Annotated in this window: 102 protein-coding genes and 1 riboswitch (2 of these 103 only partly in view); of the genes, 39 read left to right on the plus strand and 63 right to left on the minus strand. The window is 58.8% G+C overall.

Features of this window, described 5'->3' with window-relative positions; genetic code table 11:
• Together IB246_RS17305 and IB246_RS17310 are read right to left on the minus strand one after the other, a co-directional pair.
• On the minus strand, nt 1-195 hold the 5' portion of the coding sequence (locus IB246_RS17305; RefSeq protein WP_008042174.1) for a ComEA family DNA-binding protein. It extends 141 nt beyond the left edge of the window; the window shows 195 of its 336 coding nt (coding positions 1-195); the start codon lies at nt 193-195; its stop codon lies off the left edge, out of view.
• 112 nt (nt 196-307) lie between these two features.
• Entirely contained in the window at nt 308-2,302 is a 1,995-nt protein-coding gene (locus IB246_RS17310; RefSeq protein WP_032832695.1) for a polysaccharide biosynthesis protein, read from the minus strand.
• A 1,177-nt stretch (nt 2,303-3,479) separates the two neighbouring features.
• Here IB246_RS17310 and wecB point away from each other — a divergent pair.
• The 10 genes from wecB to IB246_RS17360 all read left to right on the plus strand — a co-directional run bounded on the left by wecB (nt 3,480) and on the right by IB246_RS17360 (nt 16,002).
• Nucleotides 3,480-4,613, plus strand: coding sequence for a non-hydrolyzing UDP-N-acetylglucosamine 2-epimerase (gene wecB / locus IB246_RS17315; protein WP_008042169.1), 1,134 nt, complete (start codon nt 3,480-3,482; stop codon nt 4,611-4,613).
• A 3-nt stretch (nt 4,614-4,616) separates the two neighbouring features.
• Nucleotides 4,617-5,882, plus strand: a complete 1,266-nt coding sequence (gene wecC, locus IB246_RS17320) for a UDP-N-acetyl-D-mannosamine dehydrogenase (RefSeq protein ID WP_008042168.1) — start codon at nt 4,617-4,619, stop codon at nt 5,880-5,882.
• 144 nt (nt 5,883-6,026) lie between these two features.
• Nucleotides 6,027-7,271, plus strand: coding sequence for a hypothetical protein (locus tag IB246_RS17325; protein ID WP_008042167.1), 1,245 nt, complete (start codon nt 6,027-6,029; stop codon nt 7,269-7,271).
• 2 nt (nt 7,272-7,273) lie between these two features.
• A complete protein-coding gene (locus IB246_RS17330) occupies nt 7,274-7,735 on the plus strand; it encodes a serine O-acetyltransferase (RefSeq protein ID WP_008042166.1) in 462 nt (153 codons plus the stop codon).
• 21 nt (nt 7,736-7,756) lie between these two features.
• Nucleotides 7,757-9,304 carry an O-antigen ligase family protein gene (locus IB246_RS17335; protein ID WP_008042161.1) on the plus strand — a complete coding sequence of 516 codons (1,548 nt, stop codon included), beginning with the start codon at nt 7,757-7,759 and terminating at the stop codon, nt 9,302-9,304.
• The gene (gene asnB, locus IB246_RS17340; protein WP_008042146.1) at nt 9,304-11,142 is read left to right on the plus strand and encodes an asparagine synthase (glutamine-hydrolyzing); all 1,839 of its coding nucleotides are present in this window, start codon (nt 9,304-9,306) and stop codon (nt 11,140-11,142) included. Before IB246_RS17335 ends, asnB begins: the two co-directional genes overlap by 1 nt.
• A 55-nt stretch (nt 11,143-11,197) precedes the next feature.
• Nucleotides 11,198-12,844: a heparinase II/III family protein gene (locus IB246_RS17345; protein WP_008042131.1), complete on the plus strand. Its 1,647-nt coding sequence runs from the start codon at nt 11,198-11,200 to the stop codon at nt 12,842-12,844.
• A 7-nt stretch (nt 12,845-12,851) separates the two neighbouring features.
• The gene (locus tag IB246_RS17350) at nt 12,852-14,030 is read left to right on the plus strand and encodes a glycosyltransferase family 4 protein (protein ID WP_192230091.1); all 1,179 of its coding nucleotides are present in this window, start codon (nt 12,852-12,854) and stop codon (nt 14,028-14,030) included.
• Between the two features lie 2 nt (nt 14,031-14,032).
• Nucleotides 14,033-14,992, plus strand: coding sequence for a UDP-glucose 4-epimerase family protein (locus IB246_RS17355; RefSeq protein ID WP_008042125.1), 960 nt, complete (start codon nt 14,033-14,035; stop codon nt 14,990-14,992).
• Nucleotides 14,989-16,002 carry an MraY family glycosyltransferase gene (locus IB246_RS17360; protein ID WP_008042115.1) on the plus strand — a complete coding sequence of 338 codons (1,014 nt, stop codon included), beginning with the start codon at nt 14,989-14,991 and terminating at the stop codon, nt 16,000-16,002. The genes IB246_RS17355 and IB246_RS17360 overlap by 4 nt, the downstream gene beginning before the upstream one ends.
• Nucleotides 16,003-16,102: 100 nt before the next feature.
• On the opposite strand, the gene IB246_RS17365 is transcribed toward IB246_RS17360, so the two are convergent.
• From IB246_RS17365 to mtnA, 11 genes are all read right to left on the minus strand, one after another.
• Nucleotides 16,103-16,342, minus strand: coding sequence for a lipopolysaccharide assembly protein LapA domain-containing protein (locus IB246_RS17365; protein ID WP_008042114.1), 240 nt, complete (start codon nt 16,340-16,342; stop codon nt 16,103-16,105).
• A 21-nt stretch (nt 16,343-16,363) separates the two neighbouring features.
• Nucleotides 16,364-16,657: an integration host factor subunit beta gene (gene ihfB, locus IB246_RS17370; protein WP_008042113.1), complete on the minus strand. Its 294-nt coding sequence runs from the start codon at nt 16,655-16,657 to the stop codon at nt 16,364-16,366.
• A gap of 148 nt (nt 16,658-16,805) precedes the next feature.
• The gene (locus IB246_RS17375) at nt 16,806-17,084 is read right to left on the minus strand and encodes a hypothetical protein (RefSeq protein WP_008042112.1); all 279 of its coding nucleotides are present in this window, start codon (nt 17,082-17,084) and stop codon (nt 16,806-16,808) included.
• A gap of 217 nt (nt 17,085-17,301) precedes the next feature.
• Nucleotides 17,302-18,990: a 30S ribosomal protein S1 gene (gene rpsA / locus IB246_RS17380; protein WP_008031789.1), complete on the minus strand. Its 1,689-nt coding sequence runs from the start codon at nt 18,988-18,990 to the stop codon at nt 17,302-17,304.
• Between the two features lie 119 nt (nt 18,991-19,109).
• Nucleotides 19,110-19,799, minus strand: coding sequence for a (d)CMP kinase (gene cmk / locus IB246_RS17385; RefSeq protein WP_008031791.1), 690 nt, complete (start codon nt 19,797-19,799; stop codon nt 19,110-19,112).
• Nucleotides 19,796-22,003 (minus strand): bifunctional prephenate dehydrogenase/3-phosphoshikimate 1-carboxyvinyltransferase, encoded by a 2,208-nt coding sequence (locus tag IB246_RS17390; RefSeq protein WP_008042111.1) that lies wholly within the window; start codon nt 22,001-22,003, stop codon nt 19,796-19,798. Before IB246_RS17390 ends, cmk begins: the two co-directional genes overlap by 4 nt.
• A 28-nt stretch (nt 22,004-22,031) precedes the next feature.
• A complete protein-coding gene (gene hisC, locus IB246_RS17395; RefSeq protein ID WP_008031795.1) occupies nt 22,032-23,144 on the minus strand; it encodes a histidinol-phosphate transaminase in 1,113 nt (370 codons plus the stop codon).
• 10 nt (nt 23,145-23,154) lie between these two features.
• A complete protein-coding gene (gene pheA / locus IB246_RS17400; RefSeq protein WP_007899727.1) occupies nt 23,155-24,249 on the minus strand; it encodes a prephenate dehydratase in 1,095 nt (364 codons plus the stop codon).
• Nucleotides 24,249-25,334, minus strand: a complete 1,086-nt coding sequence (gene serC / locus IB246_RS17405; protein ID WP_008042110.1) for a 3-phosphoserine/phosphohydroxythreonine transaminase — start codon at nt 25,332-25,334, stop codon at nt 24,249-24,251. The genes pheA and serC overlap by 1 nt, the downstream gene beginning before the upstream one ends.
• A gap of 252 nt (nt 25,335-25,586) precedes the next feature.
• A complete protein-coding gene (gene gyrA / locus IB246_RS17410; protein WP_008042109.1) occupies nt 25,587-28,241 on the minus strand; it encodes a DNA gyrase subunit A in 2,655 nt (884 codons plus the stop codon).
• 427 nt (nt 28,242-28,668) lie between these two features.
• Nucleotides 28,669-29,745 carry an S-methyl-5-thioribose-1-phosphate isomerase gene (mtnA, locus tag IB246_RS17415; protein WP_192230093.1) on the minus strand — a complete coding sequence of 359 codons (1,077 nt, stop codon included), beginning with the start codon at nt 29,743-29,745 and terminating at the stop codon, nt 28,669-28,671.
• Between the two features lie 108 nt (nt 29,746-29,853).
• Between mtnA and IB246_RS17420 the strand changes: the two genes are divergently transcribed.
• From IB246_RS17420 to IB246_RS17440, 5 genes are all read left to right on the plus strand, one after another.
• Nucleotides 29,854-31,188: a TRZ/ATZ family hydrolase gene (locus IB246_RS17420; RefSeq protein WP_008042108.1), complete on the plus strand. Its 1,335-nt coding sequence runs from the start codon at nt 29,854-29,856 to the stop codon at nt 31,186-31,188.
• Between the two features lie 56 nt (nt 31,189-31,244).
• A complete protein-coding gene (ubiG, locus tag IB246_RS17425) occupies nt 31,245-31,943 on the plus strand; it encodes a bifunctional 2-polyprenyl-6-hydroxyphenol methylase/3-demethylubiquinol 3-O-methyltransferase UbiG (protein ID WP_008031806.1) in 699 nt (232 codons plus the stop codon).
• A gap of 4 nt (nt 31,944-31,947) precedes the next feature.
• Nucleotides 31,948-32,619, plus strand: coding sequence for an N-acetylmuramic acid 6-phosphate phosphatase MupP (gene mupP / locus IB246_RS17430; protein WP_008042107.1), 672 nt, complete (start codon nt 31,948-31,950; stop codon nt 32,617-32,619).
• Nucleotides 32,620-32,798: 179 nt separating this feature from the next.
• Nucleotides 32,799-33,539, plus strand: a complete 741-nt coding sequence (locus IB246_RS17435) for a YciK family oxidoreductase (protein WP_008031809.1) — start codon at nt 32,799-32,801, stop codon at nt 33,537-33,539.
• 377 nt (nt 33,540-33,916) lie between these two features.
• Nucleotides 33,917-34,843 carry a GGDEF domain-containing protein gene (locus tag IB246_RS17440; RefSeq protein ID WP_008031811.1) on the plus strand — a complete coding sequence of 309 codons (927 nt, stop codon included), beginning with the start codon at nt 33,917-33,919 and terminating at the stop codon, nt 34,841-34,843.
• Nucleotides 34,844-34,891: 48 nt separating this feature from the next.
• On the opposite strand, the gene IB246_RS17445 is transcribed toward IB246_RS17440, so the two are convergent.
• The 4 genes from IB246_RS17445 to IB246_RS17460 form a co-directional block, all read right to left on the minus strand.
• On the minus strand, nt 34,892-36,766 hold the full coding sequence (locus tag IB246_RS17445; RefSeq protein WP_008042106.1) for an MFS transporter: 1,875 nt from the start codon (nt 36,764-36,766) through the stop codon (nt 34,892-34,894).
• An 86-nt stretch (nt 36,767-36,852) separates the two neighbouring features.
• Nucleotides 36,853-38,001, minus strand: a complete 1,149-nt coding sequence (locus tag IB246_RS17450; protein WP_192230095.1) for a TDT family transporter — start codon at nt 37,999-38,001, stop codon at nt 36,853-36,855.
• A gap of 105 nt (nt 38,002-38,106) precedes the next feature.
• On the minus strand, nt 38,107-38,418 hold the full coding sequence (locus tag IB246_RS17455; protein WP_008043711.1) for a hypothetical protein: 312 nt from the start codon (nt 38,416-38,418) through the stop codon (nt 38,107-38,109).
• A 33-nt stretch (nt 38,419-38,451) separates the two neighbouring features.
• Entirely contained in the window at nt 38,452-39,351 is a 900-nt protein-coding gene (locus tag IB246_RS17460) for a LysR family transcriptional regulator (RefSeq protein ID WP_008043713.1), read from the minus strand.
• Nucleotides 39,352-39,511: 160 nt separating this feature from the next.
• Between IB246_RS17460 and IB246_RS17465 the strand changes: the two genes are divergently transcribed.
• Nucleotides 39,512-40,261: an SDR family NAD(P)-dependent oxidoreductase gene (locus IB246_RS17465; RefSeq protein WP_008043718.1), complete on the plus strand. Its 750-nt coding sequence runs from the start codon at nt 39,512-39,514 to the stop codon at nt 40,259-40,261.
• Nucleotides 40,262-40,306: 45 nt separating this feature from the next.
• Here the strand turns inward: IB246_RS17465 and IB246_RS17470 are convergent, their stop codons facing one another.
• Nucleotides 40,307-41,503 (minus strand): MFS transporter, encoded by a 1,197-nt coding sequence (locus IB246_RS17470; protein ID WP_008043719.1) that lies wholly within the window; start codon nt 41,501-41,503, stop codon nt 40,307-40,309.
• Between the two features lie 91 nt (nt 41,504-41,594).
• Here IB246_RS17470 and IB246_RS17475 point away from each other — a divergent pair, with 91 nt between their 5' ends.
• Together IB246_RS17475 and IB246_RS17480 are read left to right on the plus strand one after the other, a co-directional pair.
• Nucleotides 41,595-42,134: a TetR/AcrR family transcriptional regulator gene (locus IB246_RS17475; protein WP_008031824.1), complete on the plus strand. Its 540-nt coding sequence runs from the start codon at nt 41,595-41,597 to the stop codon at nt 42,132-42,134.
• Between the two features lie 151 nt (nt 42,135-42,285).
• On the plus strand, nt 42,286-45,756 hold the full coding sequence (locus IB246_RS17480) for a hybrid sensor histidine kinase/response regulator (protein WP_008031826.1): 3,471 nt from the start codon (nt 42,286-42,288) through the stop codon (nt 45,754-45,756).
• Nucleotides 45,757-45,872: 116 nt separating this feature from the next.
• On the opposite strand, the gene rmuC is transcribed toward IB246_RS17480, so the two are convergent.
• Entirely contained in the window at nt 45,873-47,237 is a 1,365-nt protein-coding gene (rmuC, locus tag IB246_RS17485; protein ID WP_177318191.1) for a DNA recombination protein RmuC, read from the minus strand.
• A gap of 175 nt (nt 47,238-47,412) precedes the next feature.
• Nucleotides 47,413-47,736 (minus strand): sel1 repeat family protein, encoded by a 324-nt coding sequence (locus IB246_RS17490; RefSeq protein WP_032832831.1) that lies wholly within the window; start codon nt 47,734-47,736, stop codon nt 47,413-47,415.
• Nucleotides 47,737-48,733: 997 nt separating this feature from the next.
• On the opposite strand from IB246_RS17490, the gene IB246_RS17495 reads away from it, so the two are divergent.
• The 3 genes from IB246_RS17495 (at nt 48,734) to IB246_RS17505 (ending at nt 52,155) form a co-directional block, all read left to right on the plus strand.
• Nucleotides 48,734-48,958 carry a hypothetical protein gene (locus IB246_RS17495; RefSeq protein ID WP_008031832.1) on the plus strand — a complete coding sequence of 75 codons (225 nt, stop codon included), beginning with the start codon at nt 48,734-48,736 and terminating at the stop codon, nt 48,956-48,958.
• 1,287 nt (nt 48,959-50,245) lie between these two features.
• Nucleotides 50,246-50,728: a hypothetical protein gene (locus IB246_RS17500; RefSeq protein ID WP_008033583.1), complete on the plus strand. Its 483-nt coding sequence runs from the start codon at nt 50,246-50,248 to the stop codon at nt 50,726-50,728.
• Nucleotides 50,729-50,874: 146 nt separating this feature from the next.
• Entirely contained in the window at nt 50,875-52,155 is a 1,281-nt protein-coding gene (locus tag IB246_RS17505) for an OmpP1/FadL family transporter (RefSeq protein ID WP_008039174.1), read from the plus strand.
• A 90-nt stretch (nt 52,156-52,245) separates the two neighbouring features.
• Here the strand turns inward: IB246_RS17505 and IB246_RS17510 are convergent, their stop codons facing one another.
• The 14 genes from IB246_RS17510 to cobO form a co-directional block, all read right to left on the minus strand.
• Complete coding sequence (locus tag IB246_RS17510; RefSeq protein ID WP_404943247.1) at nt 52,246-52,794, minus strand: glutathione peroxidase; 549 nt, start codon at nt 52,792-52,794, stop codon at nt 52,246-52,248.
• 61 nt (nt 52,795-52,855) lie between these two features.
• On the minus strand, nt 52,856-52,978 hold the full coding sequence (locus IB246_RS28855; protein ID WP_008033574.1) for a hypothetical protein: 123 nt from the start codon (nt 52,976-52,978) through the stop codon (nt 52,856-52,858).
• Nucleotides 52,975-54,183: an MFS transporter gene (locus tag IB246_RS17515; protein ID WP_008033572.1), complete on the minus strand. Its 1,209-nt coding sequence runs from the start codon at nt 54,181-54,183 to the stop codon at nt 52,975-52,977. Before IB246_RS17515 ends, IB246_RS28855 begins: the two co-directional genes overlap by 4 nt.
• A 52-nt stretch (nt 54,184-54,235) precedes the next feature.
• Entirely contained in the window at nt 54,236-54,640 is a 405-nt protein-coding gene (locus IB246_RS17520) for a MarR family winged helix-turn-helix transcriptional regulator (RefSeq protein WP_008033571.1), read from the minus strand.
• A gap of 153 nt (nt 54,641-54,793) precedes the next feature.
• Entirely contained in the window at nt 54,794-55,528 is a 735-nt protein-coding gene (locus IB246_RS17525) for an adenosylcobinamide-GDP ribazoletransferase (protein WP_008039188.1), read from the minus strand.
• Nucleotides 55,529-55,530: 2 nt separating this feature from the next.
• A complete protein-coding gene (cobC, locus tag IB246_RS17530) occupies nt 55,531-56,106 on the minus strand; it encodes an alpha-ribazole phosphatase family protein (protein WP_008039189.1) in 576 nt (191 codons plus the stop codon).
• Entirely contained in the window at nt 56,103-57,158 is a 1,056-nt protein-coding gene (cobT, locus tag IB246_RS17535; protein WP_008039190.1) for a nicotinate-nucleotide--dimethylbenzimidazole phosphoribosyltransferase, read from the minus strand. Before cobT ends, cobC begins: the two co-directional genes overlap by 4 nt.
• A complete protein-coding gene (gene cobU, locus IB246_RS17540) occupies nt 57,155-57,676 on the minus strand; it encodes a bifunctional adenosylcobinamide kinase/adenosylcobinamide-phosphate guanylyltransferase (RefSeq protein WP_008039191.1) in 522 nt (173 codons plus the stop codon). Before cobU ends, cobT begins: the two co-directional genes overlap by 4 nt.
• 128 nt (nt 57,677-57,804) lie before the next feature.
• Nucleotides 57,805-59,256 (minus strand): cobyric acid synthase, encoded by a 1,452-nt coding sequence (locus IB246_RS17545; protein WP_008039192.1) that lies wholly within the window; start codon nt 59,254-59,256, stop codon nt 57,805-57,807.
• Nucleotides 59,253-60,245, minus strand: coding sequence for a threonine-phosphate decarboxylase CobD (gene cobD / locus IB246_RS17550; RefSeq protein WP_008039193.1), 993 nt, complete (start codon nt 60,243-60,245; stop codon nt 59,253-59,255). The genes IB246_RS17545 and cobD overlap by 4 nt, the downstream gene beginning before the upstream one ends.
• Complete coding sequence (cbiB, locus tag IB246_RS17555) at nt 60,238-61,146, minus strand: adenosylcobinamide-phosphate synthase CbiB (RefSeq protein WP_008039194.1); 909 nt, start codon at nt 61,144-61,146, stop codon at nt 60,238-60,240. The genes cobD and cbiB overlap by 8 nt, the downstream gene beginning before the upstream one ends.
• A complete protein-coding gene (bluB, locus tag IB246_RS17560; protein ID WP_008039195.1) occupies nt 61,143-61,793 on the minus strand; it encodes a 5,6-dimethylbenzimidazole synthase in 651 nt (216 codons plus the stop codon). The genes cbiB and bluB overlap by 4 nt, the downstream gene beginning before the upstream one ends.
• The gene (locus IB246_RS17565; protein WP_008039197.1) at nt 61,790-63,172 is read right to left on the minus strand and encodes a cobyrinate a,c-diamide synthase; all 1,383 of its coding nucleotides are present in this window, start codon (nt 63,170-63,172) and stop codon (nt 61,790-61,792) included. The genes bluB and IB246_RS17565 overlap by 4 nt, the downstream gene beginning before the upstream one ends.
• Complete coding sequence (gene cobO / locus IB246_RS17570; RefSeq protein ID WP_008033559.1) at nt 63,169-63,780, minus strand: cob(I)yrinic acid a,c-diamide adenosyltransferase; 612 nt, start codon at nt 63,778-63,780, stop codon at nt 63,169-63,171. The genes IB246_RS17565 and cobO overlap by 4 nt, the downstream gene beginning before the upstream one ends.
• A gap of 80 nt (nt 63,781-63,860) precedes the next feature.
• Nucleotides 63,861-64,096: riboswitch (cobalamin riboswitch) on the minus strand.
• Between the two features lie 154 nt (nt 64,097-64,250).
• Between cobO and IB246_RS17575 the strand changes: the two genes are divergently transcribed.
• The gene (locus IB246_RS17575) at nt 64,251-64,835 is read left to right on the plus strand and encodes a hypothetical protein (RefSeq protein WP_008033558.1); all 585 of its coding nucleotides are present in this window, start codon (nt 64,251-64,253) and stop codon (nt 64,833-64,835) included.
• Between the two features lie 68 nt (nt 64,836-64,903).
• Complete coding sequence (locus IB246_RS17580; protein WP_008039214.1) at nt 64,904-66,217, plus strand: PQQ-dependent sugar dehydrogenase; 1,314 nt, start codon at nt 64,904-64,906, stop codon at nt 66,215-66,217.
• Nucleotides 66,218-66,336: 119 nt separating this feature from the next.
• Here IB246_RS17580 and IB246_RS17585 read toward each other — a convergent pair whose 3' ends face one another.
• The 6 genes from IB246_RS17585 to IB246_RS17610 all read right to left on the minus strand — a co-directional run bounded on the left by IB246_RS17585 (nt 66,337) and on the right by IB246_RS17610 (nt 71,708).
• The gene (locus IB246_RS17585; protein ID WP_008039215.1) at nt 66,337-66,990 is read right to left on the minus strand and encodes an O-methyltransferase; all 654 of its coding nucleotides are present in this window, start codon (nt 66,988-66,990) and stop codon (nt 66,337-66,339) included.
• A 15-nt stretch (nt 66,991-67,005) separates the two neighbouring features.
• The gene (locus IB246_RS17590) at nt 67,006-67,542 is read right to left on the minus strand and encodes a C40 family peptidase (protein WP_008033547.1); all 537 of its coding nucleotides are present in this window, start codon (nt 67,540-67,542) and stop codon (nt 67,006-67,008) included.
• Between the two features lie 220 nt (nt 67,543-67,762).
• Complete coding sequence (locus IB246_RS17595; RefSeq protein ID WP_008033546.1) at nt 67,763-68,389, minus strand: C40 family peptidase; 627 nt, start codon at nt 68,387-68,389, stop codon at nt 67,763-67,765.
• 213 nt (nt 68,390-68,602) lie between these two features.
• Nucleotides 68,603-69,307: a DnaA regulatory inactivator Hda gene (gene hda, locus IB246_RS17600; protein WP_008033543.1), complete on the minus strand. Its 705-nt coding sequence runs from the start codon at nt 69,305-69,307 to the stop codon at nt 68,603-68,605.
• Nucleotides 69,308-69,537: 230 nt separating this feature from the next.
• Nucleotides 69,538-70,611, minus strand: coding sequence for an AI-2E family transporter (locus IB246_RS17605; protein ID WP_008039216.1), 1,074 nt, complete (start codon nt 70,609-70,611; stop codon nt 69,538-69,540).
• 38 nt (nt 70,612-70,649) lie between these two features.
• Nucleotides 70,650-71,708 (minus strand): DUF2066 domain-containing protein, encoded by a 1,059-nt coding sequence (locus IB246_RS17610; protein ID WP_008039217.1) that lies wholly within the window; start codon nt 71,706-71,708, stop codon nt 70,650-70,652.
• A gap of 385 nt (nt 71,709-72,093) precedes the next feature.
• On the opposite strand from IB246_RS17610, the gene purM reads away from it, so the two are divergent.
• The 3 genes from purM to IB246_RS17625 are packed head-to-tail and all read left to right on the plus strand — an operon-like array spanning nt 72,094 to nt 74,524.
• Entirely contained in the window at nt 72,094-73,152 is a 1,059-nt protein-coding gene (gene purM, locus IB246_RS17615) for a phosphoribosylformylglycinamidine cyclo-ligase (RefSeq protein WP_008039218.1), read from the plus strand.
• On the plus strand, nt 73,152-73,802 hold the full coding sequence (gene purN, locus IB246_RS17620) for a phosphoribosylglycinamide formyltransferase (protein WP_008039219.1): 651 nt from the start codon (nt 73,152-73,154) through the stop codon (nt 73,800-73,802). Before purM ends, purN begins: the two co-directional genes overlap by 1 nt.
• A gap of 8 nt (nt 73,803-73,810) precedes the next feature.
• Nucleotides 73,811-74,524: a DUF3108 domain-containing protein gene (locus IB246_RS17625; RefSeq protein ID WP_008039220.1), complete on the plus strand. Its 714-nt coding sequence runs from the start codon at nt 73,811-73,813 to the stop codon at nt 74,522-74,524.
• A 75-nt stretch (nt 74,525-74,599) separates the two neighbouring features.
• Here IB246_RS17625 and IB246_RS17630 read toward each other — a convergent pair whose 3' ends face one another.
• The gene (locus IB246_RS17630) at nt 74,600-75,781 is read right to left on the minus strand and encodes a delta-60 repeat domain-containing protein (RefSeq protein WP_008039221.1); all 1,182 of its coding nucleotides are present in this window, start codon (nt 75,779-75,781) and stop codon (nt 74,600-74,602) included.
• Between the two features lie 259 nt (nt 75,782-76,040).
• Between IB246_RS17630 and IB246_RS17635 the strand changes: the two genes are divergently transcribed.
• Both IB246_RS17635 and IB246_RS17640 read left to right on the plus strand, forming a co-directional pair.
• Nucleotides 76,041-76,457: an OsmC family protein gene (locus IB246_RS17635; RefSeq protein ID WP_008039222.1), complete on the plus strand. Its 417-nt coding sequence runs from the start codon at nt 76,041-76,043 to the stop codon at nt 76,455-76,457.
• Nucleotides 76,458-76,518: 61 nt separating this feature from the next.
• Nucleotides 76,519-77,379 (plus strand): pirin family protein, encoded by an 861-nt coding sequence (locus IB246_RS17640; RefSeq protein WP_008039223.1) that lies wholly within the window; start codon nt 76,519-76,521, stop codon nt 77,377-77,379.
• A 238-nt stretch (nt 77,380-77,617) separates the two neighbouring features.
• Here the strand turns inward: IB246_RS17640 and htpG are convergent, their stop codons facing one another.
• The 3 genes from htpG to IB246_RS17655 all read right to left on the minus strand — a co-directional run bounded on the left by htpG (nt 77,618) and on the right by IB246_RS17655 (nt 80,529).
• A complete protein-coding gene (gene htpG, locus IB246_RS17645) occupies nt 77,618-79,522 on the minus strand; it encodes a molecular chaperone HtpG (protein ID WP_008039224.1) in 1,905 nt (634 codons plus the stop codon).
• A gap of 81 nt (nt 79,523-79,603) precedes the next feature.
• Nucleotides 79,604-80,056 (minus strand): PaaI family thioesterase, encoded by a 453-nt coding sequence (locus IB246_RS17650; protein WP_008039225.1) that lies wholly within the window; start codon nt 80,054-80,056, stop codon nt 79,604-79,606.
• Nucleotides 80,053-80,529 carry a PaaI family thioesterase gene (locus IB246_RS17655; protein WP_008032683.1) on the minus strand — a complete coding sequence of 159 codons (477 nt, stop codon included), beginning with the start codon at nt 80,527-80,529 and terminating at the stop codon, nt 80,053-80,055. Before IB246_RS17655 ends, IB246_RS17650 begins: the two co-directional genes overlap by 4 nt.
• A gap of 158 nt (nt 80,530-80,687) precedes the next feature.
• Here IB246_RS17655 and IB246_RS17660 point away from each other — a divergent pair, with 158 nt between their 5' ends.
• Entirely contained in the window at nt 80,688-80,921 is a 234-nt protein-coding gene (locus IB246_RS17660; protein WP_008039236.1) for a hypothetical protein, read from the plus strand.
• Nucleotides 80,922-80,988: 67 nt separating this feature from the next.
• On the opposite strand, the gene IB246_RS17665 is transcribed toward IB246_RS17660, so the two are convergent.
• From IB246_RS17665 to sdhC, 12 genes are all read right to left on the minus strand, one after another.
• A complete protein-coding gene (locus tag IB246_RS17665) occupies nt 80,989-81,390 on the minus strand; it encodes an MAPEG family protein (protein WP_008039237.1) in 402 nt (133 codons plus the stop codon).
• Nucleotides 81,390-82,127, minus strand: a complete 738-nt coding sequence (locus tag IB246_RS17670; protein WP_008032675.1) for a DUF599 domain-containing protein — start codon at nt 82,125-82,127, stop codon at nt 81,390-81,392. The genes IB246_RS17665 and IB246_RS17670 overlap by 1 nt, the downstream gene beginning before the upstream one ends.
• 249 nt (nt 82,128-82,376) lie before the next feature.
• The gene (brnQ, locus tag IB246_RS17675; protein ID WP_008039238.1) at nt 82,377-83,690 is read right to left on the minus strand and encodes a branched-chain amino acid transport system II carrier protein; all 1,314 of its coding nucleotides are present in this window, start codon (nt 83,688-83,690) and stop codon (nt 82,377-82,379) included.
• Between the two features lie 428 nt (nt 83,691-84,118).
• On the minus strand, nt 84,119-85,000 hold the full coding sequence (gene sucD / locus IB246_RS17680) for a succinate--CoA ligase subunit alpha (protein WP_008032672.1): 882 nt from the start codon (nt 84,998-85,000) through the stop codon (nt 84,119-84,121).
• Nucleotides 85,000-86,166: an ADP-forming succinate--CoA ligase subunit beta gene (gene sucC / locus IB246_RS17685; RefSeq protein WP_007898980.1), complete on the minus strand. Its 1,167-nt coding sequence runs from the start codon at nt 86,164-86,166 to the stop codon at nt 85,000-85,002. The genes sucD and sucC overlap by 1 nt, the downstream gene beginning before the upstream one ends.
• A gap of 196 nt (nt 86,167-86,362) precedes the next feature.
• Nucleotides 86,363-87,799: a dihydrolipoyl dehydrogenase gene (lpdA, locus tag IB246_RS17690; RefSeq protein ID WP_008032670.1), complete on the minus strand. Its 1,437-nt coding sequence runs from the start codon at nt 87,797-87,799 to the stop codon at nt 86,363-86,365.
• Between the two features lie 108 nt (nt 87,800-87,907).
• Nucleotides 87,908-89,131 carry a 2-oxoglutarate dehydrogenase complex dihydrolipoyllysine-residue succinyltransferase gene (gene odhB, locus IB246_RS17695; RefSeq protein WP_008039239.1) on the minus strand — a complete coding sequence of 408 codons (1,224 nt, stop codon included), beginning with the start codon at nt 89,129-89,131 and terminating at the stop codon, nt 87,908-87,910.
• Between the two features lie 42 nt (nt 89,132-89,173).
• The gene (locus tag IB246_RS17700) at nt 89,174-92,005 is read right to left on the minus strand and encodes a 2-oxoglutarate dehydrogenase E1 component (protein ID WP_008032666.1); all 2,832 of its coding nucleotides are present in this window, start codon (nt 92,003-92,005) and stop codon (nt 89,174-89,176) included.
• A gap of 259 nt (nt 92,006-92,264) precedes the next feature.
• A complete protein-coding gene (locus IB246_RS17705; RefSeq protein WP_008032664.1) occupies nt 92,265-92,969 on the minus strand; it encodes a succinate dehydrogenase iron-sulfur subunit in 705 nt (234 codons plus the stop codon).
• Between the two features lie 11 nt (nt 92,970-92,980).
• Complete coding sequence (gene sdhA / locus IB246_RS17710; RefSeq protein WP_008032662.1) at nt 92,981-94,756, minus strand: succinate dehydrogenase flavoprotein subunit; 1,776 nt, start codon at nt 94,754-94,756, stop codon at nt 92,981-92,983.
• A 3-nt stretch (nt 94,757-94,759) separates the two neighbouring features.
• Nucleotides 94,760-95,128 (minus strand): succinate dehydrogenase, hydrophobic membrane anchor protein, encoded by a 369-nt coding sequence (sdhD, locus tag IB246_RS17715; protein WP_008032661.1) that lies wholly within the window; start codon nt 95,126-95,128, stop codon nt 94,760-94,762.
• A complete protein-coding gene (gene sdhC / locus IB246_RS17720; RefSeq protein WP_017127965.1) occupies nt 95,122-95,496 on the minus strand; it encodes a succinate dehydrogenase, cytochrome b556 subunit in 375 nt (124 codons plus the stop codon). Before sdhC ends, sdhD begins: the two co-directional genes overlap by 7 nt.
• 364 nt (nt 95,497-95,860) lie before the next feature.
• Between sdhC and gltA the strand changes: the two genes are divergently transcribed.
• On the plus strand, nt 95,861-97,150 hold the full coding sequence (gene gltA, locus IB246_RS17725; protein ID WP_008032658.1) for a citrate synthase: 1,290 nt from the start codon (nt 95,861-95,863) through the stop codon (nt 97,148-97,150).
• A 1,140-nt stretch (nt 97,151-98,290) separates the two neighbouring features.
• On the opposite strand, the gene IB246_RS17730 is transcribed toward gltA, so the two are convergent.
• The 3 genes from IB246_RS17730 to IB246_RS17740 form a co-directional block, all read right to left on the minus strand.
• A complete protein-coding gene (locus IB246_RS17730; protein WP_008039895.1) occupies nt 98,291-99,949 on the minus strand; it encodes a cation acetate symporter in 1,659 nt (552 codons plus the stop codon).
• Nucleotides 99,946-100,257: a DUF485 domain-containing protein gene (locus IB246_RS17735; protein WP_008026759.1), complete on the minus strand. Its 312-nt coding sequence runs from the start codon at nt 100,255-100,257 to the stop codon at nt 99,946-99,948. The genes IB246_RS17730 and IB246_RS17735 overlap by 4 nt, the downstream gene beginning before the upstream one ends.
• Before the next feature lie 248 nt (nt 100,258-100,505).
• Nucleotides 100,506-101,357 carry a glycine betaine ABC transporter substrate-binding protein gene (locus IB246_RS17740; protein WP_008039894.1) on the minus strand — a complete coding sequence of 284 codons (852 nt, stop codon included), beginning with the start codon at nt 101,355-101,357 and terminating at the stop codon, nt 100,506-100,508.
• A 301-nt stretch (nt 101,358-101,658) separates the two neighbouring features.
• On the opposite strand from IB246_RS17740, the gene IB246_RS17745 reads away from it, so the two are divergent.
• A complete protein-coding gene (locus IB246_RS17745; protein WP_008039892.1) occupies nt 101,659-103,254 on the plus strand; it encodes a hypothetical protein in 1,596 nt (531 codons plus the stop codon).
• Nucleotides 103,255-103,363: 109 nt separating this feature from the next.
• On the opposite strand, the gene IB246_RS17750 is transcribed toward IB246_RS17745, so the two are convergent.
• The gene (locus IB246_RS17750; RefSeq protein WP_008039891.1) at nt 103,364-103,732 is read right to left on the minus strand and encodes a hypothetical protein; all 369 of its coding nucleotides are present in this window, start codon (nt 103,730-103,732) and stop codon (nt 103,364-103,366) included.
• 225 nt (nt 103,733-103,957) lie between these two features.
• On the opposite strand from IB246_RS17750, the gene IB246_RS17755 reads away from it, so the two are divergent.
• Nucleotides 103,958-105,256: a hypothetical protein gene (locus IB246_RS17755; RefSeq protein ID WP_008039890.1), complete on the plus strand. Its 1,299-nt coding sequence runs from the start codon at nt 103,958-103,960 to the stop codon at nt 105,254-105,256.
• Entirely contained in the window at nt 105,249-106,037 is a 789-nt protein-coding gene (locus IB246_RS17760) for a VacJ family lipoprotein (protein ID WP_008039888.1), read from the plus strand. Before IB246_RS17755 ends, IB246_RS17760 begins: the two co-directional genes overlap by 8 nt.
• A 156-nt stretch (nt 106,038-106,193) precedes the next feature.
• On the opposite strand, the gene IB246_RS17765 is transcribed toward IB246_RS17760, so the two are convergent.
• Complete coding sequence (locus tag IB246_RS17765) at nt 106,194-107,108, minus strand: DUF808 domain-containing protein (protein WP_008039886.1); 915 nt, start codon at nt 107,106-107,108, stop codon at nt 106,194-106,196.
• Between the two features lie 134 nt (nt 107,109-107,242).
• Between IB246_RS17765 and IB246_RS17770 the strand changes: the two genes are divergently transcribed.
• The gene (locus tag IB246_RS17770) at nt 107,243-107,848 is read left to right on the plus strand and encodes a TetR/AcrR family transcriptional regulator (RefSeq protein WP_008039884.1); all 606 of its coding nucleotides are present in this window, start codon (nt 107,243-107,245) and stop codon (nt 107,846-107,848) included.
• A 102-nt stretch (nt 107,849-107,950) separates the two neighbouring features.
• Here IB246_RS17770 and IB246_RS17775 read toward each other — a convergent pair whose 3' ends face one another.
• Nucleotides 107,951-108,409 carry an REP-associated tyrosine transposase gene (locus tag IB246_RS17775; RefSeq protein WP_008039878.1) on the minus strand — a complete coding sequence of 153 codons (459 nt, stop codon included), beginning with the start codon at nt 108,407-108,409 and terminating at the stop codon, nt 107,951-107,953.
• A gap of 197 nt (nt 108,410-108,606) precedes the next feature.
• On the minus strand, nt 108,607-109,047 hold the full coding sequence (locus IB246_RS17780; protein ID WP_008039877.1) for a GlcG/HbpS family heme-binding protein: 441 nt from the start codon (nt 109,045-109,047) through the stop codon (nt 108,607-108,609).
• A 267-nt stretch (nt 109,048-109,314) separates the two neighbouring features.
• Here IB246_RS17780 and gcl point away from each other — a divergent pair, with 267 nt between their 5' ends.
• The 5 genes from gcl to pyk all read left to right on the plus strand — a co-directional run.
• Nucleotides 109,315-111,090: a glyoxylate carboligase gene (gene gcl / locus IB246_RS17785; protein WP_008026775.1), complete on the plus strand. Its 1,776-nt coding sequence runs from the start codon at nt 109,315-109,317 to the stop codon at nt 111,088-111,090.
• A 142-nt stretch (nt 111,091-111,232) separates the two neighbouring features.
• On the plus strand, nt 111,233-112,015 hold the full coding sequence (hyi, locus tag IB246_RS17790) for a hydroxypyruvate isomerase (RefSeq protein ID WP_008026777.1): 783 nt from the start codon (nt 111,233-111,235) through the stop codon (nt 112,013-112,015).
• A 147-nt stretch (nt 112,016-112,162) separates the two neighbouring features.
• Entirely contained in the window at nt 112,163-113,056 is an 894-nt protein-coding gene (locus tag IB246_RS17795) for a 2-hydroxy-3-oxopropionate reductase (protein WP_008039871.1), read from the plus strand.
• A gap of 147 nt (nt 113,057-113,203) precedes the next feature.
• Nucleotides 113,204-114,484, plus strand: coding sequence for a glycerate kinase (locus IB246_RS17800; RefSeq protein WP_008026780.1), 1,281 nt, complete (start codon nt 113,204-113,206; stop codon nt 114,482-114,484).
• Nucleotides 114,474-115,343 carry the 5' portion of a pyruvate kinase gene (gene pyk, locus IB246_RS17805; RefSeq protein ID WP_008039869.1) on the plus strand. 546 nt of this gene lie beyond the right edge of the window, so only the first 870 of its 1,416 coding nucleotides appear in the window; its start codon is at nt 114,474-114,476; its stop codon lies off the right edge, out of view. The genes IB246_RS17800 and pyk overlap by 11 nt, the downstream gene beginning before the upstream one ends.

Below are 115,343 nucleotides of genomic sequence, written 5' to 3' on the forward strand. Positions count from 1 at the left end.
GCCGGACAACTCCCGTTGCAGGGTCGACGCGTCGGCCTGATTCAAATCAACCTTTTCGGACTGAACCTTGGGAGCGACCTCCATGACCAGAGGTGCAGTGCCCGCCTCCGTCTTGGCCGCAGGTGCAGCAATAGCGGCGACAGAGGCAGTGCTCAGGAGGGCAAAAATCAGAGAGTAGAAGTAGCCAGTACGCATAAATGAAGCTCCATGACATCAATTGGGAAAGCAGCTTTTCCGAAGCTGCCTTCCAAACTTAGGTGATGTCTGGAGCCTGTCAAAAATGTGTCAGTTACAGGATGTGAAACAATCAGGGCTCAAGGCGACGCTGCTGATAGATCCAGTCGACGATCTCGCCGTCAGGGGTATAGCCGCTGACCGTTTCGCGCAGAAGCTGGCGGACTCTCGAATAATCATCCTGATCAACCGCTGCCAGCAATTCGCCCAACCGCGCCTTCAGCACATCCCAGGTCAGGTAATCTTCGCTGGCCGTCATGATCATCGGATGCGAGGTCGCCGCAACGTTGTCGCCGATCAGCAGCTCTTCGTAGAGCTTTTCACCTGGGCGCAGGCCGGTGAATTCGATCGAAATGTCACCGTGGATATTTTTGTCCGACCGGACACTCAACCCTGACAGATGAATCATTTTCTCTGCCAACTCGATGATTTTTACCGGCTCGCCCATGTCCAGCACGAAAACGTCCCCGCCCTGCCCCATCGACCCGGCCTGGATCACCAACTGAGCGGCCTCGGGAATGGTCATGAAATACCGGGTGATTTTCGGGTGTGTGACGGTCAACGGTCCGCCAGCCTTGATCTGCTTGTGGAAAAGCGGGATCACGGAACCTGACGAGCCCAACACATTACCGAACCTGACCATGGTGAAACGGGTCTTGTTGACGCGAGACACGCTGGACTTGTCGCCAAACAACACAGGTGCTTTTTCACGGCTGAGCGCCTGCAATGTCAACTCTGCAAGTCGCTTGGTACTCCCCATTACATTGGTGGGGCGAACAGCCTTGTCGGTGGAAATCAGTACAAAGTTTGCAACTCCGGCCTGAAGTGCAGCCTGGGCCGTGTTTAACGTGCCCATGACATTGTTCAACACGCCTTCTGCAATATTGTGCTCGACCATAGGTACATGTTTATACGCTGCAGCGTGGTAAACCGTATCGACATGCCAGGTCTTCATGACGTCCAGCAACTTGTTCTCGTTACGGACAGAACCCAGGATCGGCAGCAGTTTGACGGACAACGATTCACGCGCAATTCGCTGCTCAAGCTCGGACAGGATGCTGTAAAGGTTGAACTCGCTGTGTTCGAACAACAACAGGGTCGTAGGCCTTAAAGCAAGTATCTGCCGGCACAGCTCCGAACCGATTGATCCGCCCGCACCGGTAACCATCACTGACTGGCCGGTGATGCAATGCTCCAGCAGGTCCTCTTGAGCCGGTACCGCATCACGCCCAAGGAGGTCGGCAATGTCCACTTCCTGGATATCGTCGACCTTGACCCGGCCGCTGGCCAGATCCATGAATCCCGGCACGCTGCGCACATGAAGCGGGAAGCGCTCCAGGTAGCCCAGAATTTCCCGGCGGCGCCCACGGTTGGCCGAAGGGACTGCAAGCAGGATTTCCTGAGCACCTGTCGTGTCAATCAGTTGCTGGATATGCTTGGGCTTGAACACCTGCAACCCGGAAATGACACGACCGGCAATACTTCCGTCATCATCGATGAACGCAACCGGGCGCATCACCCTGCCCATGCGCAGCGCCGCAACAAGCTGGTTGCCTGCGGCGCCAGCGCCGTAAATGGCCACTTTCGGCAAACCATTATCACGATTGGCAAAAGGCACATGTTGCGCCGCCGCGAACCAATCACCCAAAAAGTACTGGCGCATTGCCAAACGCAAGCCACCAATCATGATCAGGCTCAACCACCAGTAGTTGAACATAATCGAGCGGGGCACGACCGTTTGATGATTGCTATATAAATAGACGATGACGCCAAGAATAAGCGAAGAAAGGCTGACGGCTTTAATTATCGCGATAAGTGCATCATTACCGAAATAACGCATCACGGCGCGATACATGCCAAATCGAATAAACAACGGGATGGCAACGACGGGAGCACTAAGAAATAACCAGAGGTGCTGTTGAACAGGGCTGTTCATTTCGTCGATCCCTAGACGAACGACAAAAGCCATCCATAACGAGACCCAAACCAAACCAACATCGGCAACTACCTGCAGGACCCGCTTGTGTCGGCGCGGAAGGCTCAACAAAAAAGCTCTTATTTTATCCATAACCCTATCGAACACCTCACCAAGCTCCTGAAATCAAAAAATAAACTATTGCCTTTGAACCCGCAAAGAAAACCGGCCGATTTACGATGAAATACCAGCGCGGGCAAATGCCGCACCAGCGTAAGGACTGCATCAAAAAATAAACTTCGATCAGGCACCCTTGTACCAAAACAGCTGGAGGGAGGCAGGGCCTGACAGGCTACCGAAGGCAATCCCGATATAATACCTGTGTTGCGGCAGAAATCCCTGATTGCAGGCAAAATTACTGCCATCAAACGCAAGGGCAACCCGGGCGGCCTCGGTTACCCCGGCAGGTGCTGGTAAAAAATGACGAACGTGCCGGAATCGCGGTTCCTACCTGATACAATGCCCCGAACTGCACGCAGCCTATAAGAATCGCAGCTACACCCCTCCGGTGTTGTATCAAAACTGATCAAGATGACCACAAGGAATAGTCTCTCGCCATCAGGCCTTTCACGATTGGCGAGGCACATCTGGCAATCGGCCGGCACCCTGACAACCAATCTGGAAGAAAATTCACTGCATCGAAGACGCATCAAGCTGCAACCTTGGAAAGCATCGAACAAAGAAGGCTATAATCCGCGGCGCCTAAAAAGCTTTCCAGTTCTTAGCGATAAAGAAGAGCGAGCAGGGACACGCTGTAAGAAACTTCTGTCTCCGACGAAAGACCCGGCTAACACGAACTGAACGGTTGACCCCCGATGACAAAGATGTCACTCCGCGATCGAGATCATGCCAGCGGAAGTAAACAGACCCGCTGCGAGCACCTTCTCGAGAGGGATCAGGCTGTCTCCAGGAAGGGGTGGATTAGATCGATTGAACAGCGCGCCCCAAAGGACAATGATATCCATCTCCTACACTCGCCGACGCCCATGTTTTTTGCTCCTCTGATACTGGAAGGGTTCGGCGATGGCCGCTTGGCAACCAGAGACAATCTGCGCCAGACAATGATCCTGCGCCCGCACACCGGGCTGCCTGTGGATCAGACTCCCGGCAAAACCCTGCGTGCCTGCGCCGCTACTCCGTTAGCGGTAAATAGCGGTTCTGTGCAGCACAAGGAAACAGTGCAAAAACCAATCGAATTCGCCCTTCTCTCATTCGCGTGATAGGCCTGTGCACGCAATAATTTTTTTTATTTTTTAATAGCGGTGTAGCTATGACTTTGAAAACCTTGTGTGTGTTTGGCACGCGCCCCGAAGCAATCAAAATGGCCCCTTTGGCGTTAAGCCTCGCGGCGGACGAACGCTTCGAAGCCAAGGTATGTGTAACCGGCCAGCATCGCGAGATGCTGGACCAGGTACTGAATCTTTTCGAGATCACGCCTGACTTCGATCTGAACATCATGAAGTCTGGCCAGGACTTGACGGACGTCACCACCACTATTTTGCAAGGCATGAAATCGGTCTTCGCCGAGTTCAAGCCCGACATCGTCCTCGTGCATGGCGACACTGCTACCACTTTCGCCACCACCCTGGCGGCCTACTACCAGCAAATCCCTGTCGCTCATGTCGAGGCCGGCCTGCGCACGGGCAATCTCTATTCGCCCTGGCCAGAAGAAGCCAACCGCAAGTTGACCGGTGCTCTGGCAGCCCTGCACTTTGCCCCGACAGACACCTCCAGTCAGAATCTGCTCCGGGAAGGGGTCGCCGCTCAAAGCATTCACGTCACGGGCAACACAGTGATCGACGCCCTGCTGGACGTCGTGGCGAGAATTAAAAACAGCGCCACCCTGCAGCAACAGTTTCACCAACAATTCTCCTTCCTGGGTGAAGGGAAGCGAATCATCCTGGTCACCGGCCATCGCCGCGAAAGCTTCGGTGACGGATTTGAAAAAATCTGCCAGGCACTGCTCACGACGGCGAAAGAATTTCCCGACGTCGAAATCGTCTACCCCGTCCACCTCAATCCGAATGTTCGCGAGCCCGTCAATCGACTCCTGGCCGGCATCGACAACGTTCACCTGATTGAACCACTGGATTATTTGCCTTTTGTGTACCTGATGGACCGCTCCTACCTGATCCTCAGCGATTCGGGCGGCATCCAGGAAGAAGCACCTTCGCTGGGCAAACCCGTTCTGGTCATGCGTGACACCACTGAACGCCCGGAAGCCGTCGAGGCAGGCACTGTCAAACTGGTTGGCACCGACATCGACGTTATCACGGGCAACTTGCGCAGCCTGCTGACGGACTCCAACGCTTACAGCCAGATGAGCTTCGCTCACAACCCCTACGGTGATGGCAAGGCGTGCGCGCGGATTCTTGAAACTCTTTCCCAATTTAAAAGAGGCTAACCTATGAGCTTTGAAACCATTTCCGTAGTCGGCCTCGGCTACATCGGATTGCCCACTGCCGCAGTTTTTGCCGCACGCAAGAAAAAAGTCATAGGCGTCGATGTTAATCCTCACGCCGTTGCAACGATCAATCGCGGTGAAATTCACATCATCGAACCGGATCTGGATATTGTCGTGCGGGCAGCGGTAACCGAAGGTTATCTGCGCGCAACCACCACTGCCGAACCGGCCGATGCGTTCCTTATTGCGGTACCGACCCCTTTCAAGGGCGACCACGAACCGGACCTGTCTTACATCGAGTCAGCCAGCAAAGCCATTGCTCCAGTCTTGAAGAAAGGCGATCTGGTCATCCTTGAATCGACTTCTCCGGTCGGCGCAACCGAGCAAATGTCCGCATGGCTGGCTGAAGCGCGCCCGGACTTGAGCTTCCCGCAAACGCACGGCGAAGACTCTGACGTTCGTATTGCACACTGCCCTGAACGCGTCTTGCCGGGTCACGTGCTGCGCGAGCTGATCGAGAACGACCGCATCATCGGCGGCCTGACCGCCAAGTGCTCGGATGCTGCAATGCGTCTGTATAAAACGTTCGTGGAAGGTGAATGCATCATCACCGACGCGCGCACTGCAGAAATGTGCAAGCTGACCGAAAACAGCTTCCGCGACGTCAACATCGCTTTTGCCAACGAACTGTCGATCATCTGCGACAAGCTCGACATCAGCGTATGGGAACTGATCCGCCTGGCAAACCACCACCCGCGAGTCAACATCCTGCAACCTGGCCCTGGTGTAGGCGGTCACTGCATCGCTGTCGACCCTTGGTTTATCGTGAGCAAGACACCGGATCAAGCGCGCTTGATTCGCGCCGCGCGGGAGGTCAACGACAGCAAGCCGCAATGGGTACTCGATCAGGTCGCGCTCGCAATCGGCAAGTACCTGCAAGAGAACCCGGCTAAAACAGCGAAGGATGTGACTGTCGCCTGTCTGGGCCTGGCGTTTAAGCCGGACATCGATGATCTGCGCGAAAGCCCATCCCTTGAGATCACTGTGCAGATTGCAAAAAATCATCCGGGCACCGTTCTGGCCGTTGAGCCGAACATCGAGCGCCTCCCTGCTCGCCTGGAAGGCATCGCAACCCTGAGCCCGGTCGATCAGGCCCTGTCTTCGGCCAACGTCATCGTTCTGCTCGTAGATCACAGTGCGTTTAAAACCATCCCGAAAACCCGCTTGTCATCGCTGAAAGTTATCGATACCCGCGGAGTCTGGACCTGAAAAATCAGGGGTAACTTGATTGCGTACAGAAATCAGGTGGGTCATACACTCACCTGATTTTTTTGCGCTATAAAGCGACAGCGATTTTTACTCTAGATGATCGTGTGCTCGAATTTGTCATGATGAGGTTTAAGAGGTTCCGGCATGGTCAATCTACTAATTCAGGTGCTGACGCTGATAAGTGGCCTGGTTGTAAACTTTGTTATTCCTGGCCTGTATGGACTGGATGCGTATGGCGCGTTCATCAAGGCCAATGTGCTTGTATTTTTATTTCAAAAACTTCTCGACATCGTTAACGAGCAGCTTATTGCCAGTGTCGAAGCCGAGTACATCCTCGTCACCTCATTATTTATGGCGACGTTGATTTTTTTACTGTTCAGTGTGGTCAGCCTGGTAGACGACATCGGTAATCCTTTATTGCTGAGTGTCATGCTGCTCAGCTCAGCGTGCCTGCTTTCCCTGTTCGGGCTTCGTTTGCAGCGCTGGATAGTCGGATACCTCGTTCTCTTCCTGTGTGTTTTTTTCGTCCTCTTGTTCATCAGTTATCAACAGATTCTGCCGCTGAGTATCGTGGACATTCTGCTGCTGACGAATTTGATACCGTGCCTGTTTGCCGTGGCAGTGCTGTTTAGCCATGGCGCAAAACTGCCAGTGGGCAGGCAGTTATTGTCCACCTGCAAGAACGTCTTGTTTTTGTTGCCTAGAATGGTATCCATCACTCTGGTCTTCAATCTGTTTACCAATATCCTGCCCTACATTCTTTCGAAGAGTCTGCCCGTTCGGGACCTTGGACTCTTCCGGGTGATCGTGTCGATCATTCAGTCAGCGACGAGCCTGTTCCCTATAAATGTCAGGGCTGTATTTGTTGCGTTTGTCTCCGGGGGACAGCGTCAAGAGCAATACAGAATCATCATGTCCGTCGCCCTTTTCTACTTCGCACTGGTTGGCTTGTCCGGGTATGCGATGGGATGGCTGTTCCCGCAATACTCCGCTTATCTGGCGATGCTTCCTTGCCTGCCAGTCCTGTACTGGGCCGTGGTAACAGAAAGGTATCTCGTTGCTTCCGGGCTTCATCGTAAAGTCATCATCGCCAACCTCGTCCTGGGCGTACTGGCTGTGGCCGGGATGATCCTGTTCGTTCAAGGCCTGAAACAGGCAGAACTGTTTTATGCGCTTGGGTTCTCTGCCTATTTATTGTTTTTGCACTTGCTGTGCCGACCAGGAATCCGTCTACCGGTCATATTCTGGGTCTCTGTACTCTCCCCTTTCGCAATCGTATTGAAAGACGTCAATTTGATCTGGGGCGTTCTTTATATGCTTTCTCTTTTGATCATTGCGGTTGGGATACTTCGGCTTCGTCCGGCTGACTTTCGCACCTTGAGGTTTTGACAATGAACGCAGTTAAGTTGTATCGCGTAGGAAACTGGTTTTATCAGCGTCGTGTACCCGTCGTACCTGGCCTGATTCGCAACCTGATTTTTCTTTTGTTCAATTCATACATTCCGGTGTCCGCCAATCTTGGAAAAGGCACCATTTTCGCTTACGGCGCCATTGGTGTCGTACTTCACGCGAACGCTAAAGTCGGGACGGGCTGTGTATTAGGCCAAGGAATTACGATTGGTGCTGCAGAAGGCTATGTCACCAGCGAGATCAACAAATGCCCGGTGATTGGGGACAACTGCTACATCGGTGCGGGTGCAAAGATCATTGGCGATATTAAAATCGGGGATAACTGCCAGATTGGAGCATCGGCCGTAGTACTGAAAGACATACCCAACAATTCAATCGTTGTCGGCATTCCAGCCCGAGTGATTGGACAGACCTCTGTAGACTATAAAGCTATACGCCCCTGAAATGGCGAACGGAGTATCGCAATGAGTAGTAACGACTGCATGAAAAACAGCATGGCAATTGCAGCGGCCGCGTGCATTTCCATTCTGCTTATGCAGGATCCTGGCGTTCTTTTCTACACCGGCATTGTTGGTGTTTCCCTGCTTGTGCTGACGGCCATTATTTCGCCTTGGCTGGGCCTGTTGGCGCTATTCCCGCTGGCCTTTGCCTTGCGCCCGGCCCCACCGTCAGTAGGGGCTCAAGAAATATCGTTCGCCGCATTGCTGGCAGTGATATTCATTGCTGCATTGATCAAGTTGCTTCGCACTTGCGGAATCAGGTCCGTACTGCGCCTTTTCGGTATCCCGTTGCTTATAGGCGCGGGAATATTGAGCATCAACCTGGCCGTGGCCATGCACAATCATGTGCCGATGCTGGACTGGATCAGGGGCGTCATTCCCTTTCTGTTTATATATGCACTGATACCTGTCTGCGCACTGGTCAGCGGTGACGAAAGCAAGATCCGCTGGGTCGGCGCTTCAGTGGGAACCCTGATTTTCCTGACCGCCGGCTACATCGTTTTCTACTACTTCTACCACGACATGTGGCAACCGTACTGGCTCATCCTGACTAACGGAGAGGAAGTCAAGATCTCTCAAGAAGCGGCCTTGAACAACGTCAACGCCATGGGGCCGATGCGCGACCGGATCACCATGCTGCTGGCACAGGCAACAGATGCGTTGCTGCCTGTCGGCATGGTTGTAGGGTTCGTTGTAAGCACGTTGGCACGAGACCGGCGGATTACTATTGTCGGCGCTTTGGTGGCCATGCTTTGCATGGCAGCCGTACTGATCACCTTCACAAGAAGCATGCTGATCAGCGCCCTTTTGGTCATGCTGCTCTTTTCGCTCTATGCATTTTTCGCCCATAAAAACTTGCGCGTAAAGTTGTCGGCCAATTTGGCCACTCAGGGCGTATTTGGCGTTGCATTCATCTTTTCCACTGGCATGGATCAGGTTTGGCTCGGACGCTTGAGTTTGTTATCGGGGGCCGCCTGGAAACGAAAAGGTGACTTCAACGTAATGTCCCGGCTTGAAGAATACAAAATCGCCTGGGAAATGTTCTTGAGCCATCCAGTGCTGGGCAACGGGATGGGTATCAAGCATGGAATGCGCTGGGAAACTTCTGAAGGTGTCTCCTTCACCGAGATGGTTGCGTACATACACAACTGGCCGCTCTACATGCTGATGGTTGGCGGACTGCTGGGCTTTCTGGTTTATTCGTTGGTCATCGCAGGCCCCGTTCTCTATCGTCTTACGTCCCTCAGATCTGAGTCTGCACATTTAACAGTTGTTCGTGCAGCCGTCATGACACTGGCGGTCTATGGTTTGTTTTTCGCGGTATTCCGTCTGATTTCGTTCAACCTGTTGCTTGCTGCTGCCTGGGGAGTGGTCTTCGCGCATAAGTGGTCCCGAGAGAACCGTGCGTCTAGCGCCCATGCCGTACATTCACACACGGCCTCGACTCAAACCAAAGAAAAGCCTGTTGGGCATGAGCCTGCCGATCAAAAAAATGTGGAGCTATCTGTATAATGTGCGGCCTAAGTTTTTTTGCTGTTAAACGCGAGGTCCTCGGAGTTCAGAGCCAGCTGGAATCAAGCCTGGCCGTCACCAAACATCGCGGCCCGGATGCGTCTGGTACTTACTTCGCCAGTGTCGGGGACTACCAGGTAGGCCTCGGACATAACAGGCTCAGCATCCTGGACCTTTCGCCGACCGGCAGTCAGCCAATGTTCGCCGGCAATGGCGTCAGCATCGTATTCAATGGTGAGGTATTCAACCATCATGAACTGCGTAATCAGCTGATCGAAAAAGGCTACTCATTCAAGGGCACCTCGGATACAGAGGTCATTCTTCAGCTTTATGTTGAGCACAAGGAACACGCTTTCAAACTGCTTGAAGGCATGTTCACTTTTGTCATCCTGGATGAAGCCAGAAATAAATTCTTCCTGGTAAGAGATGTTATCGGGATCAAGCCTGTGTACTGCTACTCCAGCACGAACGGCATCTATGCCTGCTCGGAAATACGCGGCCTCAAGAGTTATTCGGAGGTCACCGCCGATATTGATCACGATGACGTTTTCGAGTTCTTCAATAACGGTTTCCTCTACGAACCGAACACCGGCTACAAAGCCATCAAAAAATTGATGCCCGGGACTTACCTTGAGTTCGATCTGCTCACGGGCGCTTGCGAGACCCAGCGTTACCAGACTGTGATGAACTTCAAGACCGAGCAAAACCTCGCCGCAGATGTGAGCAGCGCGGTGACACGGCAATTGGAGGCGGATGTTCCGGTTGGCGTATTTTTCAGTGGCGGCGCTGACTCCAGTATTCTGGCCAGTTACACGGGTGAGGCAGATCTGTTTTTCGCCAAGTACGAAGCGACGGAAGATTCTGCTGTCGATATGAAGTTCTCGGCTGATATCGCTGAACACCTGGGCAAGAAACTAGTGGTGACAGAGATTCTCGATTCGAACACCAACGTGTTCGAGTCGATCGATTTCGTCGCAGCGAATACGGAAGAGCTGGTTTCCGATTACACGTTCTGGGCTACCTATCGGTTATCAACAGAAGCCAGGAAGAGCGGCTACACCGTAATGCTCAGCGGGATGGGTGGGGACGAGGCATTCGCCGGTTATCCACGCTACAAGGTCCTGAAGCATCATGGGCTTATTCGGCGGCTCTACCCAGTGCTGAATGCTCTGCTGAAATTCAAGCTGTTTCCCAAGCAGCTCGACAAAAAATTCGAACGACTGGTGTCCTATGCCCAGGAAAGTTACTGGCCTTTGGCGTATTCACGAATGCTGGGATATTTCTCCAGGCAGGAGTTGAAAGGCTTTTTCCCCGATTACTCGAAACGGGAACAGCATTACAAGCAACGCCTTGAGTCCGTGCTCGTCAATTACAAGGGCGATCCCGCAGACAAAGTAAAATGTGCACAACACTTTGACCTGACAGGCTTTCTAAGCCACAACCTCAGTGTTTCCGATAAAGCGAGCATGCTCGCCAGTATCGAGTTGCGTGTGCCTTTGCTCGATGAGCGAGTCGTTGCCAATGGTTTCGCCACCTCAAGTGCAGAACTGCTGAAGGATGGCGCGCCAAAGGCCCCTCTGAAGAGCCTATTGAAAAGCCTGCTTCCAGCCGCTCTTGTGGATCGCCCGAAAACCGGCTTCAACCCTCCCCTCGACGGCATTATCCGTCGGATAGGGGCGGAGCGATTGCTCAGCGAGTTCGAGCGGATTTATCAGTATCTAGAGCGCGAAGAAGTGGAAAAGCTGGTGACGAATCATTTTTCGGGCGCAATCAACAACACGTACAAGCTGTGGCAGGTGCTGTACTTTGAACGTTGGTTGAAACTGAACTTTGCGTAAAAGCTTCCAGGTCCGCTTGTAAACGACGACATCTTTCATTATTTAAGTGATTTTTATGGGCAATGCGCTGACATCTCGGCTTTTCAAGCTCTACCACACAGCCAAAATGTTACGGTTGAAGCAGATTTTCTACCGGATCTATTACCGTTTCGCCAAAGTAAAACCCTTTACGGCAACCGGATTCGGCAAGCGATCGGCCTTTGATCTGGCAAAAGCCCCAGGCTGGAGTGCGTCCCGCTTTACGACGGACGAGCAGTTCGACTTCATGGGCATGAAATCGCCCATCGAGTGGAGCAACACGACACTCCCGAAAATCTGGCAATACAACCTGCATTACCTCGATCATTTGGCGGCATCCGACCAGGCATCCACTGCATTCGACACCCGCCTGGTCAACAGCTGGATTGTGAATAACCCTCCCTTCGGCGGTTGCGGATGGGAACCCTATACGCTCTCTCTGCGCATCGTGAACCTGGTGAAGTGGCTGCAGAGACAGCCGAGCCTGGAAGGCCATTGGCTGGACAGCCTCGCCATGCAAACCCATGCCCTGTCCGAACAGGTGGAATATCACATCCTGGCAAACCATCTGTTCGTGAACGGCAAGGCGCTCGTGTTTGCCGGCACCTTCCTGGAAGGCGCTCATGCTGAACGCTGGCAGTCGCTGGGACTGGAGATTCTGGATAGCGAGGTCAAGGAGCAGTTTCTGGCGGACGGCGCGCACTTTGAATTGTCCCCCATGTACCACGCCTCCCTGTTGTGGGACATGTGCGACCTGGTGAACCTGGCCACCCATACCAAACTTGCACCACTAAGAAACCGACTGGACGAATGGAAGCACGTTGTCGAACGAGGCATCGTCTGGCTACGCAGCCTCCAGCACCCCGACGGTGGCATCCCTTTCTTTAACGATTCGGCGTTCGGCATCGCTCCCGCGCTGCACGATATCGAAACATACGCACGCCTGCTCAATTGCCTGCCAGAGCAAAAAAACAGCACTGCCACTGCTGTCTCGGCCGAACATCACGCCGAAAGCGGCTACGTCTCGATTGATTTTGGCAATCAATGCAAGGCGCTATTGAACCTTGCGCAGGTGGCCCCCGACTACCAACCGGGGCATACCCATGCCGATACCCTGAGTTTCGAACTCAGCCTCTTTGGTCAGCGCGTCTTCGTTAACTCCGGAACATCGCAGTACGGCGAAGACCGCGAACGTCATCGCCAACGCAGTACAGCAGCACACAACACCGTCGAAGTGGACGGCGAGAGTTCCTCCGAAGTCTGGGCCGGCTTCAGGGTTGCCCGGCGTGCGCGTGTTGCGCTGGATACGTTCGACCAGGCCGATGGCATCGTCCGCGTCCGCTGTAGTCATGATGGTTACAAGCGTTTGAAAGGGAAAAACCTGCACACCCGTGAATGGCTCGCAAAAGTTGACGAGTTGCAGATCACGGATTCGCTCACAGGAAGTTTTAACCGAGCGAAAGCCAGGTTTTTTGTACACCCCGAGGCCTTGGTTGTTCAAAATGGCGGGCAATTGACGATCACCCTTCCCGGCGGCCAGGTTGCTTCCGTTTTCCTGGAGGGTGCAACCAAGATCAACGTAGTTACTTCAACGTGGCATCCAGAATTTGGCAAGTCTGTTCCGAACCAGTGCATCGTCGCTGAGCTGTCGTCGAACACGCTGACCACCCGTATAACTTGGTGAGGTTTATTTGAAACTTTTAATCCTGAGCTTTTACTACCAGCCTGATTTATCTGCCGGATCGTTTCGTACGACGGCATTGGTAAAGGCGCTTCTCGAGAAACTGCCAGCGCACGCGCATATCGAGCTGATTACAACCTTGCCAAACCGCTACAGCTCGTTCAGCAGCGAAGCGCCGGAACTGGAAGAGCATCCTCGCCTGACCATTCGCCGAATCGCATTGCCGGCCCACAAAAGCGGTATGGCAGATCAAGCCAAGGCTTTTCTGGTTTACGCGAACGGCGTGCGCAAAATTGTTCAGAACAAACAATATGACCTTATCTATGCGACCTCTTCGCGCCTGATGACCGCGTCGCTGGGCGCCCTCATCGCCCGCCAGAAAAAGACTCCGCTTTATCTGGACATTCGCGATATTTTTGTCGACACGATCAAGGATATTCTGCCGAAGAAGCTGATCTGGCTGCTCAAGCCCATGCTTTCGCTACTTGAAAGTTTTACCATCAAGTCGGCCAAGAAGGTCAATCTGGTTTCCGCCGGTTTTCTCCCTTACTTCAAATCCCGGTATCCGGACCAGCACTACTCGCTGTTCACAAACGGTATCGATGACGAGTTCCTGGATGTCCAGCCTGTCGAGAGCTCTGCGAGTCTGAATCCGGTCCTGGACGTGGTCTACGCCGGAAACATCGGTGAAGGCCAAGGGCTGCACACGATCATTCCTGCGCTAGCCAAACGCCTTGAGGGGAAGTTGCGATTTCGAGTGATCGGTGATGGAGGGAGACTCGCTCACCTGAAGGAGGCTATTAGTTCAGCCGGCTGCACTAACGTTGAGCTGTTGAACCCAGTCAAGCGCAATGAACTGATTCAGGTCTATCAGTCGGCAGATGTGCTGTTCCTGCACCTCAATGACTACGACGCGTTCCGCAAGGTCTTGCCGTCCAAACTGTTTGAATACGCCGCGCTGGGTAAACCGATCTGGGCCGGTATTTCGGGTTACGCGGCAAGCTTTGTCGCTGAACAAATCGAAAATACAGCCGTCTTCGAACCTTGCGATGTGGATGCTGCAACCAGGTCTTTCGAGAACCTGAATATTCTGACCAGCCCGCGGCATGCCTTCGTCGAGCGTTTTGCCCGCGGCAATATCATGCGCGAGATGTCGCAAGACATTCTTTCCCTGAAGGAGGCTCGTTAATCATGCGCATTCTTCTGTCAGGGGCCAGCGGCTTTGTCGGCAGCGGGCTAGTCGCTCCGCTGCTTGAGCGTGGCCACGAAATTACCGCCGCCGTACGCAAGTTGAAGGTTGATCTCGACTCGCGTGTGACACAGAGCCTGGTCAATGGGCTGTCGGCCGATCAGGATTGGCAGGGATTGTTGAAGGACCAGGATCTGGTCATCCAGTTGGCTGCTCGCGTACACGTCATGAGTGACGAATCCTCCGACCCCCTTGCCGAATATCGCAAGGTTAACGTCGAAGGAACGCTCAATCTGGCTCGGCAGGCCGCTGACGCCGGGGTCAAGCGCTTCATTTTTCTCAGCTCAATCAAGGTCAATGGCGAAGGCACGGCTCTCGGCAAGCCTTACGTTGCCGATGGAGAGGAGGCGCCAAGCGACCCTTACGGCATTTCCAAAATGGAAGCGGAACATGCCCTGAGAGCGCTGGCGGCTGAAACCGGCATGGAAGTGGTGATTATTCGTCCGGTGCTGGTTTATGGGCCTGGCGTGCGAGCCAACTTCCTCAGCATGATGCGCTGGCTGGACAAAGGCGTCCCCCTGCCGTTTGGCGCCATTCACAACCAACGCAGCCTCGTTGCCCTGGATAACCTGGTTGACCTGATTGTGACGTGCACCGAGCACTTCGCAGCAGCAAACCAGACCTTCCTTGTGAGTGATGGTGAGGATCTTTCGACTACCATGTTGTTGCGTCGAATGGCGACGGCCCTGGGCAAGCCTGCGCGCTTGCTGCCGGTGCCGAGCTGGATGCTTGAAACCGGCGCGACACTCCTGGGCAAGCAAGCACTGGCCCAGCGTTTGTGCGGCTCACTTCAGGTCGATATCAGCAAGACTCGTGAACTATTGAATTGGAAACCGCCGGTCAGCGTCGATGAAGCGCTGCGCGACACGGCTAAACACTTTTTGGAACTACACACTCAATGAATATGTGGTGGCTGTTACCGGCTGCGGCCGTTGTCGCACTTTTTCTGACTGGCGCCCTGCGCCGGTACGCATTGGCTCGAAGCCTGATCGACATACCGAATGCGCGCAGCTCGCACGTCGTGCCGACACCAAGAGGTGGTGGTGTAGCGATCGTAGTGAGCTTTCTGCTGGCATTGATGTGGACGGCCAGTCTGGGCTTCGTTGCCTGGCCTCTGACCTGGGCATTACTGGGCGCAGGCGTCGGTATTGCGGTACTGGGGTTTCTGGATGATCACGGCCATATCAGCGCTCGTTGGCGCTTGCTGGGCCACTTCATTGCAGCCACTTGGGCGCTGTTCTGGATAGGTGGCTTGCCGCCGCTGACACTGTTTGGATTCGCGCTCGACCTGGGATGGATCGGTCATGCGTTGGCAGCCGTTTATCTGGTGTGGCTGCTGAACCTGTACAACTTTATGGACGGGATTGACGGCATTGCCAGTGTCGAAGCTATCTGTGTATGCCTGAGCGGTGCGCTGTTGTACTGGCTGGCGGGGAATGAACTGGCGGCGCTGTTGCCTCTGTTACTGGCTTTTGCGGTAGCAGGCTTCCTGTATTGGAACTTCCCCAGGGCGCGGATTTTCATGGGTGATGCCGGCAGCGGTTTCCTGGGCATTACCTTGGGGGTACTGTCGTTGCAGGCTGCCTGGACGGCACCACAGCTTCTCTGGAGCTGGTTGATTTTGCTCGGCGTGTTCATTGTTGATGCTACGTGGACTTTGCTTCGCCGCTTGTTCAGGGGTGACAAGGTCTATGAAGCCCACCGTAGCCATGCCTATCAATTTGCCTCCCGCCAGTTTGGCAAGCACTTGCCAGTCACCCTGACGGTCGCAGCGATCAATCTGTGCTGGCTGTTACCGATCGCCCTGGTGGTCGGGAGCGGCAAACTGGATGGCCTGTCGGGAGTGTGCCTGGCTTATCTGCCGTTGGTAGTTTTAGCCGTCAAGTTCAAGGCTGGGGAAAAAGAGGCTTAACAGCCGAATCAGAAAATGGAGATGGGGGATGGGGGATGGCACTAGCCCCCTCCTCCGGCCAACCACTGGAAGTAACCGGTGACGCTTCCATCGTTGTAGATCAAACCAGACGCTTGCGCCGCACTCTTGCGGTGCGACCAACGATCCAGCCAATCGCAGGCCCTGCGACCATCCCTATCAGCAATGAAACCACCACGACAACGGAAACTGGTAGCTGCGGCCCAGCCCATCCAAGGAACAGCAAGGAAACCGACTGCTGGTTCTCAAGCACAAAAGCCAGTATCGCCAGCACCAGCAACAGTAGAACGACCATAACCAGCACGCGCTTCAAGCTACTCATGAGCCCCTCCCTGTCTGGATTTCAAACTTCTTCCTCTTCTTCATTTACCCGATCCCGCAACTCTTTCCCCGGCTTGAAATGGGGAACGAATTTGCCGTCAAGGCTGACGGACTGACCGGTTTTCGGATTGCGGCCTACGCGCGGTGCGCGGTAGTGCAGGGAGAAGCTGCCAAATCCACGGATCTCGATGCGATCACCGGTGGCCAGACATTGGGACATTTGTTCAAGCATGGTCTTGATAGCCAGCTCCACATCCTTTGATGAGAGCAGCCCTTGATGGGTGACAATTCGTTCGATCAACTCCGACTTCGTCATATTTTTCCCTTCTTTTTCAAGCAGCTAGGAAAAGCGCTTCAAAGGTTTTAGCATGCCCGAAGGAATTTGAACAGCCCGAGCTTTGACATATCTTCGCCAGCAATGGGATGCCGATTTCAGAACAGAAGCCTGATCAAGCCCGACCTGCTCATCTGCAGATAACCAGCATGGTGCGTGTCACATAACCTGCCGGGTTGAAGCCAAAGGGATACTCATCTTCGTCTTTGGCGTCATCAGATCTCGTGACCACCTTGTAGCCAGCGCCCTTGCACTCCTTGGCAGCGCGTTTGTGACACTTCTCCCACCCCGACCCCAACCCCGAACAATCGATCTCGATACCACTAACCCCACGTGAGGCGTGAGTCTTCGCATTAGTGGTACAACCCGCCAATGTCAGAACGGCTAGTGCGACAACGAGCTTGTTCATTCATTTCCTTATGCCGGGCGCCCTGCCCGACTGTCGTTCGCTTCTGACTAAAGACTAGCTGCAAATAAACGATTGATCCGATTAAAGAAAGAGACAGCTTTTGGGGGCTATTGGTTTCACGGGCGAACAATGTCGTGCGATATGGTTACTGCCCGCACCGAATCGCAGGCACAAAAAAGGGCGACCGAAGTCGCCCTTTTTAATGATCAAGCAGAACTTAGTTCTGTTTGGCCATTGCCTGGCGCAGCAGTGCCGCCATGGTGGTGTCAGCAGCAGCTTCACCTTCCGGAGCAGTTTTCAGGCTCTGGATGGCTTCTTTCTCTTCAGCATCGTCTTTCGATTTGATCGACAGCTGAATTACGCGGCTCTTACGATCAACGCTGATGATCTTGGCTTCTACTTCCTGGCCTTCTTTCAGAACGTTGCGCGCGTCTTCAACGCGGTCACGGCTGATTTCGGAGGCTTTCAGAGTCGCTTCGATATCGTCGGCCAGAGTGATGATGGCGCCTTTAGCGTCAACTTCTTTCACGATGCCTTTAACGATTGCGCCTTTGTCGTTCTCTTGAACGTACTCGGAGAACGGATCGCTTTCCAGTTGCTTGATACCCAGGGAGATACGCTCGCGCTCTGGGTCAACCGACAGGATAACGGTGTCCAGCTCGTCGCCCTTCTTGAAGCGGCGAACGGCTTCTTCGCCCACTTCGTTCCAGGAGATGTCGGACAGGTGAACCAGACCGTCGATGCCGCCGTCCAGACCAATGAAGATACCGAAATCGGTGATCGACTTGATGGTGCCGGAGATTTTATCGCCCTTGTTGAACTGGCCAGAGAAATCTTCCCATGGGTTAGATTTGCACTGCTTGATGCCGAGGGAGATACGACGACGCTCTTCGTCGATGTCCAGAACCATAACTTCCACTTCGTCGCCGACTTGTACGACTTTCGAAGGGTGGATGTTCTTGTTGGTCCAGTCCATTTCGGAAACGTGTACCAGACCTTCAACGCCTTCTTCCAGCTCAGCGAAGCAGCCGTAGTCGGTCAGGTTGGTTACACGAGCGGTAACGCGAGTGCTTTCTGGGTAACGGGCTTTGATAGCAACCCATGGATCTTCGCCCAGTTGCTTCAGGCCCAGGGAAACACGGTTGCGTTCGCGATCGTATTTCAGAACCTTAACGTCGATTTCGTCACCAACGTTGACGATCTCGGAAGGATGCTTGATGCGCTTCCAAGCCATGTCGGTGATGTGCAGCAGGCCGTCCACGCCACCCAGATCGACGAATGCGCCGTAATCGGTGAGGTTTTTGACGATACCTTTGACTTGCTGACCTTCCTGCAGGGATTCCAGCAGAGCTTCACGCTCGGCGGAGTTCTCGGCTTCGAGGACGCTGCGACGGGAAACGACAACGTTGTTGCGTTTCTGGTCGAGTTTGATGACCTTGAATTCCAGCTCTTTGCCTTCCAGGTGCGTAGTATCGCGCACAGGACGGACGTCAACCAGGGAACCTGGCAGGAACGCACGGATGCCGTTAACGTCGACAGTGAAGCCGCCTTTAACCTTACCGTTGATAACGCCCTTGACCACTTCCTCGGCTGCGAAGGCAGCTTCCAGAACAATCCAGCATTCAGCGCGCTTGGCTTTTTCACGGGACAGCTTGGTTTCACCAAAGCCGTCTTCAACCGAGTCCAGCGCAACGTGAACTTCGTCACCGACGTTGATAGTCAGGTCGCCAGCGTCGTTGTAGAACTGCTCAAGCGGGATGAGTGCTTCAGACTTCAGGCCAGCGTGAACGGTTACCCAGCGAGCTTGGTAATCGATATCAACGATAACACCGGTGATGATGGAGCCTGCCTGAAGGTTCAGGGTTTTTAGGCTTTCTTCAAAGAGTTCCGCAAAGCTTTCGCTCATTTTAATTCCTGTTGATGAGGGCGAAGAATACGCCCATCTCCACACCCCAGACGGTGTGGGTTAGTTTCATTTAAAAGAAGCGCCACAGGACTATGACTGGTCCCCTGCGGCCTTCTTGGTCACCCGGCGATATCGCGAATGGCGATCTCGCTCATGATGCGTTCCAGCACCTGGTCGATGGATAATTCCGTGGAATCCAGCTGTATGGCGTCAGCCGCCGGTTTGAGCGGGGCTACCGCTCGCTGGGTGTCACGCTCATCGCGTGCACGTATCTCATCTAGCAGACTCGACAGACTAACACCATCGACTTTGCCCTTCAACTGCAAGTATCGACGGCGCGCACGCTCCTCGGCACTGGCGGTAAGGAAAATCTTCAACGGTGCATCCGGAAAAACCACCGTACCCATGTCGCGACCATCGGCCACCAGGCCCGGCGCTTCCTGGAATGCACGCTGGCGCTGCAGCAGCGCCTCGCGCACTGCGGGCAACGCCGCGACTTGCGAGGCGCCGGAGCCGATGCTTTCGGTGCGAATCACATCGCTGACTTCATCGCCCTCGAGAATGATGCGCTGCAACTGACCGTCGGTCGCCGCGATGAACTGCACATCCAGATGAGCGGCAAGTTTTTTCAGCAATTCTTCATTGGTGAGGTCGACACCGTGATTGTGCGCAGCGAAGGCCAGCAACCGATAAAGCGCACCGGAATCCAGCAGGTTCCAGCCCAGACGCTTGGCCAGAATGCCAGCTACCGTGCCCTTGCCGGAGCCGCTTGGCCCATCGATGGTGATGACCGGTGCGATGTTTTTCACGACTGAGCCTCTTGTGCAACACGGATACCGACCTGCGCGCACAGCGCCAGGAAGTTCGGGAACGACGTTGCGACGTTGGCACAGTCATGGATGCGAATTGGCGCAGTGGCACGCAGCGATGCCACGCTGAAAGCCATGGCAATCCGGTGATCGCCGTGACCATGCACTTCGCCGCCGCCGATCAGGCCGCCGTCGATGATGATGCCGTCCGGGGTCGGTTCGCATTTGACGCCCAGTGCCAGCAAGCCATCGGCCATGACCTGGATCCGGTCCGATTCCTTGACGCGCAATTCTTCGGCGCCACGCAGGATGGTGCGCCCTTCGGCACAGGCCGCCGCCACGAACAGCACCGGGAATTCGTCGATGGCCAATGGAACCAGCGCTTCGGGAATCTCGATACCTTTGAGTTTAGCTGCACGCACGCGCAGGTCCGCTACGGGTTCGCCGCCGACTTCACGCTGGTTTTCCAGAGTGATGTCAGCGCCCATCAGACGCAGAATGTCGATCACGCCGGTACGGGTCGGGTTGATGCCGACATGCTCGAGCACCAGCTCGGAACCTTCGGCAATGGACGCCGCCACCAGGAAGAACGCCGACGACGAAATATCGCCCGGCACTTCAATGTGGGTCGCAGTCAGCTTGTGCCCGGATTCGACCGACGCCGTAGCGCCGTTGACGCTGACCGGGTAGCCGAAGCCGCGCAGCATGCGCTCGGTGTGGTCGCGCGTCGGTGCAGGCTCGGTGACGGTGGTTTTGCCATCAGCGTACAGACCGGCCAACAGCAGGCAGGATTTAACCTGGGCACTGGCCATCGGCATGGTGTAGGTCAGGCCTTTGAGCTTGTTACCGCCACGAATGATCATCGGTGGACGACCTTCAGCGGCGGTCTCGATCACGGCGCCCATTTCACGCAGCGGATTGGCCACGCGATTCATCGGACGCTTGGACAGCGAGGCATCACCGGTCAAGGTGCTGTCGAAGTTCTGCGCAGCCAGCAGGCCGGACAGCAGACGCATCGAAGTGCCGGAGTTGCCCAGATAGATCGGGCCCGGCGCAGGCTTCAGGCCATGCAGGCCGACGCCGTGGATGGTCACGCGACCGTGGTGCGGACCTTCGATCACGACACCCATGTCGCGGAAGGCCTGCAAGGTCGCCAGAGCGTCTTCGCCCTCGAGGAAGCCTTCGACTTCGGTGACGCCTTCGGCCAGGGAGCCGAGCATGATCGAACGGTGGGAAATCGATTTATCGCCCGGTACACGAATCCGCCCAGTCAGGCGGCCACCAGGTTGTCCCAGGAAAATCAGGTCGTTGGAGTTCATAGCGTCCACATAAGCCCGGCGAGCCAGGATTTTACTGAAATGTTCGCGGGCAACCCGGGCGCGCGTGAACACGCCCAACAATTGGTGCCCATCCCCTGCATCGACCGCGTCGCGCAAGGCGTCGAGGTCGCTGCGAAATGTATCAAGCGTGCGCAGGACAGCTTCGCGGTTGGCGAGGAAGATGTCGTGCCACATGACCGGGTCACTTCCCGCGATTCTCGTGAAATCGCGGAAACCGCCGGCAGCGTAACGGAAGATCTCAAGGTTTTCATTGCGCTTGGCCAACGAATCGACCAAACCGAACGCCAGCAAGTGCGGCAAATGGCTGGTCGCCGCCAACACTTCGTCGTGACGTTCGACCTGCATGTGCTCGACATCGGCGCCCAGTTCACGCCACAACCGGTCGACCACGGCCAGCGCGGCCGGATCGGTTTGGTCCAGCGGCGTCAGAATCACTTTATGGCGACGGAACAGTTCGGCATTGGAGGCTTCCACCCCGCTCTGCTCGGAACCGGCAATCGGATGGCCCGGCACGAAACGCGCCGGCATGCCGCCAAACGCCTCGGTCGCGGCGCGCACGACGTTGCCCTTGGCACTGCCGACATCCGTCAGAATCGCTTGCCCAAGGTCCATGCCGGCCAACCGGCCGAGCATCTTTTCCATGGCCAGGATCGGCACCGCGAGTTGAATCACGCCGGCGCCCTGGCAGGCAACGGCCAGGTCTTCTTCGCAGCGATCCACCACGCCCAACTCGACCGCGAGCTTGCGCGACTGCGGATCGAGATCGACGCCCACCACTTCGCGGCACAGGCCGCTTTCACGCAGCCCCTTGGCAAACGAACCGCCGATCAACCCCAGACCGACCACCACCAGGCGACCGATCATAGGTTCAGCAGATTGCAGAGCAGTGACATCAACCACGAGCCAGAACCTTGGTCAGCGCCTCAAGGAAGCGGCTGTTTTCCGCCGGCAGGCCGATGGTGATGCGCAAGTGGTTCGGCATGCCATAGTTGGCCACCGGACGCACGATCACGCCTTCACGCAGCAAGCCCTGGAAGACCGGCAAGGCAACACGGCCGAGATCGACGCAGATGAAGTTGCCCTTGGACGGGATCCAGCTCAGCCCCAGCTCACGGAAACCCGCTTCCAGCTGCAGCATGCCGGCTTCGTTCAGGCGGCGACTTTCAGCCAGGTACTCGGCGTCCTGCAGCGCAGCGCACGCAGCGGCCAGGGCCAGGCTGTTGACGTTGAATGGCTGACGCACACGGTTCAGCACGTCGGCAACCACCGCCGTGGACAAGCCGTAACCAACGCGCAACGCTGCCAGGCCGTAGGCCTTGGAGAAGGTGCGCGAAACCAGCAGGTTCGGGTACGCCGCCAGGAAGTCGAGGCCATCCGGCAAGTCGCTGCCTTCGGCGTATTCGATGTAGGCCTCGTCCAGCACCACCAGCACGTGCTCCGGCACATCCTGCAGGAACTCGTCCAGCGCTTCGGCGCCAAACCAGGTCCCGGTCGGGTTGTTCGGGTTGGCGATGAAGACCACACGGGTATCGGCATCGATCGCGGCCAGCATGGCCGACAGATCATGGCCCCAGTCTTTGGCCGGGATCACTTTGGCCGTCGCACCGACGGCCTGGGTGACGATCGGATAGACCGCGAACGCATGCTCACTGAACACCGCATTCAGGCCCGGCGCCAGATAGGCACGCGCGACCAGTTCCAGGATGTCGTTGGAACCGTTGCCCAGCGTCACCTGATTCAGTTCGACGCGGCACTGATCGGCCAGCAGGGTCTTGAGCGCAAAACCGTTGCCATCCGGATAACGGGTCAGCTCGGCCAATTCTTCGCGAATGGCCGCCAAAGCCTTTGGACTGGCGCCCAACGGGTTTTCGTTGCTCGCCAGTTTGACGATGCTGGCCGGATCGATGTCCAGCTCGCGCGCCAGTTCGTCCACGGGCTTGCCCGGAACGTAAGGCGACAGTTGTTGCACGCCCGGCTGTGCCAGAGCGAGGAAGTTGCCACTCATTTGCTACCCCTTAGAGAACGGCTTTCGGGTAGGAACCCAACACTTTAAGTGCCACTGCTTCCTGACTGATCTTTTCCAGCACACCTTTTACCAGCGGATCGCGGTGATGGCCGACGAAGTCGATGAAGAACACGTAGGTCCATTTACCGCTACGCGAAGGACGTGTCTCGATGCGTGTCAGGTCGATGCCATTGTCGTGGAACGGCACCAGCAACTCGTGTAGCGCGCCCGGCTTGTTGCTCATGGAGACGATGATCGACGTCTTGTCGTCGCCGGTTGGCGGCACTTCCTGGCTGCCGATCATCAGGAATCGCGTGGAGTTGTCCGGGCGATCCTCGATTTTCTCGGCCAGACGGGTCAGCCCGTACAAGCCTGCGGCCATGTCGCCGGCAATCGCCGCCGAGTTCCACTCACCCTTGACCCGCTTCGCCGCTTCGGCGTTGCTGGAAACCGCGACGCGCTCGACGTTCGGGTAGTGTGCATCCAGCCACTTGCGGCACTGCGCCAGCGACTGGGCGTGGGAATAGATGCGGCTGATGCTGTCGGTCTTGGTGTTTTCACCGACCAACAGATGGTGGTGAATCCGCAACTCGACTTCGCCACAGATGACCATGTCGTGTTCGAGGAAGCTGTCGAGCGTGTGGTTGACCGCGCCCTCGGTGGAGTTTTCCACCGGGACCACGCCAAAGTTCACCGCACCGGCCGCCACTTCGCGGAACACTTCGTCGATGGCCGCCATCGGCTTGCTGATCACCGCGTGGCCGAAGTGCTTCATGGCCGCCGCTTGAGTGAAGGTGCCTTCAGGACCGAGGTAAGCCACTTTCAGCGGCTGCTCGAGGGCCAGGCACGAAGACATGATTTCGCGGAACAACCGCGCCATTTCTTCGTTGCCCAGCGGGCCCTGATTGCGCTCCATCACACGCTTGAGCACCTGAGCTTCACGCTCAGGACGATAGAACACCGGCACTTCGCCTTCGGCCAGCGAGGCCATCTTTACTCGCGCAACTTCCTGGGCGCAGCGTGCGCGCTCACTGATCAGCTCCAGGACTTTTTCGTCCAGGGCATCAATGCGCAGGCGCAGTGCCTTGAGTTCTTGCTCAGACATTAGCCGTGTTCCTTCTCGAACTCTGCCATGTACGAAACCAGTGCGTTGACCGCAACGATATCGACGGCGTTATAGATGGAGGCGCGCATGCCGCCCACGGAACGGTGACCCTTGAGGTTCAGCAGGCCACGCTCGTCGGCACCGGCCAGGAATGGCTTGTCCAGACGATCGTCAGCCAGGCGGAACGGCACGTTCATCCACGAGCGATCCGACTTGTTGATCGGGTTGCTGTACAGGCCGCTGGCATCAATGAAGTCGTACAGCGTGCGCTGTTTCACTTCGTTGAGCTTGCCGATGGCTTCGACGCCGCCCTGCTCTTTCAGCCACTCGAACACCAGGCCAGACAGGTACCAGGCCAATGTTGGCGGGGTGTTGTACATCGAGCCGTTATCGGCCGCGACCTTGTAGTTGAGCATGGTCGGGCAAAGGGAACGGGCGTGACCCAGCAGGTCTTCGCGAACGATGTTGACGACGATGCCGCTCGGGCCGATGTTTTTCTGGGCGCCGGCGTAGATCATGCCGAAACGTGAAACATCAATCGGGCGCGAGAGGATGTCCGAAGACATGTCGGCGACCAGCGGAACGTCACCGGTTTCCGGGACCCAGTTGAATTCCAGACCACCAATGGTTTCGTTCGGCGCGTAGTGAACGTAGGCCGCGTCTTTCGACAGCTTCCATTCGTTCTGGCCGGGAATCGCGAAATAGTCATAAGGCTTGGCGGTGGCGGCAACGTTGACGTGGCCGTAGCGCGACGCTTCTTCGATGGCTTTCTGCGACCAGATACCGGTGTCGATATAGTCGGCAGTGCCGCTTTCCGGCAGCAGGTTCAGAGGGATCTGAGCAAATTGCTGGCTGGCGCCACCTTGCAGGAACAGCACTTTATAGTTCGAGGGGATATTCAGCAGATCACGCAGATCCTGCTCGGCCTTGTTAGCGATGGACACGAACTCATCACTGCGATGGCTCATTTCCATGACCGACAGACCCTTGCCGTGCCAATCAAGGAGTTCACCCTGGGCGCGCTGCAGGACAGCTTCGGGAAGTGCCGCAGGACCGGCACAGAAGTTATAGGCTCTCTTGCTCACATCCAATCTCGCTCTGATTTGGTGGTAATCACGCAATAAATCACAACATCAATCGACACAGGGTCTCTGCCGAAGCAGAAAACCTGTGGGAGCGAGCCTGCTCGCGAATGCATCACCGCGGTGCTTCAGAGGTACCGCGGCGCCTGCATCGCGAGCAGGCTCGCTCCCACATGGGATGTCCCTGGATATCGAAATTTTCCGTTCGGACAAACAACAAGGGGGCGAATTTTCATCCGCCCCCTGTTTGTCCGCTTACTCTTGCGGTTCTTCGTCAGCGGCAGCATCGAGTTGCTGGTCTTCAACAACGTCGTCGATCACGACTTCGCCGTCGAACACCGTACCCTCTTCGCCTTCCAGCTCTTCGCCTTCGACTTCCGACGGCTCCTGTACCCGCTCCAGACCGACCAGCGTTTCATCGCTGGCCAGTTTGATCAGGGTCACGCCCTGGGTGTTACGACCCAGGCTGGAGACTTCGTCGACACGGGTACGAACCAACGTACCCTGGTCGGAAATCAGCATGATCTCCTCGCCGTCGAGCACCTGAACCGCGCCGACCAGACGGCCGTTACGGTCGTTGCTGACCATGGCGATAACGCCCTGGCCGCCACGCTTGTACTCAGGGAACTCGGTGATCGCCGTACGCTTGCCGAAACCACGCGCCGAAGCGGTGAGGATCTGGCTGCCTTCTTCCGGGATCAGCATGGAAATCAGCTTCTGGCCTTCCGGCAGACGCATGCCGCGGACACCGCGAGCGGTACGGCCCATGGCACGAACGTCGGTTTCCTTGAAGCGAGTGACCTTGCCGCCGTCGGAGAACAGCATGACTTCGCGCTCGCCATCGGTAATGGCGGCAGAGATCAGTACGTCACCTTCGTCCAGCTCCAGCGCGATCAGGCCGACGCTGCGTTGACGGCTGAAGGATTCCAGCGGGGTCTTCTTCACGGTGCCTTTGGCAGTCGCCATGAAGATGAAGTGACCTTCGGTGTATTCCTCGACCGGCAGCATGGTGGTGATGTATTCATCACTGTCCAGCGGCAGCAGGTTGACCAGCGGACGACCACGGGCAGCGCGGGACGCTTCCGGGATTTCATAGGTTTTCAGCCAGTACACCTTGCCCTTGCTGGAGAACAGCAGCAGCGTGGTGTGGCTGTTGGCGACCAGCAGGTGAGCGATGTAGTCCTCATCCTTGACGCCAGTCGCCGATTTGCCTTTACCGCCACGACGCTGGGCCTGGTACGCAGCCAATGGCTGGGTCTTGGCGTAGCCACCGTGGGAAATGGTCACGACGCGATCTTCTTCCGGGATCATGTCACCCAGGGTCAGGTCGAGACGGGCATCGAGAATTTCGGTGCGGCGCACGTCGCCGTATTCGGCGCGGATCACTTCCAGCTCTTCGCGGATCACTTCCATCAGGCGCGTGGCGCTGTTGAGGATGCGGATCAGCTCGCCGATCTGGTTGAGGATCTCTTGATACTCGGCCAGCAGTTTTTCGTGTTCCAGACCGGTCAGGCGATGCAGACGCAGTTCCAGAATGGCTTGCGCCTGTTCCGGCGAGAGGAAGTACTTGCCTTCACGCAGACCGTATTGCGGATCCAGGGTCTCTGGACGGCAAGAGTCGGCACCGGCACGCTCAACCATCGCCACCACGGCGGAGGATTCCCAAGGCGTGCTGATCAGCGCTTCCTTGGCTTCCGACGGCGTTGGCGAGGCCTTGATCAGCGCGATGACCGGGTCGATGTTCGACAGGGCAACCGCTTGGCCTTCCAGAATGTGGCCACGTTCGCGCGCTTTACGCAGCTCGAACACGGTGCGACGGGTAACGACTTCGCGACGGTGACGAACGAAGGCTTCCAGCAGGTCCTTGAGGTTCAGGATCCGCGGACGGCCGTCGATCAGCGCAACGATGTTGATGCCGAATACCGCTTGCAGCTGGGTCTGGGCGTAGAGGTTGTTGAGGATCACCTCAGGCACTTCGCCGCGACGCAGCTCGATCACAACGCGCATACCGTCCTTGTCGGACTCGTCGCGCAGTTCGGTGATGCCTTCGAGCTTCTTCTCTTTAACCAGCTCGGCGATCTTCTCGATCAGACGGGCCTTGTTCAGCTGGTAAGGGAGTTCGGTGATGACGATCTGCTGACGGCCACCGACCTTGTCGATGTCTTCGATGATCGAGCGGGCGCGCATGTAAATGCGGCCGCGACCGGTGCGGTAGGCTTCGATGATGCCAGCGCGACCGTTGATGATCGCAGCGGTCGGGAAGTCCGGGCCAGGGATGTATTGCATCAGCTCATCGATGGTCAACTCAGGGTTGTCGATGAGCGCCAGGCAACCGTCGATGACTTCACCGAGGTTGTGCGGCGGGATGTTGGTCGCCATGCCCACGGCGATACCGCTGGAGCCGTTGACCAGCAGGTTGGGAATACGGGTCGGCATGACCGCCGGGATCATTTCGGTGCCGTCGTAGTTCGGCACCCAGTCCACGGTTTCTTTATGCAGGTCAGCCAGCAGCTCGTGCGCCAGCTTGGTCATGCGCACTTCGGTGTATCGCATGGCCGCGGCGTTGTCGCCGTCCACCGAACCGAAGTTGCCCTGACCGTCTACCAGCAGGTAGCGCAGCGAGAATGGCTGCGCCATCCGAACGATGGTGTCGTACACCGCGGTATCACCGTGCGGGTGATACTTACCGATCACGTCACCGACAACACGGGCAGATTTCTTGTACGGCTTGTTGAAGTCGTTGCCCAGCTCGCTCATCGCGAACAGCACGCGCCGGTGCACGGGCTTCAAGCCATCGCGCGCATCCGGCAGTGCCCGCCCGACAATTACGCTCATTGCGTAGTCGAGGTAGGACTGCTTCAGCTCGTCTTCGATATTGACCGGGAGGATTTCTTTGGCCAGTTCGCCCATGAGAAGCTCGATTCCTTTTTCTGGTGAAACCTCGTCACATCCATATGGGACGAACGAAGCTCGCCGCTGCAGGCTGAGTGCCATGCACCGACTTACGACAAATCAACGAGTTATGCCATGGATTTGCGCAGTAAAGACAACCCCGTGGGACTGCCTCGGAAAACGCCGGATGTTATCACAAGAGCCGCCACGCACCTATCCCCCAGATGCGCATGGAGTGTAGTTAGTTGACTGATGGCAGGCTTGAAGGAGACGAGAGGGGCTTAGAGCTGCTGCGAATGCAGAATCCGGGGCTGAATTACAGATGTTTATTGACTTTCAGACCCTAATCGCCAGCAGGCTGGCTCCCACATTTGATCCGTGTCGATCACAAACCCTGTGGGAGCCAGCCTGCTGGCGATGGCGTCCTTTCGAACGCCACGGCCAATCAATGCAACCGCTTGCGGCACATCAACTGCGCCATTTTCGCGGTGTCCGGGCGTTCGACGATGCCTTTTTCCGTGACGATCGCGTCAATCAAATCTGCCGGGGTGACGTCGAACACCGGATTGAACGCATCGACATCCGCCCCGACCCGCTTGCCGCCAACTTCCAGCAACTCGCGCCCGTCTCGCTCTTCAATCGGAATGTCATCGCCGCTGGCCAGGTTCATGTCGATGGTCGAACTCGGCGCCACCACCATGAAACGCACGCCGTGGTGCATGGCGTTGACCGCCAGTTGATAAGTGCCGATCTTGTTGGCCACGTCGCCATTGGCCGTGATCCGGTCAGCACCGACGATGACCCAGGTGATGCCTTTGGTCTTCATGATGTGGGCCGCGGCGGAGTCGGCATTGAGGGTCACGGGGATACCCTCGTTGGCCAGCTCCCACGCCGTCAGTCGCGAACCTTGCAGCCATGGACGGGTTTCGTCGGCATAAACGCGCTCGACCATGCCTTCGATGAACGCCCCGCGAATGACGCCCAAAGCCGTACCAAAACCGCCAGTGGCCAGCGCGCCGGTATTGCAATGAGTCAGGATCGCCTGCGCATTGCCCTGGTGCTTGCGGATCAAGTCCACACCCAGTTGCGCCATGGTCAGATTGGCTTCGCGATCACTTTCATGAATGGCGATGGCTTCCGCCTCCAGCGCCGCGAGAGGGTCGGCATCGCCCTTGATACGATCAAGGCGGTCACGCATGCGACTCAGCGCCCAGAACAGGTTCACCGCCGTTGGACGGGAATCGGCCAGCAACGCGTAATCCTCTTCCCACGCGGCCTGCCAGTCACCGCCCTCGAGAATTCGGGCACGGGCCGAAAGCACCATGGCATAGGCGGCACTGATGCCAATCGCCGGCGCGCCGCGCACCACCATCGAACGAATCGCCTCGGCCACACCAGCCGCGCTGGTGTAGGCAACCCAGGTTTCCTCGAACGGCAAAATACGCTGATCCAGCAGGTACAGGGCGCCATCACGCCAATCGATGGCCTTCACCTTCTCCGCAGCCAACAGTCGATCGCGCATCCTTCACCCCGCACTCATGAACAAAAGCCGCCGATTATAGCGATCCCCCCGCGAAGACGCTCGGGTATACTTCGCCATCCTTTACAAAAGCACTGGAACCAACCCTCGATGCCGAACACTGCCGCTGCGCTCGACCTGTTATTGCTGCCGACCTGGCTGGTACCCGTCGAACCCGCTGGCGTTGTCCTCAAAGAGCATGGCCTGGGCATCCGCGACGGGCGCATCGTGTTTATCGGCCCGCGGCCCGCCGCGCTGAAGCTTAACGCAACCGAAGTCCGCGAACTGCCTGGCATGCTGCTCAGCCCCGGCCTGATCAATGCTCACGGGCACGCGGCGATGACACTGTTCCGTGGCCTGGCCGATGACCTGCCGCTGATGACCTGGCTGGAAAACCACATCTGGCCTGCCGAAGCCAAATGGGTCGATGAAGCTTTTGTACGCGATGGCACCGACATTGCCATCGCCGAACAGATAAAAGGTGGCATTACCTGCTTCTCTGACATGTATTTCTTCCCGAAGGTTGCCAGCGAACGAGTGCATAACAGCGGCATACGTGCGCAAATCGCGATTCCGATCCTCGATTTCCCGATCCCGGGGGCCGGCACGGCGGATGACGCCATTCGTCAGGGCGTCGAACTGTTCAACGATCTCAAGCACCACGAGCGCATCAAAGTCACCTTCGGCCCGCACGCGCCCTACACCTTGGGCGACGAAACCCTGGAGAAAATCCGGGTGATTGCCGAAGAACTGGACGCGTCGATTCACATGCACGTCCACGAAACTGCGTTCGAAGTACAGCAAGCCGTCGAGCAGCGTGGCGAGCGGCCATTGGCCCGACTGGCACGCCTGGGCCTGCTGGGGCCGCGCTTTCAGGCCGTTCACATGACGCAGATCAGCGATGAAGACCTGGTGATGCTGGTAGAAAGCAACACCAATGTGATTCATTGCCCGGAGTCGAACCTGAAGCTGGCCAGCGGTTTCTGCCCGGTAGAACGTTTGTGGCAGGCGGGCGTCAATGTCGCTGTCGGCACCGACGGCGCGGCCAGCAACAACGACCTCGACCTGCTCGGCGAAACCCGCACCGCCGCGTTGCTGGCCAAAGCCGTTGCCGGTTCGGCCACCGCGCTGGACGCTCATCGTGCGCTGCGCATGGCCACGCTGAACGGCGCACGCGCCATGGGCATCGAGGCCGACGTTGGCTCGCTGGAAGTCGGCAAAGCGGCGGACATCGTCGCGTTCGACCTCTCGGGCCTGGCGCAGCAACCGGTCTACGACCCGGTTTCGCAGCTTATATATGCCACCGGTCGCGACTGCGTGAAACACCTGTGGGTGGGCGGCAAGCAATTGCTCGACGACCGTCGCCTGACCCGCCTGGATGAAGAACAGCTGTGCGCCACCGCCAAGGCCTGGGGCCAGCGCATCAGCGGCCACACCGAATTGTAAGCACCCCGGACTCACCGCCGGGGCAACAGGATTTTTCAAGTTTTAGAGGATGAACCATGAGTAACGTCGACTACGCCGAAATCGCCAAATTCGAAGCCCTGGCCCATCGCTGGTGGGACCGCGAAAGCGAGTTCAAACCGCTGCACGACATCAACCCGCTGCGGGTCAACTGGATTGACGAACGGGTCAATCTGGCCGGCAAGAAAGTCCTCGACATCGGCTGCGGCGGCGGCATCCTCAGCGAAGCCATGGCGCAACGCGGTGCGACCGTGATGGGCATCGACATGGGCGAAGCGCCGCTGGCCGTCGCTCAACTGCACCAGCTTGAGTCGGGCGTGAACGTCGAATACCGGCAGATCACCGCCGAGGCCCTGGCTGAAGAAATGCCGGAACAGTTCGACGTGGTCACGTGCCTGGAAATGCTTGAGCACGTACCGGATCCGTCCTCGGTGATCCGCGCCTGCTTCAAAATGGTCAAGCCGGGTGGCCAGGTGTTCCTCTCCACGATCAACCGCAACCCGAAGGCGTACCTGTTCGCCATCGTCGGCGCCGAATACATCATGAAGCTATTGCCGCGCGGCACGCATGATTTCAAGAAATTCATCCGCCCTTCCGAGCTGGGTGCCTGGAGCCGCATGGCGGGTCTGACCGTCAAGGACATCATCGGCCTGACGTACAACCCGCTGACCAAGCACTACAAACTGGCGGCCGACGTGGACGTCAACTACATGATCCAGACCCTGCGCGAGGAATAAGTCGATGCGTATCAGAGCAGTCCTTTTTGACATGGACGGCACGCTGCTCGACACCGCGCCGGACTTCATTGCGATCTGTCAGGCAATGCGCGCCGACCGCGGCTTGCCGCCGATGAACGACAAGCACATCCGCGACGAGATCTCCGGCGGCGCCAAGGCGATGGTCGCGGTGACGTTCAGCATGGACCCGGAATCGCCAGGCTTTGAAGAGCTGCGCCTGGAGTTCCTGGAGCGTTACCTCGTGGGCTGCGCGGTGCACAGCAAGCTGTTCGACGGCATGGGCGAGTTGCTGGCCGACATCGAGAAAGCCAACCTGATCTGGGGCGTGGTCACCAACAAGCCTCTGCGGTTTGCCGAGCCGATCATGCAGCAGCTCGGGCTGGCCGAGCGTTCGGCGCTGCTGATTTGCCCGGATCACGTGAAGAACAGCAAACCGGACCCGGAGCCGTTGATCCTCGCGTGCAAGATGCTCGACCTCGATCCGGCCAGCGTGCTGTTTGTAGGTGATGACCTGCGCGATATCGAATCCGGTCGTGACGCCGGCACCAAGACCGCCGCCGTGACCTTTGGCTACATTCACCCGGACGATAACCCTCGGCATTGGGGTGCGGATGTGGTGGTCGATCATCCGCTGGATTTGCGCAAGGTACTTGATAGCGCTCTGTGTAGTTGTTAAGCCGCTTTTGCAGGAGCACGGCTTCCTACAGGTTTGTGCATTACTCATGTGGGAGCGAGCCTGCTCGCGATAGCGGCGGCTCAGTCGCCATCGATGTTGCCTGCGATACCGCCATCGCGAGCAGGCTCGCTCCCACAGGGATAGCGCTTGTCCGGAAAAAATTTTGTTGAGGTTTCTTTATGTTTGATTATTCCGCCCGCCCTGAATTGCTCAAGGACCGGGTCATCCTGGTCACCGGCGCTGGTCGTGGTATCGGCGCTGCCGCCGCGAAAACCTACGCCGCCCACGGCGCCACCGTGCTGTTGCTGGGCAAGACCGAAGCCAACCTGACTCAGGTCTACGACGAAATCGAGGCCGCCGGTCATCCACAACCGGCGGTGATCCCGTTCAACCTGGAAACCGCCCTGCCCCATCAATACGATGAGCTGGCGGCGATGATCGAGACCGAATTCGGCCACCTCGACGGCTTGCTGCACAACGCCTCGATCATTGGTCCGCGCACGCCGATCGAACAGCTCTCCGGCGAGAACTTCATGCGTGTCATGCAAGTCAACGTCAACGCAATGTTCATGCTCACCAGCACCCTGTTGCCGCTGCTCAAACTGTCGCAGGACGCTTCGGTGGTGTTCACTTCCAGCAGCGTCGGCCGCAAGGGTCGTGCGTATTGGGGCGCTTATGGCGTCTCCAAGTTCGCCACCGAAGGCCTGATGCAAACCCTGGCCGACGAAGTCGACACCGTCGCACCGGTGCGCTCCAACAGCATCAACCCCGGCGCCACCCGCACCAGCATGCGCGCCCAGGCTTATCCCGGTGAAAATCCGCTGAACAACCCGACACCTGAGGAGATCATGCCGGTCTACCTCTACCTGATGGGCCCGGACAGCACCGGCATCAACGGCCAGGCATTCAACGCGCAGTAACACCGTGCGTCGCTTTTGTGCCGTGGCGAATTACCGTCACGGCACTTAAGAAGCCTCGCAACCGCACCTGTTTTTAGTCAAATAAATGTCATGAAACGGGCCAGACAAAGCCAAAAATACTTTCAAGGCATTGATTTTGAACAGCTTTTATTCAAATGAACCGAATGGCATGACTTTCGCTCTATATCTGCTCAGACACGCCGAGTGAGTGAAAGCAGTCGGGCAGGCCTTCGAGTCGATAGGTTACTAATCTTCAGCAAAGCAGATTAGACTTGCGCCAAATGTCCTACGGGACTGATGGACCAGTATGACGCGCAGCCCAAAGCCGCTCTCACCCAGCCTGTAAGACAGCCTTACTGCTTAGGGGCGCACGCCATATGAAATCACCTTCCCAGACCAACGCAATTGACTTCGATAGCGCCAAATTGCAACGCCTGGGCTTTGGTCAGCAGCCCCCTCTTCTGGAGAGGCCGGTCAGCCTTGCGCAATTGCGCCAGCAACTGAGTTTGCAGCTGCAAACCAGCCTTGAGCCGCAACGCATTCTTGGGCTCTTCTACCGTGAAATTCAGCGTCTCGTACCGCTCGACGCCTTGAGCTACCAGCACAAGGCCAGCGACTTGCGCCTGGAATACGGCCAGCGCGGCCACCACTCGATCAGTTACACCCTCAGCCACGAAGGCGAGCAGCTGGGTGAACTGGTGTTCCGTCGCAATCAGCGTTTCAGTGAGCAGGAACTGGGCAACCTTGAGTCGCTGCTGTCCGCATTGCTGTACCCGATGCGCAACGCCCTGCTCTACCGCGCCGCCACTCAAAGCGCCTTGCGCGACCCTCTCACGGACACCGGCAACCGCATTGCCATGGACCAGACGCTGCAACGGGAAATCGACATGTCGCGTCGGCATCTGCAGCCCTTGTCGCTGTTGATGCTGGACATCGACCATTTCAAACAAATCAACGACACCCATGGCCACAGCGCTGGCGATGACGTGCTCAAGGGGGTCGCCGCCTCGATCAAAAGCCAGCTGCGCAACGTGGACATGGTGTTCCGCTTTGGTGGCGAGGAGTTTTTGATTCTGCTGTCCAACACCGGCCGGGAAGCCGCCGCCATGGTCGGCGAGCGCCTGCGACTCGCGGCGCAAGCCAAGGATTTTTCGGCCGATGGCAACCTGATCGAGCTGACCGTCAGCCTCGGCTGTTCGACCCTGTTGCCCGGCGAATCGGCCGAGAGCCTGCTGCGTCGGGCCGACAGCGCGCTTTATGTGGCCAAGCGCGAAGGACGCAACCGCTTGGCGATGGCGGGCTGACTCCCGCCAGCACGGGCTCGCGAAAGTAGCGGCCCGCATCGACAGGAATCAGCGGACAGCGCCGCGCAACTCTCCGACCATCCCTTGCAGCTTCGCCGGCTCCGCCGCTTCTACCGCCACCGCCGGCCCCGCCACCAGAGTCACCCGCGACCACAACCGACGGAACAGCCCCTTGTCGGGATCGCGACTGAAGAAACTCCCCCACAACCCCTGCAATGCCAGCGGAATCACTGGCACCGGCGTCTCTTCGAGAATCCGCGTCAACCCGCCCTTGAACTCGTTGATCTCGCCATCGGCGGTCAATTTTCCTTCAGGGAAGATGCACACCAGCTCACCGTCCTTCAGATATTGAGCGATGCGTGTGAAGGCCTTTTCGTAAATCTGAATGTCTTCCTGACGTCCTGCGATTGGAATTGTCCCGGCCGTGCGGAAGATAAAGTTCAGCACCGGCAGGTTGTAGATCTTGTAATACATCACAAAGCGAATCGGCCGACGTACCGCGCCGCCGATCAGCAGCGCATCGACAAAAGACACGTGGTTGCACACCAGCAACGCCGCGCCTTCATCCGGAATCAGCTCCAGATTGCGATGCTCCACGCGGTACATGGAATGGCTGAGCAGCCAGATCATGAAACGCATGCTGAACTCGGGGACGATCTTGAAGATGTAGGCGTTGACGCCGATGTTCAGCAGCGATACCACCAGGAACAGGTGCGGGATCGACAGCTTGGCCAGGCTCAGCAGCACGATCGAGACAATCGCCGAGACCACCATGAACAGCGCGTTGAGAATATTGTTGGCGGCAATCACCCGCGCCCGCTCGTTCTCCGGGGTGCGCGACTGAATCAGCGCGTACAGCGGCACGATGTAGAAACCACCGAAAACCCCGAGACCGAGAATGTCGATCAATACCAGCCAGGTGTGGCCAAAGCCAAGGATTTCGATCCAGCCATGGCCGTCGACACTCTCGGGAATTCCGCCGGAATGCCACCACAGCAGCAATCCGAATACCGTCAGGCCAAACGAGCCGAACGGCACCAGACCGATCTCGACTTTGCGTCCGGACAGTCTTTCGCAGAGCAGCGAGCCGAGTGCGATACCCACCGAGAACACGGTGAGAATCAGCGTCACCACGGTTTCGTCGCCGTGCATCCATTCCTTGGCGTACGCCGGGATTTGCGTCAGGTAAATCGCCCCGACAAACCAGAACCACGAGTTGCCGACAATCGAGCGCGACACCGCCGGCGTTTGTCCCAGGCCCAGTTTCAAGGTGGCCCAGGATTGACTGAAGATGTTCCAGTTCAGACGCATTTCCGGCGACGAGGCCGCCGCCCGCGGAATGCTGCGACTGGCCAGGTAACCGAGCACGGCAATGCCGATGATCGCCGTGGACACGATGGGCGCGTAATGCGCGGAGGACATCATGATCCCGGCGCCGATGGTCCCGGCGAGGATGGCCAGGAAGGTGCCCATTTCCACCAGACCGTTGCCGCCCACCAGCTCTTCTTCGTGCAGGGCCTGGGGCAGGATCGAGTATTTCACCGGCCCGAACAGCGCCGAGTGCGTGCCCATGGCGAACAGCGCCAGCAGCATCAGCGACAGGTGATCGAAAACAAACCCCACCGCGCCCACCGCCATGATGGCGATTTCCCCGAGCTTGATCAGACGGATCAGCGCGTCCTTGGCGAACTTTTCGCCAAACTGCCCGGCCAACGCCGAAAACAGAAAGAACGGCAGGATGAACAACAGCGCACACAAATTGACCCAGATCGAGCGATCACCCTCGATCGTCAACTTGTACAGAATGGCGAGGATCAACGATTGCTTGAAGACGTTGTCGTTGAACGCCCCGAGGGACTGGGTCACGAAAAACGGCAGGAAGCGCCGGGTGCGAAGCAAGGTGAACTGTGAGGGGTGACTCATCTTCCGTGTGCCCTGATGTTGTTAGAGAGTGGCGTGGATACTGTGATTGGAATGCCGCACGCCGATCCAGGCCACACATTACCCGGTTATTTGTTTAAACCTGCAATGCACGGCGAGACAAACAACTCACCCCGCCACGCGCCTTGTACCGTGCGTTTGGCAACGATCAGCCACATCACCGCCAACAACGCCACCAGCACACAGCCAAAGGTATTGAAAAACGCCAGGTTCAACGTGCTTCCCAGTTTCAACGTTGCCAGAGAATAGACGCCCAGCGGAAAGGTGAAACCCCACCAGCCAAGGTTGAACGGGATCCCGGCGCGCAGGTAACGCACGGTGATCAGCAGCGCAATCAGCATCCACCACAAACCGAAGCCCCACAGCGTGATCCCCGCCACCAGCCCCAGCCCCGCCGCGATTTCACCCAGACCGGCAAGCCCGTTGGCGGCGAAGATGGCCGGCGCGTCGGCGCCCAGCAGCAACATGCCCAGCGCCCCGGTGCCGATCGGGCCGAGCGCCAGCCAGCTCGACGCTGCCATGTTTTCGTGAGGCAGTTTGTGCAGCGCCATGCGCAGCATGAGAATGGTCAGAATGCTGAACGCCACCGGCAGGGAAAATGCCCAGAGCACGTAGCTGGTCACCAACACCACCAGTTGCCCATGAGCCTCGGCCAAATGCGGCGCCAGCAACCCGCCACTGGCGGCCGCCACTTCCGCCGCCACCACTGGCAACAGCCAAACGGCGGTCATCTGATCGATGCTGTGTTCCTGGCGGGTGAACATCATGTAGGGAATCAGCACACCGCAGGCCAGCGACATCGCCACGTCCAGCCACCACAGCAGCGCAGCCACATGGACGACACCCTCGCCCCAGCGCGGCAGGCCAAACAGCAGGAAGCCATTGATGATGGTCGCCAACCCCATGGGAATCGTGCCGAAAAACATCGAGACCGTGGAGTGCCCGAAAATCCGCCGGGCCTCATCGAAGAACAGCACCCAGCGCGCCGCGTACAGCGCCGTGAACAAGATGAACAGACCGATATTGAACAGCCAAAGGGCTTCGGCGATCGCGTGCAGACCTGGGGTCGCGCCAGGCAACTGGGCCAGGGCCAGCGCTAGAACGCCCGTGCCCATGGTCGCGGCGAACCAGTTAGGCGTGAACTGGCGGATGACCTCGCGCGGGTGCTGCAAGTGACTGAAAGGTTTGAAAACGGGGGTGGCGTTGGGGCATGTCATAGCGAACTCCTGTCCTCTGTTGAGGTGGAGTTCAGGGTAGGTCCAAATCGAATATCTATATAACGGGTAATATCTCTAACTGTTATCTGTTTTGTAGATATAGCATCAAACGCTGCCTTCCGATTCGATCACCAATATCCTCGCCACCCCCTGCGGATGCGCCACATGCTCGGTGCCCACCGAAGCGTAAAAGATATCGCCGACAGCCAACATCACCGCTTTCTCCAGGCCTGCTTCGCGATAGCGCATTTGCACCTGGCCATCGAGCACAACGAACACTTCCTCGCCATCATTCACATGCCACTTGTATGGCTGATCGGTCCAGTGCAGACGCGTGGTGATGCCGTTCATGTTGGCGATGTCCAGCGCTCCCCAGGCACGGTCAGCGGTGAAGGAATGGCTGCGAATGATCTTCATGGGCGGTCCGTCGAAAGAAATGGCGTGCCAAGGCTAACCCAAACCGGCGAACAGCTGCGCCAGCCAATCGATAAATACCCGAACCCGGTTACTCAGGTGCCGGTTCGGCGGATACAGCACGTGAAACGGATACCGGGGCGGGCGCCAGTCCTGAAGAATCGGCACCAGCTCGCCACGCTCGATGTGCGGTTGCACGGTGTAAGTGAACGTGTGGATCACCCCAAGTCCCGCCAGCCCCGCGGCCAGATGAGCGTTGCTCTCGTTGACACTGAATGCTCCCTGCCCCCGAATCTCGAACTTTTCACCGTTGCGCTCGAATCGCGCCGGCATTACCCGCCCGGTACGCGCCGAGTGATAACTGACGATGCGATGATTTTTCTCAAGGTCTCGCGGGTCCGTCGGGGTGCCAAAACGTTCGAGATAGCCTGGGGTGGCGCAGGTGGTCCATGACGACAGGCCCAAGGGCCGCGCAGCCATGGAGAGTTCGGTCAATGGCCCGCCGCGAATCACGCAATCGACGTTTTCGCTGATCAGGTCCACGGGCCGATCGCTGACACCCAACTCGACCTGGATGTCCGGGTATCGGGCATAGAAATCCGGCAATGCGGGAATGATCAGGATCGTCGCCACCGAGCCGCCGACATCGACGCGAATCCTGCCGCGCGGGTGGCCCTGGGCACTGGCGAAACTGTTGTCCAGATCGTCCAGCTCCACCATCAATTGCAAGGCGCGCTCGTAGTAAGCCATGCCATCCGCCGTCACCGTCAGCCGGCGCGTGGTGCGCTGTAACAGCCGCGCACCGAGGTGTTCTTCAAGCTCGGCCACCAGTTTGCTGACCGAGGTTTTTGGCATGTTCAGCGAGTCGGCGGCCCTGGTAAACGAACCGGCCTGCACGACGCGGGAGAAAACACGCATGGCCAACAGTTGATTCATGACAGACATCTCAAGGGACGAGCCTTGAGTATTGTCCACAACCATGTACAAACAAACCCGATTCAGGCGATTTTTCCGATGAATCTTCCGGCATAGAGTTTGTTCAACGGCGCACGACAGTGCCAGGAACTTCCTTAACGACTCAGCGGAGATTCACCTCATGAGCAACACACTCACAGGCAAGGTTGCACTGATCACTGGCGGCACCACCGGCATCGGCCTGGCATCGGCTCAAGCGTTCGTCGACCAAGGCGCCACGGTGTTCATCACCGGCCGCCGCCAGGCCGAACTGGATGCCGCGGTCAGCAGCATCGGTCACAACGTCACCGGGATTCAGGGCGACGTCGCGAACCTTGCCGACCTGGACCGCATCTTCGACGTGATCAGGACCAAGGCCGGTACTCTGGACATCGTCTTTGCCAATGCGGGCGGTGGCGACATGTTGCCCCTCGGCGCGATTACCGAGGAACACTTCGACCGGATTTTCGGCGTCAACGTCAAAGGCTTGCTGTTCACCGTGCAGAAATCATTGCCGCTGCTCAAGGACGGCGGTTCGGTGATTCTCACCGCGTCCACGACCGCCACCAAAGGTACGGAAAACTTCAGCGTCTACAGCGCCAGCAAAGCGGCGGTGCGCAACTTTGCCCGCTCCTGGTTGCTGGATTTGAAAGCCCGCAGGATTCGCGTCAATGTCATCAGCCCCGGCCCGATTCACACGCCCGGCCTGACCGAACTTGCGCCAGCAGACCAGCAGCAGGGGTTGCTGGATTACCTCGCCAGCCAAGTGCCGATTGGCCGTCTTGGAACGCCATCGGAAGTGGGCAAAGCCGCGGTGTTCCTCGCCTCGGATGACAGCAGCTTCATCAATGGGATCGAGTTGTTCGTCGATGGCGGATTTGCACAGATTTGATCGCTGCACACAAAAACGCGGCGCCTTGAACGGCGCCGCGTTTTTTTATGGATGACCGGTCGCGCTGCACACTTCGGCAGGTCGCGGCCGCATCAACGCCAGCAACGCACCGACCGACAGGACAATCAGCACGGCACCATAACCATCGGTGGTCGCCACCAGGCCAAACGTGCGCGTCAGATTCCCCGCCAGCAACGACGGCAAGCAGAACGCCAGGTAACTGAGCACGTAATACGCCGACATCAACCCGGCCCGCTCATGGGGCTGCGCCAGCGGAACCAGACTGCGCACCGCGCCGAGGAAACCGGCGCCGAATCCGCAACCGGCCACCAGCGTGCCGAGGAAAAACAATGCCAGGCTGGCGCTGTGCACGCCCAGCAACAGCAACACGAGGCCGATGGGCAGTAACGTGCCGCCCAGCAATAGCCCTTTGGCAGCAGGCCGGTTGCGCAGGGTAAAGATCATCAGCGCGCCGGTCAGCGTCAATGCGGCGACTGCCGCTCCCCCCATCAGGTTCGAGGTGGAACCGGTGGCCGTGCGCAGCAACGAAGGGCCGAGCGAGGCATAAAAACCGCCGAGTGCCCAGGTCGCGATATTCAGCGGCAACACTCGCCACAAGGTCGAGCGAGCCTGGGTCGGCACATGCAGGGTCGGACGCAACGAGGCCCATGCCCCCGGTTGCGAACTGACGCTTTCCGGCAAGCGCCAGACATACAGCGCCTGCATCACAAACAGCGCGAACAACACCCAATAAGTGAGCTGCAGCGGCAGCGGTGCAAACTCGGCCAGCAAGCCGCACCCCACGGCGCCAACCGCCATGCCGAGCAGCGGCGCGACACTGTTGATCAGCGGACCCTGCCGGCGATCGGTGTCCAGCAGCGCGGCGCTCAATACGGCGGTGGCCATCCCGGTCGCGAACCCCTGAAGCACCCGCGCGCCGATCAACCACGCCACGCTGTCGGCATTGATAAACAGCAGCATCGCCAACAGGTTCAGCAGGACGGCGCTGAAAATGACCGGCTTGCGTCCCAGATAGTCCGAGAGCGAACCGACCGTCAGCAGCGCCACCAACAGACTGATGGCGTAGATGCCGAAAATCACGGTCAAGGTTGCTGCCGAGAAATGCAGCTGCTCCTGATACAAGTGATACAACGGCGTCGGCGCCGTGGAAGCGGCGAGAAAACTCAGTAAAGTGATCGCCAGAAACCACAGGGTTGAACGGTTGGAAACAGAACTCGACATGCGCACACTCCGCAAAAGCTAACTTTTTGCTTTTGTGGAGTGTGCTACTCGTCTGCGCTTAAAGCAAATTCTTTGTGTTAAGGTCCGTTCCATGGCTATTAAAGAAGGTTTACGCCCCGGCGGCCGCAGTGCCCGGGTGCAAGAGTCGATTCATTCGGCAGTCCGTGCGCTCCTCGAAGAACAGGACCGTTCCACCGTGACCGTCCCGCAAATCGCGGCTCGCGCGGGGGTTACGCCGTCGACCATCTATCGGCGTTGGGGCGATCTGTCGGCGCTGCTGGCGGATGTCGCCCTGGCGCGCATGCAACCCGACAGCGAGCCTGCCAACACCGGCAGCCTGCGCGGTGATGTGCAGGCCTGGGCCGAGCAGTATCTGGACGAGATGAGCTCCGAACCTGGCCGCAACATGCTGCGCGATGTGCAATCGAGCCCGACGCCGGGTCTGTGTGTGACGATCATTGGCGGGCAGTTGCAGATGATTCTGGATCGTTATCCGGATCAGCCGAAACCGGGTGTTGATCGGCTGATCAATCTGATGGCGGCGCCTACGGTGTTTCGCATTCTGTTTTCGCCGGCGCCTTTGGAGGTTGAGGAGTTGCATCGGTTGATCGAGATTGCGTTCAGCCAGTGATGACGCCTTCGCGGGCAAGCCTCGCTCCTACAAGAGCAACCCTGCGACACCCCGCCACTCCACGACCTTGGTCGACACTGACTAACGCGGACGGTCGTGCGAGACTGTCTGTCCGGGCTGTCGTCCCGTGTGTCTTTTGTCTGGAGTTTCCATGTCGCTGTCCAGCGGGCTGATCGCCGCCGTCGCCCTGGCCTATATGGCCATCATGTTCGCCATCGCCTTCTACGGTGACCGTCGCAGCGCGCCGCTGCCGCCGCGAGTGCGCGCCTGGGTGTACAGCCTGTCGCTGGCGGTCTATTGCACCAGTTGGACGTTCTTCGGCGCCGTCGGCCAGGCCGCCGAACAACTCTGGTCGTTCCTGCCGATCTACCTTGGGCCTATCCTGCTGCTGGTCTGCGCGCCGTGGGTCCTGCAAAAAATGGTGATGATCAGCAAGCAGGAGAACATCACCTCCATTGCCGACTTCATCGCCGCCCGATACGGCAAATCCCAGTCACTGGCGATTGTCGTGGCGCTGATCTGCCTGGTCGGCGTACTGCCCTACATTGCGCTGCAACTCAAAGGCATCGTGCTCGGGGTGAACCTGTTGATCGGTGCCGGTGCCGACGCCATGGGCACCCGCGCCCAGGACACGGCGCTGATTGTGTCGCTGGTGCTGGCGTTGTTTACCATCGTCTTTGGTACGCGCAACCTCGACGCCACCGAACACCACCGCGGCATGGTGCTGGCGATTGCGTTCGAGTCCCTGGTCAAGCTGTTCGCGTTTCTCGCGGTGGGTGCGTTCGTGACCTACGGCCTGTACGACGGTTTCGACGACCTGTTTGACCAGGCCATGCTCGCGCCGCGCCTCGAAGCCTACTGGAAGGAAACCATCAACTGGCCATCGATGGTGGTGCAGACCGGCGTGGCGATGATGGCGATCATCTGCCTGCCCCGGCAGTTCCACGTGACCGTGGTGGAAAACATCGACCCTCAGGATCTGCGCCTGGCCAAGTGGGTGTTTCCGGCGTATCTGGCGCTGGCGGCATTGTTTGTCGTGCCGATCGCACTGGCCGGCCAGATGCTGCTGCCAAGTTCAGTGTTGCCGGATTCCTTTGTCATCAGCCTGCCTCTGGCCCAGGCTCATCCCGCACTGGCGATGCTGGCCTTTATCGGCGGTGCTTCGGCGGCGACCGGCATGGTGATTGTTGCCAGCGTGGCGCTGTCGACCATGGTCTCCAATGACATGCTGTTGCCGTGGCTGCTACGTCGCAACAACGCCGAGCGGCCGTTCGAAGTGTTCCGCCAGTGGATGCTCTCGGTGCGCCGCGTCAGCATCGTGGTGATTTTGCTGCTGGCGTACGTCAGCTATCGACTGCTGGGCTCGACCGCGAGCCTGGCGACCATCGGCCAGATCGCCTTTGCCGCCGTGACCCAACTGGCCCCGGCCATGCTTGGCGCGCTGTACTGGAAACAGGCCAACCGCCGTGGCGTGTTCGCCGGCCTCGCCGCCGGTACGTTCCTGTGGTTTTACACGCTGATTCTGCCGATTGCCGCGCACAGCCTCGGCGTGTCGTTGAGCACGTTCCCCGGGCTGGCGTGGTTGCACAGCAATCCGCTGAACCTACCGCTCACCCCGCTGACCCAAGGCGTGGTGTTGTCGCTGGCGGCCAACTTCACGCTGTTTGCCTGGGTGTCGGTGCTGTCACGTACAAGGGTTTCGGAGCACTGGCAGGCCGGGCGTTTCATCGGCCAGGAAATCAGTGCCCGCCCCAGCGCGCGTTCAATGCTGGCGGTGCAAATCGAAGATCTGCTGCAACTCGCGGCACGGTTTGTCGGTGAAGAACGCGCCCGTCAGAGTTTTATCCGTTTCGCCTACCGCCAGGGCAAAGGCTTCAACCCGAACCAGAACGCCGACAGCGAGTGGATCGCCCATACCGAACGTTTGCTGGCCGGTGTACTGGGTGCTTCTTCGACGCGGGCGGTGGTAAAAGCCGCCATCGAAGGGCGGGAAATGCAACTTGAGGACGTCGTGCGCATCGCCGACGAAGCCTCGGAAGTGCTGCAATTCAACCGCGCCTTGTTGCAAGGCGCGATCGAGAACATTACCCAGGGCATCAGCGTGGTCGACCAGTCGCTGCGGCTGGTGGCATGGAACCGGCGTTATCTGGAACTGTTCAATTACCCGGATGGCTTGATCAGCGTCGGTCGGCCGATTGCCGACATCATTCGCTACAACGCCGAGCGTGGTCTGTGCGGGCCGGGTGAAGCTGAAGTGCACGTCGCACGCCGATTGCACTGGATGCGTCAGGGCCGTGCCCACACGTCTGAAAGACTTTTCCCCAATGGCCGTGTGATCGAGCTGATCGGCAACCCGATGCCGGGCGGCGGTTTCGTCATGAGCTTCACCGACATCACCGCGTTCCGCGAGGCCGAGCAGGCGCTGACCGAAGCCAACGAAGGCCTGGAGCGACGGGTCACCGAGCGCACCCACGAGCTGTCGCAACTCAACGTGGCCCTGACCGAAGCCAAGGGCACCGCCGAGTCGGCCAACCAGTCGAAGACCCGCTTTCTCGCAGCGGTCAGCCACGACCTGATGCAACCGCTGAACGCCGCCCGACTGTTTTCTGCAGCCCTGTCCCATCAGGACGATGGCTTGTCCAGCGAAGCGCAGAAACTGGTTCATCACCTGGATTCATCACTGCGCTCGGCCGAAGACCTGATCAGCGATTTGCTGGACATTTCCCGCCTGGAAAACGGCAAGATCAACCCGGAGCCGAAACCGTTCGTGCTCAATGAGCTGTTCGATATTCTTGGCGCGGAATTCAAGGCGCTGGCCCGGGACCAGGGGCTCAAATTCCGCGTTCGCGGCAGTACGCTGCGGGTCGACAGTGACATCAAACTGTTGCGGCGGATCTTGCAGAACTTCCTGACCAACGCCTTTCGCTACGCCAAGGGGCCAGTGCTTTTAGGGGTTCGCCGGCACAAGGGTGAACTGTGCCTGGAGGTCTGGGACCGTGGTCCGGGGATCCCGGAAGACAAACTGAAAGTGATTTTCGAGGAGTTCAAACGCCTCGACAGCCACCAGACCCGTGCCGAGAAAGGCCTGGGCTTGGGCCTGGCGATTGCTGACGGGCTGTGTCGCGTTCTGGGCCACACCTTGCAAGTGCGTTCCTGGCCGGGGCGCGGCAGCGTGTTCAGCGTCAGCGTGCCGTTGGCTCAGGCGCAAATCGCGGCGCCGGCCAACGTCACCGAACTTAACGGCAAACTCCTGAGCGGTGCGCAGGTGCTGTGCATCGACAACGAGGACAGCATCCTTATAGGCATGAACAGTTTGCTGACCCGCTGGGGTTGTCAGGTCTGGACAGCGCGCAATCGTGACGAATGCGCGGCGTTGCTCAGCGATGGCGTACGTCCGCAATTGGCGCTGGTGGATTATCACCTGGACGATGGCGAGACCGGGACCGAGTTGATGGCGTGGCTGCGCACCCGTTTGGGCGAGCCGGTGCCAGGCGTGGTGATCAGCGCTGATGGGCACCCCGAGACAGTGGCGCAGGTGCATGCAGCGGGGTTGGATTACCTGGCCAAACCGGTGAAACCGGCGGCGTTGCGGGCGTTGTTGAGTCGGCATTTGCCGTTGTAGATCGGCAGGTTTTTAGTGATGTGGTGTTTTGACGGACGCCATCGCCGGCAAGCCGGCTCCTACAGTCTAGAACTCGGTCGAATGTAGGAGCTGGCTTGCCGGCGATGCTTTTGAGGTTACTCGGGCAACTCGACCAGGCCATCGACATCCGTCATCGCCCGCTCCAACAGGTCCGCCGGCAGACTCTTGCTGGCCCGCGCGCCGAGCAACTTGAGCTGTTCGCTGCGGCTGACCAGGTTGCCACGGCCTTCCGTCAGCTTGTTGCGCGCTGAGCTGTAGGCCTTGTCCAGTTGCTGCAAGCGATTGCCTACTTCATCCAGGTCCTGAATGAACAACACGAACTTGTCGTACAGCCACCCTGCCCGCTCGGCGATTTCCCGGGCGTTCTGACTCTGCCGTTCCTGCTTCCACAGGCTGTCGATGACACGCAGGGTGGCCAGTAACGTGGTCGGGCTGACGATCACGATGTTGCGGTCGAACGCTTCCTGAAACAGTGTTGGCTCCGCCTGCAACGCCGCGGAAAACGCCGCTTCGATGGGCACGAACAGCAAGACGAAATCCAGGCTGTGCAAGCCGTCGAGCCGTTTGTAATCCTTGCCGGCCAGACCTTTGACGTGGTTGCGCAGCGACAGCACGTGCTGCTTGATGGCGATCTGGCCGATGGCATCGTCTTCGGCCGCCACGTATTGCTGATAGGCCGTCAGGCTGACCTTGGAGTCGACCACCACCTGCTTGTCGCCAGGCAGATAAATGATCACGTCCGGCTGAAACCGCTCGCCATCCGGGCCCTTGAGATTGACCTGGGTCTGATACTCGCGGCCCTTCTCCAAGCCTGCGTGCTCAAGCACCCGCTCGAGAATCAGCTCACCCCAGTTACCCTGGGTCTTCTGCCCTTTCAAGGCGCGGGTCAGGTTGGTCGCTTCGTCACTCAGGCGCAGGTTCAGCTGTTGCAGACGCTCCAGCTCCTTGGCCAGCGAAAAGCGTTCGCGCGCTTCGGCCTGATAGCTTTCCTCGACGCGTTTTTCAAACGACTGGATGCGCTCTTTCAACGGATCGAGCAACTGCCCCAAACGCTGCTGACTGGTTTCGGCGAAGCGTTGCTCGCGCTCGTCGAAGATCTTGCCGGCCAGCTCGGCGAACTGGGCACGCAGCTCGTCCCGCGAGCCTTGCAGGTCACTGAGGCGCTGCTGATGGCTTTCCTGTTGCTCACGCAGCTCGGCATTCAGCGAGGCGGCTTGAGCGTCCAGGCGACGCAACTCAACGTCTTTGCCGGCGCGCTCGATGTTCCAGGCATGAGCGGCGTCGCGGGCGTCATCACGTTCGATCTGCAGCAGTTCGACTTCACGGCGCAAGGCGGCAAGGTCTGCCTGCTTGGCGGCGTTGGCCTGCCCCAGGTCAGCGATTTCGTCGCGAGCGGCTTCGAGCTGGGCATTCAACCCATCCTGTGCCAGGTTGGCCATGGCCAGACGCTCTTCCAGCAGTGCAACCTCTGACTGCGTGGTGCTCGCACGGCGCTGAAGTTGCCAGGCCAATACCAGCAACGGCAGTGCAGCACCTGCCAGACCGAGCAATATGCTGGTCAAGTCCATCGCCATAGCCAATCCTGCCCGTTCGATAAAGCTTGAAGGTTAACCAAGGTGTCAGGTCTTGGACAGCTCAGTCTTCGATCAGACCGAGTTCCTGTTGAGCGCGCCGATCCCCGGCGCGCGCGGCCTGACGCAAGAGGTCCTGGCCGATACGGCGGTCCCGGGCATTCCCGCATTCGCGGCACATCAACTGACCGAGACGGCTCTGCGCGGCCACCACGCCTTCACGCGCCGGCTGCTTGAGCAAACGCCCGGCGAAATGTTTGACGTTGTGGTTTTCGCCCAGACGCGGGCTGTCCAGCAGCCATTCGGCCACACGCATCGAAAAGCGCTTGGGTGGGGTGACGCTGGTAGGTGTCGAGGTTGCGGGAGCTGGTACTGAGCGAAACTTCATAAAGCACTGTGGGGCAGATCGGAAGGCGCGCCACTCTACTCTTTTTTTCTTACAGGTAAAGCCTAAAAAAACCCGGCACGCCCGTCCTAGAGCAAGCGCTCGGGACAATCCACAGAAGCTGTGGATAACTCAGTGGACAACCGCCCTTGAACTCTCGCAAAGCCCTGTGGAATGGGGCTCGCAGTCAAACTGACGATTTTTTCACCAGTAAAAAAAACCGATGTTTTTCATTGACTTAAATTTTGGTTACAGGCACCCACTACGTTTGAAGGGCAGATGACAGTGGGGTGACAGTCCGCGCAACTTATGTGCACAAGTACCTTCGAGGCAGTTATATCCATGCGCTTTTTCGGCGCATTTTCTCACCTGACTTGGGGATAAACCCTGGCGAACCCATGATCCAGACCGGTTTCGAACCGACGAACGTCGACGACCGATGGTCGGAATCTGTGCCATTACGGGGCGAAACCGGCGCTATCTGGCTGTGGGTAAGCGCCAGTCCGCACACGAATGGCGGCATCCGGGAGATGTTTTTGACTAACACACTTCCTTTCTGCAATTCAATCCGTTAGTATCCGCGGCGTTAGTACCAAGCTGAAAGTCAATTCTGGTCGAACAAATCCTCCCGGTCAGCCTTCCCAAAGGAAGCCTCAACCGAACAAGCGGGATCGACCACCTCGATGGTTTCCAGGTAAAACTTGCGCCAACACAGCCTTTGAATCGAAAACAAAGGGTGTTGCGAAGCTCACTTACTCTGACCGAACCAGCCTGCAAATTGATCAGGATCTTCACCCCGGGCCCAGAACCTTTGCCCTTGATGTGTTGCCTGCCCTCCTAAGTACCTACCTGCCAGCCCAAGCGCGCCAACTTAATCAGCGCTTCAAACTGGCTGCTTTGTTCCAGTCGGGTTCTTCGTTCGACCAATGGTGGTCGTCGTCACTGGAACGTTTTAATTTTGCACGGTTCTTATCCGTGTCGCTTGTAGGAACACCCATTAATGACTACTCAAATCCACACCCAGGATGCCATTCGCACCCTAACCAACGCTTTTGCACCAATGAACTGCCTGATCATGGCCGCTCGCAAAGGCTGCTTCAGTTTCACTCTGGTCAACGAACACGGCATCGCTCGTCACAGCGAACGCCTGTACCCCGATCAATACTCCAGCGCCGAGCCGCTGCAGGCCGTGATCGAGCGTACCCGTCAGGCACTGGTTGCCTGAGACGCCAGAAACGCTGAAAACCTCAAAAGCCTCGCCTTGAAAAGCGGGGCTTTTTATTGCCTGTTGTTTCGTGTGCGGCCGTTTCTGGGCGTTTGGGACCGGACTAGGTGTACATATCCGGTTCTTCGGTAACGGCGGCTATTGGTTTCGCTCTTACAGCGAGTCACTTGGAAAAGCCCCAAGTAACCAAGGGCTCTTGCCCCTTTCGTTCGGTGCCTCGCCTAGGCTCGGCATACCCTCGCTCCGGTCCTGCTCCGTGGGCCCGCCGCCATCGGCCATCCCTGGCCGGGGGCGGCTAACCCGGCATCCATGCCGGGTTGCCCACTGCGCAGAACCTCCACTCGGCCTCTCGAGGGGGCGCTTAGATCAAAAGCGGAAGGCGAGCTAACGCTCGGCCTGATGAGTGGTGGAAATCAAAAGCGTACGCGATTCCCTGTAGGAGCCGGCTTGCCGGCGAAAAGCGTCTGGGCAACGCGTTCATTCAGACAGCCCGCGTTATCGTTGGCGTCCATCGCCAGCAAGCTGGCTCCTACAAGGGAAATGCAGATGTGTTTGGATAAATACGATCAACTGTAGGGGCCGGCTTGCTGGCGATAGCGGTGGGTCAGCGACACATGCATCGCCTGAAAGGACGCCATCGCCAGCAAGCCGGCTCCTACAGGGGAGCGGTGTACATATCCGGAATGAGTGAACGCAGCAGTGAAGGAGAACGCGTGCACCAAAGAGCCAGGTCGGCTTTCAGGCCGCCTCGGCGGCTGTGGCGGTAGTCGCCCCCTCGAGAGGCTGAGCGCAGGTTCTGCGCAGTGGGCAACCCGGCATGGATGCCGGGTTAGCCGCGCACGGCCAGGGATGGCCGATCGCGGCGGGCCCACGGAGCAGGACCGGAGCGAGGGCATGGCGAGCATTAGCGAGCCACCGAACGAAAGGGGCAAGAGCGCTTTGGTTACTTTCGCGCTTTTCGAAAGTGACTCGCTGTAAAAGCGAAACCAATAGCAGCCGTTACCCCAAGAATGGATATGCACCCAAACAAAAGCACACCAGCCCCCCTAAAAAACGAATCTTTTTATTGCCCGATATTTCCCTTTTCGCAGTCCCCGCGTAAGCACTAACCGATATAACGGTTATAACTGTCTGCCGGAAATATTTTAAAAACAGACCTTTACAGCGCGAATATGACACTACACTTCAACTCAAGCGGCTTGAACCGCTTACGGCGAGCCTGAGTCGATCCACCCGCTGCCAACGCTAAGTTCAGGACTCGCCGACCACTTCTTGTTCGAGGGTTTTATGGGTATCGCTGCCAGCGAACTGTGCCGTTATGTGATCCGTCCGACACTGATCTACCTGGGACGCCATAGCGCGACCGCCGAATCCCTGCTGCTGGGCATCGCCGCCAGTCAGTCAGCCCTTGGTTCCGCCCTGCATGACCGCCGTGGACACGGCTTGTACCGAATCGCCGAACCCCGCCACCAGGCACTCTGGGACCATTACCTGGCACTTGATCCGGAACGCGCGAGCCTGGTGCGCGGACTGGCCAGCCAGCATGCGTTCCTCAGCGGCCCACACCTCGAATTGACCGTAAACCTGCGTTACGCCACAGCCATCGCCTGGCTGCTGGTCGAAGAACAGAACACCCCCCTCCCCGAAGCAGACGACTTGCTGGGAATGGCCCGAATCTGGCGCCAGACCTTCCAGCCCCAAGGACGCCTGAGAGATTTCACCTACGCCTGGCAAACCTGTGTATCACCGTTGAATCAAGTCGCCTGCTGAACCCCTCGCTTAACAAGATCGCCCAACAGGTCGCGATTTTGGTCGGATTGTCCTACAAAACCGCTCTAAATCAAGCCATACAGCCTATAGCGCTGGGACGAAAATGTTGGTAATTTTCGCCCCGGTGATCACCAGGAGTTCTAATAATGAAAAAAGTAATGCTCAAAACCACCCTTAGCCTTGCCGTTGCCTTGGCATCCACCCAAATCTTCGCAAGTGGTTTTGCCCTCAACGAACAAAGCATCAGTGGGATGGGCACTGGTTTTGCCGGGCGATCTTCTGCTGCCGACGACGCATCCACCGTTTTTGGCAACCCTGCCGGTATGTCTCGCCTCAAGCGCGAACAAGTGACCGGTGGTGTTGCATTTATCGACGCGCACGCTGACATCAGCGATGCAAGCTCCCGCCCGAATAGTGGTACCAACAAAGGTGACATGGTCCCTTTCATGGGCGTACCCATGGGCTACTACGTAAAGCCAATCGATGACCAGTGGGCTGTCGGTTTCGGCGTCTACGCACCATTCGGCCTGGTGACCGACTACGAGAACGGCTTCGCCGGCAAATACTTCGGCAGCAAGAGCGAAGTCACGATCGTCACCCTGCAGCCAACTGTCAGCTACGCCTTCAACGACAAGGTGTCCATCGGTTTCGGTCCGACCATCAACCGCATCGACGGCAAGCTGGAATCGAACCTGTCGCTGAACCCGCAGGCAGCGGACGGTACCGTCAAGATCAAGGGTGACGACACCGCTATCGGCTACAACATCGGCATCATGGTTCAAGCCCTCGAAAGCACTCGCCTCGGCCTGACCTATCACTCGAAAGTGAAGTACAAGCTGGACGGTGACACCAAGGTCAACTACGGCGTACTCGCGGCGCTGGGCCAGAACCCGAACCAGAAGTTCGACGCTTCGCTGGACATCACCACGCCTGAGTCCGTGGACTTCTCGGTCACTCATCAGCTGGACGACAAGTGGACCCTCTACGCAGGCAGCACCTGGACTCGCTGGAGCCGCCTGAAAGAAATCACCGTCGAGAACGAAGGCGTTCCTGCCGCTCTGGCAGCGCGCGGCCTTCGCACGATCACTGAAGAGCAGAACTGGCACGACACCTGGGCTCACGCCATCGGTGCTTCCTATCAGCTGAACAAGCAATGGGTGCTGCGTACCGGTCTGTCCGTCGACCAGGCGCCGACCAACAACGAAAACCGTTCCCCGCGCATTCCGACTGGCGATCGCAAGATCTTCAGCCTGGGCGCTGGCTGGAGCCCGACCGACGACCTGACCATCGACGTAGCGTATTCGTACCTGCGCGAAGAGTCGGTCAAGGTCAACAACAGCAACGGTGCTCCTCGCAACCAGACCTACAACGCCAAGTATGAAAACTGGGCGAACGGTTTCGGCATTGGTGCGACCTACCGCTTCTGATGTGATTCACGGCGAGCCTGAACCCCTCGCCGCCTGAATCAAAAAAGCCCCGCGCTCTTTACAGAGGCGGGGCTTTTTAGTGGATGTCGATCAGGGTTGTGAAGCCAGGGCTTTTTCCACGGCGGCGATGAATTCTGGATCGTCAGGCGTGGTGAGGCTGGAGAAGTTGGCGATCACCTTGCCTTTGCGATCGACCACATACTTGTAGAAATTCCACTTCGGCGCATCGCTTTGGGCGGCAAGCACCTGGAACAGATGAATCGCATCATCACCGCGAACCTTCTGCGTCTCGGTCATAGTGAAGGTCACGCCGTAATTCACGTAGCAAACCTTGGCGGTTTCCGCACCATCCTTGGATTCCTGCTTGAAGTCATTGGAAGGCACACCGATCACCTCCAGCCCCTGCCCCTTGTAACGCTGATTCAGCGCCTCCAGGCTTTTGAACTGAGGGGCGAAACCGCAAAAGCTCGCGGTGTTGACCACCACCAGCGGTTTGCCGGCGAAGCGCTGGCACAGGTCGATCGTTTCCTTGGCCCGCAGCTTGGGCAACGAGCCTTGCAAAAGCTCAGGGCACTCGTCGGCCGCTTGAGCCAATCCGGTAAACGCCATGAGTAACGCGGGAACGGCAAACCAGCGCATCAGCATGTCCATGCATCCTTGAAAAGTCGTCTGCATTGAACTTACTCGCCCTCACATCGTGCTAGCAAGCGCCCATGCCCAATTGCATCAACGCCAGCCCGCCCTGATGCCAGCCCCACCACGCCAGGGCCAGCAGCAACAGGCCGCCCGCTGCCACGGCGATTCGTGGCCAGAGGCTGTTCATGTCGCGCTCATCCGGGTTTGCAGGCGCGCCACCGGCCGCTCACGCACAGGCCAATTCAAGGCAGCCGCCAACAGGCTCAAAAGAATCGCTACTTGCCAGATCAAGTCATAACTCCCGGTTCGGTCATACACCACCCCGCCCAACCAACCACCCAGGAACGATCCGAGTTGGTGGAACAGGAAAACGATCCCACCGAGCATGGACAGATTTCTTACACCGAACAAGGTCGCCACAGTGCCGTTGGTCAACGGCACCGTCGACAGCCACAGGAAGCCCATGGCCATGCCAAACAGATACGCCGTGGTTGTCGTCACCGGCGCCCACAGAAACAGGACAATCACCACAGCCCGCAGCACATACAGACCGGTGAGCAAACGCGGCTTGGACATCCGCCCGCCGAGCCAGCCCGCTGTGTAAGTACCGAAGATGTTGAACAACCCGATCAGCGCCAGCACCGTCGTACCGACCGTGGCGGGCAAATGCTGATCCACCAGATACGCCGGCAAGTGCACACCGATGAACACCACCTGGAAACCGCAGACAAAAAAGCCGAAAGACAGCAGCCAGAATCCCGAATGGGAACAGGCTTCGCGCAAGGCTTCGGAGAGGGTCTGCTCGTGACCGAGAACCGGTAATGGCTTGTCCTTGAGCATGCTCACCAGCGGCACGATCAGCGCCACCAGCAGGCCCAGCGCCAGCAATGCCGCCGACCAGCCGAGCCAACCGATCAAACCCAGCGTGCCCGGTACCATCGCGAACTGGCCAAAAGAGCCGGCAGCGCTGGCGATGCCCATGCCCATGCTACGTTTCTCCGGGGGTACCACGCGGCCAACCACGCCCAGAATCACCGAAAATGAGGTGCCCGACAGCCCGATACCGATCAATAGTCCCGCGCTCAGCGACAGGGTTACTGCCGAATCGGACAAGCCCATGAACAGCAGGCCCATCGCGTAGAGCACGCCGCCGATCAGCACCACTTTCGCCGCGCCGAAGCGGTCGGCCAACGCGCCGGTAAAGGGCTGCGCCAGGCCCCAGATCAGGTTCTGCAAGGCGATGGCAAAGGCAAACGTCTCACGCCCCCAACCGAACTCGGCACTCATCGGCGCCAGAAACAGCCCGAAGCCGTGTCGCACGCCCAGAGACAACGCAAGGATCAGCGCACTCCCCACTAAAACCCAACCGCAAGTACGCCACATCGATGTCATTCTTATTCTCCGGTAGCGGGTATATACCCGCTTAAGATCGGAAAAACCGGCGTCAGGCCAGTTCGTCCAGCAGCTTCAGCAAAATTTCGCGTTTTTCGGCGCCCAGACGATCAACCAGTCGCTGCTGCGCCGCCTCCCAGGCCGGCAAGGCCGCTTTCAGGCGTTCAGCGCCGGCCTCGGTCAACCTGACGATGCGATTACGCATGTCTTCGCCCTCGACCAGCATGACCAGGCCGTCGCCTTCCAATACCCGCAGGTTGCGCCCGAGGGTGCTGCGGTCCAGGCCCATGGCTTCCGCCAGGGTGGAAATACTCGGTTCATTCAGACGCTGCAGATTGCACAGCAAAGAATACTGGGCAACGTTGATTCCGAAGCCGTCGAGAGCGCCGTCGTAGTGCCTGCTGACGCCACGGGCGGCGCGACGCAGGTTGATGCATAAACATTGAGAGTCGAGCATGGTGCGTGTATATACCCGCGGTTGAATGAATGCAAATTTTTGATACAAAACCCTGTAGGAGCGAGGCTTGCCCGCGAAGAATGCCCCGCGGTCTAACAGAAAAACTGAGTTATCGTTCTTCGCGGGCAAGTCGGATCGCCGCACCGCTCGCTCCTACAGGAACAGTGCAAGGCCAATCAATAAAACCACCTCCAGCAATTCCAGCAACGCCCCCGCCGTATCGCCCGTGGTCCCGCCCAATCGCCGCAGCATCACCTGCCGCAACCAGACAAACACCAGCGCCGCCAACACCAACGCCACGACACCGCCGAGCCCTGCAATCAGCACACAAGCCAATGCACTGACCGCCAGCACCTGCTTGCCGGCCAGACGCGGCAGATGATCGGCCAGCGCCTGCCCCAAGCCACCGGCCCGCACATACGGCGTGGTCAGGAACAACCCCAGCAACGCAGCACGGCCAATCAACGGAACGATGATCAGAAAAACGCTGTGCTGCTGCTCAATCAATGCCAGCAACGCCGCGAACTTCAGCAGCAACACCAATACCAGCGTGACCACCGCTATCGGACCGCTGCGCGGGTCCTTCATGATCGTCAGCGTTCGCTCGCGATCGCCAAAACCACCGAGCCACGCATCAGCGCTATCAGCCAGGCCGTCGAGGTGCAACGCACCGCTGAGCAACACCCAAACCGTCAACAGCAACGCCGCGTGCAGCAACAACGGCGTGCCCGACAACGCCCAGTTCAACGCCCACAAGATCCCGCCGAACAACAGCCCCACCAGCGGATAAAACAGCAGCGAGCGCCCCAGTTCCTGCGGCGCCGGCATGCCCGGCAGACGAATCGGCAGGCTGCTCAGAAATTGCAGGGCGATCCAGAACGGCAACATGATCAGATCGCTTCCTTGAGAATGACGCCGGGTTCGACGTTCAACGAAAACAGCGAACCATGGCCCACTTCAACGTTGAGCAACTGCTCGCGCGGCAATCCCCGCGCCTGCGCCAGCAACAAACGCATGACGCCGCCATGACTGATCAGCAACACACGCTCGCCCGCGCAGGCAGCCTGCAAACGCCCGACCGCGGCCAGTACTCGCGTCGAAAAATCCGCGACGCGCTCACCCTGCGGCGGCGTAAACGAATAGGGGTCGGCCCAGAACAAACCCAACGCCTCGGCATCCGTTTCCATCAGCGCCGCTGCGCTCTGCCCTTCCCAGGCACCGAAATGCAGTTCCTGCAGATCTTTATCCAGCTGCACGGGCAAACCCAGTTGCGCACCAAGTTCTTCGGCGAACCGCGCACAGCGTTGCAATGGCGAACTGACCAGACGATCCCATGGCCCCTGCGCGACCACCGCTGCGCGCATCTGCGCCCAGCCTGTGGCGGTCAGTGCATCGTCGAGGCTGCCGCGCAAACCGCCGCCCAGTTCGGTTTCGCCGTGACGCAACAGGTCCAGGCGCAAGGTCATGCCGGACGGTCCGCCACGGCGGCTTCGGCGAAGGTCGCCATTTGCCCGTGGAGGTCACACGCCAGGCGCAGCAACGGCACGGCCAACGCCGCGCCGCTGCCCTCGCCCAAGCGCAGACCGAGGTCCAGCAAGGGTTCGGCGTTCAGGGTTTCCAGCACATGGCGATGACCCGGCTCGGCACCGCGATGCCCGAACAACAGCCACTCGCGGCAATGCGGATTCAAGCGCACCGCCACCAATGCGGCGACGCTGCAAATGAACCCGTCCACCAGCACCGCGACACCTTCCTGGGCACACGCCAGATACGCGCCGACCAGTGCGGCGATTTCAAAACCACCGAGGTTGAACAGGGTTTGCAGTGCATCGCCACGCTGAGCGCTGTGCAAGGCCAAGGCACGTTCGATGACCTGAGCCTTATGACTGACACCTGCCGCATTGAGGCCGGTGCCCGGCCCGGTCAAGTGCACCACCGGACAATCCAGCAAGGCACAGGCCAACGCACTGGCCGCCGTGGTGTTGCCGATGCCCATCTCGCCGCCGATGAACAACTGCGCGCCCGCCGCAATGGCGCGCTGCACGCTGTCGCGACCGGCCTGCAAGGCGAGTTCACCCTGGGCTTGAGTCATGGCCGGGCCGTCGACAAAATTCGCGGTGCCGGCACCGATGTTCAAATGGCGCACACCCGGCAGATTCAGCGACGGCGTGACCGTGCCGAGGTCGACCACTTCGAGCGACGCGCCGAGTTGGCGCGCCAACACACTGATCGCCGCGCCACCGTTGACGAAGTTGTGCAGCATCTGCCCGGTGACTTCCTGGGGAAACGCCGACACACCTTCGGCGACCACGCCATGGTCGCCGGCAAAAATCGCGATCCACAGCTGATCCAGGCTCGGCTTGACCTGCCCCTGCAATCCCGCCAACTGCACCGCCACCGACTCCAGCCGCCCGAGGGAACCGGCCGGTTTGGTCAGTTGCTGTTGCCGGGCTTCAGCCTGCTCGACGGCTTGGGCATCGATCGGCTTGCACGGGTTCAGCCACCAGGATTGAGTCATAACGCAGTTCCTTTCAGAGTCAGGGGCAGGCCGGCGACGGTCAGGACGACTCGCTGACAGCGCTCGGCCAAAGCTTGATGCAGCCAACCGGCTTCATCGACGTAGCGGCGAGTCAATTCGCCCAGCGGCACGACACCCATTCCGGTCTCGTTGCTGACAAAAATGATTTCACCCGGCAATTGCGCCAGGCAGTTCAGCAGGGCTTCGCGTTCGGCCGTCAGGCGCTCGGCGTCGTCGAGCATCAGCAGATTGGTCATCCACAGGGTCAGGCAATCCACCAGCAGGCAGCGCTCGGCACGGGCGGTTTCACGCAGGACGCGGGCCAGCTCAACCGGTTCTTCGATCAGCGCCCATTCGGCTGGACGACGGGCGCGGTGGTGGGCGACCCGCTCGCTCATTTCACCGTCCAGGGGTTGGCTGGTGGCGATGTAGGTCACCGGGAGCTGGCTGTCTGCTGCCAGTTTTTCGGCCAGGCGACTTTTGCCGGAACGGGCGCCGCCGAGGATCAGTTGCAGCATGGTTCATTCCTTCAAATAGGCGGTGCGGTCAATGGCCTCTTCGCGGGCAAGCCTCGCTCCTACGGGTTTGCGCGACTCTCGATCTTGTAGGAGCGAGGCTTGCCCGCGAAGGGGCCAGAACAGCCACCTCAAATCCCGCAGAGCTCACGCAACAGTCGGGTATCCAGATGCTTCTCCACCAAATCCGCCAACCGCTCGATATCTCGCTCACGCACCCCGTGGTAATCCACTTCCTGCACATCCTGCAAACCCGCCCAGCGCAACAGCGCACTGCACGCCGCCGGCGATTCAAACAGGCCATGCAGGTAGGTGCCGAAAATCTGCCCGTCGCCACTTTGCGCACCATCGCAACGACCATCGTCCAGCTGCACGGCGGCATTTTCCAATGCCGGGCCGGTGGTGACGCCGGCATGAATTTCGTAGCCGCTGACCGGCGCATCTTCCAGCGCCAGACGCCCGCTCACATTGCGCAACTGCTTCTCTTCTTCCAGTTGCGTTTCGAACGCCAACAACCCCAAACCGGCGCTGGAGCCCGGCGCACCTTCAAGGCCCAACGGATCGTGCACCTGCTCGCCGAGCATTTGCAGGCCGCCGCAAATACCCAGGACTTTTCCGCCGTAGCGCAGATGGCGGGCGATGGCGGTTTCCCAGCCGTTGGCGCGCAGATACGCAAGGTCGCTGCGCACGCTTTTCGAGCCAGGAAGAATGATCAGGTCGGCGGGCGGAATCGGCTGGCCGGGGCCGATGAATTGCAGGTCGACTTGCGGGTGCAGGCGCAGCGGATCGAAGTCGGTGTGGTTGCTGATGCGCGGCAACACCGGCACCACCACTTTGAGCACTTGATCGGCCTTGTCGGCCTGGCGCTGATCGATGCCGTCCTCGGCTTCCAGATGCAGGTCCATCACGTACGGCAGAACGCCAATCACCGGTTTGCCGGTGCGTGCTTCCAGCCAGTCGAGGCCCGGTTGCAGCAAGGCAATGTCGCCGCGAAAACGGTTGATGATGAAGCCTTTGACCCGTGCCTGCTCGCTTGGCGACAGCAGTTCCAGGGTGCCTACCAGATGCGCGAACACCCCACCGCGATTGATGTCGGCGATCAATACAACTGGGCAATCCACTGCCTCGGCGAACCCCATGTTGGCGATGTCGCCGGCGCGCAGATTGATCTCGGCCGGCGAGCCTGCGCCTTCGACCATGACCACTGGATACGCCGCGCTCAGCCGCGCATGGGAGGCCAGCACCGCTTGCATGGCGATGGTTTTGTAGTCGTGATAGGCGACCGCGTTCATGGTCGTGACGGCGCGCCCATGGATGATCACCTGGGCACCGGTGTCGCTATTGGGTTTGAGCAATACCGGGTTCATGTCGGTGTGCGGTTCGAGGTTGGCGGCCTGAGCCTGCACGGCTTGCGCGCGGCCGATCTCGCCACCGTCAGCAGTCACGGCGCTGTTGAGCGCCATGTTCTGCGGCTTGAACGGCACCACGCGCACGCCCTGCCGCGTAACCCAGCGACACAACGCCGTCACCAGCGTGCTTTTACCGGCGTCCGATGTAGTGCCTTGCACCATCAGCGTAGTCATCGGCTTTCCTTGGCGTAATCTGTAAACGCTTGCGCGAGACGGGTCCAGTCGGCTTCTTCGCCGGGCAGGCCGAAACGCAGGCTGCTGTTGTGGGTGAACAACCGCAGCAGGATGCCGCGTCGGGCCATGAACTCATGCAGCTCTTCGGCGCACTCGGTCACCAGCCATTGAAACAACGCGCAACCGCCCTGAGGTTTGAAGCCGTGTTCTTCAAGCAACAGCGCCAACCGTTTGCTGGCTTCTTCGGTACGCAGACGTTGTCTGGCGTGGCCTTCGGCATCCTTCAGGCAGGCTTGCCCCAACACGCGGGTCGGCCCGCTGACGGCCCAGGGGCCGACTTGTTCGGCGAGCAACTTGAGCAACTTGCGCTCCGCCAGTACGAAGCCCAAGCGCACCCCGGCCAGACCAAAAAACTTGCCGAAGGAACGCAGCACGATCAAGCCCACCATATGGGCACATGGCGCCAGACTCAGCTGCGGCGTGTTGTCCATGAAGGCTTCGTCGACTACCAGCCAGCCGCCGCGCTGCGCCAGCCTGGAATGCCAGTCGAGCAGACGGCTCGGGGTCAGGCTCAAACCCGTCGGATTGTTCGGATTGACCACCACCAGCACATCGAGACTGTCGAGGAAGAAGTCGACTTCCTGCTCCAGCACTTCACGCACGATGTAACCGTTGCGACGCCAGGCTTCGGCGTGCTCGGCGTAACACGGCGACAGCACGCCCACCTTGCCGTCCCGCCGCAAACGCGGCAGCAACTGGATCGCCATTTGCGAACCGGCCACCGGCAACACCTGCGCGGTGCCGTAATAATCACAGGCGGCCTGCTCCAGACCGTCATCGTTTTCCGGTAACCGCGCCCAGGCGCGCAACGGAATGTCCGGGACTGGAAACGGCCAGGGCGCGAGGCCGCTGGACAGGTCAAGCCAATCGGCTTCGGCGATACCGTATTCGAGCGCAGCCTTGCGCAACCGTCCACCGTGTTCAAGCATAGAATTCAGCTCCCACGCAGAGAATCAGCAGCCATAACCATACCCCGCGCTGGACCAATTGCCAGCCACGGTCAATGGAGTCGGCGTCCGCCGGCACGCCTTCGCCCAGCTGCGGACGCTGATGCAACTCGCCGTGATAAATCGCCGCCCCGCCCAACTCGACACCCAGCGCACCCGCCCCCGCAGCCATCACCGGCCCGGCGTTCGGGCTGTCCCAGGTCGGGCCCTGGGTGCGCCAGCATTTCAGTGCAAGTCGGGTTTTGCCCAGCAGCGCGTAGGTCAATGCCACCAGCCGCGCCGGAATGTAGTTGAGTACGTCGTCGATTTTCGCCGCCGCCCAGCCAAACCGTTCGAAGCGTTCGTTGCGATAGCCCCACATCGCATCCAGCGTATTGCTCAATCGGTAGAGCACCACGCCCGGCGCACCGGCCACGGCAAACCAGAACAGCGCAGCAAACACCGCGTCGCTGCCGTTCTCCAGCACCGATTCGGTAGCGGCGCGGGCCACTTCGGTTTGATCCAGTTCGCTGGTCTGGCGACTGACCAGATAGCCAACGCATGTGCGCGCCTCCTCCAGATCATCACTGCGCAGGGCCTTGGCGACCGGCTCGACGTGTTCACCGAGACTGCGCAGGCCGAGGGCGCAATAGAGCGCGAGAATTTCAACGATCCAGCCAACGTAAGGCGCCCAGGAAAACGCCGTGGCCAGCAAGGTCAGCGGCAACACCGCAATCACCCATGCCGTTACGCCGTGGCTGCGCCAGCCGCGCCCGCCACCATTGAAACGTTGCTCGATGCGGTCGGCAAAACGGCCGAACGCCACCAGCGGATGCCAGCGTTTGGGTTCACCCAGCAGCGCATCCAGCGCAACCGCGGCGACACTCAACAACGCCACACTCATTGACTCACTCCCCAATAATTTTCGTACAGCATTTCACTGAGCGGGCGCGCTTGCGCCCAGCCTTCGAGTACCAGCATCGGCGCCGGATAGAATTCCTTGACCGGGCCCAGGCAAAGAACAGCCAAAGGCTTGGCCCCGGCGGGCAAACCCAGCAGGTCGGCTAGGGCTTGCGGCTCGAACAAAGAGACCCAGCCCATGCCGAGTCCTTCGGCACGGGACGCCAGCCACAGGTTCTGGATTGCGCAGGACAACGACGCCATGTCCATTTCCGGCAAGGTGCGACGGCCAAAGATGTGCCGCTCGCGATCGTCCATCAGCGCAGCGACCAGCACCTCGGCGCAGTCGTTGATGCCTTCGACTTTCAACTTCATGAATTCATCGGTGCGCTCGCCGAGGGCTTCGGCGGTGCGCATGCGCTCCTCTTCCACCAGCAACTGGATCTTGCCGCGCAGGGCCCGGTCGCTGATGCGGATGAACCGCCAGGGCTGCATCAGGCCGACGCTTGGCGCCTGGTGCGCGGCGTCGAGCAGACGCCGGAGCAACTCGGGTTCGACGGTGCCGCCGCTGAAGTGGCGCATGTCGCGGCGTTCGGCGATTGCTCGGTAGACCGCTTCGCGTTCGGCTTCCGAAAAGGCGTTGTCGGTCATGGCCTCATCGCTGGCAAGCCAGCTCCTACAGGGGTTAGGTGATCAACTGTAGGAGCTGGCTTGCCAGCGATGGCGGCCTCCCGGTCAGGCGCAAACAACGCGGCAATCGCGGTCGGATTCGACGGAAAATAAAAATGCACATAAGAAGCGGTCATCCGCCCCTCACGATAAACCGCCTCCGCCCCACGCCCGCCATTCGGGCTCAGGCCACGAGCAATCGGCTCAAGCTCGGTGCTGGTCAGCGAGTGATGATAGGTATGCCCGCGCAGCGAACCTTCCGGCAAGTCAACCGCCTGCAACGCCAGCGCCGCCAATCGTTTCTGCATCACCGCATCACCGGCCAGCAAACCAACCAGCTCCGCCCGCGTGCCTTCGACATCGGTCAGCGAATCGAGCAAATACAACATGCCGCCACACTCGGCCAGCAAGGGTTTACCCGCCGCGTGATGAGCGCGAATGGCGTTGAGCATTTGAGTATTCCGAGACAGCGCCACATGGTGCAATTCCGGGTAGCCGCCCGGCAGATAGAGGCTGTCAGCCTCCGGCAATTGCGTGTCGCGGATCGGCGAGAAGAATGACAATTCGGCGCCCATGGCCCGAAGCAAATCCAGGCTCGCACCGTAGGTGAAAGCGAACGCCTCATCACGGGCCACGGCGATTCGGACACCGGCCAGCAACGGCTCGGCGGCGATCACTTCTGGAGCGGCGAATTCCACAGGCGGCGGCAGCGTAACGTCGCAGCTGTTGGCCAGCGATTCGGCCGCCGCGTCGAGGCGCAGGTCGAGGTCATTCAGCTCGCTGGCTTGCACCAGACCAAGATGCCGACTCGGCAGCTCGATCCCGGTTTCCCGGGACAACGCGCCGTACCAGCGCAAGCCTTCCGTCAGGCTGCCTTCGAGCAATTGCGCATGGCGCAAGGTGCCCACGCGGTTGGCCAGCACGCCGGCGAACGGCAAGTCCGGCTGATACTTCGCCAGCCCCAGCGCCAGCGCACCAAAGGTCTGCGCCATCGCCGTGCCGTCGATCACCCCGAGCACCGGCACACCAAAGTGCCGCGCCAGATCGGCGCTGGACGGCGTGCCGTCGAACAGGCCCATGACACCTTCGATCAGGATCAGGTCCGCTTCACCGGCGGCTTCCCACAACAGTCGACGACTTTCCTGCTCGCCGACCATCCACATGTCCAGTTGATACACCGGCGCACCGCTGGCGCGCTCGAGAATCATCGGGTCGAGAAAGTCCGGGCCGCATTTGAACACGCGCACCTTGCGACCCTGATTGCGATGCAAACGGGCCAGCGCGGCGGTGACGGTGGTCTTGCCCTGACCGGAGGCCGGCGCGGCAATCAAGACCGCCGGGCAATGACGTGGTTGATTCACAGCTCGACGCCTTTTTGCGCTTTGATCCCGGCCTGGAAGGCGTGCTTGATGACGCCCATTTCAGTGACGGTGTCAGCCAGCTCGATCATTTCCGGCTTGGCGCCGCGACCCGTGACGACAACGTGTTGCATCGGCGGACGCGCCTGCAAGTCACTGAGCACCTGATCAAGGTCGAGGTAGCCGTGCTTGAGGGCGATATTCAGTTCATCGAGCACCACCAGGCCGATTGACGGATCGCGCAACAGTTCGCGAGACACTTCCCACGCGGCTTCGGCGGCGGCGATGTCACGCTGGCGGTCCTGGGTTTCCCAGGTAAAGCCCTCGCCCATCACATGAAAACGCACCTGCTCCGGGAAGCGTCGGAAGAACAACTCTTCGCCCGTGCTGCTGCGCCCCTTGATGAACTGCACCACGCCGCACTGCATGCCGTGGCCCATCGAGCGGGCGAGCATGCCGAAGGCCGAGCTGCTTTTGCCCTTGCCGTTGCCGGTCAGCACCAGCAGCAGGCCGCATTCATTCGGGGAATTGGCGATGCGTTCGTCGATCACGGCTTTTTTGCGCAGCATGCGCGCCAGATGGCGTTCGTCACGATCGGGAGTATCAGTCATGGGGGAGCTCTCCGTTGAGGCTGGATAACGGCGGGCAGGCACAAGAATAGACGGCAAGAAGCCTGGCATCGCCCACCGTGATGCCGCTGAATGGATCAGGCCGGTCTCCGGGCTCATGAGCGGCGTTTCGCCTGACTGCGCGCCTTCCCATATCGACATTCGACACAGTGGCTCAAGGCGCAGCCTTCACTCATTTACCGTTGCGGGGGCAGCGCCGGGATCGTGACTGTTCATGAGTTGAACGAGCGCACACACCGGCTTCCCTGTTTCACTCTGTCGACTGACGCCACAGAGCACCTGAAACAAGCCGCGAAGGTTAGAGGGTTGGGGGTGGAGCGTCAATTAAAGCCGGGAGACCGCCGGGCGAATAACTGCCGTCGATCAATAAAATGACGCCAATCTTGTGCCACACTCTCAGCAGTGATATCAAAGCGCCACAACCTGACAACACAATAACAAGGGTGAGCCACATGCAAGGCATGACCATCAGCAATCCGAAGCTGGAATTCCTGCGCCCGGTGCTGGAGCGCTGGTTTGACTGTATCGACCGCTACAACGCGGTGCGCGGCGATAACGACACGCCTTACTGGTACGACGAAAAAGCCAACCTCGGCTTGCTCTCGGCTGCCGCGTGGATGGCGGAAATGGTCACGCTGCAGAACACACCCACCCGCAAACAAAACGAGGAAGGCGAACGCAACGCCCGCGCCGACCTGTTCATCGCCAGCAGCGAAGAACGCGCCTACCTCCAGGCCACGCAACGCTGGCCACGGGTCAACAGCTTGAACCTGACGCAGGCCCTGGCCGATATCACCAGCGACGCCAAGCGCATCAGCTACGCCAGCGACCTGAAACTCGGCTGCCTGTTCGTCGCCCCGCAAAAGGCCCAGCACGGCGCCACGCCGGAAGAACTCCAGGACATGGTCGACGACCTGCAAAAGGAACACAGCTGCGCGGTCGCCTGGTATTTCCCCTACGCCTACCGCAAGTTGCGCAACGAAGCGGGCAACTATCATCCCGGCATCGCCGTACTGTTCAAGGAAGCCCGCGGCTGACCGGTTGAACCATCGCGGGTTTGCACTTCTCTATTGATCAGGTCACTGCATTTATAGGGAAGATCAGCATGCACAAGCCCCTGCTCGTTCTCGTCATCGCCCTCACAGGAGGGCTCGCTGCCTGCAGCGAGACCTCCACCCTGCAAGTCTCCGACGGCACCGGCCCGTCCCCTCGACTGCCAGAACCGAACAAGACCCTGATCCCGACAGTCAACATCGCCCCGGCAATCGGCTGGCCGGACGGCGCGAAACCCACGGCAGCAACGGGAACGCAAGTGGCGGCATTTGCTGAAAACCTCGATCACCCGCGCTGGCTGTACGTGCTGCCGAACGGTGACGTGCTCGTCGCCGAAACCAATGCGCCGCCCAAACCCGATGATGGCAAAGGCGTTAGAGGCTGGGTCATGAAGAAAGTCATGGGCCGCGCCGGTGCCAGCGTCCCAAGCCCGAACCGGATCACGTTGCTGCGCGACAAAGACCACGACGGCATCGCCGAAACTCGCACGGTGTTTCTGGAAAACCTTAATTCGCCCTTCGGCATGACCCTGGTCGGCAATGACCTGTATGTCGCCGACACGGACCGCTTGCTGCGATTTCACTACCAGGACGGCACCACGACCATCAAGTCGCCGCCGATCAAAGTGGTTGATCTGCCGGGCGGCACGCTGAATCACCACTGGACCAAAAACGTGATCGCCAGCAAGGACGGCAGCAAGCTGTACGTCACGGTGGGTTCCAACAGCAACGTCGCCGAAAACGGCATGGATCAGGAAGAAGGTCGCGCGGCGATCTGGGAAGTGGATCGCGCCACCGGCAAGCATCGGATTTTCGCCTCGGGCCTGCGCAATCCCAACGGCATGGCCTGGGAACCGCGGAGCGGCGCGTTGTGGACGGCGGTCAACGAGCGAGATGAAATCGGCAGCGACCTGGTGCCGGACTACATCACCTCGGTCAAGGACGGCGGGTTCTATGGCTGGCCTTACAGCTACTACGGCCAGCACGTCGATATTCGCGTCGAGCCGCAAAACCCGGACCTGGTGGCTAAGGCCATTGCTCCGGACTACGCGGTCGGCCCGCATACCGCCTCACTGGGTCTGACGTTCGCTGAAGGCAACAGGCTGCCAGCGCAATTCAAGGAAGGCGTGTTCATTGGCCAGCATGGTTCATGGAACCGCAAGCCGCACAGTGGTTACAAAGTGATTTTCGTGCCGTTCAGTGCCGGCAAACCGAACGGAAGCCCGGTTGACGTGCTGACGGGCTTCCTCAATGACGAGGAAAAAGCCATGGGCCGGCCGGTGGGTGTGGTGATTGATCAGCAGGGTGATTTGCTGGTGGCGGATGATGTGGGGAATAAGGTGTGGCGGGTGTCGGCAACCCAGTAACTGCGCCACACACATACCCTGTAGGAGCAAGCTTGCTCGCGATAGCGGTGCATCAGGCAACATCAATGTTGGATGTACTGCCCTTATCGCGAGCAGGCTCGCTCCCACAGGGATCAGCGTTACCGCTTGCGGCAGAGGGTTAAACCATCGCCCAGCGGCAACAACGACAGATCCACACGCGAGTCATCCTTCAAGGCACAGTTGAGCGCCTGGATAGCGCGGGTGTCTACGCTTTCGGGATTCGGCTCCAGCACCCTCCCGCTCCACAGGGTGTTATCGAACACCGCCAGACCACCAACGCGCAGCAGACGCAACGCGTGCTCCAGGTAGGCCGGATAGTTGGCCTTGTCGGCATCAATGAAAATCAAATCGAATTGACCGGGTTGATCCAGCCGAGCCAGGGTTTCCAGCGCGGGCGCCAGGCGCAGGTCAATTCGTTCGGCAACGCCCGCTTCCTTCCAGTAACGGAGCGCCGTGGTGTTGTAGTCGCCGGGGATATCACAGCAAATCAGCGAACCGTCATCCGGCAATGCCGCCGCCATGCACAAGGCGCTGTAACCGGTGAAGGTGCCGACTTCCAGCAAACGCCTCGCGCCGGTGAGTTTCACCAGCAATGCGAGGAACTGCCCCTGCTCCGGCGCCACCTGCCAGCGCGCCATCGGCAGCGCCTGGGTTTCATCGCGCAAACGCTTGAGCAGCGGCGTTTCCCTAAGGGAAACGTCGAGCAGGTATTGATACAGGGAATCGTCGAGATTGAGTGTGCGGGCGGTCATGACGACCTCTGCGAACTAGGGGTTACGCGCCAAATGCTCGGGTTGCAGAACACGCTTGGCGCTCAGGTAAGCTTTCTGCCAATACGCTTTGGACAAGCTGTCGAGCTTCACCGTGCCGCCAGTGGCTGGTGCATGGACGAAACGGCCTTCGCCAACGTAGATCCCGGCATGGCTGACCTGGGAGCCGCCATTGGTGGCGAAGAAAACCAGGTCGCCGGTTTGCAGGCCTTCCTTGCCGACATTGGCTGCCTGCATGCTGATCATCTCGCGCGTGGTGCGTGGCAGGGAAATGCCCGTCACGTCACGATAGACATAACCGATCAGACCGCTGCAATCGAACCCGGAATCTGGCGTATTGCCGCCCCAGCGATAAGGCGTGCCCACGAGGCCCAAGGCGCGAAACAACACGTCTTCCGCCTCAGGCGAAAAGGGTTGCGCGGAGCCGAAGACAATGGGTGCGCGAACCACCGGCGCAGGTGGCGGTGTGCGGCTGGCGCAGGCACTGAGCAGCGCTGCGAAGAACATGAGTGCGAGGCGGGCCGACATCGTCATAAGCAGAACATCCTGATCTGGCTGCGGCTTTTTCCACCGCAAAGGCAGAAAAGAAAACCGCCTGCGCAGGACGCAGGCGGTTTGCCATCAATAATAGATCAGGATTCTAGCGGGTACACGGCAAACTTCAAGTAAGACTTTAAGTTCGCCTTACAAACTGTCGGCCTACTCTGTTGCAGAGAGGCCGTTGCCGCCACTGATGTGGCGACAGGCTGGACAATTACTTGCGTGCCGTGACCACGGTCGGGGCCATCGCGAGTGCGCGCTTGGCTTCGATGAAGGTTTTGCTCCAGTAGCTGTCGCCCAGGCTATCGACCCGGACACCACCGCTTTTGCGGCTGCTGGAGTGGATGAACTGGTTGTCACCCAGGTAGATCCCGGCGTGACTGACACGACCGCGGCGACCATTGGTGGCGAAGAACAGCAGATCGCCCGGCTTGAGCGCGCTACGGGAAACCAGTGGCGCGTCAACGTTGATCATTTCGCGAGTGGAACGCGGCAGGTTCATGCCGGCCTCTTCACGAAACAGGTAACCGATGAAGCCGCTGCAATCGAAGCCAGCCTCGGAGGTGCCGCCGAAACGGTAACGGGTACCGATCAGGGACATGCCACGCTCGAGGATGCTGTCGGCCAGAACCGGAAGCTGGTAGGACTTGCCGTCGGCGAAGTCTGCCAGTTCTTTATCGGTGGCCAGTTCTTCCTGGAAAAGAACGGAAGAAGATTGCGCGGTAACTGAATTTTTAACCTGCTGTTGTTGCTCTTGCTGGGACACTGGAGAGTGAGCAGCGCAACCGAACAACAGGGTGACGAGTGCGAGAGGCACGAGGGGTGCGAAGCGATTTAGCATGGGCACGACCGTGGCTGATAGTTGTAAAGAAGCCGAGACTATGCCCGCTATCAACCTCATTTGCAAATTCAATCGAACTTTATGTGACTTCTTGGTTTCGCGTTTACATCTAAGCGCTTAAGCCCCATTTAGACGCTCGCGCAGCCTGCCCCATGCAGGAAAGCGGATTTTGTGGCGCCTGAAATATGCCGCAACCCCTGAAAAACCTGGGCCTTACCAGCCCAACGTTTCTTTCAGGAACGGAATGGTCAGCTTGCGTTGAGCTTGAAGGGAGGCCTGATCGAGACGCTCAAGCAGCTCGAACAGCGCGCTCATGCTGCGAGTACCGCGAGTCAAAATAAAATGCCCGACTTCGTCGGTCAGGTGCAGGCCGCGACGGGATGCGCGCAGTTGCAAGGCACGCAATTTGTCTTCGTCGGACAGCGGACGCATCTGGAAGATCAGCGCCAGGGTCAGGCGGGATTTCAGGTCCGCCAGCTTCACCGGCAATTCACGCGGCGAGGTCGATGCCGCAATCAGCAAACGCCGACCGCTGTCACGCAGGCGATTGAACAGATGGAACAACGCCTCTTCCCAATCCGCGCGCCCGGCAACCGCTTGCAAGTCGTCGAGGCAGACCAGTTCGTATTGTTCGAGGTTGTCGAGGATTTCGATACCGCGATCCAGCAGCTCGGCCAACGGCAAGTACACCGCTGGCTCCCCCAACTGTTCAAAGCGCAGACAGGCCGCCTGCAGCAGATGCGTACGCCCTACCCCGTCCTTGCCCCAGAGATAAATCAGGCTTTCGGTCCAGCCGGCGTCGGCTTCGCAAAGCCGCTCGACATAGCCGAGTGCAGCGGCATTGGCGCCTGGGTAGTAATTGATAAAGGTAGCGTCATCACGCAGACGCACACCTAGGGGCAGCTGAATCGGTTTCATGCTGACTGAACAGTTCCAAAGGAACCGTTAGTGGCCTCTGTGTAAAGTTTGCGAAGTTTATACCCGTGACGCTGACCGCACAATGCGACAGACCATAAGCAAAATCAAAGGTTTGCGTTATCGCACCGGTTTTATGACAGTTTCTTTGGCGGCGCATGTGACAGCCACGCAAGGGATACGGGCCAGCCTGGTACTGAACCAGGCCGCCCGCGACGGGCCATCAGCGAACCTTACAGCTCAGGTTCATCGACGCCACTGTAGATATCAGAATCTTTATACAAATCATGCACATGGCGCACAAGAACCATGATCACCGCCGCTACCGGGAGCGCCAGCAGCACGCCGGTAAAACCGAACAGCTCACCGCCGGCCAGAATCGCGAAGATCACCGCCACCGGATGCAGGCCGATCCGGTCGCCCACCAGCAACGGCGTCAGCACCATGCCTTCCAGCGCCTGGCCGACCATGAACACCACAACGATGCCAATCATCGGGTACAGGTCGCCACCAAACTGGAACAGGCCGGCAATCAACGCCGCGCCAATCCCGATGACAAACCCCATGTACGGCACAATCGCCGCCAGACCGGCGATCATCCCGATCAGCAACCCCAGCTCGAGCCCTACCAGCATCAGGCCCGCCGAATAGATCACACCCAGCGCCACCATGACCAGCAGTTGCCCGCGCACGAACGCCCCCAGCACTTCATGGCATTCGCCGGCCAGAATCACGACGCGCTCTTCACGAGCGCGGGGCAACAGGCTGCGGATCTTGGCCATCATCACGTCCCAGTCCCGCAGCAGGTAAAAGCTCACCACCGGGATCAGCACCAGATTGGCCAGCCAACCGATCAACGCAAGGCCGGAAGCGGTCGCCTGACTCAACACCATGCCGACAATGTCGGTGGTCTGGCCCATGTGTTCGCTGATTGCCGCCTTGAGTTTGTCGAATTTCCAGAAGCCATCCGACAACCCGAACTTCGATTGCGCCCACGGCAATGCAGTGTGCTGCAACCAGTCGAGCATCTGTGGCGCCAGTTCATACAAGCGAAACAACTGCTTGGCGAGCATCGGCACCAGCACCAGCAACAACGTGGTGAAAATCAAAGAGAACAACGCGAACACCGCCACCACGCCCCACGTCCGCGAGAGCCCGGCCTTTTCCAGGCGATCCACCAGCGGGTCGAACAAGTAGGCCAACAGCAGCGCCACCAGGAACGGCGTCAGAATCGGATGCAACAGCCAGATAAACGCGCAGAGCAGAACCACTCCACCCAACCAGAACCAACGCCGCGTATCGGCCATGTACCACTCCATATGCATCTATATAAAGAAAGAAAACCTTACCAACGGAAACGCAGTTGCGGCACCGGTGCAGGCGTTGGCGCAACAGCGGGCGCCGAACCCTGGACCACCGGCTGGACAGGCGCCGTGGGAGCAGGTGCCTCACCCGCCGGAACCTCCTGCAACTTCGCCAGCGACAACTGCGAGCGCAACTGCTCGGCGCTGCCATTGACCCGGTAGAGAATACGGTTACCGTCAACACTTTGCAGACGCGCGCCAAACGGCTCAAGCAAACGCCCGAGCGTTGCATAGTGCTCCAGGTTCATGCCCTGCACTTCCAGCAGCTGCTCACCCGAAGTGCCTGGCTTGACCACAAACCGTGGCGCCAGACGCTGACTGACCGCCAGCAGCACCGCGTCAGCCACAGCGGCCTGATCCGCGCCCTGCACGCTGCCCGCCTCCTTCTGATCGCCCAGCCACAAATGCCATTTGGCCTGCCACTGACCGCCCTCCTCCCGCGCATGCACCGCCAGCAAGGCATCGGCGTTGTAACGCTCCGATGCACCGCGCAGTGGCGCTGCATCCGTACCTTCCAGATTCGGTGCGGTGGCGACCAATTGTTCACTCAAGTCCGCCAATGGCAGACGCAGCGGCAGACCACGATGTTGTGCGGCACGACGCAGCGGCGCAGCAGCGGCCTGCCCATCACCGACCAGGCTCGAACCTTCGGCGGAATCATTCAACCACCAACCGAGGATCGACGGCCGGTTTGCCCCCCACAGCGACAGCCCGGCACGGCGCAACGCCTGTTCGGTGGAGGCCGGGTCGAAATCGACTTTCAGCACTTCCGGCGGGCCGGCGTCGAAGCCGTACTGACTGATGATCTGCTGCGGGTCCTTGCGGACGGCCGCCAACCCCGGACTTTGCGCTGCCTTGGGGTCGCCGGTCAGGCGCAATACCAGCGTGTCGAGCGCACGCTGGGTGGCTTGATCGCGCTCTTCAGGCGCCTGACTGGTGACTGGCTCGCGCACCTGATAAAGGCCTTTTACGGTTTCAGCATGACTCGCCAGGCTGACCAGGGACAAACAACCCACAAACAATGATCTGAAAAAACGCATGGAGGATTCCTGACGACAAGAGCGGCTGGAACTGACCGCATGAAGACAATCGAGCAAGGCTGTGACCATCGCCCGACGCAAAACATTCACACGTCCCGGTTAAGTTTTTCGCACTGCCATAACGATAGACGGTTAATCGCGATACCTTATACAGCCAAGCGGGAGACGACCAACACGGGCAATTACGGTTTTTTTGTATCGATATGCCCCTGCTGTCGGCCTGAGGATGGCCGCTGCCCCTCAAGCCTGATAAAATCGCGCGCCTTCGCAGACCGGCAACAGCCGGGCAGTGTCGGAATAGCGCGCATGGCACTCGCCTTCGTCTGTTCCGACAGTCCCACTGGACCCGGTCGTTACCCCTGAATCCCCCCTAAAGGCCTGGATCATGAGCAAGCAACCCTCCCTGAGCTACAAGGACGCCGGTGTAGACATCGACGCCGGTGAAGCATTGGTCGAACGCATCAAGAGCGTCGCCAAGCGCACTGCGCGCCCGGAAGTCATGGGCGGCCTGGGCGGTTTCGGCGCCCTCTGCGAAATCCCGGCCGGCTACAAGCAGCCTGTGCTGGTTTCCGGCACCGACGGCGTCGGCACCAAGCTGCGCCTGGCGCTGAACCTGAACAAACACGACAGCATCGGCATCGACCTGGTCGCCATGTGCGTGAACGACCTGGTGGTCTGCGGCGCCGAGCCGTTGTTCTTCCTCGACTACTACGCCACCGGCAAACTCAACGTCGAAACCGCGACCCAGGTCGTGACCGGTATCGGCGCAGGCTGCGAACTGTCCGGCTGCTCCCTGGTCGGCGGCGAAACCGCTGAAATGCCTGGCATGTACGAAGGCGAAGACTACGACCTGGCCGGTTTCTGCGTCGGCGTCGTGGAAAAATCCGAAATCATCGACGGTTCGAAAGTCGCTGCCGGCGATGCCCTGCTCGCCCTGCCGTCTTCCGGCCCGCACTCCAACGGCTACTCGCTGATCCGCAAGATCATCGAAGTCTCCGGTGCCGACATCGAAAACATCCAGCTCGACGGCAAACCGCTGACCGACCTGCTGATGGCCCCGACCCGCATCTACGTGAAGCCGCTGTTGAAGCTGATCAAGGAAACCGGCGCGGTCAAAGCCATGGCCCACATCACCGGTGGCGGCCTGCTGGACAACATCCCGCGTGTACTGCCAAAAGGCGCTCAAGCGGTAGTTGACGTGGCGAGCTGGAACCGCCCTGCCGTGTTCGACTGGCTGCAAGAGAAAGGCAACGTCGACGAAAACGAAATGCACCGCGTACTGAACTGCGGCGTCGGCATGGTGATCTGCGTGGCTCAAGAGCACGTTGAAACCGCGCTGAACGTTCTGCGTGAAGCTGGCGAGCAGCCTTGGGTCATTGGTCAGATCGCTACTGCTGCCGAAGGCGCAACCCAGGTTGAACTGAAGAACCTCAAGGCTCATTAATGTCCGTCACCTGTGATGTGGTGGTGCTGCTGTCCGGCACCGGCAGTAACTTGCAGGCCTTGATCGACAGCACGCGGACCGGCGACAGCCCGGTCCGCATCGCTGCGGTGATTTCCAACCGCGCCGACGCCTACGGCCTGCAACGCGCCAGGGACGCGGGTATCGACACCCGCTCCCTGGATCACAAGGCTTTCGAAGGCCGCGAAGCCTTCGATGCCGCGCTGATCGAACTGATCGACGCTTTCAATCCCAAACTCGTGGTCCTGGCCGGTTTCATGCGCATCCTCAGCGCTGATTTCGTGCGCCACTACGCGGGTCGCCTGCTCAACATCCATCCCTCGCTGCTACCCAAATACAAAGGGTTACACACTCATCAGCGCGCGCTGGAGGCCGGCGATACTGAACACGGCTGTTCCGTGCACTTTGTCACCGAGGAACTCGATGGCGGACCACTGGTCGTACAGGCAGTAATACCGGTAGAGTTGCACGATTCGCCGCAGAGTCTGGCGCAGCGAGTTCATACCCAGGAACACCTGATCTACCCGATGGCCGTACGCTGGTTTGCAGAAGGTCGCTTATCACTCGGTGAACAAGGTGCTTTACTGGATGGCAAGTTACTCGCGGCCAGTGGCCACTTGATTCGAACCTAGGAGATTTTATGCGTCGCGCCCTGCTCTTCGCTTGCGCTCTGCTTGCCCTGCCTTTCGCGCAGGCTGCAGAACTTCAACCCTTCTCCGCCAGCTACACCGCCGACTGGAAGCAGCTGCCCATGAGCGGCACCGCCGAGCGCAGCCTGACCAAGGAAGCCAACGGCGTCTGGAAGCTCAGCTTCAAGGCATCGATGATGATTGCCAGCCTGACCGAAGAAAGCACCCTGACCCTGGACAAGGACACCCTGCTGCCACAGTCCTACCACTTTGAGCGCGGTGGCCTGGGCAAAGCCAAGAAGGCTGACCTGGATTTCGACTGGACCACCAAAATGGTCACCGGCACCGATCGCGGCGACGCGGTCAAGATCCCGCTCAACCGCGGCATGGTCGACAAATCCACTTACCAGTTGGCCCTGCAGCATGACGTGGCCGCCGGCAAGAAAAGCATGAGCTATCAGGTGGTCGATGATGGTGAAGTCGATACTTATGACTTCCGCGTGCTGGGCTCGGAAAAAGTCGACACCAAGGCTGGCCAGATCGACGCGATCAAGGTCGAGCGCGTGCGCGACCCGACACAAAGCAAGCGCATCACCGTGCTGTGGTTCGCCAAGGATTGGGATTACCTGCTGGTTCGCCTGCAACAGGTCGAAACCGACGGCAAGGAGTACAACATCATGCTCCTCGACGGCAAGGTCAACGGCAAGGCTGTCAAAGGCAGCTGATCCGCAGTGATACGAAAAAGCCCCGCAATTGCGGGGCTTTTTTTTGACATATAAAGGGAGGGTTAACCAGGTATCTCAGGTGGTCAGCCCGTAAAGCCAGGACGACCTACCACCAGAATCATGCACAGCCGTCACCCAACGACCGCAGGGCTGGACCACACAATCAACCGGATGTCCGGGATAATATCTGAAGCCCGACCATCCAAAATCGGTATCGATTGGTCCGCTGGGCAAGAATCGAGAACACACGAGTTCAGCTCCTCCAGACTCACCAATGACAAGCAATTTACCATCACTTTGCTCGCTAATTGAGTGCCATCTGCCAAGCAACCGCTGAGTTATTACTGGCTGCCCACCATTAAAACCCTGCTCTAGTTTGCCGTTCTTATCCAACCCCACCAGCAATGCCCCGATACCCGCATTTTGAGCATTGCCACCCACGCAACGGATGCGATCATCCTGCAAGAGCAGCATCTCAAAAAAGGCAAACTCTACCCCCTCTGCCGCAAAAAACGAAAACCCCTCGACTCCAAAAGTGGTGTCCAAGGTGCCGTCTGCTTTAAACCCCGCCACAAAGCTTTGGCCTGTCATATACCCTGCGACAATAATCCGGCCACTGCTCTGGACCGAAACCGCCCTCGATAACATGGCGGAGGCAGCAGAGGGGATTTCGACTTTACCGTCGACGCCAAACGACGAATCCAGCTCTCCATTGGCCAACAGCCTGACCAGCACCGGACTATACTTGCCGCCTACCGAATAATGGCAGGTCACAATTATCTTGCCGTCCGGTTGCAAGCATCCACGGATACCATTCAAGAGAGTGTGCGAGTCAGGATACAAGCTGTGTATTTTTCGCCCGAAGACAAGATCCGGACTTCCACTGGAATTAACGCGAGTCAGGGCCAGCCGTGATTTACCCCCTTGGTCGGAGTTACCAATCAACAGGATTTTCCTGTCAGGTTGTAGCAATGCCGCTCCCAGGATAGAAGAACCCGCATCTTCAAAACGCCATTTCAGCACTCCTCCGGTGCCAAAGGTTTGGTCCAACACACCGTTTTTACTCACGCGGCATAGAAAGAAGTCGCCGCGCGTTAATGCTGGCGCTGTCATCGCCAGCGTCATCGACTCGCCTTCGTCCAAGAGTGACACCACTCTGCCTGTGCCCGCCGGTGCCTGAAATTTTCCGCCTGTGGCAAAAGAAGGGTCGAGCTCACCGCTCGCCGCCACACCGGGTGTATCGTTATGCGTCACCATTGCTTCTCTCCTTGAACTTGAAAAAGGGAACATCTTGCCTTGGGCAAGAGCGTGCATAACACCCATTGAGCTCCGCCCCATGCAGAAAGGATTGCGTCCCGTCGAGTTGATTCAAACACGCTCAACGAAGCCCGACTACTGTCATAAATGACAGTTACCCCCCCCCCCGGCAAGAGTTTGGAAGGCATCTCAGAAGGAATGCTCTATACCTTCAAGGTCTTTTTTGATCGAATGACTTTTCCTACTGCCGAGGTTCCCCATGACAGTCACCGTCAATACCGTTTCCGCCGAAGGTTTTCGCCACAGCGTACAAATCGATGACCACGAACTCTTCGCCGATGTCCCGACATCGTCCGGTGGCGAAGGCTCGGCGCCTGAGCCGCACGACTATTTCGATGCAGCGCTCGGCGCATGCAAGGCCCTGACCCTGAAGCTCTACGCGAAGAAGAAAGGCATCCCGCTGACCGGCGTTGGCGTAGAGGTCAAACGCGACAACAGCGAAGAGCAAAAAGGCAAATACGCCCTGCACGTCAAACTGACCCTCAAGGGCGTGCTCACCGACGCCCAGCGCGACGAACTGCATCGCGTGGCCGACCGCTGCCCAGTGCACAAGCTGATGACCACCAGCGAAGTCAGCATCGAAACCCATCTGTCCGAAGGCGCGTTCAGCCAATAGCGGCAAGGCTCGGGCAAGCGGGTTATGCTCCACGCGTCACCCGCTCAGCCTGGAATGCACCATGAACACTCCGCTCGTGATTCGCCCCCGCGCCGAAGATGTCGAAGGCCAACCGATTCTTCGCCCGTTGCCGTCAGCCAAATGCCGCAGCGTCGGGCCTTTTGTGTTTTTCGACCACATGCTGGAAACCCGTTATCCAGCGGGCAAAGGCATGAACATCCGTCAGCACCCGCACATCGGTCTGTCGACCCTTACCTACTTGTTCGAAGGGAAAATCCAGCACAAGGACAGCCTCGGTTCCGATCAGGTGGTAGAGGCCGGCGACGTCAGCTGGATGACCGCTGGCAGTGCTATTGCCCATGTCGAGCGCACGCCCGACGCCCTGAAGGCCAGCGGTTTCACGATGCACGGTTTGCAGATCTGGCTGGCATCGCCCAAGGATCATGAGCAAGGCCCGGGCCACTACAGCCATCACCCGGCAGCCACGTTGCCGGTCAGCGATAACCTTGGCGTAAAGATCCGGATGATCGCCGGGTCAGGCTTTTGCCTGGAATCGCCAGTGCCGGTGCTTTCTCCTACGCTGTACGCGGAACTGAACCTGCAAACAGCAACCACGCTGCTGATTCCCACCGAGCATGAAGAACGGGCACTGTACGTGTTGAGCGGTGAGGCGCAGCTCGATGGCGAGCCGATAGAGCCGTACTCGCTAGTGGTGCTGCCTGCCGGGGAAGAAATGACGCTGTTCGCCGAGAGCGACTGTCATGCGGTGTTGTTCGGCGGCGCGCCGCTGGATGGGCCGCGACGGATCAACTGGAATTTTGTGGCGAGCGATCCGGCGGCTATCGACGAAGCGCGCCGGCGCTGGGCGGCCGGGGATTGGCCGACGGTGCCGGGGGAAAGCGAGCGTATTGAGCTGCCTTGAGATTTGTGGCGTTATTGCCGCCGCCATCGCGAGCAGGCTCACTCCTACGGTAGACCGAGTCGCAATCACTGTTCCCACATTGGAATGCGGTCTACTGTAGGAGCCGGCTTGCTGGCGATGGCGGCGTCGAAATCGCCATCGCCATCGCCAGCAAGCCGGCTCCTACAGGATCGGGTTCACAGCCAAAAAACTTCAGGTCATAAAAAAACCCGCCGAAGCGGGTTTTTTTACAACGTCGTTAAACCGACAGTTCAACCAGCAGCTTGTTGAGACGGCGCACATACGCGGCCGGGTCTTTCAAGCTGTCGCCGGCCGCCAGGGCCGCCTGATCGAAGAGAATGTGCGACAGGTCGCCGAAGCGCTCGTCGCTCTGCTCGTTGTCGAGCTTCTCGATCAGCGGGTGCGCCGGGTTGAATTCGAAGATCGGCTTCGAATCCGGAACCTTCTGACCGCTGGCTTCCAGGATCTGACGCATCTGCATGCCCAGGTCCTGCTCACCGATGGCCAGAATCGCCGGGGAGTCGGTCAGACGATGGGAAACCCGCACTTCAGCCACGGATTCGCCAAGCGCAGTTTTCAGACGCTCAACCAGACCTTCTTTGGACTTGGCGACTTCTTCCGCGGCTTTCTTGTCTTCTTCCGAATCCAGGTTGCCCAGGTCGAGGTCACCGCGCGCCACGTCGACAAAGCTCTTGCCGTCGAAGTCGTTGAGGTAGCTCATCAGCCACTCGTCGATGCGGTCGGTCAGCAGCAGCACTTCGATGCCTTTCTTGCGGAAGACTTCCAGGTGCGGGCTGTTTTTGACTTGCGCGTAGGTTTCGCCGGTCAGGTAGTAAATCTTGTCCTGACCTTCCTTGGCGCGAGCCAGGTATTCGGCCAGACCCACAACCTGCTCGCCTTCTTCGCCCTGAGTGGACGCAAAACGCAGCAGGCCGGCGATTTTCTCTTTGTTGGCGAAGTCTTCTGCCGGGCCTTCTTTCATGACCTGACCGAAGTTTTTCCAGAAGCCTTTGTATTGCTCAGGCTCGTTCTTCGCCAGTTTTTCCAGCATGTCCAGCACGCGCTTGGTCAGCGCCGATTTCATGGAGTCGATGATCGGGTCTTTCTGCAGGATTTCCCGCGACACGTTCAGCGACAGGTCATTGGAATCGACCACGCCCTTGATGAAGCGCAGGTACAACGGCAGGAACGACTCGGCCTGGTCCATGACGAACACACGCTGCACGTACAGCTTCAGGCCTTTCGGCGCTTCACGCTGGTACAGGTCGAACGGAGCGCGGGTCGGTACGTAGAGCAGCGAGCTGTATTCGAGCTTGCCTTCGACCTTGTTGTGGCTCCAGCTCAGCGGGTTTTCGAAGTCGTGAGCGATGTGCTTGTAGAACTCCTGGTATTCCTCGTCCTTGATCTCGGTACGAGGACGGGTCCACAGGGCGCTGGCGCGGTTGACGGTTTCCCATTCAACAGCTGGCTTCTCTTCGCCTTCAGCCGCTGCCACTTCTTTCGGCAACTCGATCGGCAAAGCGATGTGGTCGGAGTACTTCTTGATGATGTTGCGCAGACGCCAGCCATCGGCGAACTCGTCTTCACCGGACTTCAGGTGCAGGACGATGCGAGTACCACGATCGGCTTTCTCGACGGTGGCAACTTCGAAATTACCTTCGCCCTTCGACGACCAGTGCACGCCTTCGCTGGCAGCAGCACCGGCACGACGGCTGAACACGTCGACTTTGTCGGCGACGATGAAGGCAGAGTAGAAACCCACGCCGAACTGACCGATCAGGTGCGAATCCTTTTTCTGATCGCCCGTCAGGTGTTTCATGAAATCGGCGGTGCCGGATTTGGCGATGGTGCCCAGGTGGGTGATCGCATCTTCACGGCTCATGCCGATGCCGTTGTCTTCGAGGGTGACGGTTTTAGCGTCCTTGTCGAAGCTCACACGGATTTTCAGTTCGGCGCCACCTTCCAGCAACTCAGGCTTGGACAGGGCTTCGAAACGTAATTTGTCGACAGCGTCAGAGGCGTTCGAGATCAATTCGCGAAGGAAGATTTCCTTGTTGGAATACAGCGAATGGATCATGAGGTGCAGCAGCTGCTTCACCTCGGTCTGGAAGCCCAGGGTTTCCTTTTGAGTTTCCACACTCATGGTCATCAAACTCCAATCAGATGGCAGTGGCCGCGACCTAGAGGGTCGGCGGCGGGTTGTCATCAAAGTTGGGGGCTCGGATCAGGATTTCAAGGGCTCATCGATTTTGAAGTGGGCGCGGGCCGTGGCGATGGGCTCGGATTCGGTGCTTTGCCAGGCGGTCACTGCCACGTTTGCGACACGCCGCCCCTGACGGCACACCTGGCAGCGCGCCCACGTATCGCGAAACTGCCCGGCGCGCAGGTAGTCGAGGGAAAAATCGATGATCTTCGGCACACCCGGTGAACCGGTAAAAATCAGCAGGTGCAAGGCGGCGGACAGCTCCATGAACCCGGCAATGACGCCGCCGTGAATCGCTGGCAGTAAAGGGTTACCAATGTTGTCCTTGTTCGCCGGCAGACGAAACAGCAGGTCATCCCCCACCCGCGAACACTCGACACCGATCAGTTTGGCGTAGGGAATCAGATGCAGCAGCGAGGCATAGTCGCCCTGCTCATGGGCCTGTTGCAGTTGTTCCTTGAAGTTGTCGGTCATTTCGCACCTCCGGCGATGGCGCCACCAAACCCTTTGGTGCCTTTGACGCCCTTGCCCATGCGCATGAACGTACCGACGACATGGGCGATGGGCTGCTCGGGATCGTCCTGATAAGCAAAGCCACGGGCGAAGATCACGTCGGTGGTGACCCGGTAGCACTGGGCAAAACCATAGACGTCCTTATGCGGTTCGGCGGCATGCATATAGTCGATGCGCAGGTCGAGGGTCGGGCAGACTTCGAATTCGGGCAGCACGCAGAGTGTGGCCATGCCGCACGCGGTGTCCATCAGGGAGGTCAACGCCCCGCCATGGATCACGCCGGTTTGCGGATTGCCGACAATTTGCGGGCTGTACGGCAGGATGACCGTCAGTCCATCGCTGCTGGCGCTGTGAACGCGCAAACCAAGTACCTGGCAATGCCTGAGCGCCGAAAGGAATCGCGTCGCGCGCTCAAAAACGGGGTTTTCGGCCATGTGGTAAACACTCTTCTTAGTACTCGGAGATTGTATTAGGTGTATTCGTAAAAGTTCCCGTAGGAATAATCTTATATATCTGAACGAATTGAGGAACTTAACCCTGATGTCCACGCTCGAAAGGCCAGATAGATATTTTCCATAAGGAGAAACACCCCATGCGTAAGACTTTAGCTATTGCCTTGATGTTGACCGCTTCCCTCGGTCTCGCTGCCTGCGATAAAAAATCCGAGGACAAAGCTCAAGAAGCCGATAAACATGCTGAGCAAGCTCAGCAAGACATGAGCAAAGCTCAGGATAAAGTGAACGACGCTGCGAAAGAAAACGCCGAAGCTGCCAAAGCTCAGGCTGAATCGGATGCAGCTGCAGCAAAAGAAGCACCTAAAAACTAAAACAGTTTTTAGCGTGATAAAGAAAACCCGCCAAGTGCGGGTTTTCTTTTGTCTGTCATTTTCCTTGTTAGAGCAAAATAGTTCTAAAAGTCGGACTAATCATCAATAGCAGCGAACACACTAACCCGACAAACCACACCAGACTCCGCTGCCAGGCCAGATCGCTCCAATAGCACACTAAGTAAATGACCCGCGTAATCACAAAGATGATTGCCAGCGTATCAATCAGCCAGCCCGCCGTTTGCGTGGTGTGCGCCATCAACACCCCCACGGCAAACAATATAAACGCCTCAAAACAGTTCTGATGAGCTGCCACTGCGCGGGCGCCAAACCCAGTGAGTTGTGCCTGTTGCTGGCGCGGCAGATGATTGTCGTAACCGCCCTGCTCTTTCATGGCCCTGGCCACCGGCATGCGGGCCACATAGATCAGCAAGGCACTGATAAACACACACCAGAACGGAATACTCATCAAGCGGCCTCTCGGTTCGCCTCGGGCAATGGCGCCTCTGTAGGGGTATAGACCATCACGTCGAGAACGTCGGAATGAAACTCCCGGCGATACAGCACCAGCACCACGCCAGCGCTCATCAACATGAACAACCAGGGGCTGACGAACCACGCCAGCATGGTCATGCCGAAGTAATAGGAACGCAGGCCGAAGTTGAACTGGTTGGCGGCCATGGAGATGACACGCGCCGCCCGTGCGGCAAAGGCTTTACGCTCCAGCTCGGAAACATGCCGCTCGCCGACCATGGGGGCCGACCCCACGAGAATTGCAGCGAAGTTGTACTGACGCATGCACCAGCTGAACGTGAAGAACGCATACACAAACACCAGCGCCAGACACAGCAACTTGATCTCCGACATGCCCTGGGAGGCCTGTTGCACCATCGGGATGTCCGCCAGCAACGACACCGCCCTTTCCGACGCACCGAGCACGGTGAGAATACCGGCCAGGATAATCAGTGTGCTGGAGGCGAAGAACGAAGCGTTGCGCTCCAGATTACCGATCACACTGGCATCGGCGATGCGGTTGTCACGCATCAGCATGCGGCGCATCCAGTCTTCGCGGTACAGGTGCAACACACTGGCCAGGCACGCGGTGTCGCGGCCCTTCCAAGTCGCATAACGGGTGTAGCCGCCCCAGCAGATGACAAACCAGATGGCGGCGAGGATGTGGATCAGGTTGGCGTGGATGAACGACATGCAGGTCCTTGTGAGACGTTGGTTGAATCTGTAGGAGCGTGGCTTGCCCGCGAAGGCGGTGTACCTGTCGAAGATTAGGTCGAATGTTACCCCCTCTTCGCGGGCAAGCCTCGCTCCTACAGGTAGTGCTTCGACGTTAGCTGACAAAAAAAGACACTGCCTCACGCGCATAAAAAATGCCCCGTATCGATTGATACGGGGCATTTCCATGTTCGCTCAAGACCCGCTTATGGCGGGCCGTGATACGCCTTAAGCCAGCGCTTCTTCGCGCTTGCCCAGCATGCGATCGCAAACCACCGCAACCACCAGGGTCATGACCGACGGCACCAGCCACGCCAGGCCCTGCTCACTCAGCGGCAAATGCGCCAATTGCATCGGCATCCAGTCCGCCAGACCCGCGCCCTTGAGCGCGTCGATCAGGCCGAAGATGAACGACACCAACATCACCGGACCGACGATGCGGCCCTGCTCATGCCAGAAGTCCTTGCAGAAGCTCAGGGCGACCAGCGCGATGCACGGCGGGTAGATCGCGGTGAGGACCGGGATCGAGAACGCGATCAGCTTGGTGAGGCCCAGGTTGGACACCAGCAGGGAGAACGCGGCGAGGATGATGACCAAGGTCTTGTAGGACAGTGGCAGCACACGGCTGAAGTATTCGGCACAGGCACACGTCAGACCGACCGCCGTAACCAGGCAGGCCAACGAAATCAGCACGGCGAGGAAACCACTGCCCAAGGAACCGAATGTGTGTTGAACGTAGGCGTGCAACACCGCCGCGCCGTTGGTCGCACCGGCGGCCACTTCATGGCTGCCCGAACCGAGGCGAAACAGGCTGACGTACACCAGCGCCAGACCGACGCCGGCAATCAGCCCGGCAATGATCGCGTAACGGGTGATCAGCACCGGAGAATCCACGCCACGGGAGCGGATGGCGTTGACGATAACGATGCCGAACACCAGCGCGCCCAGGGTATCCATGGTCAGGTAACCATTGATGAAGCCCTGGGAGAATGGCGCCGCGACATACTCGGGCGTCGCCACGCCGATATCACCGGCCGGCAACGCGAACGCGGCGATGCCGAGGGCGGCCAGGGCGATAATCTTCAGCGGTGCGAGGAAACGCCCTACGGTGTCCAGCAAACGACCCGGGTAGAGCGAGATGAAGAACACCAGCAGGAAGTACACCGAGCTATAGAGGAACAGCGCCAGCGGGCTTTCGCCGGTCAGCGGCGCCAGGCCCACTTCGAACGATACGGTCGCGGTGCGCGGCGTCGCGAACAGCGGGCCAACGGCGAGGTAGCACGCAGCGGCCAGCAAGCCACCGGCGACTTTGCCGATCGGGCTGCTCAAGGCATCCATCGCGCCACCGACCTTGGCCAGGGCAACAACGGTGATCACCGGCAGACCGACCGCGGTGATCAGAAAGCCCAGCGCCGCCATCCAGACATGAGGCCCGGACTGCAAACCGACGATAGGCGGGAAGATGATGTTGCCAGCCCCGACGAACAGGGCAAACGTCATAAAACCAAGTGCCAGGATGTCCTGGCCTTTCAACACTTTCATTAAGGAAATACCACACTACTGAATCGGAATTTAGAGAGGGATTTCCCTTATGGGTGAGGGAAATGCTGTCGACCCGTATAGGACCGACCCTTTAGCGCGAAGCTTCCTTGTGGGATGCGGACGCAAAAATGGCGGCTAGCCTAACGAATTTGAGCGACAAACGCACTGTTAGAGGGCGAACTATCCGATCTGCGACATTTCCGTGTCGCGTTTTTGCATGTTAATGGTAGATGCCTGTAAGTACGCCTTCGCGGGCAAGCCTCGCTCCTACAGGTTCTTCGTCGATCACAAGTACGGCAAACGACGAAAAACCTGTAGGAGCGAGGCTTGCCCGCGAAGGGGTCGGCACCAACGATACAAACCCCGGAAACGACAAAGGCCACCCGAAGGTGGCCTTTGTTTGGTGAAGCGTCAGCTAAGCGCGAGGCTTACTTGACAGCCCAACCAGTCAGCTCGGCCAGGGCCTTGCCGATGTCTGCCAGCGAACGCACGGTTTTAACGCCCGCGTCTTGCAGTGCAGCGAACTTCTCGTCTGCAGTGCCTTTGCCGCCAGAGATGATTGCGCCAGCATGGCCCATGCGCTTGCCCGGAGGAGCAGTCACACCAGCGATGTAGGAAACAACCGGCTTGGTCACGTGTGCCTTGATGTAGGCAGCCGCTTCTTCTTCAGCCGAACCGCCGATCTCACCGATCATCACGATCGCTTCGGTCTTCGGGTCTTCCTGGAACAGCTTCAGGATGTCGATGAAGTTCGAACCCGGGATCGGGTCACCGCCGATGCCGACGCAAGTCGACTGACCGAAACCGGCGTCAGTAGTTTGCTTCACAGCTTCGTAGGTCAGGGTGCCGGAACGGGAAACGATACCGACCTTGCCTGGCAAGTGAATGTGACCTGGCATGATGCCGATCTTGCATTCGCCTGGAGTGATCACGCCTGGGCAGTTAGGGCCGATCAGGGTGATACCCAGCTCGTCGCACTTAACTTTAGCGTCCAGCATGTCCAGGGTAGGAATGCCTTCGGTGATGCAAACGATCAGCTTGATGCCGCCGAATGCTGCTTCCAGGATGGAGTCCTTGCAGAAAGGAGCTGGAACGTAGATCACGCTGGCGGTGGCGCCAGTGGCAGCTACAGCGTCTTTCACGGTGTTGAACACTGGCAGACCCAGGTGCTCGGTGCCGCCTTTACCAGGAGTTACACCACCAACCATCTTGGTGCCGTACTCGATGGCTTGCTGGGTGTGGAAACTACCTTGCGAACCGGTAATACCCTGGCAGATAACTTTGGTGTCTTTATTGATCAGGACGCTCATTATTTGCCCTCCGCAGCTTTAACGACTTGTTGAGCAGCGTCGGTCAGGCTGGTAGCAGCGATGATGTTCAAACCGCTTTCTGCCAGTACTTTAGCGCCCAGCTCAGCGTTGTTGCCTTCAAGGCGAACAACAACCGGGATTTTCACGCCGACTTCTTTCACAGCGCCGATGATGCCTTCGGCAATCATGTCGCAACGAACGATGCCGCCGAAGATGTTAACCAGTACTGCAGCGACGTTGGTGTCGGACAGAATGATTTTGAAAGCTTCGGTAACGCGTTCTTTGGTAGCACCGCCGCCCACGTCGAGGAAGTTGGCTGGTTTGCCGCCATGCAGGTTGACGATGTCCATGGTACCCATGGCCAGGCCAGCACCGTTGACCATGCAACCGATGTTGCCTTCCAGTGCTACGTAGTTCAGTTCGAACTTGGCAGCGTGCGCTTCGCGCGGATCGTCTTGCGACGGATCGTGGAAAGTCTTCAGCTTAGGCTGACGGTACATGGCGTTGGCGTCGATGTTGATCTTGGCGTCGAGGCAGTGCAGATCGCCGTCAGCCTTGATCACCAGCGGGTTCACTTCCAGCAGAGCCAGGTCGTGATCCTTGAACAGCTTGGCCAGACCTACGAAGATCTTGGCGAACTGAGCAACCTGCTTGCCTTCCAGACCCAGCTGGAATGCCAGCTCGCGACCCTGGAATGGCTGAGCGCCAACCAGTGGATCGATAGTGGCTTTCAGAATTTTTTCTGGAGTGTCGTGAGCGATTTTCTCGATGTCCACGCCACCTTCGGTGGAAGCCATGAACACGATGCGACGGCTCGAACGGTCAACGACAGCGCCCAGGTACAGCTCTTTAGCGATATCAGTGCACGATTCAACCAGGATCTTGGTGACTGGCTGACCATTGGCGTCAGTCTGGTAAGTCACCAGACGCTTGCCCAGCCACTGCTGTGCGAAGGCTTTGGCGTCTTCTTTGCTGCGAACCAGCTTAACGCCGCCCGCTTTACCGCGACCACCAGCGTGGACCTGGGCTTTGACAACCCACTCGGTGCCGCCGATTTTGTCGCAAGCTTCTGCTGCTGCTTCCGGGGTGTCTACCGCATAACCGGTGGAAACTGGCAGGCCGTATTCAGCGAACAGCTGCTTACCCTGATACTCGTGAAGATTCATGCTTATTACCGTCTTCGTTAGGTACTGCGCATTCGGTGCTGCACTTGTTCAAGTGCCGCACCACCTGTGACTGCTGCTTGCGTAGCCTTTCCGGATACCCGGTGCAGCCACGCAAGACTGCGTCCAGCGGATATTCCGCGGTGAGTCTTGCATGCAAGGCTCACGACGGGCCATACCGCCGTGGTTTCTTATTGTCTTAACGCTTCTTGCGGTTGGCGATGTGGATGGCGCCGCCATTCACAGCCAGAGCTGCTTCGTGCAAGGCTTCAGACAGGGTCGGATGGGAGAAAACCATCATGCCCAGGTCTTCAGCGCTGGTGCCGAATTCCATGCCGATCGCGCCCTGCTGAACCAGTTCTGCAGCGCTCGGGCCAATCACGTGGACGCCCAATACGCGGTCAGTCTTGGCATCGGCAATGACTTTCACGAAACCGCCGGTGTCGTTGGCTGCCATGGCACGGCCACTGGCTGCGAACGGGAAGGTGCCAACGTTAACTTCAACGCCTTCAGCCTTCAAGGTCTGCTCGGTTTTGCCGACCCATGCGATTTCCGGGTGAGTATAAATAACCGAAGGGATCAGGTCATAGTTGATTTGCGCTTTGTGGCCCTTGATGCGCTCAACCACCATGATGCCTTCTTCGGACGCCTTGTGCGCCAGCATCATGCCGCGAACCACGTCACCGATCGCGTAAACGCCCGGTACGCTGGTGGCGCACTGGTCGTCAACGAATACGAAACCGCGCTCGTCGATGGTCACACCGCTGTCGGCAGCCAACAGTTCGGTGGTCACTGGACGGCGACCAACGGCAACGATCAGCTTGTCAAAGGTAATGCTCTGTTCGCCGTTGGCGTCGGTGTAGTTCACAACGACTTCGTCGCCGTTCACTTTGGAACCGGTGACGCGAGCGCCCAGCTTGATGTCCAGACCTTGTTTGGTCAGGGTTTTGTAGGCTTCTTTGGAAACGGCGTCGTCAGCAGCCGGCAGGAACTTCTCCAGCGCTTCCAGAACAACCACTTCAGCGCCCAGGCGCGACCATACCGAACCCAGTTCCAGACCGATTACGCCAGCGCCGATAACGCCCAGACGCTTGGGTACGGATTGGAATTCCAGTGCGCCGGTCGAATCGACGATCACTTTCTGGTCAACCGGAGCCGGTGGAATGTCGATCGGGCGCGAACCCGAAGCCAGAATCACGTTCTCGGCTTCGATGATTTCAACGCTGCCGTCTGGCTTGGTCAGTTCGACTTTCTTGCCGGCCAGCAGTTTGCCGTGGCCTTGCAGGGAAGTGACGCCGTTCGCCTTGAACAGGGTGGCAACGCCAGAGGTCAGGCCTTTGACGATGTTGGCTTTACGGCCAACCATTGCCGACACGTCCATGGTCACGCCAGCGTGATTGATACCGTGGATCGCGAAGCCTTCTTTGGCTTCCTTGTATTTCCAGGAGCTGTCCAGCAGCGCCTTGGATGGAATGCAACCGACGTTCAGGCAAGTACCGCCGAGGGCCAGTTTGCCTTCCTTGTCGGTGTATTTCTCGATGCAGGCAGTGGTGAGGCCCAGTTGCGCTGCTTTAATGGCAGCCACGTAACCGCCAGGGCCCGCGCCAATCACTACCACGTCGAATTTCTGAGTCATGTGTCATTCCTTCTCGAATCAAACCGGACGGCCCCTTATGGGGACCGTCGTGGGACGAAGCTGGTCATTACAGACGGGCCGCCATCCTGCACGGCCCATGCAACGAAATCAGATATCCAGCAGCAAACGAGCCGGGTCTTCCAGCAGGTTCTTGATGGTAACCAGGAAGGTCACAGCTTCTTTGCCATCGATCAGACGGTGATCGTAGGACAGAGCCAGGTACATCATCGGACGGATTACGACCTGACCGTTGATCGCCATAGGACGCTGCAGAATGTTGTGCATGCCCAGGATGGCCGCTTGCGGCGGGTTGACGATCGGAGTCGACATCATCGAACCGAAGGTACCACCGTTGGTGATGGTGAACGTACCGCCGGTCATTTCGTCCATCGACAGTTTGCCGTCGCGAGCCTTCTTGCCGAAGGTGGCGATGCCGCCTTCGATTTCAGCCAGGCTCATCAGTTCGGCGTTACGCAGAACCGGTACAACCAGGCCGCGGTCGCTGGAAACTGCAACGCCGACGTCAGCGTAGCCGTGGTAAACGATGTCGCCACCGTCGATCGATGCGTTGACAGCCGGGAAGCGTTTCAGCGCTTCGGTGGCAGCCTTGACGAAGAACGACATGAAGCCCAGGCGTACGCCGTTGTGGGACTTCTCGAACAGGTCCTTGTACTTCGAACGCAGGGCCATGACTTCGGTCATGTCGACTTCGTTGAAGGTGGTCAGCATCGCCATGTTCGACTGAGCTTCTACCAGGCGCTTGGCCACGGTAGCGCGAACGCGGGTCATCGGTACGCGCTTCTCGATGCGGTCGCCAGCGGCGAACACAGGAGCAGCGCCAGCAGGAGCAGCAGCCTTGGCAGGCGCGGCAGCCGGAGCGGCTTTCTTGGCAGCAACAGCTGCAACCACGTCTTCCTTGGTCACACGACCGCCTTTGCCGGTGCCGGCAACGGAAGCGATGTTGATGCCGTTTTCTTCAGCCAGCTTGCGAGCAGCCGGTGCAGCAACAGGATCGTCTTCGCCATCGGCAGCTGGAGCAGCAGCCTGTGCAGCAGCCGGAGCAGCAGCGGCAGCCGGAGCAGCGGCAGCAGCGCCGCCTTCAACGATGGAGCCCAGGACTTCGTCGGACAGAACGGTGTCGCCTTCGTTCTTGACGATAGCGCCCAGCACGCCGTCAGCAGTGGCCAACACTTCCAGCACAACCTTGTCGGTTTCGATATCGACGATCAGGTCGTCACGCTTTACAGCGTCGCCCGGTTGTTTGTGCCAGGTGGCAACGGTGCCATCGGCAACCGATTCCGGGAAAGTGGGGGCTTTGATTTCGATAGCCATTATCTGTGAGTCCTTAAATTCGGTTTCAGGTGCGCGAAGGCGTTAAACAGTAAAGGCGTCTTGCAGCAGTTTTTCCTGCTGCTCAGCGTGCATCGATGCGTAACCGCATGCAGGTGCAGCAGAAGCCTCACGGCCCGCGTACTCAAGTACGAGAGACTTGTTGAGATTGCTGATGCTACGACGCATGTGGTGTTGGCTGCAGTACCACGCACCCTGGTTCATCGGCTCTTCCTGGCACCACACGGCATTTTTGACGTTGGTGTAAGGAGCCAGGACTTCTTTCAAGTCGTCCTCAGGGAATGGGTACAGTTGCTCGATACGCACGATGGCGATGTCATCACGACCTTCGGCACGGCGTTTTTCCAGCAGGTCGTAGTAGACCTTGCCGCTACACAGAACAACGCGCTCGACCTTTTTCGGGTCCAGTGCATCGATTTCCGGGATAACGGTCTGGAACGAACCTTCGGCCAGATCTTCCAGAGTCGAGATGGCCAGCTTGTGACGCAGCAGCGACTTCGGAGTCAGAACGATCAATGGCTTGCGCAGCGGGCGAATCACCTGACGACGCAGCAAGTGGTAGATCTGAGCCGGCGTAGTCGGTACGGCTACCTGAATGTTGTGCTCGGCGCACAGTTGCAGGTAACGCTCCAGACGAGCCGACGAGTGCTCCGGACCCTGACCTTCATAACCGTGCGGCAGCAGCATGGTCAGACCGCAGAGACGGCCCCACTTGTGCTCGCCACTGGTGATGAACTGGTCGATAACCACCTGGGCACCGTTGGCGAAGTCGCCGAACTGGGCTTCCCAGATCACCAGCGCTTCAGGCGTGGTGGTCGAATAACCGTACTCGAACGCCAGAACCGCTTCTTCGGACAGGAACGAATCGTACAGGTCGAAACGTGGCTGGCCGTTGTACAGGTTCTGCAACGGGATGTAGGTACCCGCGTCTTTCTGGTTGTGCAAGACAGCGTGACGGTGCGAGAACGTACCGCGACCGATGTCCTGACCCGTCATGCGAATCGGGTGACCTTCGAACGCCAGGGTCGCGTACGCCATGGTTTCGGCGTAACCCCAGTTGATCGGCAGGCCGCCGGCTTGCATCTTCTGACGGTCTTCGTAGATTTTCGAAACCTGGCGCTGAACCACGAAGCCTTCTGGAATTTCCAGCAGCTTGGCGGACAGTTCCTGCAAGGTCTTCAGATCGAAACGCGTGTCGTGACGTGCAGTCCAGGCGTGGCCCAGGTACGGACGCCAGTCCACGAACAACTCTTTGTTCGGCTCTTTGACCAGGCTTTTTACAACATGCAGACCGTTGTCCAGCGCGTTGCGGTATTCGTCGACTTTCGACTGAACACGCTCAACGTCCAGCACACCGCTCTGAGTCAGGCGATCGGCATACAGTTCACGGGTGGTGCGCTGTTTGGTGATCTGCTGGTACATCAGAGGCTGGGTGCCGCTAGGCTCGTCGGCTTCGTTGTGGCCGCGACGACGGTAGCAGACCAGGTCGATCACCACGTCACGCTTGAATTGCATGCGGTAGTCGATGGCCAGCTGGGTCACGAACAACACGGCTTCCGGATCATCACCATTCACATGGAGGATCGGCGCCTGGATCATCTTCGCAACGTCGGTCGCGTACTCGGTGGAACGCGAGTCCAGCGGGTTGCTGATGGTGAAACCGACCTGGTTGTTGATCACGATGTGCACGGTGCCGCCGGTCTTGAAACCGCGGGTCTGCGACATCTGGAAGGTTTCCATCACCACGCCTTGACCGGCGAATGCCGCGTCACCGTGGATGGAGATCGGCAGAACCTTCTCACCGGTAGGGTCGTTACGACGATCCTGACGGGCGCGAACCGAACCTTCGACCACTGGAGATACGATTTCCAGGTGGGACGGGTTGAACGCCATGGCCAGGTGAACTTCACCGCCGGCGGTCATCACGTTGGACGAGAAGCCCTGGTGGTATTTAACGTCACCGGAACCCAGCTCGACCTTCTTCTTGCCTTCGAACTCGTCGAACAGCTCACGCGGGTTCTTGCCGAAGGTGTTGACCAGCACGTTCAGACGACCACGGTGGGCCATGCCGATCACGATTTCCTTGGTGCCGTAGGAACCGGAACGCTGGATCAACTCGTCGAGCATCGGAATCAGGCTTTCGCCGCCTTCCAGACCGAAACGCTTGGTGCCCGGGTATTTGGTGCCCAGGTATTTTTCCAGGCCTTCACCGGCAGTGACGCGCTCGAGCAGGTGGCTCTTGATGTCGGCGGAGTACGTCGGACGACCACGCACGCTTTCCAGACGCTGCTGGAACCACTGGCGCTGCTCGGAATCGGTGATATGCGTGAATTCAGCGCCGATGGTGCGGCAATATGTCTGCTGCAACGCTTCGTGAATTTCGCGTAGGCTCGCCTCCTCTTTGCCGATGAACAGGTCGCCGGCACGGAAGGTCGTATCAAGATCGGCATTGGTCAAGCCGTAATGATTGATTGACAGGTCTGCAGGTGCAGGACGCTGCCACAGTCCCAGCGGGTCAAGCTGAGCTGCCTGGTGGCCACGCATACGGTAGGCCTGGATCAATCGCAGCACTTCAACTTGCTTCTTCTCGTGCTCACTGCTCACGCTGCCGGCGGAAACCGGTTGGGCGCGGCGCTGGTTCTTTGCCAGCAAGACGAAATGATCGCGAATTGTGGAGTGCGAAACATCGGTGGCAGAGTTGCCTTCGGTCGGCAACTTCTGAAAGTAGGTGCGCCACTCTTCTGGCACAGCGTTAGGGTCGTGCAGGTAGAGCTCATAAAGCTCTTCCACATAGGCAGCGTTACCTCCGGAAAGGTAGGCGCTGTTCCACATGCGCTGCATCACGCTTTCTTGCATGCTTGGTCACCCTCGGTTAGGGGAACACCATCGGCGTCGACACCGAGCAAACTTGCAGAAGTCCGAATGCAGCGACCAAAACAAGCCACTTAGGATCACGCTGATAGTCCGGGTACCAGCCCGGATGCCCCTGCTTGTCTCATTTCTTCAAAATAAGAGCGGCAGCTTTGTGAGCTGCTGCTCAGGTTAAAACTACGGCGCCGGTTGAAGCCTGCGCCGTAGCATCTACGGGTACAGCGGTCCTACGGGTACTGCTGAATCACACGCCGCTTTGCAGCAACATGTGACGTACGTGACCGATGGCCTTAGTCGGGTTCAGGCCTTTCGGACAAACGTTTACACAGTTCATGATCCCGCGGCAGCGGAATACGCTGAACGGGTCATCCAGCGCAGCCAGACGCTCGGATGTCTTGGTGTCGCGGCTGTCTGCCAGGAAGCGATACGCTTGCAGCAGAGCAGCTGGACCCAGGAACTTGTCCGGGTTCCACCAGAAGGACGGGCAAGAGGTCGAGCAGCAAGCGCACAGGATGCACTCGTACAGACCGTCGAGCTTTTCACGCTCTTCAGGGGACTGCAGACGCTCGATGGCCGGAGCCGGCGTGTCGTTCTGCAGGTATGGCTTAACCTTTTCGTATTGCTTGTAGAAGATGCTCATATCGACGACCAGGTCACGGATAACCGGCAAACCTGGCAGCGGACGAACGATCAGCTTGTTACCTTTTACGACAGAAGACAGCGGCGTGACGCATGCCAGAGCGTTTTTGCCGTTGATGTTCATGCCGTCGGAACCGCAAACGCCTTCACGGCAAGAGCGACGATAGGAGAAACCTTCGTCCTGCTCTTTGATCAGGGCCAGCACGTCCAGGACCATCAGGTCTTTACCACCGGTATCGACCTGGAATTCCTGCATGAACGGCGCGGCGTCCTGATCAGGGTTGTAGCGATAAACACTGACTTGCAACATGGCGGCCACCCTTAATAAGTCCGAATCTTAGGTTCAAAAGTCGGAACAGTCTTCGGCGAGAAGTTCACAGCACGCTTGGTCACGCGCTTGTCACCCGGGAAGTACAGGGTGTGGCACAGCCAGTTTTCGTCGTCGCGATCTTCGTAGTCTTCACGGGCGTGAGCGCCGCGGGACTCTTTGCGGATCTCTGCAGCGATGGCGGTGGCTTCGGCCACTTCCAGCAGGTTCTGCAGTTCCAGGGCTTCGATTCGAGCAGTGTTGAACGCCTGGCTCTTGTCGTTGATCTTGACGTTGGCGATACGGCCACGCAGATCAGCCAGCTGAGCGATACCCTTCTGCATGTATTCGCCGGTACGGAATACACCGAAGTAGTTCTGCATGCAGCTTTGCAGTTCTTTACGCAGGGTAGCGACGTCTTCGCCTTCGGTACGCGAGTTCAGGCCATCGAGACGTGCCAGGGCAGCGTCGATGTCGGACTGGCGTGGACGGGCGTAATCAACGCCTTCTTTCAGGGTCTGCTCCAGGAACAGACCGGCCGCACGGCCGAATACCACCAGGTCGAGCAGCGAGTTGCCGCCCAGACGGTTGGCACCGTGAACCGATACGCACGCCACTTCGCCTACTGCGAACAGACCAGGAATGATCTGGTCAACGCCGTCAGCGTCCTGAGTGATTGCCTGGCCATGAATGTTGGTGGCAACGCCGCCCATCATATAGTGGCAGGTTGGAACGACCGGAATCGGCGCCACGGCTGGATCGACGTGGGCGAAGGTCTTGGACAGTTCCATGATGCCTGGCAGACGGCTGTGCAGAACTTCTTCACCGAGGTGATCGAGTTTCAGCATTACGTGGTCGCCATCGGGACCGCAACCGTTGCCGGCGATGATTTCTTTAACCATCGAGCGAGCAACAACGTCACGACCAGCAAGGTCTTTGGCGTTCGGAGCATAACGCTCCATGAAACGCTCGCCGTGCTTGTTGATCAGGTAACCGCCTTCACCGCGGCAACCTTCTGTAACCAGTACACCGGCGCCGGCGATGCCGGTCGGGTGGAACTGCCACATTTCAATGTCTTGTACCGGCACGCCAGCACGCAGAGCCATGCCGACGCCGTCACCGGTGTTGATCAGGGCATTGGTGGTGGACGAGTAGATACGACCTGCACCGCCAGTCGCCAATACGGTCGCGTTAGCGCGAACGTAGGAGGTTTCACCGGTTTCGATGCAGATGACGATCATGCCGACAAAGGCACCGTCTTCGTTCTTAACCAGGTCGACGCCGTAGTATTCGTTGAGGAATACGGTGCCGGCCTTCAGGTTGGCCTGGTACAGGGTGTGCAGCAGTGCGTGACCGGTACGGTCGGCAGCGGCGCACGTACGTGCAGCCTGGCCACCTTTACCGAAGTCTTTCGACTGACCGCCGAACGGACGCTGGTAGATGCGGCCTTGTTCGGTGCGGGAGAACGGCAAGCCCATGTGCTCGAGCTCGAAGACCGCTTCCGGGCCTACGGAACACATGTATTCGATAGCGTCCTGGTCACCGATGTAGTCGGAACCCTTGACGGTATCGTACATGTGCCAGCGCCAGTCATCGTTCGGATCAGCAGACGCGATGGCGCAGGTGATACCACCCTGGGCGGATACGGTGTGCGAACGAGTCGGGAAAACCTTGGTAACAACGGCAGTCTTGTGACCGCCCTGTGCCAGCTGCAGAGCAGCGCGCATGCCAGCACCGCCGCCGCCAATGATGATGGCGTCGAACGAAAGCGTATTAACTGTAGTAGACATGAATCAGATACCCCAAAGAATCTGCACACCCCAGACGAAGTAAGCGAACATCGCAACGCCGCATACTGCCTGGAAGAGGAAACGTACAGTGGTCGCGGACTTGCCGAACGCCATTGGCGTCAGGTAGTCGGTCGCGATGGTCCACATGCCGACCCAGGCGTGAGCGCCGAGGGCAACGAGGGCCAGGAGACTGAAGATACGCATCCAGTTATTGGCGAACAGTTCATGCCATTGGGCGTAGCCGATGCCTGGGTTGGCAACGACGTATCCGATCAGGAAGATGAAGTAAGCCGCGAGAACGACCGCAGACACACGTTGCGCCATCCAGTCATAGAGGCCCGAACGCGACAGGTTCGTGACGTTAGTTACCATATCCAAACTCCTGCCAGAACGATTACCACCACGGAAACGGCGATAACGATTTTCGAGCCCAGCTTGCCGCCTTCCAGCGTCTCACCGATGCCCATGTCCATGATCAAATGGCGCACACCGGCTACCAAGTGATACAGCAGAGCGGACAGGATGCCCCAAATCACTAGCTTGGCTAGCGGACTGGTCAGACACGCTTTCACCTGACCGAAGCCTTCCTCGGAGCTCAGCGACTTGTCCAATGCGTAAAGCATGATGGCCAGGCTGACAAAGAGGATGACACCGGAGATACGGTGAAGAATGGACGTGTAAGCAGTGACTGGGAGTTTGATGGTCCTTAGGTCTAGGTTTACAGGTCGTTGGCTTTTCACGGCTTTTTTTTCACACTGAAGAGCCCCTAACAATCAGGGCAAAGTTGTTGGGGAGTGCACTGGTCAGGTAACCACCACCCAGGGATGCGACCCCCAATGAAAGCAAGCCCAAAAGCCCTTGGCGGTCGGTGGCCGAGTATAGACAGTTAGGCTACTAATGACAACGCGTTCACCTTCCCCTAATAGCGCATTGCACAAGTTGGATAAAAGGCGTAAATGGCAGTCAATTTCGAGGAAAAAGTCCGGTTAAAGCCTTCTGGAGCAAGACTTTAGGCAAATTGACATTCGAATTTATCTCACTATAGTGGTGCGGGCCCTGCGTGGGGGGTCTGTCTGATGATTTCAAGCATAAATAGGAGGCCACATGGCTGACAAAAAAGCGCAGTTGATCATCGAGGGCGCAGCCCCCGTCGAGCTGCCCATTTTAACCGGCACCGTTGGTCCCGATGTTATCGATGTTCGGGGCCTGACGGCCACGGGCCGTTTCACCTTTGACCCTGGTTTCATGTCGACCGCTTCCTGCGAGTCGAAGATCACCTATATCGACGGCGACAACGGCATTCTGCTGCACCGCGGCTACCCGATCGAACAGCTGGCTGAAAAGTCGGACTACCTGGAAACCTGCTATCTGCTGCTCAACGGCGAACTGCCGACCGCAGAACAGAAGGCCCAGTTCGTCAGCACCGTGAAGAACCACACCATGGTTCACGAGCAGTTGAAGACCTTCTTCAACGGCTTCCGTCGCGACGCCCACCCGATGGCCGTCATGTGCGGCGTAGTTGGCGCCCTCTCGGCCTTCTACCACGACTCCCTGGACATCAATAACCCGCAGCATCGCGAAATTTCCGCGATCCGCCTGGTTGCCAAGATGCCGACCCTGGCAGCGATGGTTTACAAGTACTCCATGGGCCAACCCATGATGTACCCGCGCAACGACCTGACGTACGCGGAAAACTTCCTGCACATGATGTTCAACACCCCGTGCGAGATCAAACCGATCAGCCCGGTACTCGCCAAGGCCATGGACCGGATTTTCATCCTCCATGCCGACCACGAGCAGAACGCATCGACCTCCACCGTACGCCTGGCCGGCTCTTCGGGTGCCAACCCGTTCGCCTGTATCGCCGCCGGCATCGCTGCACTGTGGGGCCCTGCCCACGGCGGCGCGAACGAGGCTGTCCTGACCATGCTTGACGAGATTGGCGATGTGTCGAACATCGACAAGTTCATCGCCAAGGCCAAGGACAAGAACGATCCGTTCAAGTTGATGGGCTTCGGTCACCGGGTTTACAAAAACCGCGACCCACGCGCCACCGTGATGAAGAAGACTTGCGACGAAGTGCTGAAGGAACTGGGCATCCAGAACGATCCGCAACTCGAACTGGCCATGCGCCTGGAAGAGATCGCCCTGACCGACCCGTACTTCATCGAGCGCTCGCTGTACCCGAACGTCGACTTCTACTCGGGGATCATCCTCAAGGCGATCGGCATTCCAACCAGCATGTTCACCGTGATCTTCGCTCTGGCGCGGACTGTCGGCTGGATCTCCCACTGGAAAGAAATGCTCTCCAGCCCGTACAAGATTGGCCGTCCACGCCAGTTGTACACCGGCTACGAGTCGCGTGACATCACCAAGCTGGAAGACCGCAAGTAAGATCTTTCTTGCGATAGCGTGTTGAGTTGTACCGGGAACGGCCTCTATTTATATAGAGGCCGTTTTTGTTTGTGCGCTTTGGGTTGTGTGCGTATCCGTTTCTGCGGTTACGGCCACTAATGGTTTCGCCCTTACGGCGAGTCACTTGGAAGAGCCCCAAGTAACCAAGGGCTCTTGCCCCTTTCGTTCGGTGCCTCGCTAATGCTCGCCATGCCCTCGCTCCGGTCCTGCTCCGTGGGCCCGCCGCCATCGGCCATCCCTGGCCGGGGGCGGCTAACCCGGCATCCATGCCGGGTTGCCCACTGCGCAGAACCTCCACTCAGCCTCTCGAGGGGGCGTGTACCGCCACAGCCGCCGAGGCGGCCCGAAAGCCGGCCTGGCTCTTTGGATGTCCGCGCTGTCCTTCTTGGCTGCGTTCACTCATTCCGGACCTGTACACCAATTCTCTGTAGGAGCCGGCTTGCTGGCGATAGCGGTGGATCAGTCGACGCATTTATTGACTGGAAGGGCGCCATCGCCAGCAAGCCGGCTCCTACACGAGATGGGGTTCACACGGTCAAAATTGTAGGAGCTGGCTTGCCAGCGATGGACGTCAACGATGGCGCGGATTGTCTGGATGAGCGCGCTGTCCGGGCGTTTTTCGCGAGCAAGCTCGCTCCTACAGAGGGAACTCACTCCGGTCGTTGATTTTGCTGTTGCTTTGGCTTTTGACCTTGATCCACCCGCCCCTTCGGGAGGCTGAGTGGAGGTGTTCATCCGGGGATTGGCGCGCAGCGCCGTTCGACGCAGTCGAACTCATCGCATGTAGGTGCCAGCGAAGCCAACCGGAGGGCGATGCCCCCGGATGAATGCCGGAGCGAAGGAACACCGAGCCTTAGCGAGGGGCCGGACGCTCGGGGCGAGCCTTTTTTGCTTACTTTTTTTGGCGTTTGAAAAAAAGTGAGTCGCCGTAAGGGCGAAACCGTCAGCAACCGTTACCGCAGAAATGGATATGTACATCTGTAAGAAAATGGTCGGCTGTCAGGCCGTCTTCGCGGGCAAGCCTCGCTCCTACAAAAAGCAATGCAGCAAAAGAAATGCCCCGATCTCTCGACCGGGGCATTTCTGTTCAACACAAATTACACAGACAAACTCAAAGCCTTAGTGCGAAACCGCCCCACTCGCCCCCAACCCAGTCTGCGAACGAACAAACTGCGGGAAGAACAGCGCCCGCTCATTATCCGCAGCAGTCGACTTGTCAGTAATCGAGAAGAACCAGATCCCCACAAACGCAATGGCCATGGAGAACAGCGCCGGGTATTCATACGGGAAGACCGCCTTCTCGTGACCCAGTATCTGCACCCAGATGGTTGGCCCCAGCACCATCAAACCAACAGCACTGACCAGACCCAGCCAGCCGCCGATCATCGCACCGCGAGTCGTCAGCTTCTTCCAGTACATCGAAAGCAGCAGCACCGGGAAGTTACAGCTCGCCGCGATGGAGAACGCCAGGCCCACCATGAACGCAATGTTCTGCTTCTCGAACAGAATACCCAGACCGATCGCCAGCACCGCCAGGGCGATGGTGGTGATTTTCGAAACACGAATCTCGTCTTTCTCGTTGGCCTTGCCTTTCTTGATCACGCTGGCATACAGGTCGTGAGACACCGCCGAAGCACCGGCCAGGGTCAGACCGGCAACCACTGCCAGAATGGTCGCGAACGCTACCGCCGAGATGAAGCCCAGGAAGATACTGCCACCGACCGCGTTGGCCAGGTGCACCGCCGCCATGTTGTTGCCGCCCAACAGCGCGCCAGCCGCATCTTTGAAGGCCGGGTTGGTGCTGACCAGCAGGATCGCGCCGAAGCCGATGATGAAGGTCAGGATGTAGAAGTAACCAATGAAGCCGGTTGCATACAGCACACTCTTACGGGCTTCTTTTGCGTCACTCACGGTGAAGAAGCGCATCAGGATGTGTGGCAGGCCAGCAGTACCGAACATCAGGGCCAGACCCAGGGAGAACGCGGAGATCGGGTCTTTCACCAGACCGCCCGGGCTCATGATCGCCTCACCTTTAGGGTGAACCTTGATCGCCTCGGAGAACAGCGCACTGAAGTCGAAGTTGACGTGCTTCATCACCATCAGCGCCATGAACGAGGCACCGGACAGCAACAGCACAGCCTTGATGATTTGCACCCAAGTGGTCGCCAGCATGCCGCCGAACAGCACGTACATGCACATCAGGATACCGACCAGGATCACCGCAACGTGATAGTCGAGGCCGAACAGCAGCTGGATCAGCTTGCCGGCACCAACCATTTGCGCGATCAGGTAGAACGCCACTACCACCAGCGAACCGCAAGCGGACAGCGAACGGATCTGGGTTTGCCCGAGGCGGTAGGACGCCACGTCGGCAAAGGTGTATTTACCCAGGTTACGCAGACGCTCGGCGATCAGGAACAGAATGATCGGCCAGCCCACCAGGAAGCCGATCGAGTAGATCAGGCCGTCGTAGCCGGAGGTGAACACCAGCGCGGAAATACCCAGGAAGGACGCCGCGGACATGTAGTCGCCGGCAATCGCCAGACCGTTCTGGAAACCGGTGATCTTGCCGCCCGCCGCATAGTAGTCGGCCGCCGAGTTGTTTTTCTTGGAGGCCCAGTAAGTGATGTACAACGTTGCGCCGACGAACGCCACGAACATCAGGATCGCGGCAATGTTCAGGGGTTGTTTCTGTACGGCGCCGGTCAGGGCGTCAGCCGCCCAGGCGCCAGGTGCGAAAGCTGCGATGCTCAATAGAGCCATTAGACGCCGGATCATTGCTGAGCCTCCTTGAGAATCGCATTGTTCAGGTCGTCGAATTCGCCATTGGCGCGTCGAACGTAGATCCCGGTCAGGATGAAGGCCGAGACAATCAGCCCGACACCGATCGGTATGCCCCAGGTAATCGATGACTCAGGGCTGATTTTCGCGCCCAGAATATGCGGCCCGTAAGCGATCAACAGGATGAATCCGGAGTAGAGACCAAGCATGATCGCCGAAAGAATCCAGGCGAACCTTTCTCGCTTACTAACCAGCTCCTTGAAGCGCGGGCTGTTTTGAATCGAGAGGTAAATGCTGTCGTTCATTGTTTTTATCCTCGCAGCACAGATTATTGTTGGAACGGTATCCACTCTATGCGGCTGCGGGGCAGGTTCCAGACGACCTTAGTATTAGAGCGACATGACAGAATCGCCATTTGTAGGAGCCAGCTTGCTGGCGATGGCGATCTTTCTGACGCCATCGCCAGCAAGCTGGCTCCTACAGAAAGCAAAAAGCCCCTTGGCTGTTATGCCAAGGGGCCTTGAGAAGTGCTGACCAGAAACGTCAGCTCAAATCATTTGGTCCAGTCTGCAACGCGCTCCGGGTGCTTGGCGACCCAATCCTTCGCAGCGGCTTCAGGCTTGGCACCGTCCTGAATCGCCAGCATGACTTCGCCGATTTCGTCTTTCGACGCCCACTGGAAGTTCTTCAGGAACTTGGCCACTTCCGGCGCTTTGGTTGCCAGCTCTTTGCTGCCGATGCTGTTCACGGTTTCAGCCGCGCCATAAACGCCTTTCGGGTCTTCCAGGAAGCGCAGTTTCCACTTGGCGAACATCCAGTGCGGCACCCAACCGGTGACGGCAATGGATTCGTTTTTCTTCTCGGCACGGGTCAGCTCGGCAATCATGCCGGCGCCGGAACTGGCCTTGAGTTGGTAACCGGTCAGGTCGTAGTCCTTGATTGCCTGCTCGGTCTTGAGCATCACACCTGAACCGGCGTCGATGCCGACAATACGTTTTTTGAAGCTGTCGTCGGTTTTCAGGTCATCGAGGGTTTTAGCTTTCACGTACTCCGGCACGATCAAGCCGATTTTTGCGTCCTTGAAGTTCGGGCCGTAGTCGACGACCTGATCCTTGTTCTTGGTCCAGTATTCGCCGTGAGTCACCGGCAGCCAGGCGGACAGCATGGCGTCGAGTTTGCCTGTGGCCACACCCTGCCACATGATCCCGGTGGCGACGGCTTGCAGCTTCACGTCATAACCCAGTTTTTGCTTGATCACTTCGGCCGCCACGTGGGTGGTCGCGACGCTGTCGGACCAGCCGTCAACGTAACCGATGCTCAGGGTTTTGCTCTCGGCATTGGCCATCGTGGAGCCAATCGCAAGTACCAGTGCGGCACCCGCGCCTAAAAGTCGTCGCATCTTCATCGTTACTTCCCCGAAAGTGCTGCGCTCGACGGATGCCGAGTCGCGTCAACGTATTGTTATGGTGCACTGCGCGCCCATCACGCCTCACCGCAAACTCGTACGATCATCAGCGCGTTTTATTAATGAGAACACTGACGCATCGATAATCAACCTGACGCCAACCTGAACCTGTGCTGTCAGCGACCTCAAGGCATCGAGAAACGACATCAGAACGCCATTAATTACGAGCACCTGAAAGGCCTCGGGCGATCCGCCCGAACTTTGCATGTCAAAATTATGCGAGCCACCAAGCGCGGGACAAATGCGGGTAACATGCGCGGCTTTGCTCCCAGACGGCCTGACCATGCCCGCGACATCACGCTTTCCTTTTTTCCCTTACCTTTTCGCCTGCCTGCTAGGGCTCTTTGCTCTCGGCGGTTTTTGGTACGGCCTCGGCAAACCGGTGATTCTGCCGGACGTGGCCAGCGCGACGCACAAACTGCAATGCGCCTCCTACACCCCATTCGACAAGGACCAATCGCCGTTCGATCAGCCGTTCAAGTTGCGCCCCGAGCGCATGGACGCCGACCTCGCGCTGCTGGCCACCCGCTTCGAATGCATTCGCACCTATTCCATGACCGGCCTTGAAGCCTTGCCCGACCTGGCGCGCAAACATGGTCTGAAGTTGATGATCGGTGCGTGGGTGAACAGCAACCCGGTGGACACCGAGAAAGAAGTAGACCTGCTGATCGCCTCGGCCAACGCCAACCCGGATGTGGTCACGTCGGTGATCGTCGGCAACGAAGCCCTGTTGCGCAAGGAAGTCACCGGTGCGCAATTGGCCAGGCTGATCAACAAGGTCAAAAGCCAGGTCAAGCAGCCTGTCACTTATGCCGACGTCTGGGAGTTCTGGCTCAAACACCCGGAAATTGCCCCGGCGGTGGACTTCCTGACCATTCACCTGCTGCCGTATTGGGAAGACGATCCGTCGAACATCGACGCCGCGCTGCAACATGTTCGCGAAGTGCGTCAGGTGTTCGGCAACAAATTCGCCCCCAAGGACGTGATGATTGGCGAAACCGGCTGGCCGAGCGAGGGTCGTCAACGCGAAACCGCGCTGCCGAGCCGGGTCAATGAGGCCAAGTTCATTCGCAGCTTTGTGATCATGGCCGAACAGGAAGGCTGGCACTACAACCTGATCGAAGCCTTCGACCAACCCTGGAAACGCGCCAGCGAAGGGGCCGTTGGTGGTTACTGGGGCCTGTTTGACGCCGACCGTCAGGACAAGGGCGTGCTGGCCGGTCCGGTGTCGAACGTGCCGTACTGGTCGCAATGGCTGGCGGTGGGCGGGATGATTTTCCTTGGCACGCTGATCCTTGGCGGTCGTGTACGCAGTACCCGCTCTGCGTTGGTGCTACCGCTGCTCGGCGCTTTGGCGGCCTGTTCGATTGGCGCCTGGGGTGATCTGGCACGCGTCACCACCCGGTTTACCAGTGAATGGTTGTGGGTTGCGTTGCTGACGGCTTTGAACCTGTTGGTACTGGTGCATGCAGCGCTGACACTGAGTGACCGCAGCGGCTGGCGTCTACGGACCTTCAATGTGCTGGAGCGTCGGGCCGGCTGGTTGCTGGCAACAGCAGGTTTTGCAGCGGCGGTGATGATGCTCGAACTGGTGTTCGATCCGCGTTATCGCAGCTTTCCGAGCGTAGCTTTCATCCTGCCCGCGCTGGTTTATCTGTGCCGGCCGGTGAGTGTGCCACGTCGTGAAATCGCGCTTCTGACCTTCATCATCGGTGCCGGCATTGCGCCGCAGCTGTATCGCGAAGGTTTGCAGAATCAGCAGGCCTGGGGCTGGGCGCTGGTGAGTGTGTTGATGGTGGCGGCGTTGTGGCGCTGTTTGCGGGTTCGCAAGGGCTGATGGCCCCATCGCGAGCAGGCTCGCTCCCACATTTGATCTCCATCGTTCACATAATATGTGTTCACTGAAGATCTACTGTGGGAGCGAGCCTGCTCGCGATGGCGATCTGTCAGGCGCCGCGAGACGCCCGGACCAGACGCAGCCCTGCAATCACCACCGCAAACACAGCCATCGTCGTGTTGTACAACGCCAACGCCGGAAACCCGAACACCAACGCCAACACCGCCAACCACCACCCTGCCCGCCCCGGCAACACGAAGCCGATCACGGCGGCGGCCACTGCCACCCAACCCAACACCTGGAAATGAATCATCAGGCCCAGGTTCGAACGGACCAGGCATTCCCAGCGGCTCGCCTCGTCCACGCAGAGGCCGACCCATTGCGCATCCTCCATGAAGCCATACCGCGCGCCATAACTGGCGGCCAGCCATAAAGGCAGCAAAACAAGCAGCAGAATTACCGGTAAACGGCGGGACATGAAGCACTCCAATCAACGAAAAACGGCGGCCAGCTTAATCCCCCGGCAGCCTGACGCAAGCCTTAACAACAGTTAACTGGGCACTCAATCACTGCAAAGTGTATCGTCCAGCTACTATTACTCTGAAATTTGGCCTGATTGGTGTCGATACATGGCACTTTGGCGCAACCCCCGTGGTCATAGCCTGCGAACTTCATTCGGCACCTTTCTATAAGGGATCCAGTCATGCTCCGTTCCTTGCGCTTCGCCGCCCTGTTTAGCGGCCTTATCTTGAGTGCGTCCGCACTGGCGGTCGATATCGACGCCGCCAGTTATGGCTATCCCTTGACCAACCCGTTCGAGGCGACCATCGCCACGACGCCACCGGACCTGCGTCCGGAGTTGCCGCTTGACGATGACATCGACCAGGAAACCCGCAGCGTCACGCTGCGCCCGGAGCGCGAGTTCGAACTGCCGGACAACTTCTGGCCGGTGAAGAAACTGACCTACCGCATCGCCACCCAGGATAAAGCCGCCCCGTTGATCTTCCTGATCGCCGGCACCGGTGCGCGCTATGACAGCAGCCTTAACGAATACCTGAAAAAGCTCTACTACAAGGCGGGTTACCACGTGGTGCAACTGTCGTCGCCCACCAGCTTCGACTTCATGAGCGCCGCTTCACGCTTTGCCACACCCGGCATCACCAAGGATGACGCCGAAGACATGTACCGGGTGATGCAGGCCGTGCGGGCACAAAACCCGAAAGTGGCCGTCACCGATTACTACCTGACCGGCTACAGCCTGGGGGCGCTGGATGCCGCATTTGTCGCGCATCTGGATGAAACCCGCCGCAGCTTCAACTTCAAGAAAGTCTTGCTGCTGAACCCTCCGGTGAACCTCTACACCTCGATCACCAATCTCGACAAGCTGGTCCAGACAGAGGTCAAGGGCATCACCAACACCACCACGTTCTATGAACTGGTACTGAACAAACTGACCCGCTACTTCCAGCAGAAAGGCTACATCGACCTCAACGACGCCCTGCTCTACGACTTCCAGCAGTCCAAGCAGCACCTGACCAACGAACAGATGGCCATGCTGATCGGCACGTCGTTCCGCTTCTCGGCGGCCGACATCGCTTTCACCTCGGACCTGATCAACCGTCGCGGCCTGATCACTCCGCCGAAAACGCCCATCACCGAAGGCACCAGCCTCACGCCGTACCTCAAGCGTGCGCTGCAGTGCGACTTCGACTGCTACATCACCGAACAAGTGATCCCGATGTGGCGTGCGCGCACTGACGGCGGCAGCCTGCTGCAACTGATCGACCAGGTCAGCCTGTATGCCCTGAAGGATTACCTGCACGACAGCCCGAAAATCGCGGTCATGCACAACGCAGATGACGTGATCCTTGGCCCGGGTGACCTCGGCTTCCTGCGCAAGACTTTCGGTGATCGCTTGACTGTTTATCCACTGGGCGGCCACTGCGGCAACCTTAACTATCGCGTCAACAGCGACGCCATGCTGGAGTTCTTCCGTGGCTAAATACCTCCTGCTTATCGCAGCGTTACTCTGTGCAGGCGTCGCCAATGCCGACAACAGCAAAGCCAACGCCCCGGTGGTCGTCGACAGTGACGGCTTCAAGGAGCCACTGAGCAAACTCAAGTTCAACCCGGGCCTGGACCAGCGCGAATTCGAGCGCTCGACACTCAGCGCACTGGCTGTCTACGATCCGCTGGAAGAGTGGAACCGCCGGGTGTATCACTTCAACTACCGCTTCGACCAATGGGTGTTCCTGCCGGTCGTCGACGGGTATCGCTACATCACGCCAAGCTTCCTGCGCACCGGGGTCAGCAACTTCTTCAACAACCTCGGCGACGTACCGAACCTGCTCAACAGCTTGTTGCAGTTCAAGGGCCAGCGTTCGATGGAAACCACTGCGCGCCTGCTGCTCAACACCACCATCGGCATCGCCGGTCTGTGGGACCCGGCCACCGCCATGGGCCTGCCGCGCCAGAGCGAAGACTTCGGCCAGACGCTCGGTTTCTACGGCGTACCGGGCGGCGCCTACTTCGTGCTGCCGATCCTCGGCCCGTCCAACATCCGCGACACCGGCGGCCTGGCCGTGGACTTCACCGCCGAATCGGCGATCAACTTCCTGAACGTCTCCGAAGTCAGTTCCAACCACCCTGAAGTGTGGGCCCTGCGCAGCATCGACAAGCGCCACCAGACCAGCTTCCGCTACGGCCAACTGAACTCGCCATTCGAATACGAAAAGGTGCGTTACGTGTACACCGAGTCGCGCAAGTTGCAGATTGCCGAGTAATTCATCGGCAACAAAAAAAGGCCATTCGATGTGAATCGAATGGCCTTTTTCATGCCTGTCGCAATTCAACTGTAGGAGCTGGCTTGCCAGCGATGGCGTCCGAAAGGACTGTATCGGGTTTGAAATCCCATCGCCAGCAAGCCGGCTCCTACAGGTTCAGCGTTTGACTGCCCGCCAGATCTTGCTGACAACCATCACACCCGCCAACACCACCGCACCCGCCACAATTCCCGCTACCGCATTCAGCAACGTTGGCACGACAAACCCCGCACCGCCCGCCCCCGCGCTGACACTTTCAATCCAGTGATGAACCACCGGCACGCCGTGAGTGAGAATCCCGCCACCGACCAGGAACATCGCCGCCGTCCCGATCACCGACAGGCTTTTCATCATGTACGGCGCCGCACGCAGAATCCCGCCGCCAATGCTTTTGGCCATCTGGCCGGGTTTCTGGGTCAGCCACAGACCGAGGTCATCGAGCTTGACGATGCCGGCTACCAGGCCGTAGACGCCGATGGTCATGACGATGGCAATGCCCGACAACACGATGACTTGCTGGGTCAGCGACGCATCGGCCACGGTGCCGAGGGTGATGGCGATGATTTCGGCAGAGAGAATGAAGTCGGTACGGATGGCGCCCTTGATCTTGTCCTTTTCGAACGCCACCAGATCCACCGCCGGGTCGGCCACAGCCTCGACAAGCTCCGCATGCTCGGCCTGGTCCTCAGCCTTGCTGTGCAGGAATTTGTGCGCGAGTTTTTCGAAACCTTCGAAGCACAGGTAGGCACCGCCGACCATCAGCAACGGCGTAACCAGCCACGGAATGAATGCACTGATCGCCAGCGCCGACGGCACCAGAATCAGTTTGTTGAGAAACGAGCCCTTCGCCACTGCCCAAACGACCGGGATTTCCCGTTCGGCACGTACGCCGCTGACCTGCTGGGCATTGAGCGCCAGATCGTCGCCGAGCACGCCGGCGGTTTTCTTGGCGGCCATTTTGGTCATCAACGCCACATCGTCGAGTACCGCGGCAATGTCGTCGATCAGCAACAGTAAACTGCTTCCTGCCATGAATCAGGTGTCCTTCTGGAATGAATGCTGCGCAGCATAGCGCGGCCGAGCGCCACATGGGGCATTCTTGAGCGCCGCGCGAGGCCGGTGCTACCATGCGCAACCGCCAGAACAGGCAAGGAACCACCTGGTTTATGAGCACTATCCGCGAGCGCAACAAAGAACTGATCCTGCGTGCCGCCAGTGAAGAATTTGCCGACAAGGGCTTCGCTGCGACCAAAACCAGTGACATCGCAGCCAAGGCGGGATTGCCCAAGCCCAACGTCTACTACTACTTCAAATCCAAGGAAAACCTCTACCGCGAGGTTCTGGAAAGCATCATCGAGCCGATTCTGCAGGCCTCGACGCCGTTCAACGCCGACGGCGTGCCCAGTGAAGTGCTGAGCGGCTACATTCGCTCGAAAATCCGCATCTCCCGCGATTTGCCTTTTGCCTCCAAGGTGTTCGCCAGCGAAATCATGCACGGCGCCCCGCACCTGAGCGCCGACCTGGTCGAACAACTGAACAGCCAGGCGAAACACAACATCGACTGCATCCAGACCTGGATCGACCGCGGGCAGATCGCCCCCATCGACCCCAACCACCTGATGTTCAGCATCTGGGCCGCGACCCAGACCTATGCCGACTTTGACTGGCAGATCACTGCCATCACCGGCAAGGCCAAGCTGGATGAAGAGGATTATGAAGCGGCGGCACAGACGATTATCCGGTTGGTGCTTAAAGGGTGTGAGCCGGACTGATAGACCGCGGTGACTGCTTCGCGAGCAGGCTCACTCCTACATTTTGAATGCATTTCCCTGTAGGAGTGAGCCTGCTCGCGATGAAGGCAACTCGATTTCAGCTCAAACCCAAACAGCATCCCACAACGGATAATCGCCAAGCTTCCCGACCAGTCCAGCCCGCAACGGGTTGGCTACTACATATCGAGCCAGTTTCACCAAATCCTCTTCCCGCCGCAGTGCCCGATCATGAAATCCTCTCTGCCAGAGACTGGTGCTTCGACCGGTAGACTGATTTATGGCTTTGGTGCTCATCGACTTGGTTTTTTGCATCAGCTCACTCAAAGATCCCTTCTGCAACTCAATCAACCAATGAAAGTGATCGTGCATGACCACCCAGGCCAGTGAATTAGCGAAACCTTGATCCTGAGCGCAGCGAAATTGATTAACCACCACTCTACCCAAAGTGAAGTCTTTGAATATCGGCTCTCGGTCGCGTGTAATGGTAGTCAGCAGATAAATCCGGTTGGGCTCGGTATAACGGCCAATGCGCAGGCGATTTGACGCGGGTAGATCAGGCATTCCTTTGCCCCTTGCATGATTAATTCATGAAGAAGGCTAGTTCTGATGTTACCCAAGGGTGGGGCAGACATTTAGATGGATGTGTCTGACGGTTTGTCATCGCCAGCAGGCTGGCTCCCACAGTTGATTTCTGACACTCAGATGATCCCTGTGGGAGCCAGCCTGCTGGCGATAGCGGTGGATCAGTCACCCATGATTCAAGCTGCTACCCCCGCATCCGCCTTCAACCCCAGCGCCTCGATCGCATTGATCGCGCACTGTTCATCAACATCCGACAAATCCCCGCTGATGCCCACCGCCCCCAGCACATTCCCGTCCTGATCCCGAATCAACACACCGCCCGGTGCCGGCACCACGCTGCCCTGCCCCAGGCTGTTCAACGCAGCGATAAACGCCGGGCGTTGCTGGGCGTCCAGCGCCAGCAGGCGTGAGCCTTTGCCCAGCGCAATGGCGCCCCAGGCTTTGCCGATGGCGATCTGCGGACGCAGCAGGCTGGCGCCGTCTTCGCGTTGCAGGGAAACCAGGTGTCCGCCGGCATCCAGCACGGCGATGGTCAAAGGGGCCGCGTTGATTGCACGCGCGGCGGAGATGGCCTGACTGGTCAGGTTGACTGCCACTTTCAAGGTTAAAGCGCTCATGGTGCCGTCCTCATTTTGTTATAGGGAAAGCGGAAGGACTGCGCGCTTGCACCGCAGTCCGATGCAACAAATAGAACACAATGAGTTATTTTTTTGTATACAATAATTATCGAAAAGCGCCACATGCGACGAAAAGCCACAGCAGAACAGGCTTCCGACGAATGAAACAGTCGCTTGAGAAAATGGATTGACCTGCGCCGTCCGCCGTGAATACACTCTGCGCAAAGCCACTTGTATACAATTACAAAACGTAAGAGGCACAAAACCATGAGCAAAATGAGAGCAATCGAAGCCGCCGTTCTGGTGATGCGCCGCGAAGGGGTTGATACCGCTTTTGGCATCCCCGGTGCCGCCATCAACCCGTTGTACTCCGCCCTGCAAAAGGTCGGCGGCATCGATCACGTCCTCGCTCGACACGTTGAAGGCGCGTCGCACATGGCCGAGGGCTACACCCGCACCAAGGCCGGCAACATCGGCGTGTGCATCGGCACTTCCGGCCCGGCCGGTACTGACATGGTCACCGGGCTCTACAGCGCCTCGGCCGACTCGATCCCGATTCTGTGCATCACCGGGCAAGCACCCCGCGCCCGTATGCACAAGGAAGACTTCCAGGCTGTCGACATCACCACCATCGTCAAGCCAGTGACCAAGTGGGCGACCACTGTCATGGAACCGGGCCAAGTGCCGTATGCGTTCCAGAAAGCCTTCTACGAAATGCGCTCCGGCCGTCCAGGCCCAGTGCTGATCGACCTGCCGTTCGACGTGCAGATGGCCGAAATCGAATTCGACATCGACGCCTACGAACCGCTGCCACTGGCCAAGCCAACCGCTAACCGCGTGCAAATCGAGAAGGCCCTGGCCATGCTCGATCAGGCCGAGCGTCCATTGCTGGTCGCCGGTGGCGGCATCATCAATGCCGATGCCAGCGAGTTGCTGGTGGAATTCGCCGAGCTGACCGGCATTCCGGTGATCCCGACCCTGATGGGCTGGGGCACGATCCCGGACGATCACCCGCTGATGGTCGGCATGGTGGGCTTGCAGACTTCGCACCGTTACGGCAACGCCACCCTGCTGAAGTCCGACGTGGTACTGGGCGTCGGTAACCGTTGGGCCAACCGCCACACCGGCTCGATCGACGTGTATACCGAAGGCCGCAAGTTCATTCACGTTGACATCGAGCCGACGCAAATCGGCCGCGTGTTCAACCCGGACCTGGGCATCGTCTCCGACGCCGCTGCCGCGCTGACCGTGTTCATCGAAGTCGCTCGCGAATGGCAAGCCGCCGGCAAGCTGAAAAACCGCAGCGCCTGGCTGCAAGACTGCCAGCAGCGCAAAGCCAGCCTGCAACGCAAGACGCACTTCGACAACGTGCCGGTCAAACCGCAGCGCGTTTACGAAGAGATGAACCAGGTGTTCGGCAAAGACACCTGCTACGTCAGCACCATCGGTCTGTCGCAGATTGCCGGCGCGCAGTTCCTGCACGTCTACAAGCCGCGTCACTGGATCAACTGCGGTCAGGCCGGCCCGCTGGGCTGGACCATTCCGGCTGCACTGGGCGTGGTCAAGGCCGATCCGAACCGCAAGGTTGTGGCACTGTCGGGCGACTATGACTTCCAGTTCATGATCGAAGAATTGGCGGTGGGCGCGCAGTTCAAGCTGCCGTACATCCACGTTGTGGTAAACAATTCGTACCTGGGGCTGATTCGTCAGGCCCAGCGCGGTTTCGACATGGACTACTGCGTGCAGCTGTCCTTCGATAACCTGAACGCTCCGGAACTCAACGGTTACGGTGTCGACCACGTCGCGGTTGCCGAAGGCCTCGGTTGCAAGGCGCTGCGTGTGTTCGAACCGGCTCAGATCCAGCCTGCACTGCGCAGGGCCCAGGAGCTGATCGAAGAGTTCAAGGTGCCGGTGATCGTCGAGATTATTCTGGAGCGCGTGACCAACATTTCCATGGGCACCGAGATCAACGCCGTCAACGAATTCGAAGACCTGGCGCTGGTCGGCAACGATGCGCCGACCGCGATTTCGCTGCTCGATTAACAGCTGACCGCCTCCCCCCTGTAGGAGCGAGGCTTGCCCGCGAAGGCGTCGTGCCATTCAACATTGATGCCGACTGACACAACGCCTTCGCGGGCAAGCCTCGCTCCTACAGAGGGAGCTCACACATTTACGGGAGACCACCATGCCGCGTTTCGCAGCCAACCTGTCCATGCTGTTCACCGAACAGGACTTTCTCGCCCGTTTCGAAGCGGCCGCCAAGGCCGGCTTCAGTGGTGTCGAGTACCTGTTCCCTTACGACTTCAGCTCCGCCGAGATCAAGGCCAAGCTAGACGCCAACGGTCTGACCCAGGTGTTGTTCAACCTGCCGGCCGGTGACTGGGCCAAGGGCGAACGCGGTATCGCGTGCCTGCCGGACCGGGTTGAAGAATTCCGCGCCGGGGTCGATCTGGCCATTGCCTACGCGCAAGTGCTGGGCAACACCCAGGTCAACTGCCTGGCCGGTATTCGTCCACAAGGCGTCGACGATGCCACCGTGGAAAAAACCTTTGTCGCCAACCTCAAGTACGCGGCCGACAAGCTGCAAGCGGCGGGCATCAAACTGGTGATGGAAGCGATCAACACCCGCGACATCCCAGGGTTCTACTTGAACAACACGGCGCAAGCCCTGTCGATTCGCGAGCAGGTCGGCAGCGCCAATCTGTTCCTGCAATACGACATCTATCACATGCAAATCATGGAAGGCGACCTGGCCCGCACCCTGCAATCGCACCTCGGTGAAATCAATCACGTGCAATTGGCGGACAACCCGGGGCGCAACGAACCAGGCACTGGTGAAATCAACTACCGCTTCCTGTTCGAACACCTGGACCGGATTGGTTATCAGGGTTGGGTCGGTTGCGAATACAAGCCGCTGACCACCACCGAAGCAGGCCTGGGCTGGCTGAAAACCCATAACGCGATCTGATCGAAAACCGCGTCATCGTTCTTCGCGGGCAAGCCTCGCTCCTACGAACAACCCTGCCCCTGTAGGAGCGAGGCTTGCCCGCGAAGGCGCCCTCGCTGACACCCACGAATTTTGCGAACAGAGCAATAAAAACAAGAGGAATTTCTCATGGCTAAAATCGGATTTATCGGCACCGGCATCATGGGCCACCCAATGGCGTTGAACCTGCAGAAAGCCGGTCACAGCCTGTTCCTGTCGGCGCACCACGATGCCGCGCCTGCCGACCTGATCGCCGGTGGCGCTGTCGCCTTGGCGAACCCGAAAGAAGTCGCGCAAGAAGCTGAATTCATCATCGTCATGGTGCCGGATACCCCGCAGGTCGATGACGTGCTGTTCCGTGCCGACGGCATTGCGGCCGGTGTCGGCAAGGGCAAAGTCGTCATCGACATGAGCTCGATCTCGCCCACCGCCACCAAAGCCTTCGCGGCCAAGATCAACGAAAAAGGCGCGCAGTACCTCGACGCGCCGGTGTCCGGCGGTGAAGTCGGTGCCAAGGCTGCGACCCTGAGCATCATGGTCGGCGGCGATGCCGATGCCTTCGAACGCGCCTTGCCGCTGTTCCAGGCCATGGGCAAGAACATCACCCTGGTGGGCGGTAACGGCGACGGTCAAACCGCGAAAGTGGCGAACCAGATCATCGTCGCGCTGAACATTCAGGCCGTGGCCGAAGCCCTGCTGTTCGCTTCGAAAAACGGTGCCGATCCAGCCAAGGTGCGTGAAGCGCTGATGGGCGGTTTCGCTTCGTCGAAAATCCTCGAAGTGCATGGCGAACGCATGATCAAGGGCACCTTCGACCCAGGCTTCCGCATCAGCCTGCACCAGAAGGACCTGAACCTGGCCCTGCAAGGCGCCAAAGAGCTGAACATCAACCTGCCGAACACCGCCAACACCCAGCAAGTGTTCAGCACCTGCGCGGCCATCGGTGGCAGCAACTGGGACCACTCGGCGCTGATCAAAGGCCTGGAGCACATGGCGAATTTCTCGATTCGCGATAAGAACTAAGTCTCTGTCTGACCCTGTGGGAGCTAGCCTGCTAGCGATGAAATCGACGCGGTGTGTCTGGTAGACCTCAGCGCCTGAATCGCTAGCAGGCTAGCTCCCACAAGGGGCCGAGTTGCCCTCCAATAACAAGAATTCCGGGAGCCCGCCATGTCGGTCGATCCGCAACAATTCCTGCGTGAGCTGTTTGCCACAGCCATTGACGCGGCCCATCCGCAGCAAGTCCTCGAAGCTCATTTGCCCACTGACCGCAGTGGTCGCGTGATCGTCATCGGCGCCGGCAAAGCTGCCGCCGCCATGGCCCAAGTGGTCGAGCGCTGCTGGCAGGGTGAAGTGTCCGGCCTGGTGGTGACGCGTTACGGTCACGGCGCCCCGTGCGAAAAAATCGAAGTCGTCGAAGCCGCTCACCCGGTGCCGGACGCCGCTGGCCTGGCCGTCGCCAAGCGTGTGCTGGATCTGGTCAGCAACCTGAGCGAAGACGACCGCGTCATCTTTCTGCTCTCCGGTGGCGGTTCTGCGTTGCTCGCCCTTCCGGCCCAAGGCATCACGCTCGCCGACAAGCAATCGATCAACAAAGCCCTGCTCAAATCCGGCGCGACCATCGGCGAGATGAACTGCGTGCGCAAGCACCTCTCGGCGATCAAGGGCGGCCGTCTCGGTAAAGCCTGCTGGCCCGCCACTGTTTATACCTATGCGATTTCCGATGTACCGGGCGACCTCGCCACGGTCATCGCTTCCGGCCCCACCGTGGCCGACCCGAGCACCTCCGCCGAAGCGCTGGCAATCCTCAAGCGCTACGACATTGAAGTCCCGGCGTCGGTGCGCAACTGGCTGCAAAGCCCGGAATCGGAGACGGTCAAACCCGGCGACCCGAGCCTGGCGCGCAGTCATTTCCAATTGATCGCCCGCCCGCAACAGTCGCTTGAAGCCGCTGCAGTGAAAGCCCGTCAGGCCGGTTTCAGTCCGCTGATCCTCGGCGACCTGGAAGGCGAATCCCGCGAAGTGGCCAAGGTTCACGCCGGCATCGCGCGGCAAGTGGTCCTGCATGGCCAGCCATTGGCGGCGCCGTGCGTGATCCTTTCGGGCGGTGAAACCACGGTCACCGTGCGCGGCAATGGTCGCGGCGGACGCAACGCCGAATTCCTCCTGAGCCTGACCGACAGCCTCAAAGGCTTGCCCGGCGTCTACGCGCTGGCCGGCGACACCGATGGCATCGACGGCTCCGAAGACAATGCCGGGGCGATCATGACCCCGGACAGCTACGCCCGCGCCGCCGCCCTCGGTTTGAGCGCCAGTGATGAACTCGACAACAACAATGGCTACGGCTATTTCGCGGCGCTCGACGCGTTGATCGTCACCGAGCCGACCCGCACCAACGTCAACGACTTCCGCGCCATCCTGATTCTCGAGAGCACAAAAAATGACGCCTGATAAAAAGGTCAAAATCCTCGCCACCCTCGGCCCGGCCACCGACGGGATCGAAGACATCCGCGAGTTGGTGCAGGCCGGGGTCAACATCTTCCGCCTGAACTTCAGCCACGGCGATCACGCCGACCACGCTCAACGCTATCAATGGATTCGTGAAGTCGAGCGCCAACTGAATTATCCGCTCGGGATCCTGATGGACCTGCAAGGCCCGAAACTGCGGGTCGGCAAGTTCGCCGAAGGCAAGGTGCAGTTGCATCGCGGTCAGGCCCTGCGCCTGGACCTGGACCCGACGCCGGGCGATCAACGCAGGGTCAACCTGCCGCACCCGGAAATCATCGCCGCGCTGGAGCCGGGCATGGACTTGCTGCTCGACGACGGCAAACTGCGACTGCGCGTGGTCACCAAATACGCCGACGCAATCGACACCACGGTGCTCAATGGCGGCGAACTCTCGGACCGCAAAGGCGTGAACGTGCCGCAAGCGGTGCTGGAGTTGAGCCCGCTGACGGCCAAGGATCGTCGCGATCTGACTTTCGGTCTGGAGTTGGGCGTGGATTGGGTCGCGCTGTCGTTCGTGCAGCGCCCGGAAGACATTCGCGAAGCGCGTGAACTGATCGGCGACAAAGCGTTTTTGATGGCCAAGATCGAGAAGCCATCGGCGGTCACGCAACTGCGGGAAATCGCCGAATTGAGCGACGCGATCATGGTTGCCCGTGGCGACCTCGGCGTCGAAGTGCCCGCCGAAAGCGTGCCGCAGATTCAGAAGAACATCATCAGCATCTGCCGCCAACTCGGCAAACCGGTGGTGGTGGCGACGCAGATGCTGGAGTCGATGCGCTTCTCCCCGGCCCCGACCCGCGCC

The organism is Pseudomonas sp. PDM01, from assembly GCF_014852325.1.
Lineage (GTDB): Bacteria > Pseudomonadota > Gammaproteobacteria > Pseudomonadales > Pseudomonadaceae > Aquipseudomonas > Aquipseudomonas migulae.

Coding starts and splice junctions, on each gene's coding strand:
- bluB (WP_008039195.1), bottom strand. CDS start 61,793: ATGACCGACAACGCCTTTTCGGAAGCCGAACGCGAAGCGGTCTACCGA.
- IB246_RS17360 (WP_008042115.1), top strand. CDS start 14,989: ATGAATATGTGGTGGCTGTTACCGGCTGCGGCCGTTGTCGCACTTTTT.
- IB246_RS17520 (WP_008033571.1), bottom strand. CDS start 54,640: ATGCTCGACTCTCAATGTTTATGCATCAACCTGCGTCGCGCCGCCCGT.
- htpG (WP_008039224.1), bottom strand. CDS start 79,522: ATGAGTGTGGAAACTCAAAAGGAAACCCTGGGCTTCCAGACCGAGGTG.
- IB246_RS17450 (WP_192230095.1), bottom strand. CDS start 38,001: ATGACATGCCCCAACGCCACCCCCGTTTTCAAACCTTTCAGTCACTTG.
- hyi (WP_008026777.1), top strand. CDS start 111,233: ATGCCGCGTTTCGCAGCCAACCTGTCCATGCTGTTCACCGAACAGGAC.
- IB246_RS17735 (WP_008026759.1), bottom strand. CDS start 100,257: ATGAACGACAGCATTTACCTCTCGATTCAAAACAGCCCGCGCTTCAAG.
- gltA (WP_008032658.1), top strand. CDS start 95,861: ATGGCTGACAAAAAAGCGCAGTTGATCATCGAGGGCGCAGCCCCCGTC.
- IB246_RS17770 (WP_008039884.1), top strand. CDS start 107,243: ATGAGCACTATCCGCGAGCGCAACAAAGAACTGATCCTGCGTGCCGCC.
- IB246_RS17510 (WP_404943247.1), bottom strand. CDS start 52,794: ATGCGCTGGTTTGCCGTTCCCGCGTTACTCATGGCGTTTACCGGATTG.
- IB246_RS17780 (WP_008039877.1), bottom strand. CDS start 109,047: ATGAGCGCTTTAACCTTGAAAGTGGCAGTCAACCTGACCAGTCAGGCC.
- IB246_RS17440 (WP_008031811.1), top strand. CDS start 33,917: ATGAAATCACCTTCCCAGACCAACGCAATTGACTTCGATAGCGCCAAA.
- IB246_RS17345 (WP_008042131.1), top strand. CDS start 11,198: ATGGGCAATGCGCTGACATCTCGGCTTTTCAAGCTCTACCACACAGCC.
- sdhA (WP_008032662.1), bottom strand. CDS start 94,756: ATGTCTACTACAGTTAATACGCTTTCGTTCGACGCCATCATCATTGGC.
- IB246_RS17465 (WP_008043718.1), top strand. CDS start 39,512: ATGAGCAACACACTCACAGGCAAGGTTGCACTGATCACTGGCGGCACC.
- IB246_RS17545 (WP_008039192.1), bottom strand. CDS start 59,256: ATGACTACGCTGATGGTGCAAGGCACTACATCGGACGCCGGTAAAAGC.
- IB246_RS17420 (WP_008042108.1), top strand. CDS start 29,854: ATGCCGAACACTGCCGCTGCGCTCGACCTGTTATTGCTGCCGACCTGG.
- IB246_RS17475 (WP_008031824.1), top strand. CDS start 41,595: ATGGCTATTAAAGAAGGTTTACGCCCCGGCGGCCGCAGTGCCCGGGTG.
- IB246_RS17655 (WP_008032683.1), bottom strand. CDS start 80,529: ATGGCCGAAAACCCCGTTTTTGAGCGCGCGACGCGATTCCTTTCGGCG.
- wecC (WP_008042168.1), top strand. CDS start 4,617: ATGAGCTTTGAAACCATTTCCGTAGTCGGCCTCGGCTACATCGGATTG.
- IB246_RS17355 (WP_008042125.1), top strand. CDS start 14,033: ATGCGCATTCTTCTGTCAGGGGCCAGCGGCTTTGTCGGCAGCGGGCTA.
- IB246_RS17455 (WP_008043711.1), bottom strand. CDS start 38,418: ATGAAGATCATTCGCAGCCATTCCTTCACCGCTGACCGTGCCTGGGGA.
- IB246_RS17480 (WP_008031826.1), top strand. CDS start 42,286: ATGTCGCTGTCCAGCGGGCTGATCGCCGCCGTCGCCCTGGCCTATATG.
- IB246_RS17635 (WP_008039222.1), top strand. CDS start 76,041: ATGACAGTCACCGTCAATACCGTTTCCGCCGAAGGTTTTCGCCACAGC.
- IB246_RS17670 (WP_008032675.1), bottom strand. CDS start 82,127: ATGTCGTTCATCCACGCCAACCTGATCCACATCCTCGCCGCCATCTGG.
- IB246_RS17730 (WP_008039895.1), bottom strand. CDS start 99,949: ATGATCCGGCGTCTAATGGCTCTATTGAGCATCGCAGCTTTCGCACCT.
- asnB (WP_008042146.1), top strand. CDS start 9,304: ATGTGCGGCCTAAGTTTTTTTGCTGTTAAACGCGAGGTCCTCGGAGTT.
- gcl (WP_008026775.1), top strand. CDS start 109,315: ATGAGCAAAATGAGAGCAATCGAAGCCGCCGTTCTGGTGATGCGCCGC.
- rpsA (WP_008031789.1), bottom strand. CDS start 18,990: ATGAGCGAAAGCTTTGCGGAACTCTTTGAAGAAAGCCTAAAAACCCTG.
- cobU (WP_008039191.1), bottom strand. CDS start 57,676: ATGCTGCAACTGATCCTCGGCGGCGCCCGTTCCGGCAAAAGTCGCCTG.
- IB246_RS17650 (WP_008039225.1), bottom strand. CDS start 80,056: ATGACCGACAACTTCAAGGAACAACTGCAACAGGCCCATGAGCAGGGC.
- brnQ (WP_008039238.1), bottom strand. CDS start 83,690: ATGAAAGTGTTGAAAGGCCAGGACATCCTGGCACTTGGTTTTATGACG.
- IB246_RS17585 (WP_008039215.1), bottom strand. CDS start 66,990: ATGACCGCCCGCACACTCAATCTCGACGATTCCCTGTATCAATACCTG.
- cobC (WP_008039189.1), bottom strand. CDS start 56,106: ATGACCTTGCGCCTGGACCTGTTGCGTCACGGCGAAACCGAACTGGGC.
- IB246_RS17610 (WP_008039217.1), bottom strand. CDS start 71,708: ATGCGTTTTTTCAGATCATTGTTTGTGGGTTGTTTGTCCCTGGTCAGC.
- cobO (WP_008033559.1), bottom strand. CDS start 63,780: ATGACTGATACTCCCGATCGTGACGAACGCCATCTGGCGCGCATGCTG.
- IB246_RS28855 (WP_008033574.1), bottom strand. CDS start 52,978: ATGAACAGCCTCTGGCCACGAATCGCCGTGGCAGCGGGCGGCCTGTTG.
- hda (WP_008033543.1), bottom strand. CDS start 69,307: ATGAAACCGATTCAGCTGCCCCTAGGTGTGCGTCTGCGTGATGACGCT.
- IB246_RS17745 (WP_008039892.1), top strand. CDS start 101,659: ATGCGGGTAACATGCGCGGCTTTGCTCCCAGACGGCCTGACCATGCCC.
- IB246_RS17495 (WP_008031832.1), top strand. CDS start 48,734: ATGACTACTCAAATCCACACCCAGGATGCCATTCGCACCCTAACCAAC.
- IB246_RS17750 (WP_008039891.1), bottom strand. CDS start 103,732: ATGTCCCGCCGTTTACCGGTAATTCTGCTGCTTGTTTTGCTGCCTTTA.
- IB246_RS17435 (WP_008031809.1), top strand. CDS start 32,799: ATGTTTGATTATTCCGCCCGCCCTGAATTGCTCAAGGACCGGGTCATC.
- gyrA (WP_008042109.1), bottom strand. CDS start 28,241: ATGGGCGAACTGGCCAAAGAAATCCTCCCGGTCAATATCGAAGACGAG.
- mupP (WP_008042107.1), top strand. CDS start 31,948: ATGCGTATCAGAGCAGTCCTTTTTGACATGGACGGCACGCTGCTCGAC.
- IB246_RS17705 (WP_008032664.1), bottom strand. CDS start 92,969: ATGTTGCAAGTCAGTGTTTATCGCTACAACCCTGATCAGGACGCCGCG.
- IB246_RS17470 (WP_008043719.1), bottom strand. CDS start 41,503: ATGTCGAGTTCTGTTTCCAACCGTTCAACCCTGTGGTTTCTGGCGATC.
- IB246_RS17500 (WP_008033583.1), top strand. CDS start 50,246: ATGGGTATCGCTGCCAGCGAACTGTGCCGTTATGTGATCCGTCCGACA.
- IB246_RS17460 (WP_008043713.1), bottom strand. CDS start 39,351: ATGAATCAACTGTTGGCCATGCGTGTTTTCTCCCGCGTCGTGCAGGCC.
- IB246_RS17515 (WP_008033572.1), bottom strand. CDS start 54,183: ATGACATCGATGTGGCGTACTTGCGGTTGGGTTTTAGTGGGGAGTGCG.
- ubiG (WP_008031806.1), top strand. CDS start 31,245: ATGAGTAACGTCGACTACGCCGAAATCGCCAAATTCGAAGCCCTGGCC.
- IB246_RS17775 (WP_008039878.1), bottom strand. CDS start 108,409: ATGCCTGATCTACCCGCGTCAAATCGCCTGCGCATTGGCCGTTATACC.
- IB246_RS17700 (WP_008032666.1), bottom strand. CDS start 92,005: ATGCAAGAAAGCGTGATGCAGCGCATGTGGAACAGCGCCTACCTTTCC.
- sucC (WP_007898980.1), bottom strand. CDS start 86,166: ATGAATCTTCACGAGTATCAGGGTAAGCAGCTGTTCGCTGAATACGGC.
- IB246_RS17795 (WP_008039871.1), top strand. CDS start 112,163: ATGGCTAAAATCGGATTTATCGGCACCGGCATCATGGGCCACCCAATG.
- purM (WP_008039218.1), top strand. CDS start 72,094: ATGAGCAAGCAACCCTCCCTGAGCTACAAGGACGCCGGTGTAGACATC.
- hisC (WP_008031795.1), bottom strand. CDS start 23,144: ATGAGTGGCAACTTCCTCGCTCTGGCACAGCCGGGCGTGCAACAACTG.
- cbiB (WP_008039194.1), bottom strand. CDS start 61,146: ATGAGTGTGGCGTTGTTGAGTGTCGCCGCGGTTGCGCTGGATGCGCTG.
- wecB (WP_008042169.1), top strand. CDS start 3,480: ATGACTTTGAAAACCTTGTGTGTGTTTGGCACGCGCCCCGAAGCAATC.
- IB246_RS17525 (WP_008039188.1), bottom strand. CDS start 55,528: ATGTTGCCGTTCTGGATCGCCCTGCAATTTCTGAGCAGCCTGCCGATT.
- IB246_RS17330 (WP_008042166.1), top strand. CDS start 7,274: ATGAACGCAGTTAAGTTGTATCGCGTAGGAAACTGGTTTTATCAGCGT.
- lpdA (WP_008032670.1), bottom strand. CDS start 87,799: ATGACTCAGAAATTCGACGTGGTAGTGATTGGCGCGGGCCCTGGCGGT.
- IB246_RS17665 (WP_008039237.1), bottom strand. CDS start 81,390: ATGAGTATTCCGTTCTGGTGTGTGTTTATCAGTGCCTTGCTGATCTAT.
- IB246_RS17800 (WP_008026780.1), top strand. CDS start 113,204: ATGTCGGTCGATCCGCAACAATTCCTGCGTGAGCTGTTTGCCACAGCC.
- IB246_RS17375 (WP_008042112.1), bottom strand. CDS start 17,084: ATGAACAAGCTCGTTGTCGCACTAGCCGTTCTGACATTGGCGGGTTGT.
- cobD (WP_008039193.1), bottom strand. CDS start 60,245: ATGCTTGAACACGGTGGACGGTTGCGCAAGGCTGCGCTCGAATACGGT.
- odhB (WP_008039239.1), bottom strand. CDS start 89,131: ATGGCTATCGAAATCAAAGCCCCCACTTTCCCGGAATCGGTTGCCGAT.
- IB246_RS17490 (WP_032832831.1), bottom strand. CDS start 47,736: ATGAAGTTTCGCTCAGTACCAGCTCCCGCAACCTCGACACCTACCAGC.
- mtnA (WP_192230093.1), bottom strand. CDS start 29,745: ATGCGCGATCGACTGTTGGCTGCGGAGAAGGTGAAGGCCATCGATTGG.
- IB246_RS17580 (WP_008039214.1), top strand. CDS start 64,904: ATGCACAAGCCCCTGCTCGTTCTCGTCATCGCCCTCACAGGAGGGCTC.
- IB246_RS17390 (WP_008042111.1), bottom strand. CDS start 22,003: ATGATCGGTCGCCTGGTGGTGGTCGGTCTGGGGTTGATCGGCGGTTCG.
- IB246_RS17505 (WP_008039174.1), top strand. CDS start 50,875: ATGAAAAAAGTAATGCTCAAAACCACCCTTAGCCTTGCCGTTGCCTTG.
- purN (WP_008039219.1), top strand. CDS start 73,152: ATGTCCGTCACCTGTGATGTGGTGGTGCTGCTGTCCGGCACCGGCAGT.
- IB246_RS17575 (WP_008033558.1), top strand. CDS start 64,251: ATGCAAGGCATGACCATCAGCAATCCGAAGCTGGAATTCCTGCGCCCG.
- IB246_RS17630 (WP_008039221.1), bottom strand. CDS start 75,781: ATGGTGACGCATAACGATACACCCGGTGTGGCGGCGAGCGGTGAGCTC.
- IB246_RS17640 (WP_008039223.1), top strand. CDS start 76,519: ATGAACACTCCGCTCGTGATTCGCCCCCGCGCCGAAGATGTCGAAGGC.
- IB246_RS17445 (WP_008042106.1), bottom strand. CDS start 36,766: ATGAGTCACCCCTCACAGTTCACCTTGCTTCGCACCCGGCGCTTCCTG.
- IB246_RS17310 (WP_032832695.1), bottom strand. CDS start 2,302: ATGGATAAAATAAGAGCTTTTTTGTTGAGCCTTCCGCGCCGACACAAG.
- cobT (WP_008039190.1), bottom strand. CDS start 57,158: ATGACTCAATCCTGGTGGCTGAACCCGTGCAAGCCGATCGATGCCCAA.
- IB246_RS17740 (WP_008039894.1), bottom strand. CDS start 101,357: ATGAAGATGCGACGACTTTTAGGCGCGGGTGCCGCACTGGTACTTGCG.
- IB246_RS17625 (WP_008039220.1), top strand. CDS start 73,811: ATGCGTCGCGCCCTGCTCTTCGCTTGCGCTCTGCTTGCCCTGCCTTTC.
- ihfB (WP_008042113.1), bottom strand. CDS start 16,657: ATGACGAAGTCGGAGTTGATCGAACGAATTGTCACCCATCAAGGGCTG.
- sdhD (WP_008032661.1), bottom strand. CDS start 95,128: ATGGTAACTAACGTCACGAACCTGTCGCGTTCGGGCCTCTATGACTGG.
- pheA (WP_007899727.1), bottom strand. CDS start 24,249: ATGTCTGAGCAAGAACTCAAGGCACTGCGCCTGCGCATTGATGCCCTG.
- sucD (WP_008032672.1), bottom strand. CDS start 85,000: ATGAGCGTCCTGATCAATAAAGACACCAAAGTTATCTGCCAGGGTATT.
- IB246_RS17755 (WP_008039890.1), top strand. CDS start 103,958: ATGCTCCGTTCCTTGCGCTTCGCCGCCCTGTTTAGCGGCCTTATCTTG.
- IB246_RS17325 (WP_008042167.1), top strand. CDS start 6,027: ATGGTCAATCTACTAATTCAGGTGCTGACGCTGATAAGTGGCCTGGTT.
- IB246_RS17605 (WP_008039216.1), bottom strand. CDS start 70,611: ATGGCCGATACGCGGCGTTGGTTCTGGTTGGGTGGAGTGGTTCTGCTC.
- IB246_RS17765 (WP_008039886.1), bottom strand. CDS start 107,108: ATGGCAGGAAGCAGTTTACTGTTGCTGATCGACGACATTGCCGCGGTA.
- IB246_RS17595 (WP_008033546.1), bottom strand. CDS start 68,389: ATGCTAAATCGCTTCGCACCCCTCGTGCCTCTCGCACTCGTCACCCTG.
- IB246_RS17365 (WP_008042114.1), bottom strand. CDS start 16,342: ATGAGTAGCTTGAAGCGCGTGCTGGTTATGGTCGTTCTACTGTTGCTG.
- IB246_RS17335 (WP_008042161.1), top strand. CDS start 7,757: ATGAGTAGTAACGACTGCATGAAAAACAGCATGGCAATTGCAGCGGCC.
- IB246_RS17660 (WP_008039236.1), top strand. CDS start 80,688: ATGCGTAAGACTTTAGCTATTGCCTTGATGTTGACCGCTTCCCTCGGT.
- IB246_RS17590 (WP_008033547.1), bottom strand. CDS start 67,542: ATGACGATGTCGGCCCGCCTCGCACTCATGTTCTTCGCAGCGCTGCTC.